Annotated in this window: 106 protein-coding genes, 1 other RNA gene and 1 pseudogene (1 of these 108 running past the window's edge); 45 read left to right on the forward strand and 63 right to left on the reverse strand. The window is 44.3% G+C overall.

Going from position 1 to position 115,343, the window contains the following annotated elements; genetic code table 11:
- Positions 1-249: 249 nt before the first annotated feature.
- The 3 genes from ppk1 to DKT73_RS05815 all read right to left on the reverse strand — a co-directional run bounded on the left by ppk1 (position 250) and on the right by DKT73_RS05815 (position 5,685).
- Positions 250-2,469, reverse strand: coding sequence for a polyphosphate kinase 1 (gene ppk1 / locus DKT73_RS05805; RefSeq protein ID WP_111637646.1), 2,220 nt, complete (start codon positions 2,467-2,469; stop codon positions 250-252).
- Positions 2,470-2,614: 145 nt separating this feature from the next.
- Positions 2,615-3,610 carry a porphobilinogen synthase gene (hemB, locus tag DKT73_RS05810; RefSeq protein ID WP_111637647.1) on the reverse strand — a complete coding sequence of 332 codons (996 nt, stop codon included), beginning with the start codon at positions 3,608-3,610 and terminating at the stop codon, positions 2,615-2,617.
- A 149-nt stretch (positions 3,611-3,759) separates the two neighbouring features.
- On the reverse strand, positions 3,760-5,685 hold the full coding sequence (locus DKT73_RS05815) for an ABC-F family ATP-binding cassette domain-containing protein (RefSeq protein ID WP_111637648.1): 1,926 nt from the start codon (positions 5,683-5,685) through the stop codon (positions 3,760-3,762).
- Positions 5,686-5,942: 257 nt separating this feature from the next.
- On the opposite strand from DKT73_RS05815, the gene hslO reads away from it, so the two are divergent.
- On the forward strand, positions 5,943-6,818 hold the full coding sequence (gene hslO / locus DKT73_RS05820) for an Hsp33 family molecular chaperone HslO (protein WP_111637649.1): 876 nt from the start codon (positions 5,943-5,945) through the stop codon (positions 6,816-6,818).
- Positions 6,819-6,827: 9 nt separating this feature from the next.
- On the opposite strand, the gene DKT73_RS05825 is transcribed toward hslO, so the two are convergent.
- Complete coding sequence (locus tag DKT73_RS05825) at positions 6,828-7,235, reverse strand: CBS domain-containing protein (protein WP_111637830.1); 408 nt, start codon at positions 7,233-7,235, stop codon at positions 6,828-6,830.
- Positions 7,236-7,637: 402 nt separating this feature from the next.
- On the opposite strand from DKT73_RS05825, the gene mqo reads away from it, so the two are divergent.
- Together mqo and DKT73_RS05835 are read left to right on the forward strand one after the other, a co-directional pair.
- Complete coding sequence (gene mqo, locus DKT73_RS05830; RefSeq protein WP_232827797.1) at positions 7,638-9,116, forward strand: malate dehydrogenase (quinone); 1,479 nt, start codon at positions 7,638-7,640, stop codon at positions 9,114-9,116.
- Positions 9,117-9,205: 89 nt separating this feature from the next.
- Positions 9,206-9,478, forward strand: a complete 273-nt coding sequence (locus tag DKT73_RS05835) for a YfcL family protein (RefSeq protein WP_111637650.1) — start codon at positions 9,206-9,208, stop codon at positions 9,476-9,478.
- A gap of 118 nt (positions 9,479-9,596) precedes the next feature.
- Here the strand turns inward: DKT73_RS05835 and DKT73_RS05840 are convergent, their stop codons facing one another.
- Together DKT73_RS05840 and rho are read right to left on the reverse strand one after the other, a co-directional pair.
- Positions 9,597-10,325, reverse strand: a complete 729-nt coding sequence (locus tag DKT73_RS05840; protein WP_111637651.1) for an NAD(P)H-flavin reductase — start codon at positions 10,323-10,325, stop codon at positions 9,597-9,599.
- Between the two features lie 130 nt (positions 10,326-10,455).
- On the reverse strand, positions 10,456-11,721 hold the full coding sequence (gene rho / locus DKT73_RS05845; RefSeq protein ID WP_111637652.1) for a transcription termination factor Rho: 1,266 nt from the start codon (positions 11,719-11,721) through the stop codon (positions 10,456-10,458).
- 535 nt (positions 11,722-12,256) lie between these two features.
- Here rho and DKT73_RS05850 point away from each other — a divergent pair.
- A complete protein-coding gene (locus DKT73_RS05850) occupies positions 12,257-13,774 on the forward strand; it encodes a Ppx/GppA phosphatase family protein (protein ID WP_111637653.1) in 1,518 nt (505 codons plus the stop codon).
- 23 nt (positions 13,775-13,797) lie between these two features.
- Here DKT73_RS05850 and DKT73_RS05855 read toward each other — a convergent pair whose 3' ends face one another.
- Positions 13,798-14,103: a hypothetical protein gene (locus DKT73_RS05855; protein ID WP_157959160.1), complete on the reverse strand. Its 306-nt coding sequence runs from the start codon at positions 14,101-14,103 to the stop codon at positions 13,798-13,800.
- 487 nt (positions 14,104-14,590) lie between these two features.
- On the opposite strand from DKT73_RS05855, the gene DKT73_RS05860 reads away from it, so the two are divergent.
- Both DKT73_RS05860 and amt read left to right on the forward strand, forming a co-directional pair.
- The gene (locus DKT73_RS05860; RefSeq protein WP_111637655.1) at positions 14,591-16,618 is read left to right on the forward strand and encodes a hypothetical protein; all 2,028 of its coding nucleotides are present in this window, start codon (positions 14,591-14,593) and stop codon (positions 16,616-16,618) included.
- 277 nt (positions 16,619-16,895) lie between these two features.
- Positions 16,896-19,952: an ammonium transporter gene (gene amt / locus DKT73_RS05865; protein WP_111637656.1), complete on the forward strand. Its 3,057-nt coding sequence runs from the start codon at positions 16,896-16,898 to the stop codon at positions 19,950-19,952.
- Here the strand turns inward: amt and DKT73_RS05870 are convergent.
- The 23 genes and pseudogenes from DKT73_RS05870 to DKT73_RS05970 all read right to left on the reverse strand — a co-directional run bounded on the left by DKT73_RS05870 (position 19,927) and on the right by DKT73_RS05970 (position 40,148).
- Positions 19,927-20,304, reverse strand: coding sequence for a Na+/H+ antiporter subunit G (locus DKT73_RS05870; protein ID WP_111637657.1), 378 nt, complete (start codon positions 20,302-20,304; stop codon positions 19,927-19,929). The two genes, amt and DKT73_RS05870, sit on opposite strands and share 26 nt — an antisense overlap.
- 9 nt (positions 20,305-20,313) lie before the next feature.
- Positions 20,314-20,583: a K+/H+ antiporter subunit F gene (locus tag DKT73_RS05875; protein WP_111606806.1), complete on the reverse strand. Its 270-nt coding sequence runs from the start codon at positions 20,581-20,583 to the stop codon at positions 20,314-20,316.
- The gene (locus DKT73_RS05880; RefSeq protein WP_111637658.1) at positions 20,577-21,062 is read right to left on the reverse strand and encodes a Na+/H+ antiporter subunit E; all 486 of its coding nucleotides are present in this window, start codon (positions 21,060-21,062) and stop codon (positions 20,577-20,579) included. The genes DKT73_RS05875 and DKT73_RS05880 overlap by 7 nt, the downstream gene beginning before the upstream one ends.
- Positions 21,059-22,570 carry a monovalent cation/H+ antiporter subunit D gene (locus DKT73_RS05885; RefSeq protein WP_111637659.1) on the reverse strand — a complete coding sequence of 504 codons (1,512 nt, stop codon included), beginning with the start codon at positions 22,568-22,570 and terminating at the stop codon, positions 21,059-21,061. Before DKT73_RS05885 ends, DKT73_RS05880 begins: the two co-directional genes overlap by 4 nt.
- The gene (locus DKT73_RS05890; RefSeq protein WP_111637660.1) at positions 22,571-22,936 is read right to left on the reverse strand and encodes a Na+/H+ antiporter subunit C; all 366 of its coding nucleotides are present in this window, start codon (positions 22,934-22,936) and stop codon (positions 22,571-22,573) included.
- Positions 22,936-25,734, reverse strand: a complete 2,799-nt coding sequence (locus DKT73_RS05895; protein WP_111637661.1) for a monovalent cation/H+ antiporter subunit A — start codon at positions 25,732-25,734, stop codon at positions 22,936-22,938. The genes DKT73_RS05890 and DKT73_RS05895 overlap by 1 nt, the downstream gene beginning before the upstream one ends.
- Positions 25,735-26,017: 283 nt before the next feature.
- Positions 26,018-27,109 carry a methyl-accepting chemotaxis protein gene (locus DKT73_RS05900; RefSeq protein WP_111637662.1) on the reverse strand — a complete coding sequence of 364 codons (1,092 nt, stop codon included), beginning with the start codon at positions 27,107-27,109 and terminating at the stop codon, positions 26,018-26,020.
- 209 nt (positions 27,110-27,318) lie between these two features.
- The gene (locus DKT73_RS05905; RefSeq protein ID WP_111637663.1) at positions 27,319-27,927 is read right to left on the reverse strand and encodes a Yip1 family protein; all 609 of its coding nucleotides are present in this window, start codon (positions 27,925-27,927) and stop codon (positions 27,319-27,321) included.
- A gap of 285 nt (positions 27,928-28,212) precedes the next feature.
- On the reverse strand, positions 28,213-28,860 hold the full coding sequence (locus DKT73_RS05910) for a hypothetical protein (protein ID WP_111637664.1): 648 nt from the start codon (positions 28,858-28,860) through the stop codon (positions 28,213-28,215).
- A 610-nt stretch (positions 28,861-29,470) separates the two neighbouring features.
- A complete protein-coding gene (locus DKT73_RS20025; RefSeq protein WP_157959161.1) occupies positions 29,471-29,977 on the reverse strand; it encodes a PBECR2 nuclease fold domain-containing protein in 507 nt (168 codons plus the stop codon).
- Between the two features lie 4 nt (positions 29,978-29,981).
- Positions 29,982-30,170: pseudogene (locus tag DKT73_RS05920) on the reverse strand (tyrosine-type recombinase/integrase); the annotation flags it as partial.
- A 28-nt stretch (positions 30,171-30,198) separates the two neighbouring features.
- Positions 30,199-30,423, reverse strand: a complete 225-nt coding sequence (locus DKT73_RS05925) for a hypothetical protein (protein WP_111637665.1) — start codon at positions 30,421-30,423, stop codon at positions 30,199-30,201.
- Positions 30,424-30,471: 48 nt separating this feature from the next.
- On the reverse strand, positions 30,472-31,170 hold the full coding sequence (locus tag DKT73_RS05930; RefSeq protein ID WP_111637666.1) for a hypothetical protein: 699 nt from the start codon (positions 31,168-31,170) through the stop codon (positions 30,472-30,474).
- Positions 31,171-31,489: 319 nt separating this feature from the next.
- The gene (locus DKT73_RS20145; RefSeq protein ID WP_198666563.1) at positions 31,490-31,657 is read right to left on the reverse strand and encodes a hypothetical protein; all 168 of its coding nucleotides are present in this window, start codon (positions 31,655-31,657) and stop codon (positions 31,490-31,492) included.
- 588 nt (positions 31,658-32,245) lie between these two features.
- Entirely contained in the window at positions 32,246-33,475 is a 1,230-nt protein-coding gene (locus tag DKT73_RS05935; protein WP_111637667.1) for a secretin GspD/PilQ domain-containing protein, read from the reverse strand.
- A 109-nt stretch (positions 33,476-33,584) separates the two neighbouring features.
- Positions 33,585-34,754, reverse strand: coding sequence for a zonular occludens toxin domain-containing protein (locus tag DKT73_RS05940; RefSeq protein ID WP_111637668.1), 1,170 nt, complete (start codon positions 34,752-34,754; stop codon positions 33,585-33,587).
- Position 34,755: 1 nt separating this feature from the next.
- Positions 34,756-35,073 carry a DUF2523 family protein gene (locus DKT73_RS05945; RefSeq protein WP_111637669.1) on the reverse strand — a complete coding sequence of 106 codons (318 nt, stop codon included), beginning with the start codon at positions 35,071-35,073 and terminating at the stop codon, positions 34,756-34,758.
- A gap of 3 nt (positions 35,074-35,076) precedes the next feature.
- Positions 35,077-36,774, reverse strand: coding sequence for a hypothetical protein (locus tag DKT73_RS20150; RefSeq protein ID WP_198666555.1), 1,698 nt, complete (start codon positions 36,772-36,774; stop codon positions 35,077-35,079).
- 126 nt (positions 36,775-36,900) lie between these two features.
- On the reverse strand, positions 36,901-37,053 hold the full coding sequence (locus DKT73_RS20030; RefSeq protein WP_157959162.1) for a hypothetical protein: 153 nt from the start codon (positions 37,051-37,053) through the stop codon (positions 36,901-36,903).
- Between the two features lie 249 nt (positions 37,054-37,302).
- Positions 37,303-37,584 carry a single-stranded DNA-binding protein gene (locus DKT73_RS05955; protein WP_111637670.1) on the reverse strand — a complete coding sequence of 94 codons (282 nt, stop codon included), beginning with the start codon at positions 37,582-37,584 and terminating at the stop codon, positions 37,303-37,305.
- Positions 37,585-37,626: 42 nt separating this feature from the next.
- On the reverse strand, positions 37,627-39,582 hold the full coding sequence (locus DKT73_RS05960) for a replication endonuclease (RefSeq protein ID WP_111637671.1): 1,956 nt from the start codon (positions 39,580-39,582) through the stop codon (positions 37,627-37,629).
- Between the two features lie 105 nt (positions 39,583-39,687).
- Positions 39,688-39,918, reverse strand: a complete 231-nt coding sequence (locus DKT73_RS05965; protein ID WP_232827798.1) for a DNA-binding protein — start codon at positions 39,916-39,918, stop codon at positions 39,688-39,690.
- A gap of 8 nt (positions 39,919-39,926) precedes the next feature.
- Positions 39,927-40,148 carry a hypothetical protein gene (locus tag DKT73_RS05970; protein ID WP_111637672.1) on the reverse strand — a complete coding sequence of 74 codons (222 nt, stop codon included), beginning with the start codon at positions 40,146-40,148 and terminating at the stop codon, positions 39,927-39,929.
- A 163-nt stretch (positions 40,149-40,311) separates the two neighbouring features.
- On the opposite strand from DKT73_RS05970, the gene DKT73_RS05975 reads away from it, so the two are divergent.
- Positions 40,312-41,316: a phage integrase gene (locus DKT73_RS05975; protein ID WP_111637673.1), complete on the forward strand. Its 1,005-nt coding sequence runs from the start codon at positions 40,312-40,314 to the stop codon at positions 41,314-41,316.
- A 123-nt stretch (positions 41,317-41,439) separates the two neighbouring features.
- Complete coding sequence (locus DKT73_RS05980; protein ID WP_111637674.1) at positions 41,440-41,631, forward strand: hypothetical protein; 192 nt, start codon at positions 41,440-41,442, stop codon at positions 41,629-41,631.
- Positions 41,632-41,903: 272 nt separating this feature from the next.
- Here the strand turns inward: DKT73_RS05980 and ssrA are convergent.
- Positions 41,904-42,265, reverse strand: a transfer-messenger RNA (tmRNA) gene (ssrA, locus tag DKT73_RS05985).
- Between the two features lie 113 nt (positions 42,266-42,378).
- Positions 42,379-42,858, reverse strand: coding sequence for an SsrA-binding protein SmpB (gene smpB, locus DKT73_RS05990; RefSeq protein ID WP_111607185.1), 480 nt, complete (start codon positions 42,856-42,858; stop codon positions 42,379-42,381).
- 181 nt (positions 42,859-43,039) lie between these two features.
- Here smpB and DKT73_RS05995 point away from each other — a divergent pair, with 181 nt between their 5' ends.
- The 3 genes from DKT73_RS05995 to DKT73_RS06005 are packed head-to-tail and all read left to right on the forward strand — an operon-like array spanning position 43,040 to position 45,111.
- A complete protein-coding gene (locus DKT73_RS05995; RefSeq protein WP_111637675.1) occupies positions 43,040-44,398 on the forward strand; it encodes a sodium-dependent transporter in 1,359 nt (452 codons plus the stop codon).
- Between the two features lies 1 nt (position 44,399).
- A complete protein-coding gene (locus DKT73_RS06000; protein ID WP_111637676.1) occupies positions 44,400-44,831 on the forward strand; it encodes a type II toxin-antitoxin system RatA family toxin in 432 nt (143 codons plus the stop codon).
- A 1-nt stretch (position 44,832) separates the two neighbouring features.
- Complete coding sequence (locus tag DKT73_RS06005) at positions 44,833-45,111, forward strand: RnfH family protein (RefSeq protein ID WP_111637677.1); 279 nt, start codon at positions 44,833-44,835, stop codon at positions 45,109-45,111.
- Positions 45,112-45,114: 3 nt separating this feature from the next.
- Here DKT73_RS06005 and DKT73_RS06010 read toward each other — a convergent pair whose 3' ends face one another.
- Positions 45,115-45,432 carry an outer membrane protein assembly factor BamE gene (locus DKT73_RS06010; protein WP_111637678.1) on the reverse strand — a complete coding sequence of 106 codons (318 nt, stop codon included), beginning with the start codon at positions 45,430-45,432 and terminating at the stop codon, positions 45,115-45,117.
- 69 nt (positions 45,433-45,501) lie between these two features.
- Here DKT73_RS06010 and fur point away from each other — a divergent pair, with 69 nt between their 5' ends.
- Positions 45,502-45,912 carry a ferric iron uptake transcriptional regulator gene (gene fur, locus DKT73_RS06015; protein ID WP_111607180.1) on the forward strand — a complete coding sequence of 137 codons (411 nt, stop codon included), beginning with the start codon at positions 45,502-45,504 and terminating at the stop codon, positions 45,910-45,912.
- 73 nt (positions 45,913-45,985) lie between these two features.
- On the opposite strand, the gene recN is transcribed toward fur, so the two are convergent.
- Positions 45,986-47,656 carry a DNA repair protein RecN gene (gene recN, locus DKT73_RS06020; RefSeq protein WP_111637679.1) on the reverse strand — a complete coding sequence of 557 codons (1,671 nt, stop codon included), beginning with the start codon at positions 47,654-47,656 and terminating at the stop codon, positions 45,986-45,988.
- A 185-nt stretch (positions 47,657-47,841) separates the two neighbouring features.
- Between recN and grpE the strand changes: the two genes are divergently transcribed.
- The 3 genes from grpE (at position 47,842) to dnaJ (ending at position 51,725) form a co-directional block, all read left to right on the forward strand.
- A complete protein-coding gene (gene grpE, locus DKT73_RS06025) occupies positions 47,842-48,420 on the forward strand; it encodes a nucleotide exchange factor GrpE (RefSeq protein ID WP_111637680.1) in 579 nt (192 codons plus the stop codon).
- A gap of 101 nt (positions 48,421-48,521) precedes the next feature.
- On the forward strand, positions 48,522-50,435 hold the full coding sequence (dnaK, locus tag DKT73_RS06030) for a molecular chaperone DnaK (protein WP_111607177.1): 1,914 nt from the start codon (positions 48,522-48,524) through the stop codon (positions 50,433-50,435).
- Between the two features lie 162 nt (positions 50,436-50,597).
- Positions 50,598-51,725, forward strand: coding sequence for a molecular chaperone DnaJ (gene dnaJ, locus DKT73_RS06035; RefSeq protein WP_111637681.1), 1,128 nt, complete (start codon positions 50,598-50,600; stop codon positions 51,723-51,725).
- A 39-nt stretch (positions 51,726-51,764) separates the two neighbouring features.
- Here dnaJ and DKT73_RS06040 read toward each other — a convergent pair whose 3' ends face one another.
- Positions 51,765-52,376, reverse strand: a complete 612-nt coding sequence (locus tag DKT73_RS06040; RefSeq protein WP_111637682.1) for a uridine kinase family protein — start codon at positions 52,374-52,376, stop codon at positions 51,765-51,767.
- A gap of 127 nt (positions 52,377-52,503) precedes the next feature.
- Here DKT73_RS06040 and DKT73_RS06045 point away from each other — a divergent pair, with 127 nt between their 5' ends.
- The 4 genes from DKT73_RS06045 to gcvA all read left to right on the forward strand — a co-directional run bounded on the left by DKT73_RS06045 (position 52,504) and on the right by gcvA (position 56,500).
- Entirely contained in the window at positions 52,504-53,061 is a 558-nt protein-coding gene (locus DKT73_RS06045; protein WP_232827799.1) for a uridine kinase, read from the forward strand.
- A 9-nt stretch (positions 53,062-53,070) separates the two neighbouring features.
- Positions 53,071-53,400 carry a DUF3392 domain-containing protein gene (locus DKT73_RS06050; RefSeq protein WP_111637683.1) on the forward strand — a complete coding sequence of 110 codons (330 nt, stop codon included), beginning with the start codon at positions 53,071-53,073 and terminating at the stop codon, positions 53,398-53,400.
- Between the two features lie 262 nt (positions 53,401-53,662).
- Complete coding sequence (locus DKT73_RS06055) at positions 53,663-55,042, forward strand: glyceraldehyde-3-phosphate dehydrogenase (protein ID WP_111637684.1); 1,380 nt, start codon at positions 53,663-53,665, stop codon at positions 55,040-55,042.
- Between the two features lie 522 nt (positions 55,043-55,564).
- A complete protein-coding gene (gcvA, locus tag DKT73_RS06060; protein WP_111637685.1) occupies positions 55,565-56,500 on the forward strand; it encodes a transcriptional regulator GcvA in 936 nt (311 codons plus the stop codon).
- 3 nt (positions 56,501-56,503) lie between these two features.
- Here gcvA and DKT73_RS06065 read toward each other — a convergent pair whose 3' ends face one another.
- The 3 genes from DKT73_RS06065 to DKT73_RS06075 form a co-directional block, all read right to left on the reverse strand.
- Positions 56,504-57,274 carry a TSUP family transporter gene (locus DKT73_RS06065; RefSeq protein WP_111637686.1) on the reverse strand — a complete coding sequence of 257 codons (771 nt, stop codon included), beginning with the start codon at positions 57,272-57,274 and terminating at the stop codon, positions 56,504-56,506.
- A 130-nt stretch (positions 57,275-57,404) separates the two neighbouring features.
- The gene (gene glpD, locus DKT73_RS06070; protein WP_111637687.1) at positions 57,405-58,892 is read right to left on the reverse strand and encodes a glycerol-3-phosphate dehydrogenase; all 1,488 of its coding nucleotides are present in this window, start codon (positions 58,890-58,892) and stop codon (positions 57,405-57,407) included.
- A 194-nt stretch (positions 58,893-59,086) separates the two neighbouring features.
- Positions 59,087-59,857, reverse strand: a complete 771-nt coding sequence (locus DKT73_RS06075) for a DeoR/GlpR family transcriptional regulator (RefSeq protein WP_111637688.1) — start codon at positions 59,855-59,857, stop codon at positions 59,087-59,089.
- Positions 59,858-60,014: 157 nt separating this feature from the next.
- Between DKT73_RS06075 and glpK the strand changes: the two genes are divergently transcribed.
- On the forward strand, positions 60,015-61,499 hold the full coding sequence (glpK, locus tag DKT73_RS06080) for a glycerol kinase GlpK (protein ID WP_111637689.1): 1,485 nt from the start codon (positions 60,015-60,017) through the stop codon (positions 61,497-61,499).
- A 91-nt stretch (positions 61,500-61,590) separates the two neighbouring features.
- The gene (locus DKT73_RS06085) at positions 61,591-61,881 is read left to right on the forward strand and encodes a hypothetical protein (protein WP_111637690.1); all 291 of its coding nucleotides are present in this window, start codon (positions 61,591-61,593) and stop codon (positions 61,879-61,881) included.
- Between the two features lie 86 nt (positions 61,882-61,967).
- Here the strand turns inward: DKT73_RS06085 and DKT73_RS06090 are convergent, their stop codons facing one another.
- The 3 genes from DKT73_RS06090 to DKT73_RS06100 all read right to left on the reverse strand — a co-directional run bounded on the left by DKT73_RS06090 (position 61,968) and on the right by DKT73_RS06100 (position 64,544).
- Positions 61,968-62,483 carry a DUF501 domain-containing protein gene (locus tag DKT73_RS06090; RefSeq protein ID WP_111637691.1) on the reverse strand — a complete coding sequence of 172 codons (516 nt, stop codon included), beginning with the start codon at positions 62,481-62,483 and terminating at the stop codon, positions 61,968-61,970.
- 37 nt (positions 62,484-62,520) lie between these two features.
- A complete protein-coding gene (locus DKT73_RS06095; RefSeq protein ID WP_111607165.1) occupies positions 62,521-62,931 on the reverse strand; it encodes an energy transducer TonB in 411 nt (136 codons plus the stop codon).
- Positions 62,932-63,131: 200 nt separating this feature from the next.
- Positions 63,132-64,544, reverse strand: coding sequence for an aminotransferase-like domain-containing protein (locus DKT73_RS06100; protein ID WP_111637692.1), 1,413 nt, complete (start codon positions 64,542-64,544; stop codon positions 63,132-63,134).
- 210 nt (positions 64,545-64,754) lie between these two features.
- Between DKT73_RS06100 and DKT73_RS06105 the strand changes: the two genes are divergently transcribed.
- Complete coding sequence (locus tag DKT73_RS06105; RefSeq protein ID WP_111637693.1) at positions 64,755-66,731, forward strand: methyl-accepting chemotaxis protein; 1,977 nt, start codon at positions 64,755-64,757, stop codon at positions 66,729-66,731.
- Positions 66,732-66,793: 62 nt separating this feature from the next.
- Entirely contained in the window at positions 66,794-67,273 is a 480-nt protein-coding gene (locus tag DKT73_RS06110; RefSeq protein ID WP_111637694.1) for a peroxiredoxin, read from the forward strand.
- Between the two features lie 96 nt (positions 67,274-67,369).
- On the opposite strand, the gene DKT73_RS06115 is transcribed toward DKT73_RS06110, so the two are convergent.
- Genes DKT73_RS06115 through DKT73_RS06125 form a run of 3 tightly spaced genes read right to left on the reverse strand, consistent with a single transcriptional unit; the run spans position 67,370 to position 70,206 of the window.
- Positions 67,370-68,638 carry a TRAP transporter large permease gene (locus DKT73_RS06115; protein ID WP_198666556.1) on the reverse strand — a complete coding sequence of 423 codons (1,269 nt, stop codon included), beginning with the start codon at positions 68,636-68,638 and terminating at the stop codon, positions 67,370-67,372.
- Between the two features lie 2 nt (positions 68,639-68,640).
- Positions 68,641-69,186 (reverse strand): TRAP transporter small permease, encoded by a 546-nt coding sequence (locus tag DKT73_RS06120; protein ID WP_232827800.1) that lies wholly within the window; start codon positions 69,184-69,186, stop codon positions 68,641-68,643.
- A 6-nt stretch (positions 69,187-69,192) separates the two neighbouring features.
- On the reverse strand, positions 69,193-70,206 hold the full coding sequence (locus tag DKT73_RS06125; RefSeq protein ID WP_111637697.1) for a DctP family TRAP transporter solute-binding subunit: 1,014 nt from the start codon (positions 70,204-70,206) through the stop codon (positions 69,193-69,195).
- Positions 70,207-70,880: 674 nt separating this feature from the next.
- Between DKT73_RS06125 and DKT73_RS06130 the strand changes: the two genes are divergently transcribed.
- The 6 genes from DKT73_RS06130 to DKT73_RS06155 all read left to right on the forward strand — a co-directional run bounded on the left by DKT73_RS06130 (position 70,881) and on the right by DKT73_RS06155 (position 75,880).
- Positions 70,881-71,888: an amidohydrolase family protein gene (locus DKT73_RS06130; protein ID WP_111637698.1), complete on the forward strand. Its 1,008-nt coding sequence runs from the start codon at positions 70,881-70,883 to the stop codon at positions 71,886-71,888.
- Positions 71,889-71,913: 25 nt separating this feature from the next.
- A complete protein-coding gene (locus DKT73_RS06135; RefSeq protein ID WP_111637699.1) occupies positions 71,914-72,591 on the forward strand; it encodes a 4-carboxy-4-hydroxy-2-oxoadipate aldolase/oxaloacetate decarboxylase in 678 nt (225 codons plus the stop codon).
- Positions 72,584-73,672, forward strand: coding sequence for a 4-oxalomesaconate tautomerase (locus tag DKT73_RS06140; RefSeq protein ID WP_111637700.1), 1,089 nt, complete (start codon positions 72,584-72,586; stop codon positions 73,670-73,672). Before DKT73_RS06135 ends, DKT73_RS06140 begins: the two co-directional genes overlap by 8 nt.
- A gap of 83 nt (positions 73,673-73,755) precedes the next feature.
- On the forward strand, positions 73,756-74,628 hold the full coding sequence (locus DKT73_RS06145; protein ID WP_111637701.1) for an amidohydrolase family protein: 873 nt from the start codon (positions 73,756-73,758) through the stop codon (positions 74,626-74,628).
- Between the two features lie 41 nt (positions 74,629-74,669).
- Positions 74,670-75,032, forward strand: coding sequence for a protocatechuate 4,5-dioxygenase subunit alpha (locus DKT73_RS06150; protein WP_111637702.1), 363 nt, complete (start codon positions 74,670-74,672; stop codon positions 75,030-75,032).
- Complete coding sequence (locus DKT73_RS06155; protein ID WP_111637703.1) at positions 75,032-75,880, forward strand: class III extradiol dioxygenase family protein; 849 nt, start codon at positions 75,032-75,034, stop codon at positions 75,878-75,880. The genes DKT73_RS06150 and DKT73_RS06155 overlap by 1 nt, the downstream gene beginning before the upstream one ends.
- A gap of 74 nt (positions 75,881-75,954) precedes the next feature.
- Here the strand turns inward: DKT73_RS06155 and DKT73_RS06160 are convergent, their stop codons facing one another.
- Entirely contained in the window at positions 75,955-77,244 is a 1,290-nt protein-coding gene (locus DKT73_RS06160) for a methyl-accepting chemotaxis protein (protein WP_111637704.1), read from the reverse strand.
- Between the two features lie 185 nt (positions 77,245-77,429).
- Positions 77,430-78,398 carry a LysR family transcriptional regulator gene (locus DKT73_RS06165; RefSeq protein ID WP_111637705.1) on the reverse strand — a complete coding sequence of 323 codons (969 nt, stop codon included), beginning with the start codon at positions 78,396-78,398 and terminating at the stop codon, positions 77,430-77,432.
- A gap of 173 nt (positions 78,399-78,571) precedes the next feature.
- Here DKT73_RS06165 and DKT73_RS06170 point away from each other — a divergent pair, with 173 nt between their 5' ends.
- Positions 78,572-79,987, forward strand: coding sequence for an acetyl-CoA carboxylase biotin carboxylase subunit (locus DKT73_RS06170; RefSeq protein WP_111637706.1), 1,416 nt, complete (start codon positions 78,572-78,574; stop codon positions 79,985-79,987).
- A gap of 18 nt (positions 79,988-80,005) precedes the next feature.
- Positions 80,006-81,814, forward strand: a complete 1,809-nt coding sequence (gene oadA, locus DKT73_RS06175) for a sodium-extruding oxaloacetate decarboxylase subunit alpha (RefSeq protein WP_111637707.1) — start codon at positions 80,006-80,008, stop codon at positions 81,812-81,814.
- 104 nt (positions 81,815-81,918) lie between these two features.
- Here the strand turns inward: oadA and DKT73_RS06180 are convergent, their stop codons facing one another.
- The 3 genes from DKT73_RS06180 to DKT73_RS06190 form a co-directional block, all read right to left on the reverse strand.
- On the reverse strand, positions 81,919-82,899 hold the full coding sequence (locus DKT73_RS06180) for an aldo/keto reductase (RefSeq protein WP_111637708.1): 981 nt from the start codon (positions 82,897-82,899) through the stop codon (positions 81,919-81,921).
- 91 nt (positions 82,900-82,990) lie between these two features.
- Positions 82,991-83,938, reverse strand: a complete 948-nt coding sequence (locus tag DKT73_RS06185) for a Gfo/Idh/MocA family oxidoreductase (RefSeq protein WP_111637709.1) — start codon at positions 83,936-83,938, stop codon at positions 82,991-82,993.
- A gap of 150 nt (positions 83,939-84,088) precedes the next feature.
- Entirely contained in the window at positions 84,089-85,303 is a 1,215-nt protein-coding gene (locus tag DKT73_RS06190; RefSeq protein WP_111637710.1) for a LysR family transcriptional regulator, read from the reverse strand.
- 249 nt (positions 85,304-85,552) lie between these two features.
- Here DKT73_RS06190 and DKT73_RS06195 point away from each other — a divergent pair, with 249 nt between their 5' ends.
- The 6 genes from DKT73_RS06195 (at position 85,553) to aroQ (ending at position 90,121) form a co-directional block, all read left to right on the forward strand.
- Positions 85,553-85,900, forward strand: coding sequence for a protocatechuate 4,5-dioxygenase subunit alpha (locus tag DKT73_RS06195; RefSeq protein ID WP_111637711.1), 348 nt, complete (start codon positions 85,553-85,555; stop codon positions 85,898-85,900).
- Complete coding sequence (locus DKT73_RS06200) at positions 85,900-86,748, forward strand: class III extradiol dioxygenase family protein (protein ID WP_111637712.1); 849 nt, start codon at positions 85,900-85,902, stop codon at positions 86,746-86,748. The genes DKT73_RS06195 and DKT73_RS06200 overlap by 1 nt, the downstream gene beginning before the upstream one ends.
- Before the next feature lie 177 nt (positions 86,749-86,925).
- A complete protein-coding gene (locus DKT73_RS06205; protein WP_111637713.1) occupies positions 86,926-87,780 on the forward strand; it encodes a shikimate dehydrogenase family protein in 855 nt (284 codons plus the stop codon).
- Between the two features lie 138 nt (positions 87,781-87,918).
- Positions 87,919-88,632: a GntR family transcriptional regulator gene (locus tag DKT73_RS06210; protein WP_111637714.1), complete on the forward strand. Its 714-nt coding sequence runs from the start codon at positions 87,919-87,921 to the stop codon at positions 88,630-88,632.
- A gap of 48 nt (positions 88,633-88,680) precedes the next feature.
- Complete coding sequence (locus DKT73_RS06215; RefSeq protein WP_111637715.1) at positions 88,681-89,613, forward strand: AEC family transporter; 933 nt, start codon at positions 88,681-88,683, stop codon at positions 89,611-89,613.
- Positions 89,614-89,668: 55 nt separating this feature from the next.
- A complete protein-coding gene (gene aroQ / locus DKT73_RS06220; protein ID WP_111637716.1) occupies positions 89,669-90,121 on the forward strand; it encodes a type II 3-dehydroquinate dehydratase in 453 nt (150 codons plus the stop codon).
- 25 nt (positions 90,122-90,146) lie between these two features.
- Here the strand turns inward: aroQ and DKT73_RS06225 are convergent, their stop codons facing one another.
- Together DKT73_RS06225 and pcaQ are read right to left on the reverse strand one after the other, a co-directional pair.
- Positions 90,147-91,088, reverse strand: a complete 942-nt coding sequence (locus DKT73_RS06225) for an AEC family transporter (RefSeq protein WP_111637717.1) — start codon at positions 91,086-91,088, stop codon at positions 90,147-90,149.
- A 35-nt stretch (positions 91,089-91,123) separates the two neighbouring features.
- Positions 91,124-92,089 (reverse strand): pca operon transcription factor PcaQ, encoded by a 966-nt coding sequence (pcaQ, locus tag DKT73_RS06230; protein WP_111637718.1) that lies wholly within the window; start codon positions 92,087-92,089, stop codon positions 91,124-91,126.
- A gap of 335 nt (positions 92,090-92,424) precedes the next feature.
- On the opposite strand from pcaQ, the gene DKT73_RS06235 reads away from it, so the two are divergent.
- Positions 92,425-94,278, forward strand: coding sequence for a bifunctional sugar phosphate isomerase/epimerase/4-hydroxyphenylpyruvate dioxygenase family protein (locus DKT73_RS06235; RefSeq protein ID WP_111637719.1), 1,854 nt, complete (start codon positions 92,425-92,427; stop codon positions 94,276-94,278).
- 93 nt (positions 94,279-94,371) lie between these two features.
- On the opposite strand, the gene arsC is transcribed toward DKT73_RS06235, so the two are convergent.
- From arsC to DKT73_RS06285, 9 genes are all read right to left on the reverse strand, one after another.
- Positions 94,372-94,791 carry an arsenate reductase (glutaredoxin) gene (gene arsC / locus DKT73_RS06240; protein ID WP_111637720.1) on the reverse strand — a complete coding sequence of 140 codons (420 nt, stop codon included), beginning with the start codon at positions 94,789-94,791 and terminating at the stop codon, positions 94,372-94,374.
- Between the two features lie 24 nt (positions 94,792-94,815).
- A complete protein-coding gene (gene arsB / locus DKT73_RS06245; protein WP_111637721.1) occupies positions 94,816-95,832 on the reverse strand; it encodes an ACR3 family arsenite efflux transporter in 1,017 nt (338 codons plus the stop codon).
- Positions 95,833-95,886: 54 nt separating this feature from the next.
- Positions 95,887-96,117 (reverse strand): NADPH-dependent FMN reductase, encoded by a 231-nt coding sequence (locus tag DKT73_RS06250; protein ID WP_111637722.1) that lies wholly within the window; start codon positions 96,115-96,117, stop codon positions 95,887-95,889.
- A 349-nt stretch (positions 96,118-96,466) separates the two neighbouring features.
- The gene (locus tag DKT73_RS06255) at positions 96,467-98,611 is read right to left on the reverse strand and encodes a methyl-accepting chemotaxis protein (protein ID WP_111637723.1); all 2,145 of its coding nucleotides are present in this window, start codon (positions 98,609-98,611) and stop codon (positions 96,467-96,469) included.
- 397 nt (positions 98,612-99,008) lie between these two features.
- Positions 99,009-100,517: a tripartite tricarboxylate transporter permease gene (locus DKT73_RS06260; RefSeq protein WP_111637724.1), complete on the reverse strand. Its 1,509-nt coding sequence runs from the start codon at positions 100,515-100,517 to the stop codon at positions 99,009-99,011.
- 7 nt (positions 100,518-100,524) lie between these two features.
- Positions 100,525-101,040: a tripartite tricarboxylate transporter TctB family protein gene (locus tag DKT73_RS06265; RefSeq protein WP_111637725.1), complete on the reverse strand. Its 516-nt coding sequence runs from the start codon at positions 101,038-101,040 to the stop codon at positions 100,525-100,527.
- Between the two features lie 84 nt (positions 101,041-101,124).
- Entirely contained in the window at positions 101,125-102,117 is a 993-nt protein-coding gene (locus DKT73_RS06270) for a tripartite tricarboxylate transporter substrate binding protein (protein ID WP_111637726.1), read from the reverse strand.
- Between the two features lie 295 nt (positions 102,118-102,412).
- Complete coding sequence (pepQ, locus tag DKT73_RS06275; RefSeq protein WP_111637727.1) at positions 102,413-103,702, reverse strand: Xaa-Pro dipeptidase; 1,290 nt, start codon at positions 103,700-103,702, stop codon at positions 102,413-102,415.
- A 385-nt stretch (positions 103,703-104,087) separates the two neighbouring features.
- Positions 104,088-105,119 (reverse strand): AraC family transcriptional regulator, encoded by a 1,032-nt coding sequence (locus DKT73_RS06285; protein WP_111637729.1) that lies wholly within the window; start codon positions 105,117-105,119, stop codon positions 104,088-104,090.
- Positions 105,120-105,286: 167 nt separating this feature from the next.
- Between DKT73_RS06285 and DKT73_RS06290 the strand changes: the two genes are divergently transcribed.
- Positions 105,287-105,946, forward strand: coding sequence for a cytochrome b/b6 domain-containing protein (locus DKT73_RS06290; RefSeq protein WP_111637730.1), 660 nt, complete (start codon positions 105,287-105,289; stop codon positions 105,944-105,946).
- Between the two features lie 92 nt (positions 105,947-106,038).
- Positions 106,039-106,794 carry a histidine utilization transcriptional repressor HutC gene (gene hutC, locus DKT73_RS06295; RefSeq protein ID WP_232827801.1) on the forward strand — a complete coding sequence of 252 codons (756 nt, stop codon included), beginning with the start codon at positions 106,039-106,041 and terminating at the stop codon, positions 106,792-106,794.
- Between the two features lie 2 nt (positions 106,795-106,796).
- Here hutC and DKT73_RS06300 read toward each other — a convergent pair whose 3' ends face one another.
- Together DKT73_RS06300 and DKT73_RS06305 are read right to left on the reverse strand one after the other, a co-directional pair.
- Positions 106,797-107,372 (reverse strand): HutD/Ves family protein, encoded by a 576-nt coding sequence (locus DKT73_RS06300; RefSeq protein ID WP_111637732.1) that lies wholly within the window; start codon positions 107,370-107,372, stop codon positions 106,797-106,799.
- Positions 107,365-108,765 carry a formimidoylglutamate deiminase gene (locus DKT73_RS06305; protein WP_111637733.1) on the reverse strand — a complete coding sequence of 467 codons (1,401 nt, stop codon included), beginning with the start codon at positions 108,763-108,765 and terminating at the stop codon, positions 107,365-107,367. Before DKT73_RS06305 ends, DKT73_RS06300 begins: the two co-directional genes overlap by 8 nt.
- A 315-nt stretch (positions 108,766-109,080) precedes the next feature.
- On the opposite strand from DKT73_RS06305, the gene hutU reads away from it, so the two are divergent.
- The 5 genes from hutU (at position 109,081) to nadS (ending at position 115,075) form a co-directional block, all read left to right on the forward strand.
- Positions 109,081-110,778, forward strand: coding sequence for a urocanate hydratase (hutU, locus tag DKT73_RS06310; protein ID WP_111637734.1), 1,698 nt, complete (start codon positions 109,081-109,083; stop codon positions 110,776-110,778).
- A 90-nt stretch (positions 110,779-110,868) separates the two neighbouring features.
- On the forward strand, positions 110,869-112,407 hold the full coding sequence (hutH, locus tag DKT73_RS06315) for a histidine ammonia-lyase (protein WP_111637735.1): 1,539 nt from the start codon (positions 110,869-110,871) through the stop codon (positions 112,405-112,407).
- An 89-nt stretch (positions 112,408-112,496) separates the two neighbouring features.
- Entirely contained in the window at positions 112,497-113,762 is a 1,266-nt protein-coding gene (gene hutI, locus DKT73_RS06320) for an imidazolonepropionase (protein ID WP_198666557.1), read from the forward strand.
- Positions 113,762-114,577 carry an N-formylglutamate deformylase gene (gene hutG, locus DKT73_RS06325; RefSeq protein ID WP_111637736.1) on the forward strand — a complete coding sequence of 272 codons (816 nt, stop codon included), beginning with the start codon at positions 113,762-113,764 and terminating at the stop codon, positions 114,575-114,577. The genes hutI and hutG overlap by 1 nt, the downstream gene beginning before the upstream one ends.
- 207 nt (positions 114,578-114,784) lie before the next feature.
- The gene (gene nadS / locus DKT73_RS06330; protein WP_111637737.1) at positions 114,785-115,075 is read left to right on the forward strand and encodes a type II toxin-antitoxin system RelB family anti-toxin transcriptional regulator; all 291 of its coding nucleotides are present in this window, start codon (positions 114,785-114,787) and stop codon (positions 115,073-115,075) included.
- A gap of 16 nt (positions 115,076-115,091) precedes the next feature.
- On the opposite strand, the gene DKT73_RS06335 is transcribed toward nadS, so the two are convergent.
- A protein-coding gene (locus DKT73_RS06335; protein ID WP_111637738.1) for an SIR2 family protein crosses the window boundary here: on the reverse strand, positions 115,092-115,343 show its end. It continues 3,474 nt past the right edge of the window; 252 of the gene's 3,726 nt are visible here — the last part of the coding sequence; the start codon falls outside the window, past its right edge; it ends in the stop codon at positions 115,092-115,094.

The raw sequence follows: 115,343 nt of genomic DNA on the forward strand, positions 1-115,343 counted from the left end.
GGTTTTTGTCGTGCTTTAGCGCGTCAAAGGGTTTGCAAAGGCCGAATGCTTTTTGACGGCCTGAAGGCCGACCTACACGTGATTGGTTTTAGCGCGTCAGAGGGTTTGCAAAGGCTGAATGTTGTCTCAAGGAGGGTTCTTCTGACGGCCTGAAGACTTACAGCTTGGCTCTATTCTGGGGATAAGCGTTATTTTTATGCACAAAAAAGCCCAGCTTGTTGCTGGGCTTTGTGTATAGTTCAGGTTTTTTTATCGTGTGTTGTCCGCTAATTCACTTAGCAAGGCTCGCTGAGCACTACGGTACTCACCTTTTCTGGGTTTAGAAAGTTGGTAAGAGCCATCACTTTGTAAAATCCAGCTTTGGGTATTATCTGCTAGATAGTATTCCAGTTCTTTTTTAACACGGCGAGTTTGTTTGTAATCCTGTAGTGGGAAAGCGACTTCGATACGGTTATTTAAGTTTCTATCCATGCCGTCTGCGCTGGATAGATAAACTTGAGGGTTGCGGTCGTTGAAGAAGTAATAGACGCGGGTGTGTTCCAGGAATCGTCCTATAATGCTCCGTACTCGAATATTAGAGGATATGCCTTTTATTCCTGGTCGCAAGGTGCAAATGCCTCGTACGATTAGGTCGATTTTCACGCCCGCTTGAGACGCTTTATACAAGGATTGAATAAGTCTTTGCTCGGTCAAAGAGTTCACCTTGATGATGATTCGAGATGGTTCGCCTTTGAGGGCATTTTCCGCTTCGCGATGAATCATATCAAGTAAACGATCTCGCAGCGTAAACGGAGCATGCAGTAGCTTTTTCACTTTGAGCTCTTTACTCATACCGGTGAGTTGTTGGAAAACACGATGTACGTCATCGCCTATTTCCTTATCTGACGTCATGAAACTATAGTCAGTATAGAGTCGTGCGTTCCCTGCGTGATAGTTTCCTGTGCCTAGATGAACGTAGCGGGTAAGTTCTGCACCTTCTCTACGAACGATCAGGATCATTTTGGCATGGGTTTTATGTCGAACAACACCGTAAACAACAATGGCACCAGCGTCTTGCAGACGACTTGCTAGGGCCAAGTTCTCGGCCTCGTCGAAGCGTGCTCTTAGCTCAATGACAACGGTTACTTCTTTGCCATTTCGTGCGGCTTCCACCAATGCATTGGCAATCGGTGAACGAGAACCCGTTCTATAAAGAGTCTGACGGATAGCAACAACATTTGGGTCTTTCGCGGCTTCGCTTAGTAAGTCGATAACGGGCGAAAAGCTTTCAAACGGGTGCATCAATAAATAATCACGTTGACGAATGGCCTCAAATAATCCACCTGAACTGGCGAGTTTTCTAGGCAAGCCAGGTGAAAAAGGAGGGTACATCAGATCTGGTCGGTCCACTAACTCTAGTACTGCCATCAATCGGCTAAGGTTAACGGGACCATCAATGCGATACAGATCTTGTTGCTCTAGTTCAAACTGCTTAAGCAATGAGTCAACGATGTGAAGAGGGCAGTTTTCCGCAATTTCTAATCGTACTGAGCTACCGTAATGACGACTTTGTAACTCTGTTCGCAAAGCGCCAGCGAGATCGACACCAATGTCATCAGAATCCACTTCTAAATCGGCGTTACGGGTAAGACGGAATTGAAAGCAGCCTTTAACCGTCATGCCGGGGAATAACTGGTCGGCATGGGCGTGAATAATAGAGGAAAGGAAGACAAGGTTATCCCCACCTTCACAAACGTCATCTGGTAGTTTTACTAACCGAGGCAGCGAACTAGGTGCTGGAACAATAGCAAGACCATTCTCACGACCAAAAGCGTCTCGGCCTTCTAATTCAACAACAAAGTTAAAAGTTTTGTTTGCCAGTCTTGGGAAAGGATGGGCTGGATCAAGGCCAATTGGGCTGATGATAGGCAACACATTGTCGCGGAAATAACGTTTTACCCAAGCGGCTTGTTTTTCATTCCAGACGGTACGACGAATAAATTTAACGTTTTCATTGGCCAGTTTAGGCAAAATGATATCGTTGAGAATACGGTATTGGCGGCGTACTAGCTTGTGAGCGTGTTCGCTGATCAAGGCAAGTACTTTCTTTGGGTGCATGCCATCCGGGCCGTTTTTTTCACGGCTGTATTCTAGTTGGCTTTTTAGACCGGCAACGCGTATTTCAAAAAATTCGTCCATGTTTGAGCTGAAGATACACAGAAACATCAATCTATTTAAGATTGGATGATTTTCGTCCATAGCCTGCTCAAGAACACGGGCATTAAATTGTAAGTGGCTTAACTCGCGGTTGAAGTAGAGCTCCGGATCCGCAAGATCAATCTGTTCTGGTAAGCGCTCTTCGATAGAGGCCTTAGTAGGATCTTGCGGCTGTTCTGGAATGGGCTCTAAAACAAGCTCCGCGTCCAATTCTAAAGGTGGACTCGGAATGGGTTCTTTTTTATCTATTTCGTTCACCGACTGCTCAGACATGCGTTCTAATTCTCTCTAAATACCGTTTTATTGTGTTGTTGGTATCAATGTTCCTTTGCCTACAGTATGTAGGCATATGATAACAAATTACACCAACGCAGCCTGCTGGTCACCGATTCTATGTATTTATTTGTATTAAAAGTGATTAGCTTTTAGTTTTCAGTAGGCGTGCTGCATCTTTCGCAAAGTAAGTCAGGATTCCATCAGCGCCTGCGCGTTTGAATGCAAGGAGTGATTCCATCATTACTGTATCTTTATCTAACCAACCATTTTGAAAGGCGGCCATGTGCATGGCGTATTCTCCACTTACTTGGTAAGCAAAGGTTGGTACTTCAAGTTCAGTTTTTACTCGGCGTACGATATCTAAATAAGGCATACCGGGTTTAACCATAACCATATCGGCGCCCTCTTCTATATCGAGCATCACTTCGCGGATGGCTTCGTTAGAGTTGGCGGGATCGATTTGGTAAGTGAATTTGTTACCTTTGCCAAGGTTGCCGCTAGAGCCAATAGCATCACGGAATGGACCGTAATAAGCCGAAGCGTATTTAGCCGCGTAGGCCATGATTAAAGTGTTAACAAAACCTTCGGCTTCCAATTCATCACGGATTTCGCCAATGCGTCCGTCCATCATGTCGGAGGGCGCTACAATGTCGGCACCTGCTTTGGCATGTGACAGGGCTTGTTTGACTAATGTATCGACGGTAATGTCATTTAATACGTAACCTGAATCATCGATAATGCCATCTTGTCCATGTGTGGTGTAAGGGTCTAAAGCGACGTCAGTAAGCACGCCTAGCTCTGGAAATGCATCCTTCAAAGCACGAACAGCGCGCTGTACCAAGCCATTTGGATTGTAGGCTTCTTCAGCAAGTAACGATTTTTTGTCACTGTCTATCACTGGAAAGAGGGCGATGGTGGGTATACCAAGTTCGACAAGTTCTTTGGCTTCTTCTAGAAGTAAGTCGATAGAAAGACGTTCAATGTTTGGCATAGAAGGAATGGCTTGGCGCACATTGTTGCCTTCAAGAATGAACATTGGGTAGATTAAATCGTCTGCTGTAAGGCGATGTTCGCGCATCAGGCGACGAGAAAAATCATTTTTACGCATGCGTCGCATACGAGTGTATGGAAATGTCATCCAATATCTCTCCTTTTCGCTGTCTATGAATGTACTTCAGTATTGTTACAATATTAAGACAGTGCCAGATGAAAAGCTTTGTGTTGAGGCAAAACTTTACGGATTGTTAGCATTTAGTCTTTGTTTATGCTCGTTTTTTTTACGAGTGTCTAGATTAATTGTGCTTCGGCTTCTTCAAGCTCTTCTTGTGCCTCAAACCACGCTTCCTCACTTTCGGCTTGGGCTTTTTTCCATTTGGCCTCATCACTTAATAAGCTTTGCAATTTGTTCCTTTGATCCGCTTCATAAAGACTGGCGTCGGCCATTGCTTCAGCAATACGATCAAGGTGCTCTTGCGCTGTGTGAACGGCTTTTTCGTACTTTTCTATTTGCTTGCGAAGAGGGCGTAATTTTTCACGCATTTCAGCGGCTTTACGACGTTCTTCTTTGCGATCAATTCGGTCTATCTTATCGCCTGCTGATTCGCTTTTTTCAAGCTGTGCAGCATTGGCTTGTCTTGCCTGTAACCATGCGTGATAAGCTGGAAGGTCACCATCAAAGGCTTGTATTTGGTTGTCGGCAACAAGATAAAATTCGTCGACGGTGCTGTTCAGCAAATGTCTGTCGTGGGATACCAATAAAATGGAGCCGGGAAATTCTTGTAAGGCTTCCGTTAAGGCTTGGCGCATTTCGATATCTAAGTGGTTGGTTGGCTCATCAAGCACTAATAAATTAGGCTTTGTCCAAGAAATTAACGACAAGGCCAAACGGGCTTTTTCGCCGCCCGAGAAGCCTTTTACGGCACGAAGGGCGTCGTCACCAATAAAACCAAAGCCGCCCAGATAACGACGAATATCGCTTTCAAGTACTTTGGGCGTGAGTCGTTGAATATGCAGTAACGGCGAGGCGTCGAGGTCAAGCGCACTGAGTTGATGCTGTGAGAAGTAACCGATTTTCAGGTTTTCCCCTAAGATACGATCTCCAGCCAGAATACTGATTTCGCCAACGATGGATTTGATTAACGTCGATTTACCTGCACCGTTAGGGCCAAGTAGGCCAATGCGTTGGCCATCTCGAAGGGCAAAGTTGGTGTTGCCAAGTTGTACTGTTTTGACACCTGATTCAGAAGTGTAACCTAAGTCTGCCTGAGATAAATTAACCAATAACTGCGACGTTTTTTCTGCCACTGGAATGGAGAACTCAAATTGCGAATCAATGTGGGCAGGACCGATGATTTCCATTTTCTCGAGCATTTTCAAGCGGCTTTGAGCTTGTTTTGCTTTATCGGCCTTGTAACGAAAACGGTCCACATATTGTTGTAGATGGGCCCGTTTTTCTTGTTGTTTTTCATAGTTGGCTTGCTGTTGCGCTAAGTGCTCAGCACGTTGGCGTTCATAATCCGAGTAGTTACCTTTGTACAGCACGAGTTGCTTTTGGTAGAGGTGAACGATATGACTACAAATGCCATCTAAAAAGTCGCGGTCATGGGAAATTAACAACAAGGTGCCAGGATACTGGCGTAGCCAGTTTTCTAACCACATTACCGCATCTAAGTCTAAGTGGTTGGTTGGCTCGTCCAATAGTAATACATCAGAAGGGCACATTAACGCTTTAGCAAGGTTAAGGCGAATTCGCCAACCACCTGAAAAATCAGACACGGGCCTTTGCATGTCGGTCATTTTAAAGCCAAGACCTTGAAGAAGTGTTTCACCCCGTGATTGTGCAGTGTAGCCGTGAGCGTTTTCATATTCGCCCAACCAAATGGCATGAGCATGATCGTCGCCACTTGCTTGTGCCTTGGCAATATTGCTTTCGATCTCTCTGAGTTTATCATCACCATCGAGACAATAATCCAACGCACTGCGTTGTGTCTCTTCTACTTCTTGAGCCATGAACGCAATACGGCGTTGTCCCGGCAGAATAACCTCGCCTGTGTCCGCATGCAGTTCGCCTTTGATCATGGCGAACAAAGAGGATTTGCCTGCGCCATTGGCTCCGATGAGGCCGACTTTTTGGCCTTCAAAGATGGTGAGGTCAGCTTCTTCAAGTAGAAACTGAGTGCCGCGCTGTAAACTAACTTCCGTAAATTGGATCATAAAAACTAGCTATCTCTTATCTCTCTTAATGAGAAGTGATGTTGATCGTTTTAGTCGTCTTTTGAATAGACAGAACCATGCACAACATTTTAGAGTGCTGTAAGAGGAAACGAAATAGCAAGCGTGCATATTCGCAATACATATCCCCAGTTAATGACGGTTTTAAAGTGGATGATTGTGCGTCTCAAGGGTAAAATGGCGGCAATATTAATTTGAACTTTTTTACTCGGGCTTATGGCTTGAGAAAGGTGTGCTTTGTGAACAATGTAACCATCAATGCAATCCAGCGTTTTTCCTTTGATAACAGTAACGTTCGTGGCGAACGAGTGCTGTTGAACGACGCTTATCAAGAAATTATCAAACGCAAGCAGTACCCATTGGCGTTAGAGAAACTCCTCGGTGAGTTTGTCGCTGCGATTGCGCTATTGAGAGACATTGTCAAAATAGATGGTGTGTTATCGATTCAAGCCAAAGGCAATGGTTTTTTGTCTACTTTAATGACGGAATGCGATGAGCACCAAAATCTTCGTGGTATTGCTCAGTGGGATGACAATCAGGTCGTGCCAGAGGTTATTTCTTTAAAAGAAGTCCTCGAAGGCGGGTACTTGGTTATTACTATTCAGCCACGTAATGGGCAGCGTTACCAAGGCATCGTCGAGATCATCGGTGATACTTTATCTGAATGTCTTGAACAGTATTTCTCCCAGTCTGAGCAATTACCAAGTCGAGTGTGGTTGGCGGCCAATGGCGCCCAATGCGGTGGTCTATTCTTGCAGCGTTTGCCGGAAGAGCAAGCGAAAGAAGGTGATGAAGATGCTTGGGAACGTTTGACTCATTTAGCCTCCACAGTGAAAGAAGAAGAGTTACTTGGGCTTGAAACAAGTGAACTATTGCACCGCCTGTACCATGAAGAAGACGTGCGTTTATACGACATTAAGGCGATGCAGTTTGGCTGTTCATGTTCTCGTCAGCGTACGTTAGAAGCTGTGATGTCATTGGGTTCAGAAGAAATACGTGAACTGTTGATTGAGCAAGGCAGCGTGAACGTAGAATGTCAGTTTTGTGCTGAAAAATACGAGTTTACCGAAAATGACATGGCCGCCTTACTCGGCGACCAAGCCAAAACTCACTAGTCTGAAACATTAAGATTTAAACGTGGCGTGATGGATAAGATCACGCCACGAAATAATGCCGATCACATTGTGTTCGTCGTCTACAACGGGTAGACAAGAAATGTCTACTCGTTTAAACCACGCTATTATTTCCTCTATGGAGGTATCTGCTTTTACGGTAATTGGCTGGCGTGTCATGGCTTGATGAGCGGCACGGTTTAACGTATCTAGGTCTCTTGGTTGTTCGGATACCTTGTTAATGAAGGGGCTGATCAGGCGTAACAGGTCTCGGTCAGAAATAATGCCGACCAATTTACCTTTCTCTGTCACAGGAATATGGTGAAAACCATTCGTTTCCATGATTTTTCTGATGTTGGGTAAGCGTTCATCCATTTCGACACAGATGACATTTTTTACCATGATATCTTGTGCTTTCATTGCCATACTCCCCGCATCTCGATAAGAGAATTTAGTATATTTATACTGAATATTATTATTTAAATATAGTCGCAAAATCGAAGCATGTTTTTTATTAATGTCGTTAACATCGCCTTTCTTGTCGCTAAAGTCAATCAAATGAGTGTTATCTTGAAAATCGAAATGTGAATATATCTACATTCTTATACTAAGGTCTCAAGACATTATTTTTAAAATCCGTATAATCAACTTACACCTGCTCAGAATCCCTTATTAGGCTGAATTTCAGCATACGAGCAAAGGCGTTCTGAAGAGAGGGTGGAGAAAATTAAGCGGGACTTGTTTGACGTACTGCTTTTGGCCATAAGCTCTTTTTCTTCATCATTCTCAAACTCACAATTGGCTATGACACGGCGAAATCATATGACCTCAAATTCTGTAGACGTTTTACTAGTCGGAGGCGGTGCCATGAGCACCACCTTAGGAGTGTTACTCAAGCAATTAGACCCCAGCCTGACCATGCTGATGGTAGAGCGATTGGACAGTGTCGCAAAGGAAAGTACGGATGGCTGGAACAATGCTGGAACGGGCCATGCAGCATACTGCGAACTAAACTATACCTCTGAAAATAAAGATGGCTCTGTCAATATAGACAAGGCTGTTACGATTAATGCGGCTTTTGAAATCAGTTTGCAATTTTGGTCTTATTTAGTCGAACAAGGGCTCATGCCCGCCTCGCAAGAATTCATTCATCGCGTGCCTCATCAGAGTTTTGTCTGGGGAGAGCGTAATGTGAAGATGCTCAAAGCACGCCACGCTGCCATGAGTGCACACCCAGCTTTCAGAGAAATGCAATACACAGAAGATCGTGAAACGATGAAAGAGTGGATGCCGCTCATTATGAACAATCGTGAGGGCAATGAACCTCTTGCGGCAACCCGTGTTGAGCATGGGGCGGATGTGAATTTTGGTGCGATTGCTCGAAACATGAGCAAGCATCTACAAGGATTGGATAATTTTGAACTGAGCTTGAATTGCGAAGTAAAAGATCTCAACAAAAGAGCAGACGGAAGATGGGATGTTGAAATCGAGCAAAATGGCGCTCGTAAAACCGTTGACGCGAAATTTGTCTTTTTGGGAGCCGGTGGCGGTGCTCTGCCGTTATTGCAAATGGCTGACGTGAAAGAAGGCAAAGGTTTTGGTGGTTTTCCTGTCAGTGGTCAATGGCTGGTCTGTGAAAAGCCTGAGATTGTTGAGCAGCACTTTGCCAAGGTCTATGGCGCCGCACCAATTGGCGCGCCACCAATGTCTGTACCGCATTTAGATACACGTATTATTGATGGTAAAAAAGCCATTTTGTTTGGTCCATTTGCAGGCTTTACAACCAAGTTTTTGAAAACAGGTTCGTTTTTCGACCTTCCTAAAAGTGTTCGCTTTGACAATATTAAGCCAATGCTCAGTGTGGGTAAAAACAACATGGACTTGACTCGTTATTTGATTAGCGAAGTTATGCAGTCCCATAAAGATCGTTGTAATTCGTTACGTCAGTTTTTTCCAGATGCTAAAGACGAAGACTGGGAACTCGCATACGCGGGCCAACGGGTTCAAATTATCAAAAAAGACGAAAAAACAGGTGGTAAATTAGAGTTTGGAACCGAAGCTATTACGACAGAAGACGGCTCTCTTGCAGCTTTGTTAGGAGCGTCACCAGGTGCTTCAACCACAGTGAATACCATGATTGGTATTATAGAGCGTTGTTTCTCAGAGCAAGTTAAATCGGCAGACTGGCAGGCTAAACTAAAAACGATGGTGCCATCTTATGGCGAGTCTCTAATAGAGAATACGGATTTATTGCTTTCTATTCGTGCGCGCACTCTAGAAACGCTCAATTTGAAGCCTTAATGTAAGTCAATAATCGCTTGTAGGGAGCGAGGGTCATGCCCTCGCTTTCTTGGCTTATATTGAAAAATACATCAATACAGAGATTAGATATGACAATGACTTTTGCTGAGCGCGCAGACCAATTGTGTGACAGATTACGAGATATGGAACATCATGCAGAAGAGGGCGATCAGCTTTTTTACTGCGCCTATCTTCTTGGGCTTCTGGGATTACACAGTAGTGCTGAAGGCGAGGGTAATGATGTATTTGATCAAGCTTTTACCGTGATTCTGCAGGAAACGCTTGATGCGGAAGGTGTGACAGAGAAGGATCAAACGAATATCACGTCTTTATGGCAAACGGTTTGCTCAAAAGTCTCTTAATCGTCATGCCGTGAATATGATTCTATAAAAAAGAGAGGCCCTTGTTTGGCCTCTCTTTTTTTTGCTTACATTTAAATTCGCCTATTATATTTGCAATAGGGAAATAACATGCCATTCACTAAAGTGCTGGTTTATTAGGGTGTGGTGCGTAAGCAAATACGTCAGAAAAACAACGATCCTTACTTAGTCCCTTGAGCTCCAGTTGATCAAATGTGCCGTATACCATGCCAACGGAACCGCTCACAAAAGCCACGTATTGGCTCAAATCGGGATGGTCTGCCAATACGGCTTCGTACAACCAACCACTTCTTCCGTGCCACTGATCGCTTGCTTCATTGACGATAACGTCTAAAGTGAAAGGCGTGTATTTGTGTGCTTCTTCTAGCCAGTCTTGAGCAAACACATCTTCCGCGCTTCTTAATCCCCAGTAGAAGGAGACTTTCCCCGTAAAGTTTTGCTCTACCAATTCGCTATATAGGCTCTTGATTTGAGCGAACCCTGTGCCACCAGCAATCAGTAAAATATGTTCAGGGTGTGTGTCTAATACGCCATTTTGTAAGTGGCAATCACCGCCTGGTGCTTTGATAGTGATACTGGTGTTGGATTGAATGTGTTCTACAACCTTGCTGGCGAGTGACGCAGAGTCTGATACAAGCACGTATAGGGTTAGGTTTGGTAGTTCATGTGGTGCACTGCCAATGGAATAAGGAACTTTTTCGCCTGTTGGTAATACCACCATTAAATACTGACCTGCGACAAAAGTCAGGTTATCGGCTTCTAAGCTAATTCGGTAGACGTTCTGGTTAATTAACTCAACAGCTTTTACCGATGCGGTCATCTCTTTCATTTAAATTACTCCAATCTGTGTCGCACTCACTTAAAAAGCAGTCAGCGGACATTGATGATGTACTATATTGATCGTGTAAGTAAAAAAAAACCACTTTAGGAAGTGGTTTTTATGAAGCAGAAGCATCTGCTTATTTATTTTTGCCTTTCATTGACTCAAAGAACTCATCGTTGGTTTGAGTGACTTTCAAGCGATCAATTAAGAACTCGGTTGCTGCTACATCTTCCATAGGATTCAATAGTTTGCGAAGAATCCACATGCGTTGTAGTTCGTCTTCAGAGGTCAATAAGTCTTCACGACGAGTACCAGAGCGACGAATATTGATGGCAGGGAACGTTCGTTTTTCAGCAATTTTGCGGTCTAGATGCAATTCGGAGTTACCAGTACCTTTAAATTCTTCAAAGATAACTTCGTCCATTTTAGAGCCAGTATCCACAAGCGCCGTCGCGATAATAGTCAAACTACCGCCTTCTTCAATGTTACGAGCTGCACCAAAGAAACGTTTTGGGCGCTCCAATGCGTTTGCGTCCACACCACCCGTTAATACTTTGCCTGATGAAGGAATAACCGTGTTATAGGCACGAGCCAGACGAGTAATGGAATCGAGTAGGATAACAACGTCGCGTTTGTGCTCAACCAAGCGTTTTGCTTTTTCGATTACCATTTCAGCCACTTGCACATGGCGTGCTGGTGGTTCATCAAACGTAGAGGCAACCACTTCACCGCGAACGGTACGAGACATTTCGGTTACTTCTTCAGGACGTTCGTCAATCAGTAACACGATTAGATGACATTCAGGGTTGTTACGAGTAATGGCGTTAGCAATATTCTGCAACATGAAGGTTTTACCCGCTTTTGGCGGAGAAACAACCAAGGCACGTTGTCCTTTACCCATCGGAGCTACAAGATCAATGATACGTGACGTGACGTCTTCAGTAGAGCCATTTCCGGCTTCCATTAGCAGACGTTCATCAGGGAATAAAGGTGTTAAGTTTTCAAAAAGGATTTTATTGCGAACGCTTTCAGGTTTATCAAAGTTGATTTCGTTGACTTTGAGTAGTGCAAAGTAACGTTCACCATCTTTCGGCGGGCGGATCTTGCCGGAGATGGTATCCCCTGTACGTAAGTTAAAGCGTCTAATTTGGCTTGGCGATACATAAATATCGTCAGGACCTGCTAAGTAAGAACTGTCAGGTGAACGTAAAAAGCCAAAGCCATCTTGAAGAATCTCTAAGATACCGTCGCCGTATATGTCTTCCCCACCTTTTGCATGACGCTTTAGGATCGAGAAAATAACATCTTGTTTACGGGAACGAGCCATGTTTTCCAGGCCCATCTCTGATGCGATGTCTAAAAGTTCGTGTACTGATTTCTGTTTTAAGTCGGTAAGGTTCATAAACGGGTTTTGTATTAGCTCATTTGAGGAATATTGACGGAATTAGAGTTAATCAATAAGTAACAATAATGTGTGTCTGGAAGTATCTTACAATGTATCAGCTACTCGGCATAAAAAAACACAAAACAAGACGGTTATAAAACTTTTGTTCTGGTTTAAATCAGCCCGGATAGGGCAAAGCCAATACAGCGCGAAACAATTTGATTGGGATCTAGGCAGTGACCTGCTTATTGCTTTGTCACTTTCAAGACCATCCATACTATAGTTCGACTTAAAGGCGAGGTCTATAGTGAAAATCAGGAAAAAAACAATTTCTGGTAATTTTTTGATCAAACTCACGGTTTTTGTGCCTTTAGAAGAGACGGTTTTCTGTGTTAAGTGCTTAATAGACCTTGCTTTTCGGAAAAAGTGGGTCAGTGTCGCGAAAAATTCATAAAATACTCGGGTTTTTTTGCTGTCATGTTGCCAATGACATAGGCAAGGAACTGATATACTCTTGCATCTAATAAGACTTCTGCAATATAAGGCTTTCTGAATGCAATCACTTTTTTTGCAACAATCTCATGACTTTCCTTTTGAAAAAATTGCGGCTATAGATCTGGGCTCAAACAGCTTTCACATGGTGATCGCTCAAGTGACTCATGGGCAATTGCGTATCACCGGAGAATTTGGTGAAAAAGTTCAACTGGCGGCTGGCTTAGTGGATGGCCGTTTAGATGACGCATCTCAGCAACGAGGCTTAGAGTGTTTAGCTCAGTTTGCACAAGTGATCGAAGATCTCCCGCCCGGTTCTGTTCGTGTGGTTGGTACCAATGCGCTAAGGGTGGCCAAAAATCGATACGATTTTATTGGCAAAGCCATGGACATAATGAGCCATCCGGTTGAAATCATTGCAGGTCGTGAAGAGGCTCGTTTGATTTATGTGGGTGTCTCAAGAACCATGGATCATGGTGATGCTAAGAGGCTGGTTGTTGATATTGGTGGCGGTAGTACCGAATTTATTATCGGTAAACAACTTGAGCCGATATTAACAGAAAGTCTTCACATGGGCTGTGTGAGCTTTAAACAACGTTTTTTTGACGACGGTAGCATCAATAAATCCAATTTTCAGAAGGCTGTTACGGCGGCTCGTTTAGAGCTTTTAAGCATTCAAGACGATTATCTTGATGAGACATGGGACGTAGCAATCGGCTCTTCTGGCACAGTGAAAGCGGCTTTTAATATTGTTAAGGAGAACAATTGGAGTAAGAAGGGCATCACGTTAAAAAATCTGAAACAAATTCAAAAAGCGCTGTTTTCAGCAGGCCATATCGATAATCTCGATTTGCCAGGCCTGAAACCTGAACGCAAAGTGACCTTTGCTGCGGGTATTGCGATTTTAACCGCGGTATTTGAATGTTTTGATATTAAGCAGATGGATTTCTCTAACGGTGCGTTAAGAGAAGGGGTGCTTTACGACATCATGGGACGTTACGCTGAAACGGATATTCGTGAACGTACCGTGAACTATATGTTGAACCAATACCATATTGATACTGAGCAGGCAAAACTGGTCACGCACACAGCGTTATCAGCACTCGCTCAAGTGAAAGATGATTGGAATTTGAACAGCATTTCCAGTGAAGATTTATTGCGTTGGTCTGGATTGCTCCATGAAGTCGGGGCTGGCATTTCGCACAGTCGCTATCACAAACATGGCGCTTACATCATTAGTGAGTCTGATATGCCCGGCTTCTCTCAACAGGAGCAGCAGGCCCTAGCAAACTTAATTTTACGACATCGTCGAAAGTTCAGCCAATCTTTGGATTATCGTTTTACCAAAAGTGACCAGCAAGATTTAGACCGATTGTCGATACTCTTAAGGCTGTCAATCTTGTTGCATCACGACAGAAAAGAGGGCGATATGCCGATTTTTACTTTGAAAGCGAATGAAAAGAGTTTGCATGCCGAATTCTTGCCCGAGTGGCTAAATAATCGACCTTTAACCTTGGCTAACTTACAGCGTGAAGCTGAATCTTTAGTCAGTGATGGATACAGTTTGACCTTTAGTTAAGGTCGGCCATCATCAAGTATCGATCAAGCTAATTTATCAATTGATCGATACAAAGCGGCGACTTCTTCTCGTTGTAATCCCGTAATACGAGAAAGTCGTCCTATGCTTGATGAAATTTGAACAGACTCTTTTCCCTCTTGTTCTTTTTCTTCCTTTTTATCGGTATCAGTATCGCTTTGGCGCTGCGTCAACATCCATTGTTGTTTTGCACTGTCCGATAATTGAACGCTATCTTGCTGTCTTTGAACATCTGAACGCACATTGCCGTCTGTCTGTGCAGGTTGCACAGGCAAATACAAACGATTGTTTGAGATGGGAGATATTGACACAACAGCCACCTGATAATGATGAAAAGACGCGCCTTAAGAATAGTATAAAAAACAATCAATGTGTATTTTTGTTGCTAGATTCTTAAATGTATCGGTTAGGGAAGGTACAAATAAGCCTACATCCTTTGTTTAACACCCCAAAAATAGAACCACTACTCACATTCGGTACTCGCCTCGAATAGTAAATTTTTATCCACATGCTGAGGCAAGAGGGCTTGTTTGTACTTTTCCTAGAAATAGGGAAGTAATGGGCTTTTGTTTATGGCTTTACGTATAGACCGCAATAGATCCGCGTCAATTTAAATTTATTTTATCTTCTCATTCACCATATTAGTGTCATTGCCATATAAGGATGATATTGTTTGCACATTGTTATCAATTTGATGACTAAAGAACAATGCATTTAACAGGTGTAAGGTCTGCTTTATCGCGTAAATCGCGTGAATGACTATCTGTTGTCAGTCGTTTGCTTCAAAAAGGATGCCGCATGAGCCAAGAAAATCTTCCAATAGAACATCTTTATTTTACTGAGACAAACCTAGAACAAATCTTAGAAAATCTAGACGTTGTTCGTAATCGAATCCACCCACAGGCAACAGATGATGAAGGCGTAAATGAGCAGGTGTTTCCATCTGTTTGCCTGATAGGTCTAGGGCGATGTGGCTCTAATATCGCTTTGGATGTTGCGTCGTTGGTATACGATGCAAGAACCAACTATATGCGAGAGGTGGAAAGCCAAGAAATACTTGAAAATGAAAGTGAATTCCGCCCTATGCGCTGGATTCGCAAACACTTGCCGCTAGAAGGCAAAGATGGTTTTAAACCTGTTTTCTTGATTGAGCCAATCGTTTTATTGGGTGACTTGGATAAGGACATAGAAGGGCGAATTCGCTTTTCTAATCAAGAAGGAAGGACCAAGTTCTTAGAAGAATACACTAAGCTCCAGATCATGGATCTGTCTGAAGTACATGCTGGTGGCGCGGGTAATGCGCCGATTTTAGGGCAGTATCTCGCTAAAATTATCTTGAATAAAGATGCCACAACCTTTCGCAATGAAAACTGGAAACAAATGCATTCCTACTTGGTTGACTCCTGCGGCATCAAAGCCAATCAATCACGTTTATATTTTTACATTTTCAGTGCGGGCGGTGGTACAGGGTCTGGTATGGCCTCTGAGTTTGGCCTAGCGCAACAGTTCTCTTATCTGAGCAAGACCTTTGATTATCGATCAGACCAGAGCAAGATGGCGGATAAACGTCATAGTTTTGTGTTTGAGCCAATTTTTACCTCCGGCATTTGTATTTTACCGAATATATCGGGCAAAAATGTTGAGATTTCTGAAGCCTTACACATCAACGCTGGGCGTTTGCTAACGAAATACATATCGGAAGAATGGAACTTTTCTTACAACGAAGAGCGTGAAGAAGATGAAATGCCTGCGGATGTGATGGAGCGCATTCGTCCATGGAACTCCATGATGCTAATTTCTAACGACATCATGCGCTATGCAGAAGAGGAAGATGGCGGAGACGCTGATAGCATTGATGTTAACACCATGGAAAAATACGCTAATCAGTATATTTCTCAGCAAATCTTCAACATTTTAACCGCTCAAGCGGTGACAACGGATTACGATGAAGATTACTTCCGTCGAGCAGGCATTGATATTGCTGAAACCATCCGTTTAGATGCGAACGATTTGTTTATGAGTTTGGCTGGCCCTGTTGCCGTTGCTTATGCTGAAAGTGTTGTCAGCGAAAGTACACGTCAAGACAGTGTGGATATTGACGATCTATTTTGTCGCTCCATTGAACTGCCTCACTTTAACAGTGACACATCAGCGATTGAAGGGGTAAGCGTATTGCCGGTTGAGTCTGAGCGATACCGTGAAGCCATCAAGAACTATCGAAAAAGCGGTTACGATGCGACTACGCTGAATCACCTGCATTTCTTTAAAAATTGTTCGTCTATTGTATCGATTATTTCGTTGCCACGAGACTACAAATTGTCTTTCACCGCGTTAAATCGTCTCAAAATGCACTTAAACCGTTTGTGTCCGAATACCACCTTAAAGCGTTATGCGTTGGTTATTGGCGCATCGGCTAACTTGTCATTGACGACGCTCATTGCAAAAAGCCCATGTTTAAGCGACGATTTTTTGACGCTCATGGTAGCCTATATGAAACGTTGTTTCGCCCGTGATGATTACCGATATACAGATGAAATAGACAAAGCAATCATAAAAATGATTCAAGAAGATGATTTTGATGAGACTTTGATCGAAAAGTTTTTCTCGACTTATGAAAACCCAGCGAAAATTTTAGACACCAACTGGTATGCAATTAAGCCCATGTACGAGAAAAAGTACCGTGAACTGATTGATAATAATCAGCGTTTCGTGTCGATCAATGACATTCGTTTAGACATAAATAATGTCAAAAATGCGATCAAATATCTGCGTGAAATTTATCGTCATCGTATTAGTAAAACCAATGTACTTACATTGAATGGCTAGTCGTTGATCATTCATTAGTATTGGAAAAGGCAGCTCAGTGGAGTTGCCTTTTTTTTCGCGCGATAAAAGCCAAACACACTATAGTTGGCTTAACTATTGAATGATCAAGGGTAGGTTCTGATCGCGGCCTGATTTTTGTATTTTTAAGCTTGTATGGTGCTGATGCTTCGTAATATACCTTTGTATGTCCGCGTAACACGCGGTATTGTTCAGCGTGTCCGCACCGTGTTGTTTGGCGTGAGTCTTTTTGGTGCAGTAGTCACCGTTTAGGATGTATATGGCAGAATTTTATTGGTTATTGATCGCATCCGCGTTTGTTTTCATGATGCAAGCTGGATTTTTGTGTTTAGAAAGTGGCCGTATTCGCAGCAAAAATAGTATTAACGTTGCGGCAAAAAACATATCCGATTTTATTATATCGACCGCCATATTTTGGCTATTTGGTTTTGGCATCATGTTTGGCGATTCTGTGGCTGGATTGTTTGGTGTCAGTGAATTCTTTTTTGATGCGCAGCATTCTCCTTGGCAAATTAGCTTTTTCATTTTTCAAATGATGTTTTGTGGGACGGCCGCAACCCTAACCTCGGGTGCTGTTGCGGAACGCATGACATTTATGGGTTATTTAGCCATTACGATTGTGCTCAGTGCTCTGATTTATCCCATTGTCGGTCATTGGGTGTGGTCTGGAGTGTATCCTTCCGAAGGGCCTCTTGGCTGGCTCGAGGCGCTTGGCTTTATTGATTTCGCAGGCTCTACTGTGGTGCATTCCGTCGGTGGCTGGGTGGCGTTAGCGGCTATTATCATTATCGGTCCGCGTATAGGGCGTTTTGAAGAAGGAATACGTTTACCACCTGGAAATAATCTGCCTTTGTCTGCATTAGGAACCTTATTAATATGGTTTGGCTGGATTGGCTTTAATGGTGGCAGCACACTGTCACTTAATAACGATGTGCCGTTAATTATCTTAAATACTTTTATGTCTGCCGCATGGGGCGGTTTAGTGGCGGCGTCAATTAATTATTGGCGTGACGGTTATGTTGAAGTTGGGTTTGTGTTAAATGGCACTATTGCGGGGTTAGTAGGGATTACGGCTTCTTGTCATGTGGTTTCGCCGGGGGCCTCGGTGATTATTGGTAGCGTGTCCGGTGTGATTGTCTACTTCGGCAGTATTTTGATGGCACGTTGGCGTTTGGATGATGCCCTCGACGTGGTGCCAGCGCATTTATTCGCCGGAATATGGGGAACCTTGAGCGTGGCCTTATTTGGTCAAACGGACAGAATTGATAACGGTCTTAGTACCATAGAACAGCTTGGCGTGCAGGCCTTAGGCATTGTGGTGATTGGTTTGTATTGCTTTGTGGTAGGTTATGCCGCCATGTGGATACTCAATCGCGTTATGCCGCTCCGTGCCAGCAAAGAGCAGGAGGAGCAAGGTCTCAATGTCGCTGAGCATCGTGCTACGACCGAACTATTTGATTTGCTTACTTCCATGCAGTATCAACAGAATAATGCCGATTTTTCTAAGCCAGTTCCGGAAGAGCCTTTTACCGAAGTTGGGCAAATCGCCCGTAAATACAATCAGGTGATTCATCGTGTTAATAGCGAAATTGCGCAACGAGATGATGCTCTCATGCGTTTTCAAGAAAGTGAAATGCGCAAATCTGCTATTCTAAATTCGTCCATGGATTGTATTGTTACCATTAATCGCTTTGGTTCTGTTATGGAATTCAATCCTGCTGCTGAGCGCACTTTTGGTTGTCTTAAAAAGCAAGTGGAAGGAAAAAGCTTTATTGGTCTGTTTATACTGGAAGCAGATAGGAAAAAGATTTTTGAAAGTCTTAACTCAGGCTTCTCAACGTCTAATGGTTTGATTTTAAATCGACGTAACCCATTCCGCCTGCAACGCAGTCCTAACAATGACTTTCCGGCAGAGATTGCCATTACAAAGGCAAATACAGATGCATCACAAGAGAGTGAGTACACACTTCACATTAGGGATATGACGCGTCACGTTAAGCTGCAAGAGCGCTTAAAGTTTCTCGCCTACAGCGATCCATTGACCAGTTTGTATAATCGTACTTATCTCATGGATTCTCTTATCAGTGCTTTGTTGTTTGCTACTAAGCAAAAAACATCCGTTGGTTTACTGTTTTTAGATTTGGATAATTTTAAGATTATCAACGACACCTTAGGGCACAAAGCGGGTGATGAATTATTGTGCGAAGTAGCCAGACGTTTAATTGCGGTCTCGGATCAATTTGATGTGATTGCTCGCTGGGGCGGTGACGAATTTGTTTTCATGATGACAGACAATGTAACAGAAAGTCGCTTAGCCAAACGGGCACAGCAAATTTTAGAAGCAATGCGTGCACCAGTGCATTTGAATGAACAGTATTTTACCATTCCAACAAGTATAGGCATTGCCTATACCACAGAGCACAGTTTGGATGCCGATAAGCTGATCCAACAAGCGGATATTGCTATGTACTGGGCAAAAGAAAAAGGGCGGGATAATGCGCAGTTTTTTACCCCAGAGATGGCCAATATCGTCACGAAAAAATTTGGTTTTGAGAAAGAAATCAATGACGCGCTGACACATGACCAATTTTCCCTAGTGTTTCAGCCGAAAGTCTGGATGAAGAAAGATACTATTCTTGGTTTAGAAGCGCTGATTCGTTGGAACCATCCAACCAAGGGCATTATTTCACCTGCCGATTTTATTCCTATTGCAGAAGAATCTAACCTAATTGTTAAGATTGACGAATGGGTAATAGATCAGGCGTTACAGCAGCAAAAAGTGTGGCGTGACCAAGGGCTGGTGAACCTTCCCATTTCTGTTAACCTCTCTGGCAGACATCTGGTCTCAGACTCGCTGGTGGCTTTCGTTTCAGAAAAGTTAGCGCAATACAATTTATCAGGAAATCTGTTAGAAGTTGAAATCACCGAAGGGGTGTTATTACAAGATATCCAGCGCTGCATTGCGGTGATGGCGGAGCTTAAAGCTTTAGATATCAAAATATCGGTGGATGATTTCGGCACGGGCTATTCCTCCTTGAGTTACTTAAAGCGTCTTCCTTTAGATATTTTGAAGATTGACCAGTCATTTGTGGAAGAGTGTGACAGCCACACAGAAGACGCCAAAATCTGTGAGACGATCATTCACCTAGCGCGAAGTTTGGAATTGGGGATCGTTGCTGAGGGTGTTGAAACCGCTCAGCAAGCCGATATGTTACAGTCATTAGGATGCGAAGTTTTTCAAGGCTATTATTTCTATAAGCCAATGAAAAGCAGTGACGTCGCTTTATTGCTTAGCGAGGAGAGTGTGGAGGCTTAGTCGATTTTCGGTCTCGAATCGTCTCCATTAGCTCTTGGCCTTGCGTTTTATCGATAGGTTTGGTGCGAAAATGTAACGCTGTTTTAGCAATCATGTTGGCAGCAACAGGTGCTGTGATTAACAAAAACAGTGTAATTAAGAGTTCTTGAATTGAAAGAAACCCTTTTAGGTGGCTTTGAAAAATCATCGATGCTATCAACACCCCAGTAATACCAAGAGTGGACGCTTTCGTGGGGCTGTGCAAGCGCATATAAATATCAGGCAAACGCACTAGCCCATAAGAACCGATTAACAGAAAAGCACCGCCAGTCAGTAAGGATACGCAAATAATAATTTCGAGATAAAAAGGCATAACTGATCCTTATTCTATGATGTCGCCGCGAAGTAAGTATTTACAAAGTGCTGCCGTACTGACGAACCCGAGCATCGCGATTAATACCGCCGCCTCAAAGTAAAGCGCACTTTTCACGTGTATTCCGTATAACAGAATCAGAGCAATGGCATTGATGTACATGGTGTCCAATGCCAAAATGCGATCTGATGCTGTTGGCCCTTGTAATAAGCGCCATAAATTCAGAATTAAAGCGATGCAAATACAAATGGCCACAATAATAATGGTATAACTTAGCATCCGAAAATCTCCTTGATTGGCCTTTCATAACGTTGCTTAACGGATTCAATCAGCTCTGCTTCATTTTCTAAATGCAGCGCATGAACATAAAGCCACGCTCTGTCTTTCGACACTTCCGCGCTCACAGTACCTGGCGTGAGCGAAACCGTGCTCGCTAAAATGGTAATGCCAAGATCTGAGTCGACGTCGATTGGAATGGCCACAAAGCCCGGTTTTAACTTTTTGACTGGTCCAATAATCAACAAAGCGACTTCCACGTTGGCGGTCAAAATGTCTTTCATCACCATCAGGACATAGCGAATGGCCAACCAAGGCTTAAGGATCTTAGGGTGTTCATCCCGCATTCCTGTGACTAGCCAAGGTATTGTAATCGCGAAGAAGGTCGCCAATACGATATGACCGGCGCTGATGGAATTATTCAATAATAACCAGACCACAAAAAGTAACAGGCTGTGAAATGGCATGGGGAACAACTTCATGGCGTGACTCCTGGTAATAATGCATAGGCAGAAGACTGAATGTCATGCAGATAATGTGCTGCCTGAAGCGTAAACTCGCTTACTGCGCCGCCAAACAACACTAAAATCGGAGCAGCCAGTAACAAGAGAGCTATACTGGCAATTTCCATCGGTTTCGCTGGCTCTGCTTCGGCTAATACCGTGCCATTATGGCGCCAGAAAAGCGTGGTGCCTGCTCGAGAGAAAGTCACCAACGCCGCCAAACTTCCCAGTAAAATTAATGGCCACACCCACATCGTCTGCGCAGTAGACTGAGTTGCTTGCAGTATCATAATTTTACCGACAAAGCCTGACAGTGGCGGCATGCCTACCAAGGCCAAGGCGAGAATAGCGAAGGCAAAACCAAGTAATCTAGGTTGCACAAAAGGACGAGAGCGCACAAAGCGATCTTCTGCTTTTCCGCGCTGACGCGCCATAATGTCAGCAAGCAAAAATAAGCCAGCCGATGCCAGTGTACTGTGCACCATATAATACAGTGCGGCAGACGTGGCGGCTTCGGAGTTGATTGCGGCACAAGCGAGTAAGCTACCGCTGGAAACGATGACTAAGTTCGCACTGAGCGTTTTAATGCCTGGACTGGCTAACACGCCAATGCTGCCTATCGTGATGGTTAACAAGGCAAGAGGCCATAACCAAGGTGTGGCAATATTCGCCAGCTCTCCGGCATGTTCACCAAACACTACCGTGTAAACGCGGAAAATACTGTACACACCAACCTTCGTCATAATAGCGAAGAGCGCAGCGACTGGGGCGCTGGCGCTGGCATAGGTTTTTGGCAACCAAAAATGCATGGGCAGCATGGCGGCTTTTAAACCAAACACCACCAATAATAACAAGGCGCCGGTTTTCGCCAAGGTCGCGGTCTCACCTTGCAACTGACCAACCTTGATGGCCATATCCGCCATATTGAGCGTGCCAAGCGTGCCATACAAAATACCAAGCCCAAATAGAAACAGACTGGAACCCACAAGGTTGAGAATCACATAGTGCAAAGCGGCTTGGGTTTTTTGCTTGCCACCGGCGTGAATTAACAGAGCGTAAGAAGCGATTAATAGGACTTCAAAAAAGACGAATAAGTTAAAAATATCGCCAGTTAAAAAGGCACCGTTAATCCCCATGATTTGGAACATAAACAAGGGATGAAAATACGCGCCACCCTTATCTTGCCCAGCAACCGCATACAACATGACGGCAAACGCTAAAAACGCGGTAAGCAATACCAGCAAACCAGACACTTTATCGGCTACCAAAGCAATACCAAAAGGTGCTTGCCAGCCCCCTAAAGCATAGAGCTGTACGCCCTGATTATTAATTTGATAAAGCAAAAAGGCGGAAGAAATCAGTAAAAACAAGGTCCCAATGATCGAGGTGACACGTTGCGCATGAATGTCACGAGAGATGGGTGGCAGCAACATAATGGTGCCAAACAACAAGGGGATCAGAATGGGAAAAATGCTTAAATGTTGCATTTATTGGCTCCCTCCAGATTTTTGTGTCGTGTTATTAGGTTGCTCTGGGATGGTGCCGTCAACATGGTCATTGCCTAAGTCGGCTCTGGCGCGCATCGCTAAGATGACCACAAAAGCCGTCATAGCAAAGCCGATAACAATGGCGGTCAGCACCAGAGCTTGTGGAAGAGGGTCACTGTATTGCTCTGATTGCTCAAGTACAGCGGCGGCATTCAGTTTTAATCTTCCACTGGCGAATAAAAATAAATTCACCGCATAAGATAACAGGGTTAAACCAATAACCACGGAAAAAGTACGACCTCTTAAGGCCAGAAAAATGCCGCAAGCGGTTAACAAACCAACGCAAAATGCGTACATACCTTCCATTAATCATGCTCCTTTTGAATAGGACGCTCACTGGTGGTTAATTGACCAAGATTCGCAAGAATCAACATAGTCGCGCCCACCACAGTAAGGAAAACACCAAGATCAAATATCATGGCACTGGCTAGCTCAAATTTGCCAATAACAGGCAAGTAGAAATAATCGAACCATGAGGATAAGAAAGTGTGTCCAAAGACCCAGCTCCCCAAGCCGCTTAGTGTGGCGATACCAATGCCAGACCCGATCATGATTTGATAATCTAATTTAATGCGTGTCTTAATCCATTCAACGCCATGCGCAATATACTGCTGGATGATGGCAACAGAAGTGATCAAACCTGCAATGAAACCGCCGCCAGGCATATTGTGTCCGCGTAAGAAAATATAAGCGGATACCAACAATGCCAAAGGCAATAAACTTTGAGAAATGACGGTCAACAAAATAGGATGCCTGTCTTCTGACCATGGCAAACCATTGTCGTCCGTGGAAGGCATAAACAAGCGCATTTTAGCAATAAGCTTGTAAATACCGAGTGCCGCAATGCCTAAAACGGTGATTTCCCCAAGCGTATCGAAACCACGGAAATCCACCAGTATAACGTTAACCACGTTGGTGCCACCGCCACCCGTTTTACTGTTTTCCGTAAAAAAGGTTGAAATGGTATCAAGAGGGCGCGTCATTAAGGCATAACTGATGGTACCAATCACGCCACCAATCAAAGACGCCAGACTTAAATCACGGACAACACGGCGCGGAGACGATTCTTTGGGGGTCTTTTGAGGCAAGAAAAACAGCGCCAAAATCAATAGAATCACCGTCACAACCTCAACGGATAATTGCGTCAGTGCCAAATCTGGTGCAGAGAACTGAGCAAAAGCCAGAGAAACGATCAAGCCCACCACCGATAGCGTCAGCAAGGCAACAACACGTCTTCTGTGCCAGATAACCGTAGCCAAGGCGGAAATACACAGCAACACCGCACAGGTAATAGAGAGCGCATCTACTGGGATTTCAGGGCGTTGTCCGGCCGTAGTATTCAGCTTCATTAATGAAGACGCCGTCATGACCACAGCAAACCCTAGAGTGAAAAACACATAGCGCTGTAACGAACCGTTTTCGGTCAGGGTAATCACACGTTGTGCTTTGACCACCAGTGACTGAACAATGCCTTCAAAGACCAGTTTAGGGTCACTGGTTGGAAACTGTGCTTGAAACTTAAATAAGTGTGAACGGTTGTAGTACATGAAAAGACCACCAATCAAGGCAATCACACTCATTAACAGTGGGAAATTAAAACCATGCCAAATAGCCAAGCTGTAAGCTGGTGCAGGGCCATTCAACGTGGCATTGGCCGCGGCAAGCAGTAAATCGCCCACCACTAAACTTGGGAAAATCCCCACAACCAAACACAGCGCCACTAAAATTTCGACTGGCACACGCATATAGCGTGGTGGTTCATGAGGCGTTTTAGGTAAGTTGATTGGCTCACCATTGAAGAACACGTCATGAATAAAGCGAGTGGAGTACGCGACCGCAAACACCCCGCCCAATGTCGCTAGCACTGGAATGAACCAAGACAAAGAGCCCAGAGACGCTTGGTGCAAGGTCTCGGTAAAGAACATCTCTTTAGACAAGAAACCGTTCATCAATGGCACACCAGCCATAGAAGCGGACGCGACCATCGCCAATGTCGCCGTGTAAGGCATGTATTTCCACAGACCATTTAGCTGACGCATATCACGCGAGCCAGATTCATGGTCAATAATCCCCGCCGCCATAAACAAAGAGGCTTTGAAAATTGCGTGGTTAATAATATGGAAAATAGCCGCCACAGCCGCAAGGTCTGTTCCCATACCCAATAGTAAGGTAATTAACCCCAAATGACTGATGGTCGAGTTCGCCAAAAGACCTTTCAGATCGTGTTGGAACAAGGCGATATAGGCGCCAACCAAGAAGGTGATCAAGCCTGTTAGACTGACGATTAAGAACCATAAGTTGGTGTCTGCCAACGCAGGGTAAAAACGCGCCATTAAGAAAATACCGGCTTTCACCATGGTTGCCGAATGCAAATAAGCACTGACTGGCGTGGGGGCCGCCATGGCATTTGGTAGCCAGAAGTGAAATGGGAATTGAGCGGACTTTGTAAACGCGCCCAGCAAAACAAGCACAACAATAACCGGATAATTGGCACTGGCTTTGATTAACTCGCCACTGTCTAAAACATCTTGAAGGCTAAAACTGCCAACGGTATTACCAAGAATCAACAAGCCAGCTAACAGCGCCAAACCGCCCGCTCCGGTGACCGTGAGTGCCATTCTTGCGCCTTTTCTGGCTTCCGTTTTGTGCCCCCAGAAGCTGATGAGCAAAAAGGAACTGATACTGGTTAATTCCCAGAAAAACCACAGTTGAATCAAGTTATCGGACAACACCACGCCGAGCATGGCAAACATAAACAAGATTAGATACGCGTAAAATTTACCGATGGAATCTTTTGCTGATAAATAATAACGGGCATACAAAATGACCAAAAGGCCAATGCCTAAAATCAAAATCGCAAACAGCAGCGCCAGACCGTCTAAACGAAAAGCGAGCTCTAGTCCAATCGCAGGAATCCATGGCACGACCGCTTGAAAGCGCTCGCCCTGAAAAATCTCTCCAGCGTGCGATAACACTAAGAACAGCGTTAAAGCGGGCAACGCTGCCGTCATAAAGGCACAGGCGGTGCGGCTAAAGCGAGCAGTAATAAGAGGAATTAACGTGCCTAATAAAGGCAAAAACGGCAACCAGATAAGTGAGTTCAAGATAAAAACTCCTTTCTAGCGAATGAAAATCGAATAAAAATGGGCTGTACAAGCATGGGTGTTGTCCTAACAATCGGTCTCTACGTGTGGTTTTTGGTATGGCCCTGAGAACGGACTTTACAAGCATAGCTTTTTACGAATTTAATCAATAGCCTAAAACTCCTCACAGTAAAACAAATTATCACCTATTGGTGATAAAAACAGATAAGCATATGAAAGCAACTCGCCCAAAAAGTTCCACGAGTTGCTTGGTTATCGAGTGGATTAGAGGATACAGCCGCTTCTACCGCGCGTGAGACACTTCTGCCATCAATGTTTCAATATTGACCACAACCTCTAAACTTGCCACTTCCATTCTATCGAGCATTTGCAACATTTCCTTTGTATTACCCGCAGCGGCCGCTTTTAGTGCGGCACGACCAGACTCATGCACGGCCTGATGAGGTTTTTCAATGGCTTTGAAGCTTTTTGAATGTTGATAATGCTTATGTCCGTAGCCTTTGTAGTACCAATTACCGAGTCGACATTCTGTGTGCATGTTTACTTCTTCGGTAAATTTCTTCTTATCGATACGATTGTAGACGTCATTTTTCCAAACCGCATGATCCAGTTTCACGGTATTTAAAAAAGAGTGCGTGGCCGCTGTTTTAATCACTTGTTGCATGTGATCGGAACGCTCTATAACATTTTCCACAACCGCATCAATCTGAGACGATGACGTCGCCACTTCCATCGCACTTTGCTGATTTTGCTCTACCATGGTCTTGATTTGTTCTGTCTGATTAATAACTTGGCGCACCAGACTTTCCACTTGTTCACTGGCCGAATGTGTTTTACTGGCGAGATTGCGGACTTCATCGGCCACCACGGCAAAACCACGCCCAGCGGAACCCGCACGAGCGGCTTCGATTGCGGCATTCAAAGCGAGTAAATTGGTTTGATCAGAAATTTCTTGGATACTAGAAACCAACTGGCTAATGCCTTTGGCCGTTTTATCCAGTACCTGAGTGGCTTCCATGCTGGCGCTGGCCTGCTGATTGATCAAAGACGCTCTATCACTGAGTCTTACCAATGCGCTTCTTGTCTGATCAAACATGGTGTCGAGCTGTTTAATCTCTTGACGTTCATGTATTAGGCTTTCTGCACTCTCCGCTAAACCAAAGCGAATCGAATTCAGCATGTCGCCACCACGAAGTTGGTAACGAATGAGCTCTTGCCCACTGTCATGCTGGCCGACTTGTTCAGAAGCTTTGTTGCGTAAACTGACGAGCTGCTCTTCCAGCATCGATATGTGTTCTTTGTGTGCTCTTTTTTCGTGTTCAAGTTGTTGTTCTAAAGTGTGAATTCGTTGTTTCAGTGTGGAAGAAAAGAACATCTATCCTGCTCCGTCGGCATGAGGCTATGCGGTTAATAATGAAGAGCAGTATATAGAAAGAACAGCAGGGTTGGCATGGCTCTTATCAAGAGAAGGGTAAGTATCTGTAGAAAAATGTAATCCAACGACACTGAGTGGTTTTAAAAAAACAAACCCGTCTTTGTTGACGGGTTTGGATAAGTATAATTTACATCGTTTGATAAAATGGATTAAAAGAATTTCCACACAATGCTGTGCTCTGATCCTAAGCTCCACAACAATACAACGGCAGCGAGCAAGGCTTCTAACACCAAAACGCCTATGCCCAAGGTCGTACTGGAAAGAATAAAGCCCTGTTTATGACTGATGCCTAAAAAGCTCGGCGTACCGCGGTATAAAAGATAGCCGGTATACGCGACCCCAATCACGCAGGCTAATAAGCACAACCAAATAATAGGGTAAATGGCAAAGACCCCGCTTAAAAACATCGGTGTTGCAATGTAACCCGCAAACACAATGCATTCCTGACGAGGTGGACGACTTGGATGATTGCGCGCCATCCAATGGATTAAACTGCCCACCATGGCGACCGCGACCAGAATCAGTGCATAAAACAGCACACCCAAACCAAGACCATCCATCAAAGACACTTTAATGGCTTCGTCACCACCGAACGTCCAACCAAACTGAGTGGTACCAATAAAGGTACTGACGACCGGAATAGCCGCCATCCAAAGCACATGATGAAAATACATATGGCTAACGGATTCATGCTCCTCATTAATCGCGCGCCATTCTTTATCTGGATGATGAATAAGACCCCAAACATGATTGATCATGGATTCCCCCTTGCCTCACAAAGTGAGCATAATGGATTTGGAAAAACTCCTGATACAGCCACGCCCAAACAAAGTGGCTTATATAGAGTATAGATGTATACGCAAAAAGAAGCGGGAAAAGTGATAACGTTTTCTTATAAACAAAGGACTGTTAATGCGATTTAGACGTAAGCAGACGACAGACAAAACAAATAGGATGCAATAAAACAAAGCGGAACAGAGCAGAGCAGAGATAAACAGAGCGGGGCTGACGGTCATGTCAGCCCCGAAGAATTGTAGCGAGACTTACTCGCAGCTATAGTCTTCCTGCATTTCTACCGCGTACGGCGTGTCGACAGGGTTGTTAAAATTGGCGCGAGCAATGGCGTCTTTGGCTAAAAACTCAAACATTTTCCACTTTGAACAGCTGGCATGAACCACAGTATTGGTGGAATCCAACAATAACTTATTTTGTTTATCCGTTAGCGTGTAATGAAAGGTATACACATTGGTTTGGCTTTCAACTGTTTTGTAGCCACTGACAATCGGTTCCATAAAATTGCGGTAACGAGTAAAACAAGTACGCGTGTCAGACCCCGGTTCTTTATGGCAGATGGTATAAGGTAGATTGTGTTCATTGTTAAAAACTGGCACCTGCGTCGATTCTACCTTCGCCTCAGACGTAAAGTTTACTATCAACTGATAATCCGGATCGCTGGGTGATTCAGACACATTGGTAAAGCCGCGCTCGTTCAACGCGGCAATAATATCGGGGAGATAGCGTTCATTGGTCAGAGCATCCCCATCTTTATTAGAGACGACAGCAATTGACGCGGATTTATCAAGGTTGATGTTTGTGTCGACATTGCTCACATTGTGACCTGACAGCTTCACACTGGACGAGCAACCAGATAACAGCGCTGAAAACAGCACCAAAAAAGCAAACCATTTCATAAGAGCACTCCCCACTACTTATCAAAAAAACACCCAATCAATATGAAAGCATACATAACGCGCAAAGCCGAGGTATGCCCATCACCTTATCTGTATTTTTGCAAAAAACTTACTATTGCGTAGCAGTTAAATGGGATTGCTGCTCAACGACTCCCTTCGGTCTTGTCGCGCCTTTAGGCCGACAAAAGCTTGGCAGACGCATTACGTCTTTAACTTATTGTAGGCATTTTGTGGTCATGCCTACACTGCTTGACCTATGCTTTTCTAATAAATTAACCACTTATGTGGTGGAGGCGGGGGGCGAACCCTGTATAAAAAACTTTAAGATCAGTAAATTATTGATTTATAAAATATTTTTTATCTTTTTTTAGTGGTTCGGTGTGTCTGTTGTGTGTCTTTTTATGATGTTCTTTAGTTTACGTATAAACTAAGAATTGGTTTACTTTAGTTTATGTATAAACTAGTATTTGTAATGAAAGCGAGAAGCAAGTTGGCCTTACTGCCTATAACTTGTGGAAGGACCCCATAGATGAGTAAGTGTCTGTGTTAGGGTGGGACCTTTCTCCATTGCCCATGGATAATTAGGGCGCATATTTTAAAGGGTAACAGTTCATTCTGTTACCCTTTTTCTTTGGTAAATCAGTTCCCCACACCTGTGTTTGTTTAGACGTTTTGCGTCTATCTGCATGAAATTCCATAGTGTATGTGTCTCGTGTTGAGCGACAACAACAAGCATTTGATATCGGCTGGTGTAGGTTCCAATAAACTGTAATTTGACTGTGTCGTTATCATATTGAGAGCGCCACACCTCAAAAGGGTCACTGATTGTTGTTAAGGCATAATGAATATAGCGTTCTCGTGCATCCATTCGTTTTTCGACTATATGGCCTAAATGCTTAGCCTCTATATCAATTAGTCCTATAGGTGTTTCAAGTTGCTTTATATCGCTCTCATGCAGCAACCCAAATTCACGTATTAAGATATTTATTGCCTCATCGTGGCTTTCTGCCTCTTTTATTACTTCAGGGCTGTGTAGCCTATGCTCGGGTGGCAGACTTCGTAAATCTTCTAGCCCTATCTCGTTCCATTGAGGTTGTTCTGTTGTTCTTTTCGCCATTCGTTTAGGGCTCGTTTTCTACTGCAAGTGGATTTAATCTTGTAGCTTCTTCTAAAAAATCGGGTGCTAGGTGTGCGCAGTACATGGTCATTTTGATGTCACTATGGCCGAGTACCTTTCGTAAGGTCAAGATGTTGCCGCCGTTCATCATGAAATGACTTGCGAATGTGTGTCGACCCTTCTGAAAAAAAGCGTGGGTTGCTTGGCCTTTTGTTAGTTCATTAGCAGTTTTCTTTTACGGCGTTTGCCATCGCGTAAAAAATGGCCGTGTTTGCGTCCAATAGCTTAACCAATTTAGACAGGCTGTGCATGTCCTTAGGTTTTTCGAACTGCGGCTTTACATCCGCTTGGGTTTCAAGCTGGGCGATAGTGTAACTCTGGAAACGCTCACACTCGGCTTTCGTTGGGAACACTTTTTTATGCTCTCGACTACCGCGACCATTCACACGAAAGCGGACTTCGTAGCCTGTAGGAAGCTTTTCTAATGGTCATTTTTATAACCTATAGTTGCTTCTTTCTGTTAATATTTCTAGTATTTCTCCTGTTTCTGTATCTATATTGGAGCGACCTAATCTATAAGTTATTTCTATATTTCTTTGCATGTCATTTGAAAACATCAACACTAAATCTATATCGCCCTTGGGTATGGTGTCCAAATCAAAATTTAAATTACCAGATGAATTTTCAGGCATTTTATCGTGTTTACTCATTTTTATTATGTCACCTTTGGATGCTATGACTACCGTCACCTCATAGCACTCCATACCATCATTAGATATTTTTAAAATTAGTGATGATGATTTTTTTCTGTCTAATGCCCAAGCTTTTAAACTTATTTTTGGAGTAAATTTTTTTATTTTCTCTAGATTGGTTGTTCTAAAATTGGCGTAGTTTAGTTGACTTTCATTGTTTGCTGCTTTGGCTAGATCTTTTTGGACTTCAATAGAGTTTCTAAATTCATCGAGTTGGTTTTTGAGCTCTTTATTTTGCATCCAGTAGCCATATGCAAGCCAGAAAAATGCTAGCGGACTAAACGATCCGGCTAAAAAATCACCTATTTCATTGAGTGGCATTGGGCTATAGCCGTTATAAAGAAATTGGTCTTTAAACAAGAACCAAGACACTCCAGCAGTCCAAACTAGTGAAATAGTAAGAAAAATTCTAAACAACCAATCTTTCTTTTTATCGTCCATGAAATTCTCCTCAAATCATCGGATGACCTGACCATACATCACGGCCAATTATTTTAAGTTTGCTCAAGTCTTGAACGGGTATGGTCATGTCACGGTAGTTTTTGTTATCTGAGGTGATGGCAACCAATCCGTCTAACTGTTTTTGCACTCGCTGACGAGCAATTTTGAAAAGTGTAAAGGTTTTCTCTATGTGAGTCGCTATTTTTGATAGGTAAAAAGGGCGCGGAGTCTTGTTAAGTTAGCGTGAAGATAGCTTGTTGGGGTTGTGTATAATCGATTGGTCTAGCCTCACGGCAGTCCTTTTGATACTAGATGTGCGTTATTTCTGAGTTTGAGGAGCGTCTTCACCTTGAGTGACGATTTTGTTTTCTTTCCACATAACACTGTATTGACCTAATTTTTGTTTGCGCTCTAACGCGGCTTTTACCGCTTTTTTTAGAATGTCTTGTGTGGACTGTACCATTGGGTTTTTAGATTGAGTTGTCATAATTGGCCTCTATCATTAATTTTCTGAGTACATCTTGTTGGTAAATAATACGATTTCTTCCATGCTTGTTCGAACAGTAATATCGGTTCTTCGTTCGTGTTCATATAATACTGACATTGATCTACTTGATACGAAAAAAGATCTAATAAATTTGCTAGGCTTCTTGGGAAACGACGAAGAATATCGTTACATGGAATGTTGTTGATGTACTAAAGCCCAGTAATCGTGTGCTTTAGGCAATAAAAAACCACCCGAAGGTGGTTTTTTATATGACTCACAAACAGTGTGTCGTTTGTGTGTCGACTTCATTTTAAAAAGTGCAAACCCTTTTAAAATCAAGCCTTTAATTGGTGGAGGCGGGGGGGGCGAATTACTTACCCATGAGTGCCAACGACCTATAATGACTAAAAACAACCCTATCCTATAAGTGTACATGCTTTAATATGGTCAATACTAGCCACTACGGTTCACTTTTGTAGTCAAAATGTAGTCATTATTGCAGGAGTAGAAGAATAAAAATAATGAACATACCGAACTTAAGAATTAACACATCTGCTTTTAGCCTATCAATAATTCGGTATATATCAATCATAGTAACGTCGTTCTGATCATCATAGTGAGTTCTTTTTGTGTCTTCACCGTTTGTTCCGATCTAAATAGAGCACCTAAAAATGGGATGTCTTTAAGCAGGGGAACACCTGTCTCAATGGTTCTTTCCTCTTCTGTTACGAGACCACCTAGTAACAGTGTTTGACCATTTGAGACTTGAGCAACGGTTGAAATTGAGCGTTTGTTAGTAATGAGGTCGGCCGCCTGAGTCGAGTTTGCAACACTCGAAGACTCCTGGTCAATATCTAGAACAACTCGGTTAGAAGCTAGCACATGGGGCGTTACAGTTAAACTTACACCAACATCACGACGCTCAATATTTTGGATAGAATTCCCGCCATCAGTTACTTCGTTAGATATCAAAAATGGTACGTTTTGGCCAACCGAAATATGACCACGCTCTCTATCCATGACTAGAATTTGTGGTGTAGAAAGTATCTTAGTATGGCTATTTGAGATCAAAGCGGATAAGAGACCACGAAAGTCACCGCCTTGCGAAAGGACTGCATGGCCACCAAGCCCCAATGTTTGGATATTGCCAGTGGTGGTTATCGCATTCTGTATAAATGTGAATCCATTTTTAGATAATGATGTCGAAAGGTTTACTCCTATCTCTTCAGAACTGATCAAGTCGCTTTCCATGATAATAGCTTCAATTAATACTTGAGGAACACTTGAGTCAATCGCTGATATAAACTTATCCAGTAAATTGATTTGCTCTAAGGAAGCGCTAACCAGCAAGGCGTTACTTGCTGATAAGAGGTCAATGGAGTGTTTAGGATTAATTGGCTGGGAGCTATCATTAATGGCAGATGCAGATAAAAGATTTGTGACAATGCTGATGGCTTTAGTATCTCTAAGATTGCTAAATTTATAGACCTTAGTTGTCAAAGGCTCCTGTTTTACTGGTAAATTTTTATTGATAACGACAACATAAATTCCATTAGATGTTCGAAGAGCGTACCCATTAGCAGAAATAACTCGTTCAAAAAGGTGCATTACATCCTCAGAGTTCAAGTCTTTAATATGAATGGTTATAGAGCCTTCTACCCCTCTACCCAAAACAATATTTTTACCCGTTTCATCAGAAACCCACTGAATAAACGTTGAAATAGGCGCGTTGCTCATATCAAAAGATTCTAGAGTGCGAGCCTTCAAAGAAGCTGATGAGAATAGAAAAAACATTGAAATAAGAAAAACTCGAATCATTACAGTTACCCTTTAATACTAATAGTTGGTAGCAATAGATAATTAGTCATGGATGGGCACCCACCCCGCGAGGCGCGGGGGCCCCTCCCATCGATGACTAATATCATTGTTAAAATGAAGTTAAATCAATGATGGCACTGGGTGAATTTGAGCGATCAGGCTTCTTTCCTCGACAATAAATTAGTCGTTTAAACCCTTGGTAATTGAGCTTTACAAAGCATCGTCCAAAAACTATCACTTCATAACCTGCTAGATAGAAATCTTCTAAATGTAGAGATAATTCGTACTGAGCCTTATTAATTGCCAGGAAGCTGACTTGCTTTTTGACATGCAGCAATCCGTTTTCATCGGTGTAGGAATAGTCCATATAACCATCAATAAAAATTTCAAATTTTCCAAAGGGAACTTCTGAATCTTTAAATGAAGCAATTCGAGGTGAGCTGTCATTTGGATTAGTTTTAAGTGAAACAAGCTCTTTAGCGGGCGCAGTTGAAGAGTTAATACTAGGCGAAGCATTGCTTTCTGGGTCATCTTTTGTAGAAAAGAGAGTGATCATGTTGCCAGTTAATTTAAACACTCCAATCACTATGAAAATTAAAAAAATCCTTATAGTCCAACTTTGATGCCATTTCTTTAAGTCTTTAACATTGGCTTCCGTTACACTCGACTGACTCTTGGTATGAGAAGAGTAAAAGTTAAAAAACTTCTTTTCGTAACTGCGTGAACCTTGCTCAATTAGGCCAGACCTTTTTCCATCACCATAGTAATAAACATATCGTCGATAATTGCTATCACCTATGGCTCGGTTTTTTCGCAGCTCGATACAGATTTCAATGTCTTCCCTCAGGAGCTTATTTATCTTACGGTCACTCTGAGTCATGAATATGAAATCAAATCCATAATGCCGGTGCCCACTAAAGAACTTGATCTGTTCTCTTGCGAGTTCATCATGGCCTTTACCACGGCCTTGTAATGGGAAAAGTAGATGGCACTCATCCAAGACAAATAAGCAGCCTTGACCCTCGGCATTTCGCCAGTCTTGATAGGATTTATAATCTTCAGGATTTCCTAAAAAGTGTTCATTAGAGTCAAAATCGAATGGATAAACTTCAATGAGGTCTCTGACTTGCTCACCAAGTACAAGCACAAACTGATCGATATTTAAGGGCACATTGGTAACAACCTTACGACCCTGTTTTAAATTTGGCAGTATATGATGAACTACGCATTCATAGGACTTGCCAGATCCTGGGCGACCTTTTATTAATGTAATAGCCATACTACGAACCCAACCTTACAAACGGGATTAATTGAAGGGCAACACGAACTAAAATTGCACTTACAATAATTGAACTTGCCTCATTCACTCCGACCAGTGACATGATGTTGATCATTTGACTTGGTAAGGCATCAACATAGTTAAGAATAGAAAACGAGCTAAAGACACCACCAAGCGTGTCTAACATCGAGACGACTATTTCTAAAAGCTGCTCAAAGATAAAACACAGCAAGTCGATGAACATATCCCAAACAGAAAGAAGTATTGAAAGGCAAAATGTAACAAAATCATTCCATCGCTCAGCTAACCAATTCAGCATAAATTACCCTCCAAAAACGATGCGACGAGAAACAATCAGAGCGCAAAAAATCATCATTGCTTTAATTGCAGACCAAACATAAGAATCGGCACTTAGGCTATAACAGCCAAAATCAATTTGAGCGATAGAGCCAAAGCACAATTCAAAGGCAGGCTCACTAGCTGAGCCAACATTGAGAGAAAATGAATCAAGCCAATCGAAGATAGGGGTAGATAAAACATTCATTTTAAATGAAGAAAAAACACCTTTGAGGCCTTCTGGATACCTAACATCCCAAAATGATAATGCTATAGATGAATCTGGAATGACTGTTGTTTGAACTGTTGCAGTAGAAGCGCCCATGCCATCAAGGATTTGCTGGGTAATCGCGTTGGATTGATCAAGGCGAGATTCAACGCCAGTAAGTTCTAGAATAATTGTGGCACCAGGGACTTCTACTGTGGTTGAACCTGTAGCAGTTGTAGTACCTGTTCCAGCAGCGGTTCCAGTGCCTGTAGTGGTTCCAGTGCCTGTGGTGGTTCCGGTGCCTGTGGTGGTTCCGGTGCCTGTGGTGGTTCCGGTGCCTGTGGTGGTTCCGGTGCCTGTGGTGGTTCCGGTGCCTGTGGTGGTTCCAGTGCCTGTGGTGGTTCCAGTGCCTGTGGTGGTTCCAGTGCCTGTGGTGGTTCCAGTGCCTGTAGTGGTTCCAGTACTTGCTGTATAAGTCGCTGAATTAAGCCCCGTAATACTTGGGTTAGAGTTAGCTACAGTATTAGAAAGGTAATATGCAGCGTTCCAGCTAGAGGAAGGAACATAAGTACTAGACGTTGAGTCTGTTGTCTGAGCAGTGCCTGTTGCAATTTTGTGAGCATAATACCAAAGCGAATCTCCCTGGTTAGGAATCAAGGTATCGTTATCTGGCATAGCGGGAACTGGCGCTGTTTCTAAAGCATTAACAAGCTCTTGATGAAGTTGATTGCCGTCAGACGCTGTAAGATATTGAATTTGGCTTTCTGAAAGTGATAGTGATGCAAGGTCATTAAAAATAGCCTGCTCAGCAACAGAATCACTAACTGGTTGCTGTGTAAAAGTTGGAGAAGTATAGCTTGCCTGGCATGTAGAAATATTTGCAGAGCCTGATGAGCATGAATAGCGCATGGCACGCTCTTCGTAACGTACGTTTCCAGAGGAAGATATTAGCTGTACTGTCCTAATAGTACTAAGCGAAGGGTCGTTAGCGTATGTTTTTATTAAAATAGTTCCACCTTCCGATATGGCCGATGAAAAATAATTCTGTGAAGCCTCTAAAACACTAGCGCCTGAAGAGGAACCAACTTTCCAATAATACCCAGCAACAGGAGGAATATCGTTTTCAGCATATTCAATGGGGATATCCTGGACTAATACTGAATCACTATAGTAGTAACCGACAGCGGATAATATTGCTGCAGCAGCTAGGTTACCTGCACTGGCTCTAGAACGAATAAATGAAGCGAACTTAGATTTTGAAATTTTTGATTGAGCAGAGTAATAAGCATCAACAGCATCCATGCCCCTGGTAATTGTCTGAAAAATTACCTCCGAGCCTATATAGCGAATAATTTGAGGTGCTGCAAAATCGATTGCATACGCAACGCCTGCAACCACTGGAACAACAGCGTAAGCGCGCTGACATGGAGCAATGATAAGTTGAACAGATAAAAGAAATGCAATCAGTTTTTTCATGAAAGTACCCTAATAAAAAGGGGCTTCTCAGCCCCTAAATCCAATGACGCAAGCAATACCACAGAGGCCACCTAGAAACAGAATCATTGAATAAAACTGAAGTAATGCGACTGTGGTTTGCATGTCTTAGACCTTACCGATTAAACGCTTAACAAAGGTGATGCCTTTTTCACCAAATTTGATGCCAACGGCAACTAAGCCAATTGAAGTTACTGTTGCAACAAGAGTTGTAGTATCAACAGCGCCCATAAGTTGAGTGATGATATTTGTTTCTTCCATTTTTAAATCCTTACAATTTTCCGATTAAGTTTTTGATCACGCCAACAACCCATGCAGATTTGTATGAGAGTAAAACGAGACCGAATGAAAAGAAGAACAAGCTGCCTATATCAGATGGATTAAGCTCAACCTGTGTCTCCTTGTATTCGTCAATGGTTAGAATGACCATTGACGAGCACCCTGAAAGTGAAGATGACGATTGATATAAAAAGCCTTCAGGTGTCACCTCCACACAATTAGCCATAATGTTTAGCCAGCCTTCTGCATTGGTGCAGCCTTGTTAAACGGCACGAGATCAAGCTGAAAAGGGTTAAGCTCTAAGTTCTTGTAGCGGCCAACCTGAAAGGTTGACAAAGCAAGGCTGTATTCACCAATAGGCCTGGCTTCAGCAGGGTTACGAATAGGGACCTCAATTTCTTGCGGGAAAGCGCCGCCCATGTCGGCATAGGCAACTTGGAAGTAACGAGCACCATTTTTTGTATTCCGTGTTTGTGCAGCGTGATGACCTTCAATGATAGATATTTTCAACATAGTTATTTCTCCGTTGTTTTCGTTTGTGTGTACTGCGTAGAGTTATTGAAACAAGTCCAAGGCTCCAGACTTCGTCTGTCGCAATGGCGCTCTTTGCCGCGCGGGCAGGACCTCATTCTTCGAAAACAAGTTTTCATCAGAATGCGGTCTTAAATTTTTGTGATGTGGAATTATTCGGGCGTTTTGAAAGTTAACTTCTTCGATAAGATCGACAACACCATCCATGATTTTTTGACATGCCTGGACCACTTCAGGAGTCGATTTAACTTCCCAGAAATGGATTCTAGAAAGGATAGTGACGCCAGCGTGAATCAACCCAATGACGGTGTCTTTTGCATCATCACCATATTTAGAAGTTGTTTGCTCGGTGACTTCCCCCGTTTCCTTATCTAGTTTTTGACGTGCTCCATAAGCAAGTCGAACCTCAATGTCTTTGCGTGTAGCGAATGGCCCACCTAATAGATTGACAAATGATGCCCAATCAAAAGTCTTTGCAGCCTGTCTAATTGCCTCTAAATGACCATCCTGCTCTTCTAATCTTCTGAACTCTCTGTATGCCTGCACACTATGTACTCCTATCACTTGAAATTGGCGAATACCGCAGTCACGTGCCCATGATTCAATCTTTAAGGCGCTATCTATTGGATCGGTGCCGTACCATTCAGTACCAATGTCTTTTTCTAATGAATTATTTAATGCTGTGCCTGTTGTGTTTTTTGCCAAATATTTAATCAAGTACCCCATGGCAGCAAGACAAGGTATTACCAAGAAGTTAATTCGTTGCTTTGAGGCTCCTTTTTCATTTGGGTAGTCTTTAAGGGCATATTCGCGAAAGATGTCTTTTGTTTGTTCAATATCTTTTGGGTGAAGAAACAAACAAAGGTGCCAATGCGGGGTACCGTCATGGTGAGGTTCTACCGAACGAATTCCAAACTTGTGGATGTTGTTCCTAGCAAGTTTTGCTGTAATCAACTCATATAAATGAGCTAGATAACGGTTTACCTCTTTAGGGGATGAACCATCAAAATTCGGGTTAGGAATAGCAGAAATAGCTTTTTTTTTGTGGCCTTTGCGTTCATATTTAAGTTGCATTTTATGCTTACAGCTAGGCACTGTAAGGGTTATAAAGAGACACTCGTAACCTATCTCAGATGCTATTTCTGAATAGCCTTTGCCAATCCTGACAAACTCAACGAATCTGATATATGGATTAGATGGATTCCTTGAAGCAGCGTCTAATAATGTAAGGCTGTAGCCAAGCTCATTTTCTAGAACAGTGTTAGCTAAATACTCTTCAGTCTTGGCTTTACGTGATTTGTAACGCTTGGCGCAGAAGTGAGACGAGTAAGGAGAGAAGAACTTATGAACTTGGCGCAGTTCGCGTGTGACTGCTTGCAACTCTGAACGACATAAAGCAGATAACTTACGTTTCCAGACGCTAGGGTCTAGAAAGCGATTGAGCAAAGCTGGAAGTGATTTCACTCTGGCAATAAGAGAAGAAAAATCCAATCTATAATGCTCTGCTAACTCAATGCAGAACATAAGTGTTTCTTCGTCCGTTTTTCGCGCTTTGTACTGCTTAACTGAATAAGCAATTTTTATTGATAGGTCTAAAATATCATCGTCGTAAGCCGTTAGGTTGAGGCCATCTATAGTAAAAAGGTTTGCTTTAGATAGACTAAATCCATTTGTTGAAATCAGAGACTCATCAGACAGAACGAACTTTTTAATTGTGAGCCTTTTATCTAATTCAAGAAGACGACGATTCGCATTAGCATAAGAAGAGGTTGAGGCAATATGGTCGTACTCAGCACAAATGGCTGATGACAACTCTGGATACTTAGGAATGATTTTGTCGCGAAAAGGAACACATTCTTTGGTGCCGTAATGTCGAATAGAAGGCGTAACGCCATCGCTACCATTAAACATAGGGTTAAGTAGTTCATATGTCGGTTTAGGCTCGACAAATTGCAAATGACGTGCAGAATGAGCTAACATTCAACTGTTCCTTTTTTTAGAGATTTGGGACAAATTCGGATTAACAGCATTGCCGTGCTGTCTTCCAATCAGGTCATACTCGATTGCCGTCGGGTATGGCCTTTTTTATTGCATTTCCAGTAATTCCTGCGTCAATCTGACTACATTCACATATCGTCGCTTACCAATTTTAACTGTAGGTAAATATCCGCGTTTTATGGATGATAAAACTACATCTTGAGTAACTCCGATGAGCTCTGCAAATCTCTCACTTGTTAAGATAGGAGCTGATCCTGTGTAGCGCTGAAAACTGTTAAAGCCGAATAGATTTTCATCGGTAGTTTCAGGGTTTGACATAACTCACCTCATGATTTCATAGTCATTAATACGCCAATAGCTTGATCCAAACACTTACGTTCGTCAGAGACGGTGACTGATTTTTGTATTTCAGTTAATAAGCAGCAAGCGACGTAAGCAAGATCATCAACATTTGCTCGATGACTGTGCCCAACTCGTTGCAGTAGAACAGCTGAGCGTAAAAAATCTCTCGCTTCTAAATCTTCTAGATACAATTTGGTGCCCGTCATAAATCCCTCAAACGCTTTTAACGACCTTTTCTGATAGTCGGATTGTAGACAGCCCCATCCGATCCTGTCAATATATTTTTCCTATATAAATCAGTAACTTACTGTATATACGTTTTGTATATACATTTATTAATTACATTTTTATCACTTTTTAGAGGGTTTTATGTCAATCAAAAAAGAGGGTAGTGCATGGTTAGTAGACGTATATCCGTGGGGTAGGTCGGGTAGAAGAATTAGAAAGAAATTTGATACGCGCGGGGAAGCACTCAGGTTTGAGCGGCATACAATGGGAGGAGCTAAATCTGAAGAACCATGGAATGAAAGTCCACCTGATAACAGACGACTCAGTGAATTAGTAGAAGTTTGGTACTTGATGGCTGGACAATTCTTGAAAGATGGGGAACGTCGTAAGCGAAAAATGGTAGCAATAACTGAACGTTTAGGAGATCCGATTGCCAGGACCATAACAGAACGACAATTTTCTATTATGAGGGCTTCTAGAAAATCAGAAGGGATATCAGATAAAACATTAAACAATGAACTTTCATACATAAGAGCGATGTTTAATGTGTTGAAGAAGCATAAGGAAATTAGTTTTTCTAACCCAGTAGACGATTTAGATCCAATAAAGTTGAGTGAAAGGGAACTAGCCTATTTGAATGATGAGCAAGTTGATATTCTACTGAAGGCATTTGATGAAAGTGAAAATGAACATGTAGAGCTCATTACGTTGGTATCATTGGCAACAGGGGTAAGATGGGGAGAAGCTGAAAGCCTAACAAAAAGTAGGGTGCATAATGGAAAAGTGACATTTACAGATACGAAAAATAAAAAGAACCGTACTATTCCAGTACCGTATTGGTTATACGAAAAACTCAAACTTCATGCGGCTAGAAGGAAGGAACAGGAGCTGTTTACCTTTTCATTGAGTGCGTTTAGACGAGCATTGAAACGAAGTGGTATTGTGTTGCCAAAAGGGCAAGCTGCTCATGTTCTTAGGCATACATTTGCAAGTCATTTTATGATGAATGGCGGCAATATTTTGACCTTGCAAAGAATACTGGGGCACAGTGACATAAGAATGACTATGCGTTATGCGCACTTAGCACCAGATCACCTAAAAGATGCAGTGACACTCAATCCACTGAAGGACTACTCAGAAAGATAAAGAATATTGCTTTCAACGATTGGCGTTGGTTACTTGCATGAAAGTGGCTAAAGGTAACATTGACGGGCCTAACATATTACAGTATAAACCGAGTAACGAAATGAATAATTTGGAGGGTAAGGAATGGTCAAATACATTAAAAACTTACCAGTTCTGCTTCAAGGAATAGTGACAGCGTTAATTAAATTTAATACCTATGACAATTTAAAAGAAAAAAACACTAATTACAGCGGCAGAAATGAAGCTCAAAAAGCACTTATAGATTCCCAGCGAGCCTCTTACTGGTCTGGAAGTAGCAAGATTTATATAAAATAAAAAAAGCCCATCATATGATGGGCTTTTTTTTTATTTCATGCTAGTTCGAAAAAATACGAATAGTTACTCTCTGTAGGTTCTCTGTGTATGCAAATTTCAGATGAAGCAGAAGTGAACGACTAATACCAATCAGTAGTCTAGGGCACAGATATAGAAATTTAAGGTACAAAAAAAGCCGCTATAGAAGCGGCTTTTTTTTGTTTTTCGTAGACATTTTGTGGTCATATCTACACTGTTTGACTTATGTTTATCTCACAAATCAACCACTTAAGTGGTGGAGGCGGGGGGGGTCGAACCCCCGTCCGTCAGTCCTCTGCCATCGGCTCTACATGCATAGTCACTTCTATTATTTGACCACGAACCGCCCGAAGGACAGGGTGTTAATGGCGAGCCTACTTAATCTTATAACCTTATCCCTAGGCGGGGCATCAGTTAGCATCTTGTAATTTATGATACTGCAGAATCTCTGGCTACAAGCAACCTGAGGGCAGCACACTAGCAGCGGTTTAGGCTGCTAAAGCGTAGTTTTCGTCGTTTGCGACTATTAAATTGATACGGGGGATTAACGAGATCACGTATCACTCTCGACATGCACCTTTGGGTTTGTAACCGACGTCGAAACCATGTCGCCCCCAAAAAGTAACGCTAGTCTAACGCAAACTATTTGCTTACGCTAGCAATAACGCTGAAATGCTTAGTCTGTTGCTATTCACGATACACTTAAGTGTGTTCTATGAATAGATAGGACTAGGCACTGTGTTTCATTAATCGTTCTTTGTCTCTCGACCAATCACGATCGCGTTCAGTATCACGTTTGTCGTGTTCTTTTTTACCGGTAACCAAGGCGATTTCGCATTTTATCTTGTTGGCTTTCCAGTACAGCGCCATGGCCGCACAGGTTTTGCCCTTTTGCTCGGTGACTTGGATGATCCGGTCAAGCTCTTTGCGGTTCAGCAATAGTTTGCGTTGACGCAAAGGTTCACAAACGACATGCGTTGAGGCACTGAGCAGTGGCGTAATACGCGCACCGACAAGCCACGCTTCGTTTTGGTGGATAATGACGAAGGAGTCTACTAATTGGGCTTTGCCTTCGCGCAGGCTTTTTACTTCCCAACCAGATAAAACCAAACCGGCTTCGAACTTCTGGTCGACAAAGTAGTCGTATTTTGCACGTTTGTTAAGCGCGATGGTGCCCGTGCTGCTGGATTTTTTCTTTACTTTACTCATAGTTGGAAATTATACGGTCGATAGAGGCAAAAACCTATGCTTTTCTTGAGGTATGCGCCTGAATGTTGGAAAATTCGTACCTGTTAACTAAATTTGTCTGGTTAGGTGTCACGTACGTTGCTGATGTTCGTATTTTGTTCCTATCCTTAAAACACGTGTTGTGTATTTAGAGCCTAAATTTATGCCTGAAAGTCGATGTTTACAAGGTATCTGGTCAAGTCCATGGATATTTATTTTTGCGGCCAGTGGATCGGCGGTGGGATTGGGCAACATTTGGAAGTTCCCTTATGTGCTTGGCGAGAACGGTGGTGGCGCCTTTTTGGTGGTGTATTGCCTATGTTTGCTGTTGGTGGGTTTACCAGTATTGATCGCCGAAGTGGCACTCGGCCGAACGGTGCGTTCAAATCCTATTGATACGGTCAATGATTTAAGTGAGCGCCGTATTGTGCATCCTGCCTGGGTGTTGGTGCCATGGTTAGCGGGTATCACAGGCTTTTTGATTTTGACCTTTTACAGTGTGATTGCGGGTTGGTCTATTGCGTATTTAGATCGAGCCGTCACAGGGGAGTTCAATAATATTACTCAGGTGGGCGCGTCTAGCATGTTCAATGAGCTGTTAGCGACGCCGAGCGAGATGTTATTATGGCATTCAGTGTTTATGGGGCTGGTGGTATTGACCGTTGGTCAATCGGTGACGCGCGGTTTGTCTGCGGTGGTGCGGATTTTATTACCCATGTTGGTGGTGACTCTGGTATTACTGGCTTGCTATTCCATGATGATTGGCAACATGAGCGAGGCGTTGAACTTTATGTTTCGCTGGTCTTGGCAAAATATCACCTTTGATGTGGTGTTGGCTGCTGTGGGTCTGGCTTTGTTTAGCTTGAGTGTGGGAATGGGGGCCATGTTTGCTTATGGCGCCTACATGAGTAAGCGTATGTCGATTGCTCGAGCGTGCAGTATTGTTGTGGGTGTGGATTTGTTGGTGGCTCTTTTGGCTGGGCTGGTGATTTTTCCGTTGGTCTTCTCTTTTGATATTGATGTTCAGGCTGGCCCGAGCTTGACGTTTGTGTCTTTGCCGATCATTTTTGGCAATTTGTTGGGTGGACAGTTTTTTGCCGGTGTGTTCTTTTTGTTGCTTGTTGTGGCGGCATTAACGTCGGCGATTTCCATGTTGGAGTTATTTGTTGCTTGGCTGCATGAGAAATTTTACATCGCCCGTTTAAAAGCCGCTTTATTAATGGGCTTGGCGGTGTGGTTTGTGGGCATTGCGGTGTTGTTGTCTCTTAATCATTGGGACAGCAAGCTGATGTATGGATTAAACCTGTTTGAATTATTGGATAAGTTTACATCCTTGATTCTATTGCCTGTTGGGGCGATTTTGTTGTCTGTTTTGGTGGCGTGGTTTATTCCCCGCTCTATGTTGCAAAATGAAATGATTGCCAAACAGACAAGTCATTTTCAATGGTGGTATAAGACATTGAAGTACATAAGTATTCCAGCAATGATAGTGATTACTCTTGCTGGTTGGATAGGAGCGTAGTTTGAGTCATATAGAGCGATTCGCGCATGTGAATTACAGCTGCGAGCAAATGTTTGCACTGGTGAATGATATTGACGGTTATCCTGAGTTTTTACCGGGTTGCTTGAGCTCTACTCTTATTTCAAAAACGCCCACGGAGATCGTGGCTTCTTTGGAAGTAGGGAAGGGGCCGGTGAGACAATCTTTTACCACTAAGAACTTTTTGGAAAATTACAGTCGAATAGAGATGACTTTGGTAAAGGGGCCGTTTAAACGTTTGCATGGCGTTTGGACGTTCACAGAGCTGTCTCCAACCAGCTGTAAGATTATGCTGAGTATTAATTTTGAACTGAGCGGTATGCTGAAATTTGCCTTTGGTGGGGTGTTTAGTCAAATTGCCAACACTATGGTGGATTCCTTTAGCAAGCGAGCAAAAGTGGTGTACGGTGAATAAGATGAGAGTGGAAGTAGCGTATGCGCTACCCGAAAAGCAGAAAATCATTGCTTTAGAGGTTGAAGAGGGTTGCACCGTTCGTGATGCGGTTCGTCGTTCTAATATTCAGGTTTTTTTTCCTGATGTGGACGTGGAAACGGTGAAGGTGGGCATTTTTGGTAAAGCGGTACGCAATGCCGAAGAGCAAGTGTTAAAAGAGGGTGAGCGAGTTGAGCTGTATCGTGAGCTGAAGGTTGACCCAAAACAAGCGAGGGCCAACCGTGCAGCAAAAAACAACTAAGAATTAGTTGTTTTTGATTTGTGTTAAGGCGCCATCGCTAAAAATTAGCACTAGGTCGTCTGCATCACTTTGTTTGGTGTCTGGCGTTGCGTATAGTGTTGTATATAGGTAATGCCATTCGTTTGGTTTAAAGGTGTCTCTTAGCATTGGGTTGCCCAATAGATAAGTGACCTGAGATTCAGACATGCCAATTTGTAACTGTGATAGCTGTTCCTTGGTGACAAGGTTCCCTTGTGTTACTGGAACTTTGTACGGTGGTGGAAATAAACTGCATGCACTGAGCGACAGTGCTGCGCATAATATAAAAACTGATTTTTTCATTTGTATTATCCTTACTCCGGTGTGCTAATGATAAAGTAATTATCAACAAGATCGAATAGAGAATGACTCATGACTAGCGAAAATCAAGAGCTAAAGAAAGCGGGACTCAAGGTAACTCTACCACGAGTGAAAATTTTACAAATTCTTGAAGGTGCGGGCGACCGTCATATGAGTGCTGATGATGTGTATCGCACTTTACTTGATCAAGGTGAAGACGTTGGTTTAGCGACGGTTTATCGAGTGCTAACCCAGTTTGAAACAGCAGGGTTGGTGCAGCGTCACCATTTCGAAGCCGGCACGGCTGTGTTTGAATTGGCGAAAGGCGATCATCATGATCATATGATTTGTTTAGACAGCGGCAAGGTGATTGAGTTTGTCGATCCAATCATTGAAAAACGTCAACGTGAAATCGCAGAAGAGCACGGTTTTGACATTGAAGACCATAGCTTGATTATTTACGTGCGTCCAAAGAAGAAATAATCACCCACATAACCTTAGGTTGTGAATAGAAGGGCTTAAACGGATGGTTTAAGCCCTTTTTGTTGCGGTGAGATTATTGGAGTTGAACATTGCCGAGCATTTCACGGGCATGGGCGAGTGTTTGCTCTGTCAGTTCTAATCCGCCTAACAAGCGCGCGATCTCTTGAGTGCGATGCTGATCTTTGAGCAGTTCCACTTGAGAAGAAGTGGCTTCGTCTTCTACTAGCTTGCTAACACGCAGGTGCTGATTGCCTTGCGCGGCGACTTGAGCCAAGTGGGTCACACAAAATACTTGCCCGCGTTTGCCGACAGAGCGCAGCATGCGACCGACCACTTCTGCGATGCCACCACTGATGCCCACGTCCACTTCGTCGAACACTAATGTTGGAATAATCGAGGTGTGCGCGGTAACCACTTGGATCCCTAGGCTAATACGAGACAATTCACCGCCAGACGCCACTTTTCGTAATGGCTGAGCGGGTTGGCCTGGGTTGGACGCTATCATGTATTCGATGTCTTCAAAGCCATTTGCCGACACTTGGTTAAGCGGCTGACATTGAATAAAGAAACGTGCGTGAGGCATGCCCAACCCATGAATCTGCTCTTCGACTTTTTGTGCTAGTTCGTCTTTGGCAATAATGCGTTTTTCTGTCAGCGTTGTTGCAAGCGCAGTGAGTTTTTCATAGGCTTGCTCTTCTTTTTCTTTTAAAGACTCCAAGCTTTCCTCACTGCCTTGTAGGCTGTTAAGCTCTGCTTCGACGCTTTCTCGTAGTGCTAATAACCCTTCTGGCAGTGTTCTATGTTTACGAGCCGTATCATAAATGTCTGATAAGCGTTGCTCTATATCCATGAGGCGCTCGGGATTTTGTTCTAGCGTGTCTTGGTAATGATGTAAGCTATCCGCGGCTTCTTGTGCTTGTATTAACGCAACATTCATCATTTCAAGTGCGTTTTCCAGCTCTTTTGTGGCCGGGCGGATTTGGCTGGCACTGTTAATGGCTTGGTGTAATAAAGAGCAAACATTGCCTTCGTCACTGTCGATCAAAATGCCGCTGGCTTGGTACGCCTTGTATTGCGAGTCGGCAATGTTCGATAAAAACGCCTGTTCGTTTTCGAGTTCTTCAATTTCGCCTTCTTTTAAATCAAGCTGTTGCAGTTCTTGAGCTTGATAAGACAGCAACTGAATCTTGGCATCTTGTTCTGCGGATCTATTTTGTTGTGCAGAGAGTTCTTCTTTGAGCTGTCGCCATGTTGAGTACTGTTGGCTGACTTGTTTGCTTAACTCGGTAAGGCGACCATATTCATCAAGCTGTTGTCTTTGAGCGTTCTTTTTCAACAGCGACTGATGTTCGTGCTGACCATGGATATCCACGAGCTGACTGCCCACTTCTTTTAAGTCGTTCAATGTACAAGGACGACCGTTTATATACGCTTTAGAGCGGCCTTCTTTGCTGATCACGCGACGTAATATGCAATGTTGGTCGTGTTCTAGGTCTCTTTCTTCGAGCCACTTTTGCACATGTGGATAGTGCTGTATGTCGAAGCTGGCACTGATGTCCGCTTTTTTTTCACCATGTCGAACGACTGCCGCATCGGTTCGATCGCCTAAGCAAAGCGACAAGGCGTCCACCATGATGGATTTACCGGCACCGGTTTCACCTGAAATCACGGTCATGCCTTTTTTGAACTCCAGTTCTAGGGATTCAACAATGGCGAAGTTGGAAATAGCGATGCTGGTCAGCATAGAGGGCTCCAAAGAGAAAATATATTTATATGGTTATTTATACAGTACTTGGTCGTTTTTTGACAAGTACCGTCAGTAAATTTAATTCCCATAAAATTAATGCGGCTTTGCTGTTGAAAGCGAAAAAGCTGTCCCCATATAACTGGCACAGACAAAGAATTGTTTCTGTTATTTGGAGTTGAAGAATGAGTGAGCAGCAAAAAAATCCTAATCTAGAAGCGGAGCAAGATTTGAAAAGCGAAACACAAAACGACACAGTAGAAGAGATTTTAGAGCCTGAAGTAGAGACTTTAGAAGAAGTTACTGAAAATGATGAGCTTGCAAAAGCGCTAGAAGAAGTCGCCCAGTATAAAGAAGCGGCACTTCGTGCCCATGCCGATGCGCAAAACGTACGTCGTCGTGCTGAACAAGATGTCGAGAAAGCGCACAAATTTGGTTTAGAAAAGTTTGCTAAATCGATTGTGAACGTGGCGGACAATCTTGAGCGCGCACTGGCCTCTGCACCAGACACAGGTGAGTCTGACCCTGTTCGTGAAGGTGTTGAGCTGACGCTAAAAGATTTGCTTGAGACATTGGCTCGCTTTGAAGTGAAAGTGGTTGATCCACATGGCGAACCCTTTAACCCAGAGTTGCACCAAGCCATCACTATGGTGCCAAACCCTGAACTCGAAGCGAACACCGTCATGGACGTTGTTCAGAAGGGTTACACCATTAATGGTCGCCTATTGCGCCCTGCTATGGTTGTGGTTTCAAGCGCAGCTTAATTTACTGTCATTTTTTTGACACTGGACGCTTGAAATACAATTAAGCGTACCCAAATACAGAATTATCATCGTCATAAACGAATTTATTGGAGATACAAACCATGGGTAGAATCATTGGTATTGACTTAGGTACAACCAACTCTTGTGTTGCTGTTTTGGATGGCGAAAAAGCACGCGTTATTGAAAACGCGGAAGGCGATCGTACTACGCCTTCGATTGTTGCTTTTGCAGAAGATGGCGAAGTGCTAGTCGGTCAATCAGCTAAACGTCAAGCGGTTACCAACCCAACAAATACTTTGTTTGCGGTTAAGCGTTTGATTGGTCGTAAATTTAAAGACGACGTTGTGCAAAAAGACATCTCTATGGTGCCTTACAAAATTATCGCGGCAGATAACGGCGATGCGTGGGTGGAAGTAAAAGGCGACAAAAAAGCGCCACCACAAATCTCTGCTGAAGTTCTGAAGAAAATGAAGAAAACAGCGGAAGACTACCTAGGCGAAAAAGTAACGGAAGCGGTTATTACGGTTCCTGCTTACTTCAACGATTCTCAGCGTCAAGCAACAAAAGACGCGGGTAAAATCGCCGGTCTAGAAGTGAAACGTATTATCAACGAGCCAACAGCGGCGGCGTTGGCTTACGGTTTAGACAAGAGTTCTGGTGACTCTACTATCGCGGTTTATGACCTTGGTGGTGGTACATTCGATATCTCTATCATCGAAATCGCTGACGTCGATGGCGAAAAACAATTCGAAGTATTGTCTACCAACGGTGATACTTTCCTAGGTGGTGAAGACTTCGATATGCGTGTTATCGAATACTTGGCAGCCGAATTTAAAAAATCGTCTGGTATCGATCTACACAACGATCCACTCGCGCTACAGCGTTTGAAAGAAGCCGGTGAAAAAGCGAAAGTTGAGTTGTCTTCTTCTTCTCAAACAGAAGTTAACTTGCCTTACATCACGGCCGATGCGACGGGTCCTAAACATTTGAACGTGAAATTGACTCGTTCTAAGTTGGAGTCTTTGGTTGAAGAGTTGGTATTGAAATCTCTTGAGCCTTGCCGCCAAGCATTGAAAGACGCAGATCTAACAGCGGCTGATATCAACGAAGTTATCTTGGTTGGTGGTCAGACTCGTATGCCATTAGTGCAAGCGAAAGTAACGGAATTCTTCGGTAAAGAGCCACGTAAAGACGTGAACCCTGACGAAGCGGTTGCTATCGGTGCGTCTATCCAAGGTGCGGTACTTTCAGGTGATGTGAAAGACGTTCTTCTTCTAGACGTTACGCCATTGTCTCTAGGTATCGAGACTATGGGTGGTGTGATGACTACGCTAATCGAGAAAAACACGACGATTCCTACTAAGAAATCGCAAACTTTCTCTACAGCGGAAGACAACCAAAATGCGGTAACGATTCACGCATTGCAAGGTGAGCGTAAACAAGCGTCTCAGAACAAATCTCTAGGTCGTTTCGACTTGGCTGATATTCCACCAGCGCCACGTGGTGTGCCACAAATCGAAGTGAGTTTTGACATCGACGCGAACGGTATCTTGAGCGTGTCTGCGAAAGACAAGGCAACAGGTAAAGAGCAGTCTATCGTGATCAAATCGTCTTCTGGTTTGAGCGATGAAGAAGTTGAAAAAATGGTTCGTGATGCCGAAGCGAACGCTGAAGAAGACCGCAAGTTCGAAGAATTGGTGCAAGTTCGCAATACAGCGGATGGCATGATTCACGCAACGCGTAAAACATTAGCGGATGCAGGTGATAAAGCGTCTGCTGAAGAGAAAGCAGCGATTGAAACAGCCATTACTGAACTGGAAGAAGCATTGACTTCAAATGACAAAGAGAAGATTGAAGAGAAAACCAATGCGTTGACTCAAGCGTCTGGTACTTTGGCTCAGAAGATGTATGCCGATGCTGAAGCCGGTGCTCAATCTGCAACAGGCGAGCAAGCTAAGTCTCAAGACGACGCTGTTGATGCTGAGTTTGAAGAAGTAAAAGAAGATAAAAAATAAGCGTTAAGCTCTTATTTTGCCCTCGGTAGTGGGGCTGTGTATGGCAGGCACGGTTTTTGACCGTGCTTTGCTATTTGCACAATATGAGTTTGGTGTTTTTTAGATTTAGATTTTTTAATACAGACTTTTAAATTCAGGCTTTTTAATTCAGGAATTGCTGCGATGAGCAAAAGAGACTATTACGACGTTCTTGGGGTGGCCAAAGGCGCGGATAAGAAAGACATTAAAAAAGCTTATCGTTCTTTAGCGAATAAGTACCATCCAGATAAGAATCCAGATAACCCAGAGGCACTTGAAAAGTTCAAAGAACTTGCCGAGGCTTATGAAATTTTGTCTTCCGATGACAAGCGTGCAGCCTATGATCGTTTTGGTCACGATGGTGTTAACGGTCAGGCTGGTGGTTATGGCGGCGGCGCTGGTGCTGGCGGTTTTAGTGATATTTTTGGTGATGTATTTGGGGATATTTTTGGCGGTGGTGGTGGCGGTCAAAGCCGAACACGCCGTGGCTCCGATTTACGCTACACTCTTGAATTGGATCTTGAACAAGCGGTTTGGGGATGCGAAGAGAAGATCCGTATTCCAACCTTAGTGCATTGCAAAACATGCGATGGCTCAGGTGCGAAGAAAGGTTCAACGCCTAAGACTTGTGGTACGTGTGGCGGTGCGGGTCAAGTACGCATGTCACAAGGTTTCTTCTCTGTTCAGCAAACTTGTCCAGAATGTCATGGCGCCGGTAAGGTTATTTCTGATCCATGTTCTGATTGTCATGGTCAGGGTCGTGTACAAGAGTACAAAACCCTTAATGTCAAAATTCCAGCGGGTGTTGACACGGGCGATCGTATTCGTTTGTCTGGTGAAGGCGAAGCGGGTACACACGGTGGTCCAGCCGGTGACTTGTTTGTACAAGTCTCAGTGAAGCCTCATAGTATTTTTGAACGCGATGGCGCGAATCTTTATTGTGAAGTGCCTATTAGTTTCACAACAGCGGCATTGGGTGGCGAAATTGATGTGCCAACGTTAGATGGTCGCGTACGCCTGAAGGTGACGGCAGAGTGCCAGTCTGGAAAACTCTTCCGCTTACGCAATAAAGGTGTGAAGCCTGTGCGTGGAGGTCCAGTCGGCGATTTGATTTGTAAGGCTGTGGTTGAAACGCCTGTGAATCTGACTTCTCGTCAAAAAGAGCTGTTGACCGAATTGGCAGAAAGCATGGGTGAAGGCACCAATCACTCGCCTAAGCAAAAAAGTTGGTTTGATGGCGTGAAGCGTTTTTTCGACGATATTAAAAAGTAATAACAGCGGCTTTCTTAGCCTCTGTATAGAAAAAGGCGCCTATTTGGCGCCTTTTTCTTTGAGTAAGTAGTCTATGTGGTTCCGCAATAAGCTAGCGGCGTTGGTAAAGCTTTTATTATTTGGAATAATAAAGTCCGCTTTACTGCGAATATCGATGGTTTTGAGTGATGCCTGACGTACATGACGCATATAGCGGCTGGTGACTTCGTTGACGTCACGGCCGCGCTCAGCGATATCGCGTTTTAGACGACGCACAATAGCGATGTCCATGTCTGTGTCAACGTATAGAAGATAGTCTACCGCGTCGCGAATTCCCGCGTCTTGAAACATCATGTGCCCTTCTACCAAGACGACGTGTGTCGGATCTAGGTTTCGATAGCCCGTGCGCTTGTGCTGGGAGTGATCGTAGACTGGGATTTCATTCGGTTGTTGTCGGTTTTTACAGTTATGAATGGCTAAAATTAAGCTTTCAAGGTCCAAAGAGCTTAGATCGTCGAAATTATACACATCAGGGTCAATGCTACCGCACCCATTATAAAAACTGTCTTGGCATAGGATGGTGATTTTATCACTTTGACCTTCTGCTAATAGAGAACAAAGTCGGCTTTTTCCGCTGCCGGATACGCCTGTAATGCCAATAACAAGAGCCATGTATTACCTCAGTAAATAAAGTTTTTGTCCGCCTTGAACTAGAGGCGTTTATACTGTTGTATTATATATCAGGTTACGTGTTTTTTGCCTGTAAAACTAAATTTTCATATCGTAAAGGAAAGAAGGAATGCGAAGAATTTCCTTGTCGTTTTGCGTTGCTAGTGTGCTTGCTGTGTTCTCTGTGGCCAGTGTGTCGGCAAATACGTCAAATGACATGACCTCTCGTGCTTCTAGCATCGCAGAGTTGTTTGGTTTGTCTTTAAATGATTTGAGTTTGGAACGTTTAGAAAAGCAACTTGCTACCATGGGGTTGCGTAGTTATCCCTCCTATAAAGAAGGTGTGGTCAGCTATAGTTTGGGGCCGGAAGGTATTTTCGGTGTGACCAATGCGACTATTTATTCCAATTCGTCTGGTTATGTTAGCCAAGCCTTGTTATCAGGTGTTGTCGAAAGCAATGAAAAGCGCAAAGCATTAGGCGATTTACTGGAAAAAAAATACGGTGCGCCTAGTGGCGGATATCTGAACAAAGGAATTGGTCGTTCAACGTGGTTGTTCAAAGATGGCACCTTGATTGAACTGCATAACAGTACATTTGATGTGTCTATTCTGTATGTTGATGAGCATCCCCGCGAAGTGACGCGTTCTGGTCAAATTGATGTCGAAGCCTTATCTCGTAAAAAATAGTGGTTGTTTATGTTTATTGTGGATCTTAATTTACGGATGGCGCATTTTATTCAGCCCCATCTTCAGGATATCTCTCTTGCGTTCGTGGCGACATGTTTGGTGATATATGGGGATAAGGTGAATGCTTACCTTAAGCGGTTGGTTGCCTCTTGGGTATTCATTGTGAGGGTAATGGCATTCATTTTGATGTGTACTTTCGGCTATGGTCTTTTGACTTTGTGGAGCCAGCCATTGGTGTATTGGGGAATTACGCAGGTGGAGTTTGTCTATCGACCCGCTTTGGTGATCGGTTGTTTCTGTGTTTTAGGGATTTTGGCTGAGAGAAAGCGTCATTTGTAAAATAATTCATGAAATTTCCTGTCAGTTTTCGTTGCCAAATTACAACATAATCGAACGGTTCAGGCTGATGTGGCGTTTTATTTTAGGATTATGTAGTAAAGTTTCTAGACCTTTCTGGTTATTTCGTTATTTCTATAAAAAATCACGCTAAATATAAGATTTTAAAGGTTTTTTGTTGCCTTATTACAATTTGTTTTTGTTCTGAAGTGCCGTTAGACTGCGCCCATATTGATACAACAGAGTCTTTTTTCGGGGGCAGAAAATGACAAGCACTTGGTTACAAACACTTTCGCAAGCAGAATCTATGATTCCTCTTTTGGGTAAACTTGGCCGTGAAAAAGCGGTAAAAGTTCAGTTGGCAGGCAACACACTCATGGCGGATTCTGTCACTGGATTGATGGCGGTTTTTGATCAACATCCAGAATTAGATCTTGCTCAAGTCTATCAAGTGTTAGAGCAAGTGTTAGCCAGTGATGTCGCTCATACTGTGGTTGAGCTTGAGTCTTTAATCGCTGAAGCGGATGTTGAAGCTGTATTGGCTGCTCAGTCAAAAGACGGTACTGAAACTCCAGTAGTTTTATACGGATTTGGTCGCATCGGTCGTTTGTTGGCTCGTCGTATGTGCACTCTTGGTCACACTACTCCAGGTATGTCATTGGCGGCCATTGTGGTACGTAAAGCGTGCGACAACGATTTGTCTAAGCGTGCTAGCTTGTTGAAATACGATTCTGTCCACGGTGTTTACGACGGATTGGTTAAGGTTGATGAAGAGAATCAAGCCTTGATTATTAATGGTTCATCGGTGAAGGTGATTTACGCTTCTGACCCTGCAGAAGTGGATTACCAAGCTTATGGTATTAATAATGCGTTGTTGGTGGATAATACTGGCCGCTGGCGTGACCATGACGGTTTGAGTGTTCATTTGAACCGTCCAGGTATTGAGCGTGTTGTATTGACTGCTCCTGGTAAAGAAATGAAGAACGTTGTATTTGGTGTGAACGACAGTGATATTACTGATGCTGATCGTATTATTTCTGCTGCATCTTGCACGACGAATGCGATTACGCCCATTTTGTCTGTACTTGAGAAAGCCTTTGGTATCGAGTCTGGTCACGTAGAAACCGTACACGCTTACACCAATGACCAAAACTTAATCGACAACATTCACAAAGGCGACCGCCGTGGTCGTGCTGCTGGCATGAACATGGTTATGACGGAAACAGGTGCTGCAAAAGCTGTATCGAAAGCCATTCCTTCTTTAGAGGGTAAGCTGAGTGGTAGTGCGATTCGAGTTCCTGTTATTAACGTCTCTATTGCTGTATTGAGTTTGAATCTAAAAACAGCCACTTCGGTTGAAGACATTAACCAGCTATTAAAAGCCGCATCTACTAGTGCAGAGTTAACTGGACAAATTGGTTACAGTGACGGTGCTGACGCTGTGAGCTCTGATTTCATTGGTTCTCAGCAGGCGGGTATTTTGGATTCTTTATCGACTAAGGTGCGCGGTAATCAAGCGATTCTTTATGTTTGGTACGACAATGAATATGGATACAGCTGTCAGGTTGTACGCCTGATGGAGAAGCTGGCGCAGGCAAATTTTACACAGGCGCAATTGCTTGAAGACAAAGCAAAAGCGGCATAACGAATGATCGGACACATTTACGTGTGTTATTTGACGGCGGCCTTAGGGTCGCCGTTTTTTTTTGCGTTTTTATGAGTATAGAAGGCGTTGGCCTGAATTTGCTCAAAAAAAAACCGGACAATCGTCCGGTTTCAAAAAAGTAACTAGCAGTTGCGAATAACATCATCCTGTGGGGAATGCTGATATTCCTCTAAAAGTAAGCTGTGGGACTACTTTTAGATAAGATACAGTTAGGGCTGTATCGGTAAATATTAGGCCGCTGTTCAACCTAAGAGATGGAATAATTTTATCTTTTTAGTGGGTTGTTACAAACGATATAAATTGATTTATTGGATTAGCCACATTAATGCAAAATGCAGTAAGCTTGATGGTATATTTATGGATGTTTTTTCATGAGTGATATTTTTTGAATTAAGTATCTGTTTTATAAGTATTATATTTTTCATTTGATGATTTTTGTTTTTTGGCTGAGCGAATTTTGGTATTTTGCAGTAGCTGATATCGTCTTATAGTGGTGGTTTTATGAAATCTTTACCTCTTGCGGGGTTAGGCACATTTGCTATTGCGGCACGTCATTTGAGCTTTACCAAAGCCGCTCAAGAAATGCATTTAACGCAAGGTGCGGTGAGTCAACAAATTCGGCAGTTAGAAGAGCGTTTAAAGCTCACTTTGTTTGTTCGTTATCATCGACGTTTAGAGCTGACAGTCGCCGGCGCTCGTTTGGCTGTGCAGTTGAATCATAGTTTTACGGAAATTAATGATTTGGTTTTAGAGCTACAGGAAGAGGAAACGTCGAATATTCTGACGGTTTCAGTTATGCCGTCCTTTGCGACCAAGTGGTTAATTCCCCGATTAGGCAGTTTGCAGGAAGCGTATCCTGATTTGCAGTTGAGAATTCAGGCGAACGATAGGGAGGTCAATTTTCAACGCGATAGGATAGATGTTGCGATTGTGCATAGCCATGTTCATAGCTCTAAAGGCTATATTGTTCCTTTGATGAAAGACAAGGTGTTTCCTGTTTGTAGTCCGGCTTTTGCTGAATTACGAGCATTGACAGAGGCAAGTCAATTAGCTCATGTGCCATTGTTAAACGATGACTCAGAGTGGCGTTTTTCCAGCCCTTATGCTGAATGGGAAAAGTGGCTGCAGTTGGTCAATGCTAAAGGGGTAAAGCCTTCTCGGGGGATTAGTTTTAATCGTGGCGATCTTGCTGTGCAAGCGGCCATTGCAGGACAAGGTGTTGCCTTAGGGCGAACCCCTTTGGTAATGGATGATATTCAACAAGGGCGATTAGTGATGCCGTTTTCAGAAACCCTAGACGAAGGCCATGCTTATTTGTTTGTTTGCCCAGAAATACAGCGTCAGCGTGAGCCTGTTCAACAGTTACTTCGCTGGTTAGTCACACAGTGTTATCAATACTCATCGGAAGATACGTTGACAACACCGTATGAACTTTAAAGATTAGTTATCTAAAAGCAGTTTAATGGAAATTGCCAAGCACATAATGATCACCATGGGGCGAATCAGTTTCGCACCTTTGGTGATGACCAGACGAGAGCCAATTTGTGCGCCAACCCATTGCCCCATGCCCATGACGATACCCAACGCCCAAATAATATGTCCACTGAAAGCAAACACTGCAAGAGAGGCGAGGTTACTCGTCGCATTAAGGACTTTTGTATGGGCGGTTGCTGAAACAACGGTGAGCCCCATTAAACATAAATACGCTGTCGAAAAGAAAGCCCCCGTACCAGGGCCGATTAAACCATCATAAAAACCAATGCTGGTACCAATAAGTAACGCGAATTGTACGTGGGTCAGGGAAAACTTACTGGCTATGTAAGGCTGAACTTTGGGCAAAAAGAAAAAGAAAATGGCGACAGCGATGAGGATAATGGGAACGGCTTTGAGCAATAAACTGCTGTCTAGGTAGGATACCAATAAGGTTCCACAAACCGCACCCACTGCTGTCATGGCGATGGGGAGCCACATATCTGCCAGTTTTACTTGGCCTTTTTTGACAAAATGGTACGACGCAGATACGGTACCAGCGCAACCTTGTAGTTTGTTGGTGGCAAGCGCCTCCGCTGGCGAAAGTCCGGCCGCCAACAATACAGGAACGGTAATCAGTCCACCGCCACCTGCAATAGCATCGATGACGCCAGCAAAGAATGCCGCACCAAAAAGAGCAAGGTAAATCCAGATAGAGATATCAAAAAAGACAACGTCCATTGTGTGTTCATTCCTATGGGTTAATAAATAGAAGGCACGGTGCTTTTAGTAGAGCAAAAAAAGCCCACCTAGACAATCATTTAGGTGGGCAAATCAGTCGTAATTTTGCAGTATCTGCTATTGTGTTGGACTACACTTTTGTCTGTACGTAGTTTTCAAGAGCGGTAACTTGTTCTGGGGTGAATTCAAGGCCCAGCTTGGTGCGACGCCAAAGAATGTCTTCTGCTGAATGTGCCCATTCATGGTGGATTAAATAATCCACTTCGGCTTGGAAAAGCTGATTGCCAAAATCTTGTCCAAGGTCGCTTTCTGAATTCGCCTTATTGAGCAGTATATGGGTGAGTGTGCCATAGCTATTGGCAAAACGACGCGCAAGATGTGCGCCGATAAAAGGATAATCTCGCTGAAGCTTCATGCTAAAAGCATCCAAAGACATGCCTAAGTCCCCTCCGGGTAGCGGTTTACTATGAGTCCATTCGCCACCCAGGTTTTCAAAATAAGGCGTCAGTTTTTTCATCGCTGACAAGGCTAGTTTACGATAGGTGGTAATTTTCCCGCCAAAAATACTGAGCAAAGGCGCTTGCTGGTGTTGGTCATCAAGGTGCAAGGTGTAATCGCGAGTGACGGCAGAAGGGTCCGACGACTCATCTTCCAAAAGTGGTCGCACACCAGAATAGCTCCAAATGACGTCACTTGGTGTGAGCGTTTTTTTGAAATGGTCATTGGCCACTTTTAAGATGTATTTTGTTTCTTCTTCAGAAATCGCTACCTTGTTTGGGTCGCCTTTGTATTCAACATCGGTGGTGCCTAACAATGTGTAGTGTTCACGGTAAGGAATCGCGAATACGATGCGTTTATCAGTGTTTTGCATGATGAAGGCATTTGAATGTTGATACAGTTTCGGCACAACAATATGGCTGCCTTTGATCATGCGAATGCCGTAAGGCGCTTTTCGTTCCAGTTTGGTTTCGATAAAGGATGACACCCACGGGCCCGCAGCATTGACTAAGGCTTTGGCCGTAACATCATGGGTTTCCTTGGTTATTTGATCTTCTAAACGAATGTGCCATTGGTTGTCTACACGTTTTGCTGCGATACAGCGAGTACGGGCAAAAATAGCCGCGCCGTTTTGTTGCGCACTGAGTGCATTGGTGACAACCAAGCGAGCATCGTCTACCCAACAGTCAGAGTATTCGAAGCCTTGTGTGATATCGTCTTTTAATGGACTGTCTGCACCATACTTGACGCCTTTTGAGCCTAAGAGTGTTTCACGTTTGCCCAGATTGTCGTAAAGAAATAAACCAATACGAATCAACCAAGCTGGTCGTAGGTGTGGCCGATGAGGCATTTGAAAGCGCATTGGCGTCACGAGGTGTGGGACCACTTTTAGAAGGACTTCGCGCTCTGTTAGGGCTTCTTTTACTAGACGGAATTCGTAATGTTCAAGGTATCGTAGTCCGCCATGGATTAATTTACTGCTTGAGGATGAAGTGGCATGAGCTAAGTCTCCCATTTCGCAAAGGCCAACATTGAGGCCTCGTCCTGCGGCGTCCGCAGCGATGCCTGTGCCGTTAATGCCGCCGCCAACAACAAATAGGTCAAAATGGGAGTGATTCATACTAAGCCTCACGATCTAAAATGCGAATGTGTATGTTCGAAAGTGAACATTTGTGTTCGATATTAAACCTCTAAGGTCATTATGACAACAAGGCTTTGTGAAGTTTTGGTGAATATTTGAGCTTTTTTAAGAGTGAAGAGACGAAACGGTCACTTTTTATGGGCTATTTCTATGGTATGTGCAACGCCCAAGTGTCACTTGGGCGTACAAATTTCTAAGCGAACTTTGTGTTCTTTCATCAGATTGATAATGGCTTTGGGGGGATTTTCATCTGTAAAAAGTCGATCCACTTGCGTGATATTGCCTAATCGAACAACGGCGTTACGACCAAATTTGGCGCTGTCCGCAGCAAGAAAGACGGTGCGGGAATTGCTAATAATGCTTTGTGCAACGCGAACTTCTTGGTAATCATAATCGAGCAATGAACCGTCGTGAGGATCGATGCCGCTGATGCCGATGATGCCAAAGTCCACACGAAATTGGTTAATGAAGTCGATGGTTGCTTCACCCATAACCCCGCCATCTCGTGATCGGACGGTTCCACCCGCAATAATCACGGTAAAGTCTTCTTTTCCACTTAAAATGGCCGCGACGTTGAGATTGTTGGTGATAACTTGTAGGCCCTGATGGTTTAGTAGGGCTCTTGCAACGGTTTCTGTCGTGGTACCGATGTTAATAAACAAAGAGGCGTGGTTAGGAATTTCAGCCGCAATGCGTTTGGCAATTTGTTCTTTGGCTGGAAGTTGTAAAATCTGGCGCGCCGCATAGGCCACGTTTGTGGTGCTGGAGTCATAGCTTGCTCCACCATGATGGCGACGTATCAAATCCGCTTTCGCTAACTCATTAATATCTCTACGAATGGTTTGGGGGGTAACGGAAAATTGACTGGCCAGTTCGTCGATTGTCACATAGCCTTTTTCTTTTACTATGGCGACAATATTATCTTGGCGAGAGAGTTGGCCCATATTGTTTTCTTCTCCTAGAAAGGGTTACTACTTGCTAAACGAGTGCGCATTGGTTTTTAATAGAGAATATTCGTATTTGAATATTCATGTTCAAAAAACAAAACAACAATTAAGTCGCTCTTTTTTTGGGTGGCTGTGATTTCAAAGAGAATTCACCATGACACATTATATTCTGGCTATTGATCAAGGAACCACCAGTTCTCGGGCTATTTTATTTGATGAGAAGGGCTCGCGTGTTGGCCAATCTCAGCAAGAGTTCCCGCAAATTTTTCCCAATGATGGTTGGGTTGAGCATGATCCAGAAGATATTTGGTCATCTACCTTATCTGTGTGTCAGTCTGTCCTTAAGGATACAGGGATCGATGCGCAGGCGATAGCGACTATAGGTATCACAAATCAGCGTGAAACCACAATCCTCTGGGATATTGAAACGGGTAAGCCGGTTTACAATGCCATTGTTTGGCAAGATAGGCGTACCAGTGGCTTTTGTCAGACGTTAACAGCGCAGGGGTTGAGTGAGAAAGTACAAGCGAAAACAGGGTTGTTGATTGACCCTTATTTTTCGGCCACCAAGATTCGCTGGATATTGGACAATGTCGACGGTGCGCGTGAGAAAGCGCAAGCTGGGCGTTTGGCTTTCGGTACAGTGGACAGCTTTTTGTTATGGCGATTGACCAACGGGCAATCGCATAAAACCGATGCAACGAATGCCGCTCGTACTATGGCGTTCAATATTCATACTCAAGAGTGGGACGCGGAGCTGATTGAGCTGTTGGGAATCGGCGATGTATTGTTCCCTGAAGTGATGGATTGCAGTGCGGATTTTGGTGTGATCGATGCGTCTTGGTTGGGAGCGGCTATTCCTGTTAATGGTATTGCTGGGGATCAGCAGGCGGCACTGGTTGGTCAAGCGTGTTTTACACCCGGTATGGTGAAAAGTACCTATGGTACAGGGTGCTTCATGATCTTGAATACCGGTGATACTGCGATTCGATCAGAGCATAAGTTGCTTACCACGGTTGGTTATCGCTTAAATGGCAAAGTGACGTATGCGCTGGAAGGCAGTATTTTTGTGGCTGGCGCTGCCATTCAATGGTTGCGTGATGGTTTGAAATTGTTTTCTGACGCGAAAGAAACACAAAGTTTGGCGAAGCAAGCTTTAAATGATGATTCCGTTTATTTGGTACCCGCTTTTACAGGGTTGGGTGCGCCTTATTGGGATCCTGATGCCCGTGGTGCAATGATTGGTTTGACGCGAGACACCAGTGTTTCGGATATTGTCAGTGCGGGGTTGCGTTCTGTGTGTTATCAAACCAAAGATCTGGTTGGTGCAATGGCACAGGATGGGGCAACGTTTAGTTCGTTGCGAGTTGACGGCGGAATGGTGATCAATGATGTTATGGTTCAGTTCTTAAGTGATTTATTAGAAATTACCGTAGAGCGTCCTTGTGTCACTGAGACCACAGCCTTGGGGGCGGCATTCTTAGCTGGATTGCAAGTTGGCCTTTATCAGTCTTTGGATGACGTTGAGGCGCTGTGGAAGGCGGATAAATGTTTTGAACCCACGATGGCAAAAGGCACGGGGGACAAATTGTATCAAGGTTGGCAAAAAGCGGTGGATCGTGTGCGTACCAGAGCGTAATTTTTACGATTTGATACATGCTTTGTCTTGTGCCGCCGCGAAAATATGGCTAACTTTAGTGATAGGTGTGTTTCTAAATAAGGTCTAGAGAATGTCAAAACAGTTTGCCGAAGTACAGCAAGATGATTTTATGAAGTTTGGTGGGGCGCGTCCAAGCTATTTAGAAATTGAAGACGCATTGATGGCCCTAGGAGGACATGGTGTCGGTGGTAATAACTTCAAAAATGAAATGGTGAAATTGGCAGGCTGGACGGGCGGTGCGTTGACAACTTATGCTCAACGTGCGGCGGTTGCTCAGGCGGCATTTAACCGTATTCGTGAAGTGTTGCCCAAGGCGTCAACACCAGAAGAGCTTCGAGCTATCTTAAAAAGTTTAAAGTAGGCAGTAGGCGATTTTTATTGCCTACTTGAACACTGCTGAATGACAATCAAAGGGGCATGCTGATGAGCAGCCCCTTTTTTTATACATTACTCTGCGTCGGCAATGGCTTTCATGCCATATTCTTCGTCTAGGATTCGACCAATAACATTATCGCCCACAAGATGATGCGCATATTGCATGTGCAGGCATCGAACTTGATCCCAATTGGCAATGCCGCCGATCCCGAGCTTGTCAAACAGCGGCTTAAAGCCTTTTTCTTCAATGATGGCTTTGTGCTCTGGGCTCATCACGGCCCAGCGTCTTGCGATGTAGTCACGGTGAGAGGCGTGGTGCGCTTCTCGTAGGCTTTCATCGTCTTTGATGCGTTGTTCTAATTCTTTTACCACACCATGGCTTTCTATTTTTGCGAGGGCTTTATCAATCGCTTTGCTAGACAACCAGTACAAGGTAGGGAAAGGTTGGTCGAAGACCCAGGTTTCCATTTCCAGTACTTGTGGGGTGCCGTTAGGGGAATAATGGGCAATGGCGTTGATGCCGCTTGGAGTACGTCCAAGCTGCGCTGTGATGATCTCTAGATCACGCTGAGAAAGTGTGTTGGTCATAATATCTTATTGAATAGTGTCTTCGTCAAAAGAAGAATTAAATGGTGAACGCGGGAAAACTAGCGGCAAATTTTTGTATCCATTCAGCCGCTGCTTCGTTGTAGTTCAATCGTCGTCCTGCCATTTTTGCCTGGCGTCGATAATGTTCTATCTGAGAGAGCTGTTCTATCATGCGAACACAATAACACTCTTCTTTAGTAGGGAATTCGATGGCGATATGGTAACCGTCGGCTTCTTGACGACACCAAGCAATGCGACCAGATACGCAAAAGTTGGGGTCTATTTCTTCCAATGTAATTCTAACCGAGCGTCCAAAATCGAAAGGACGAAGGGTGACATATGTGATACCGACAAACCCAGCTCTTTCTTCACTGATCGGAGGGAAAGGCTGATCTTCTATTAGCGTAATCTCTAACGGAAGGTCTCTCGGATGTGCAACAAATTCCATCGCAACAAGCCAGCTACTATTTAGATATTCATGTTATCGGCCAAGAAGGCAGAGTGTTTAAAAAAGAATGCGAATTGTACGCTTTTTGCTCTGTCTGTACAGATGAATTTTAAGATGCCTAAATGAAAGTTCATAACCTCTACTTATATGTAAAAAAGTACTGTGTGACCTTGTGTCTTTTGCCGCTTTTATTATGGCTTTTAGTCTAGTTGCTGTTGGCAGAGTTGGCCCAGTTTTTTTAGGGCAGCATCGGTTTGATTGTCCCAATTTAGCGCATAGTTTAAGCGAAAATGGTGGTTAAACTGCGCTGTTAAACTAAAGGCCAAACCGGGTAACAGTCCGATTTTATTGTCTAAGGCTTGGGTATAGAGCGTCATAGCGTCTATTGTGCTTGGTAGCGTGACCCACAACAAAAATCCACCCTGTGGGGTAGAGGTATGGGTGCCTTTAGGAAAGTGCTCCTGAATGAGCGCTTGGCAACGGATCAAGTTGTCTTGATAGGACTGTCGGGTTTTACGCAAGTGACGGTCGTAAGCACCGTTTTCTAGAAAGTTGGCAATGGCCGTTTGTGTCAGTGTTGGCACAGCCAGAGATTGCACATACGCGTAGTGTTCTATTTGTGCTTGGAATCGCCCGCCAACTACCCAACCAATACGAAATCCTGGGGCAATGCTTTTTGAAAAAGAGCTGCAGTAAATCACGGTATTGTGTTTGTCATCGGCTTTGAGTGATCGTTCCCGTTTGTCTTTGTAACCTAGTTCACCATAGACATCGTCTTCAATCAGGGTAAAACCGTATTGAATGGATTGTTGAATAAGGCGCTTTCTGGCTTGTGTGTTGAGCGTCGCACCAATTGGATTTTGATTGTTGGGGGTCACCACACAGGCTTTTATTTGCCATTCTTTTGCGGCTTCTTCCAGTAAATTTACATCGATACCATGTTGTGCTGAGCAGGGTATTTCTATGGCTTTTAGATTGAGTACTTCGATAATTTGCAACACGCCATGGTAAGCGGGGCTTTCGATGGCAATGGTGTCCCCGGATTTAGCCACCGCTTGTAAGGACAGCATCAAAGCGTTTTGGCAGCCTAGTGTAATGGTGATGTCGTCAGGCTGAAGCTGACAGCCGCTGTCTAACATGCGAATGGCGATCTGGCGGCGAAGGCTTAATGAACCAGGGGTGAATTCATAAGCGGCGCATATTTCGGGCTCTAAACGCATGAGACGCCCCACTGAACGTTGTAATTGACGTATGGGGAGAAACGGGCTTTTGGGAATGGCTGCACCAAATTGAATGATACTTTCGTCTTGTGATACGTGTAATAAACGTCGTAATAAGGCGTGTATGGAGCCATCGTTCTGAGTCGGTTCGATTTTTGCAGGTTCATTCTGTTGAAGCTGAGTTTCTTGAACAAAATAGCCTTTTTGAGGGCGCGCTTTTATGACGCCTCGGTCTTCTAGCAAACTATAGGCTTGCAGTACGGTAGCGACGCTAACGTCCATTTGTTTGCTGGATTTTCGCACAGAAGGAATTTTGGCGCCCGGTAAGAAAATCCCCTCATGAACTTGTTGTTCAATTTGGTTGGCAATTTTTTCGTATAAGGGGCAATCCATAAAGCGCGGGTCGAATAGATAAAGAGAAGGGTAATTTACCAGATTGGTGAGTTGAAAGAAATCTATGCGGATTTGGCTACGCTCGATTGTGTGCGTTTGGTGTTTACAGGGTGTCGTGAATTGTAAATAAAGTGTTATGGTATTCCTGTATACTTGGTCAGTTTTGAGTGTGTTAGATAATTTAGGGTACGTTTTTATTAGGGGTCGATTATGTCGTTGTCCGTTATTCAAAGGATTTTATTTGGCTTTGGTGTTTTGTTGTTACTTCTGTTGTTGATCGCTGCATCGGGTTTTGTTGGCATTCAGAAGATTGAAGACAGATTAAACGTAGTGACTGGAGAAGTTGCGGATATTTCTTCCATTAGCAATACCCTTAAAGAGGATGTGAGCTTAGCGAACGCGGCCGTTTTACAGTATTTATTGAGTAAGACGCCTGATTCTTTGGAGGATTTATCCGCACGTTTTGTGAAACATAAACAAGAATTCAGTGATATTTCACAGCAATTGTCCGTGCAATTGAGTGCGCTTCCTCAGATGAAGCAGGCGCTTGACAGTATTAATGTCGAAGTGGCGCGTTTTTTTGGTTACACCGATGTGGCTTTTTCGAATCATAAGACCATGTTGGAACTTCAGGCGGTGGTGCCAGATGAAAAGCTGGATCTTAAAGACGCGATTAATTTTGCAGCGGAAGACTTGGCGATACTGGTGACAGATGGCGATACCTCTGAAATTCAGTTTGCGGCTTCTTATATGCACAGCCAAATAGAAAGCCTACAAGTGTCTGTAAATGATTACTTCGATGTACGTAGTTTGGCTAAGATGCAGGAATTACGCGACGCCATGGCGTCTATTATTACCAGTTTGAAGGACAAGCAGTCGTACTTGAATGACGACAACATCAAGGGTTTAGTCAGTGAAATAGAAACCAGTGTGATGTCGGACGATGGCGTGGTTGCAAAATTTTATGAAAATGCACGCCTAACACAAGAATCTGAAGTATTAGCCAAGCAATTATCAGACAGCATGGAGTTGGTAAATGTGTCTGTGCAAAAATTGCTATCGGAAGCGTCATCAATGGGCAATCAAGCCAAAGCCGAAGCGACGGACGCCGCCTCATTGTCTACCTTGATCATCAGTATTGTCTTGGTGATTTCTATTGTGATCGCAGTGCTGGTGGCTCTTTGGGTTAGTCGCAGTATTCGTTTGCCGCTAAAAGAAGTCATGAACGTGCTGGGGAAAATTTCGGATGGCGATTTCACTCAGCGTAGTGCGGTGAAAACAAAAGATGAATTCGGTGAGTTGTCCTCTTGGGTCAACAGTCTCGTTGCTAAGTTGCAAAGTGTTATGATGGAAATCGATCAGGCTTCCAACAAAGTCGCGGATTCTGCCGGTAATAACGTTCGTTTAGCAAGTGATTCAAAACGCTTGATGGTTACTCAAAATGAGCGAACAACCGAGGTGGCATCGTCTATGTCAGAAATGGTGGCCACGGTGGATCAGGTGGCGAAAAGCTCGGAAGTTATTTTGCATCAAATCCAGTCAGTGGACCAAAGAGCCAATCAAAATCGTGACCAAATGGATGCGAGCATCGAGAAAATTGAATGCCTTCTTGAACAGATAGAAGCGTCGACGGTGGTCGTGAATCAGTTGGATGAGCATTCGAAAAGTATCGATCGGATTTTAGATGTCATTCAGGAAATTGCGGAGCAGACTAATTTGTTGGCGCTCAATGCCGCAATAGAAGCGGCTCGTGCTGGCGAGCAGGGGCGTGGCTTTGCCGTGGTTGCTGATGAGGTTCGTACTTTGGCGACACGGACTCACCATTCAACTGAAGAAATACAGCAAGTGATTATCCAGCTACAACAAGGCGTAACGAAAACGGTCGGCAGCATGGAAACCAGCCGTCAAAGTGCCAATTCCAGTGTTGAGGAAGTACGTTCAGTTGGGGTGTCGTTGGCCGAATTGCAAAGCAGCATGGCAGAGATTCGAGATTTAAGTACCCAAATCGCTACCGCTGCGGAAGAGCAGTCTGCGGTTGCTCAAGAGATTAAACAGAATGTGTTAGACATATCGGTTATGTCTGAGCAAGCCTCTTTAGGGGCGGATCAAAGTGAGAGAGACAGTCAGGGGTTGTCCAAGTTAGCTTCTCATCAAAAAGACTTACTCAGTCAATTTAAGATTGTTTGATGGTGTTTTTTAGATAGGTTGCGTTAATATTGAGGTATCTTAATTCTCTGGAGATAAAGTCTATGTCGATTCTTGTTGGTGATATGTTGCCTCATGGTACGTTTCAAGTAATGGGAGAAGAAGGTCCTGAAACCCTTGATGTGATCGAATTCTTTGCGGGGAAAACCGTGTTGATGTTTGCTGTACCGGGCGCCTTTACTCCAACGTGCAGTGCCAGCCATTTACCTGGCTTTGTGGTGCATTATGATGCGTTAAAAGAGAAAGGGATAGACGACATTGTGTGCCTCTCTGTGAATGATGTTTTCGTGATGAATGCTTGGGGGAAAGCGAATAATGCCGAGCATCTTATTATGGCCGCTGATGGTTTGGCTGAGTTTACCTGCTCTATGGGATTAGAACTGGACATCTCTGCGGCGAAAATGGGCATTCGCAGTCGTCGTTACGCCATGTTGGTATCAAATGGTATCGTTCAACAGCTTTGGTTGGACGCCCCAGGAGAATATAAAGTGAGTTCTGCTGAGTATGTTTTGTCTCAGCTATAACATGACGGATTAACTTCTTTGAATAATCATAAAAAACGACGCTGTGTGCGTCGTTTTTTGTCTCTGATTTTACTGGTTTATGATTGTCAGGCAGTATTAGTAGCCAAACAGCTGAGGTAAAAAGGTAACGGTAGTCGGGACAAAGGTGATTAATATTAGCACCGCTAATTCCACTAAAAAGAGTGGCATGATTTGTCTGGAAATCGCTGCGATGCCGACATTCGCAATCGAATTGGACACGAACAAACAGATTCCCATTGGCGGTGTGACTAGCCCGATCATCAGGTTAAAAATCACCACGATACCAAAATGCACAGGATCGATACCAAGGCTCATGGCGATAGGGTGAAGGATCGGAAGCAATATCAGCATGGCCGCTATCCCTTCAAGAAAGAGACCAACAATCAATAAAATCACGTTCACTAGGATTAAGAACATCCACGGGCTGGAAACATGCTCAAGTACCATTTGACTCACCGTTTGCGGCACCCTGGAAAAGGTGAGTAACCAGTTTGCAGCAGCGACGACGGCAATCACGATCAGTATCACAGAAGAGTCACGCATGGCTCGAATAAAAATGCGTGGAAGGTCCGATACTTTTAAGCTTTTTAGAATAAACATGCCTGCAAGTAAGGCGTAAGCAGCGGCAAAAGCGGCGGCTTCTGTTGGTGTTACAATGCCCGTTAGAATTGAGCCAACAATAAAAACCGGCATAAAAAGCGGAATCCACGCATCAACGAAGGCTTTCCAGCGTTCTCCCATAGAGAGTTTGGCTTTGAGTGGTGCGTAATGACCGGCGAAAAAATAAACGTAAATAGACAGGCCCACGGCCAAAAAAAGCCCTGGTGTGACCCCTGCGAGGAACAGAGCAGGGACAGAAACACCGGTGGTGATCAAAGCATAAATAATCACGGGAATGCTCGGTGGAATCATTGGCCCAATAACAGACGATGCCGCGGTGAGTGCCGCAGCAAAAGCACGTGGGTAGCCTTCTTTTTCCATGGTTGGAATAAATACACGTCCAAGAGCGGATGTGTCGGCAACAGCGGAACCAGACAAGCCTGCAAAAATCACCGATGCCCAGATGTTCACATGAGCAAGGCCCGCTTTCAAATGACCAACCAGCGCGTTAGCAAAATTAATAATACGACTAGTAATGCCGCTTTCGTTCATCAATTCACCGGCTAGAACAAACAGAGGGATCGCCAAAATAGAAAAGGAATCCAAACCACTGAAAATACGCTGAGCGACCAAACTAATGTTAAAGGGTAAGGTATAAACATGGCCAACAACGCCGAGTAAAATAGCAAAAGCGATAGGGCTACCAATCACTAAAAGAACAATAAGAATCCCGATACCTAACATGATTATTGTCCTTCCGATACGGTTTTAGGTTGGATATATTGAGTCAGTCTGATGAGTGCTGCGAGTACCAAGCATACGCCGCCAATGACCATTGCTACTTGAAAGTAATACATTTGAATGCCTGTACCGGGCGCTTCTATCGCGCCGCGTTTCATCATGAATAAATAACCGGAATAGGCAATTACCCCACCACTTATTAGCGCGATGATGTCGGAAATAAAGTGCAGTAAATGACGAATTTTGGCGGACACCATGTCCTCTAGAAAGGTAAAGCGAATATGAATGCCTTCTAAGTAGCACAATGCCATGCCAAACATGGTGCCGTAGATCATGGCATATTTCGCGACTTCTTCACTCCATTGAATGGGGGCGTTAAATAGGTAACGACTCAGGCTACTGACTAACACAACGCCAAAAATAACCAATAGAGAGGAGCCAGTTAAAATAGCAAGAATTTTTTTATAGAGGCGCTTCATGGTGAGCTTTCCGAGTGATGACAAAGGGCAGATAACCAAAAGCCAGTGCTTTTGGTTATCTGGTTTCAACATATAAACTTATTGCGAGTTGCTAACGACTTGTACCGACATTTGAACACGTTCAATCCATTCTGGCTGCACTTCGCCTTTCAACCAGTTGATAACAGCAGGCTGCGCTACTTCACGGAACTTAGCCATTTGATCGGGCGTTGGTGTGGTGATTTGCATGCCATTTGCAGCAAGCGATTTTAAGCCTTTTGCTGAGTTAAATTGCTGAACGGCACGGCCTAACACGCCCGCAACTTTTGCCGCTCTGTCAATGATGGCGCGATCTTCATCGCTTAAAGATTGATACACATCTTCATTGATTAATAAGAAGTCAGTGCCGTAAACGTGACCGTCTAACGTCAGGTATTTTTGGAACTCATAGAATTTGTTTGCTTCGATAACACTGACAGGGTTTTCTTGTCCGTCAACGACGCCAGTGGTTAACGCCGATGGGACTTCAGGCCATGCAATCGGGGTAGGCTCTGCGCCCATGGCTTTTACCATTTCCACGTATAAAGGCAGAGTTTGAACGCGAATTTTTAAACCACTCAAATCTTTTGGTTCTGCCACAGGACGTTTCGAGTTGGTGAAGTTACGGAAGCCCGTTTCACCATAGGCAAGAGTACGTAGTCCGCTTGCTTTTAAGCAATGCTCAGACAAGGCTTTACCAAATTCACCGTCCAGAACTTCCCAGGCCACAGGCGCCGATGGAAACAGATAAGGAATCTCAAGCACCGCGGCTTCTTTACACACTTTAGCGAAGGCGCCAGACACCATGGCCATACTCAATGTGCCTTCTTGAGTCGATTGTACAAGGTCTGTTTCACCGCCAAGTTGACCAGAAGGGTAGACATTGACTTCAATGCGGCCACCGGATTCGGCTTCTACTAGGTTTTTGAAGACTTCTGTTGCCGCGCCTTTTTTGGACGTTGTCCAATCTTGAGGATCAACATGACCAATGGTTAACGTTAGATCTGCTGCGCTTACACTACTGACTGCGCCAGCGGCCAGTAAACCAAGAGTGATTTTTTTTGTTAGATTCATTTTTACGTCTCCAAGCTTAGGATCTCGAGTATCCCAATCGTATTATTTTTGTATTTTCTACCTGACTTCTTAATTCGGTAGGCTGTTCGGTATGGCTGATTTAACATGGTTAAGCACTTAAATAATATAGGATCATTTTAAAAGTACCCTATATTTTTTCTTTCAGTCGCACAACGTCCATGACGTTACTTAGGTTTGGATCTCTATTCTGGGGTTGGGCTGTTGTCGACCTAGTTTGCTGAGCTAAGTATCCAAAATGTCGTAAATTTTATATTTTTAGAAATGAATTTTTAATACCTGTTGTATATCAAAAAAGGAATACGAAGTTCATATCAAAACGATTTTTTCCAAAAAAACCATATATATCAAACGCATAATGTGGTTTTTTTATCAATCTAAGTGAGAAGTAGAAAAGATAGGAGCAAAATAATTCGCTTAAATGAATGAGCGTTTGTCTTGTTTTAGAAGTGAGCTATCTCAAAATGCAATACCCTTTCGGCTAAATTGAAATAGCCAACTTGTCTGTAGATAAAGAATACTCTTAAGCAATTATCATCGAATGACTGTACAAATATAGCGGGTAAGCGACAGACAACGTTGGCGTTTACGCTTTTATTTTGCAGTGATTATCTTCCATAAAAACAGCGTCTTAAATAAGAATAGAGAGAAGCAACATGATTATAGATTGCCATGGACACTATACAACCACGCCACCGGGTGTGGGAGAATACCGCGATAAACAAAAAGCACAAGTGGCGAAAGACCCTGCTTTTGTGGGAGAAAAAGGCAAAGTAGTGGTGTCAGATGACGAGATTCGCGACAGCATTATTAATAACCAGTTACGTTTACAGCAAGAGCGCGGCACCGATTTAACGATTTTCTCTCCTCGTGCCAGCTGGATGGGGCACCATATTGGTAATGAATACACTAGCCAGTATTGGACAGAGCATCAGAACGACCTTATTCGCCGCGTGTGTGACCTTTTTCCTGAAAACTTTGCGCCTGTCGCACAATTGCCACAATCTCCTGGTGTTGATCCTGGTAAGTCAGTTGCTGAGATCGTGCGTACTGTCGAAGAAATGGGCTTTATCGGTATTAACCTGAACCCTGATCCAAGTGGTGGTTACTGGCAAGACAAGTCTTTGGCGGATCGTTCTTTCTATCCTATCTATGAAAAAATGTGCGAATACGACATCCCTGCGATGATCCACGTGAGTGCCGCTTGTAATGATTGTTTCCACACCACGGGATCGCATTACCTTGGCGCTGACACAACAGGCTTCCAACAATTGATGATGTCGGATGTGTTTAAAGATTTCCCAGATCTAAAAATTATTATTCCTCATGGTGGTGGCGCTGTGCCTTATCACTGGGGACGGTTCCGTGGTATGGCGCAAGATCAAGGCTTTGATTTGGCTGAACGCGTTCTCAACAATATTTATTTTGATACCTGTGTTTATCATCAGCGCGGTATCGATCTATTACTCGACATTATTCCAACGAAGAACATCTTGTTTGCTTCTGAAATGATCGGCGCAGTACGTGGTATTGATCCTGAAACCGGCCATTATTTTGATGACACGAAACGTTACATCGATAACAACACTGTGTTATCCGCTGAGCAAAAACAAGCTATCTTTGAAGGGAATGCTCGTCGCGTCTTTTCAAGATTAAAAGCCTAAGTTTATCGATTTAAAGGAAAGTATCATGCGAAATAATGTCGTTGTACAACATATTGAACGTGCCGATCAGGCCGTCATAGAGGGATTGGCAAAATGTGGTGTAGCCACCATTCATGAATCTCAAGGTCGTGTTGGCTTGCTTGCCCACTACATGCGTCCTATTCAAATGGACAAAACCATTGCGGGTTCAGCGATCACCATTTCAGGTGCGGCAGGCGATAACTGGATGATGCACGTGGCGATTGAACAGTGCAAAGCGGGTGATGTGATGGTGTTTGCTCCTACATCACCTTCAAATCACGGTTTCTTTGGCGATTTGCTGGCTACATCGGCGCAGTCTCGTGGTGTGGTTGGCTTGGTTATCGACGGTGGCGTTCGTGATACGCGTGATTTGCGTCAAATGAATTTCCCTGTATGGTCAAAAGCTGTCTTTGCGGAAGGCACGATCAAAGAAACCGTTGGCTCTGTAAACGTGCCGATCGTTTGCGCAGATGCCTTGGTGAATCCTGGCGATGTGATTGTCGCAGATGATGATGGCGTGGTGGTTGTGCGTCGTGAAAATGCCGCGGAAGTGTTGGAATTAGCTTGTAAGCGCATGGCCAATGAAGAAGCAAAACGTGTGCGTATGGCCAACGGTGAATTGGGCTTGGATATTTATGAAATGCGCCCTCGCTTAGCAGAAAAAGGCTTGAAATATGTCTAAACAGGCAGGCGTTATAAAAAGTGCGCCCTGTATGTGGATGCGTGGTGGCACCTCAAAAGGAGCTTACTTCTTAGCCGAAGATTTACCGACGGATGTGGATGCGCGTGCGCAGTTTTTATTGCGCGTGATGGGGTCACCAGATGAGCGTCAAATCGATGGCATTGGTGGTGCCGATCCATTGGCTTCAAAAGTCGCTGTGGTGAAAAAGTCTGACCGTGATGACGCCGATGTGGACTACTTATTTTTGCAGGTGTTTGTGGATCAGGCCATTGTCACCGATGCGCAAAACTGCGGCAACATTCTAGCAGGCATTGCTCCCTTTGCGATTGAGCGTGGTTTGGTTGTGGCGGAAGAAGGCGAAACCTCCGTACGTATTTTCATGGAGAATACAGGACAAATCGCGGTGGCGCGTGTCGCTATAAAAGACGGCGAAGTGCAATACGAAGGCGATGCTCGTATTGATGGTGTGCCTGGTTTCTCGGCCGCCGTGCCAATTGTGTTCCAAGATACCGCTGGATCAAGCTGTGGTGCCTTGTTACCAACGGGGAATGTGGTTGATGTGATTGATGGTGTGGAAGTCACCTGCATCGACAACGGTATGCCCGTGGTGATTATACGTGCTGCGGACATGGGTATTACGGGAACAGAATCCCGTGAAGCGCTTGAAGCCAACGATGAACTGCGCGCCAAGCTAGAATCCATTCGCTTGCAAGTGGGTCCTATGATGAACCTGGGTGACGTGAAAGACAAATCTGTGCCTAAAATGACCATGGTGAGCGCAGCGACGAACGGCGGTGCGATTTCCACGCGTACTTTTATTCCTCATCGTTGCCATGCTTCGATCGGTGTGTTGGGGGCGGTGAGTGTGGCAACGGCGGCGGTTCTAAAAGGCTCTCCGGCAAATGAAGTGGCACGTTATGAACCAAGCGCGCGTATGACCTTGGATGTAGAGCATCCTATTGGGTCGATGACGGTGATTTTAGATCAAGATGAAAATGGCGATGTTGGCTCTGCCGCCATTTTACGGACGGCAAGAAAGCTATTTGATGGGCAAGTGTTTGCGCACAGCAACGGCCTATAGTTGTCTTTTCTTTTAATGATATAACGACGGGTCGAATAGTTTGATCGGTTAAATAAAACGAATAATAAAACAGGTATTTGAACATGATGGACAAAGATTATATTCCATTTCACGCTAACCCAAGCGTGCCTACGTTTAAAGCGCCAGCGGGTGCGGTAGATGCGCATTGTCACGTTTTTGGTCCAGCGGATAAATTTCCCTATCATCCAAAACGTAAATACACGCCTTGCGACGCGTCTAAAGAGCAATTGTTTGCTTTGCGTGATCATTTGGGGTTTTCGCGTAATGTGATTGTTCAAGCCTCTTGTCACAGTACCGATAACTCGGCCTTAGTGGATGCCTTGGAAACGGCGGGTGATTTAGCGCGTGGTGTCGCGTTTGTTGATGATTCTATTACTCACGAAGAAATCGAAAAAATGCACGCTGTGGGTGTCCGCGGAGTGCGTTTTAATTTTGTCAAACGCCTTGTGGACAGCACGCCAAAAGAGGTGTTTTTCTCGATTGCGGATAAGATTCGTCCTTTTGGTTGGCACATTGTTGTGTATTTTGAAGCGGCGGATCTAGAAGACTTGATTCCCTTTCTAAAAGAATTGAATACAACGATTGTGGTTGATCATATGGGCACACCGAATGTGGCCAATGGCGTAGATCATCCTGATTTCCAACGCTTTGTTCACTTCATGGCGGACAATGACAATGTATGGTGTAAGGTCAGTTGCCCTGAGCGTTTGACACAACATGCGCCAGATTATTCAGATGTCTATCCTTTTGCTCGTACCTTGGTAGAAAAGTTCTCTGATCGTGTCTTATGGGGAACGGACTGGCCGCACCCTAACATGAAAGTAGAAGCGCCAAATGATGGGCACCTTGTGGATGTGATTCCCCATATCGCGCCAACAAAAGAACTACAGCAAGCGTTGTTGGTGGATAACCCAATGCGCCTGTATTGGAAATAATCCAAACATCGCTGAAAAGTATAAAAATAGAGGTTACCAATATGGCTAGTAACTATACAGATCGACAGTTTCAAGGGACGTACCTTTTTGATGGCCAAATGGCCAAAAAAGGCTATGGCTTAAATAAGATGTGTTATTCGTTTAATGATCAAGCCGCGCGTGACGAATTTAATGCAGATCCAGAAGCCTATTGCGAAAAATTCAAACTCACACAAGCGCAAAAAGAAGCGATTCGTAGCCGAGATGTGATTGGGCTTTTGCGTGAAGGTGGCAGTATTTACTATTTGGCAAAATTTACCGGATTGTTAAAGCTAAATATGCAGGATATTGGTGGTTTGCAAACGGGCATGACCACGGATGAATTTAAAGCGATGTTAGAAAGAAACGGGCGAGGAGAAGTCTAATGGCAAACATTATTGGTGCAATAACGACGTCTCATATCCCAGCGATTGCGAACGCAATGGCAAACGGATTGGAGCAAACGCCATACTGGAAGCCGTTTTTTGATGGTTATCCGCCAGTACGGGATTGGTTAAATGAGAAAAAGCCTGACGTCATCATTCTTTTTTATAACGATCATGGTTTGGAGTTCTTCATCGACAAGAAACCGACCTTTGCTATGGGCGTTGCGGACGAGTATTACAATTCGGATGAAGGCTGGGGCATTCCGACGATTCCACCTGTGACAGGGGAATCTGATTTGTCTTGGCACATTGCCAACAGCCTTGTCGACGAAGGCTTTGACATGACGATTTGCCAAGAAATGAAGGTTGATCACGGTTTAACCGTGCCGCTGAACCTTATGTGGCCGGGTCATCAATACGGTCACGTAAAAGTGATTCCAGTGTGCATTAACTGCGAGCAATATCCCATGCCACAACCTTGGCGTACCTTTGAGCTAGGCAAAGCCATCGGCCGAGCGGTAGCGTCGTACGAAAAAGATCTTAATGTGGTGGTGTTTGGTACGGGCGGTATGTCTCATCAATTGGATGGTGAACGCGCAGGCTTTATCAACCGTGCCTTTGATTTAGATTGTTTAGATAAGTTAGTGTCAGATCCAGAAGCTCTGACAAAATACACGAACATTGATCTTGTCGAGCAGGGCGGAGCACAAGCTGTTGAACTGAACATGCTGATAGCAATGCGCGGTACCTTATTGGGTAAAGTGACGGAACTGCATCGTAATTACCATGCGCCGATTTCGAATACAGGCTCAGGTTTGATGCTGTTAGAGCATGAAATGCCTAAATAAATTGGTGCTCATGCACGATGATAAAAGATCCGCCGCCTTCATTTTTTAGACTGCGGGTCTTTTCATCCTTCGATTTATATCAGTTTATTTACTGTGTTCGAAACATGCATCGCGCCTTTCAAAATTTCGTCTATGATGCCTGAGGCGTCTTCTATTAATTGAGCACTTTCCGCTGAATGTTCATTTACCTTGCTCATGCTGGTTTTGGCTTGGCGTGTCAAATTGCTATTCTCTTTCACCATGTCCTCAATTTCGGTGGTCGATTTGCTGGTACGAGAGGCCAGTGTGCGAACCTCATCAGCAACCACTGCGAAGCCTCTACCATGTTCGCCGGCACGAGCGGCCTCTATCGCCGCGTTTAGAGCCAATAAATTGGTTTGGTCCGCTATCGATCCTATGGTGGTGACGATTTTGGCGATTTTTTCTGATTGAACGTTTAATTGTTCTATCAAATTCTCTGCTGTTTGGACTTCGGTGATTATCTGTTTGGATGATGTGGTTGTCTGCTGCAGAATACTCGCACCTTTTTTGGATGCATCAGCTGTTTCTACCGATGTCGTATAGGCCACATTTGCAGCCTCTCGTGTTGCTAATCCAGTATTTACTCGTTGAGTAATGTCTGACGCTACCTTTAATATTTTGACTACCTTGCCGGTATCGTCATAAATAGGGTTGTAGCTGGCTTCTAGCCAAATGGTTTTCTTTTGCTTATTGATACGTTCAAAACGGCCCGTTTTAAATTCACCCCTTGCTAGTTCTTGCCAGAACTGGGGGTGTTTCTGATAAAAGTCGTCTTTACAGAACTGTCTGTGATGCTGTCCAGCAATGTCTTTTACTGATTGAAAACCCATGGTCGTCAGAAAGTTTTGGTTAGCGGTAATGATCGTACCATCGGGTTTGAATTCAATCATGGCATTAGATCGATTGATTGCATTGTAAACGGCTTGTTGACTATCTGCGTGATGTTTTGCCTCTGTCACATCGGAAGCAATCTTCATGATTTTGACGACTTTGCCATCGACTTTAACGGGAAAGTAAGTGGCCTCTATCCACAGGTCCGATCCGTCTTTTCTTTTGCGCAAAAAGGTGCCTTGTTGGCAGCTCCCTGATGCGAGTGTTGGCCAAAATTGTTTGTATTCTTGACTAGTGGAAATCGCCTCTGGGCAGAGCATAGCGTGGTGTTTGCCTTGGATTTGATCCAGTGAGTAACCCACAGCATTAAGAAATAATGAATTGGCATCGAGTATGGTGCCATCCGGAAGAAAATAGATGGTGGCACAGAATGCGGTAATGGCCTGAATTAACGCGTCATTTTCAGACGTCTCGACGCGGCCATTGTCGATGTTTTTTTTTCCGAAGAACATAGTGACTTTCCTTTTCGGCATGACACTTTTGTACGATGAACAGAGTGTTTAGCGAGGCCAAATAATGCCTCTTAATAGATGAGTGGATAATAAGTATCTTTTGTGACCTTGTCTGTGGGGAAAGAGTCTTGAAGTGGTAATTTTATGTTACTTTAAGGATGTTCCTTTCTTATATCGTCGGATTTTTATGCTCTTTTGGTCGGCAAATTTGCCGACATTCGAGAGAACATATGCTCAAACTGGCCAATGTTTTGTTGAATGTAATCTATAAAAGAACGCATGGTTGGTGTTGGGTGGCGTCCTTGTGGGTGAACTAAGCACCAGGATCGACGCAAAGGAAAGTCTTTGATGGGGACTTCGACTAGTGTGCCAAGGGTGAGCTCAGACAAAATGCCCAATTTTGGCAAGACCGCGACACCTAGACCCGCAATAACGGCGTGTTTGATGGCATCATTGGAGCCTATTTCCATGCCTGCTTGTAGGCGAATACGTTGTTTTTGGCAGTGTAATTCGAGTGCTAAGCGACTACCAGAACCCGCTTCGCGAAGCAGTAAATTGTGTTCTAAAAAGGCGTTTAATGATATGTCTTCTAGAGTGAGAATAGGGTGGTTTTGTGGTACGACAGCAATCAGCTCATTGTTCAAAAAAGGTATGCTAAACATAGGCTTATCGTTTGGTACTAATCCCATAATAGCCAATTCATCACGATTGTCATTAAGCCGCTCAATAGCGGAGGCTCGATTCATGATTTTTACTTCTATCGTGACGTTGGGATGCAAGCTCGTATAAGCTCTGAGCAGATAGGGCACTATATGTTGTGCTGTACTGACTGCAACTAGGTTTAATTCACCTGATATCATGCCTGTTTCAGCAGATAGATCCTCTTGAAAGCCTTGTATTTCATCAAACATGGCGTGAATGCATTTCGCTAATCGCTTGGCCGTCGCTGTGCTGTATAACTGGCGTCCAACGTATTCAAACAATGGTTGTCCAAGTGCGTGTTCAAGTTGTCGTATTTGTTGACTAACGGCTGGTTGAGTCAATCCCAACATGTCGCCAGCGCGACTGTAGCTGTTTAATTCATATACGCTTTTAAAGACTTGTAATTGTCTAAAAGTCAGTCGGTTAATTAAACCTTGTATGTTTTGAGGCATTGTTTTTGTTTCCTCTCGCTATTATCCATAAGCTATAGCTTATACATGGATGTCGAAATATCAATTTTTACTTTGGTTAATCTTTGAGTAGTCTGAATAAACAGAGACATTTGCATAACGACTCTGCCCATAAGGTGGTGTGCAGGTCTTTTCTAATAACAAAGGAGTGACTCATGTTGAAAAAAGTGTTGATTGCTAACCGAGGTGAAATTGCGGTTCGTATCATTCGCGCTTGTGCGGAGGCGGGGATTCGCTCTGTGGCGATATTTACGGAGCCTGACCGATATGCCTTGCATGTCAAACGCGCGGACGAGTCTTACTCGTTGGGCGATGATCCATTAGCAGGGTATTTAGATCCTTTGCGTCTCGTCAACTTAGCCATAGAAACGGGTTGTGACGCCATTCACCCAGGTTATGGTTTTTTGTCTGAGAACGCGCGTTTTGCTGAATTGTGTGAGCAAAAAGGGGTGGCTTTTATTGGGCCTCATTCTTCTGTTATTCACAAAATGGGGGATAAAACTCAAGCCCGTGACAGTATGCGTGCAGCGGGCATTCCTGTCACGCCAGGCTCTGAAGGGAATTTAGCGAACCTGGATGAAGCATTAAGTTTGGCTGGGAAAATTGGTTATCCAGTGATGATCAAGGCAACCTCTGGCGGTGGTGGTCGAGGCATTCGACGTTGCGATACGCCAGCAGAATTAACCGCGCAATACCCTCGTGTTATTTCTGAAGCCACCAAAGCGTTTGGTTCTGCGGAAGTGTTTTTAGAAAAGTGCATTGTCGATCCTTGTCATATTGAGGTGCAGATATTGGCGGATTCGCAAGGCAATGCGGTGCATTTGTTTGAGCGCGATTGTTCGATTCAGCGTCGTAATCAAAAACTGATCGAAATTGCCCCCAGCCCCCAGCTGACTCCGGAACAACGTCAGTATATTTGCGATCTTGCAGTGCGAGCCGCCAAAGCGGTGGATTACGTCAACGCCGGTACGGTGGAGTTTTTATTGTCTGGCAACGAAGTGTATTTCATGGAAATGAATACCCGTGTTCAGGTTGAGCACACGATTACGGAGCAAATTACTGGTGTCGATATTGTCCGTGAGCAGCTGCGTGTTGCTGCCGGTTTGCCCCTTAGTTTCCGTCAAGAAGACATTCATTATCGTGGTTATGCGATGCAATTTCGTATCAACGCGGAAGACCCTAAGAACGATTTTTTACCCAGCTTTGGCCGTATTACTCACTACTACGCACCGGGCGGACCAGGGGTGCGTGTGGATACCGCGATTTATACGGGTTACGAGATTCCGCCTTACTTTGATTCCATGTGTTTGAAGCTGGTGGTGTGGGCATTGACTTGGGATGAGATGGTGGCGCGTGGTCGCCGAGCTATTGACGATATGCGTTTGCATGGCATCAAAACCACGGCGAATTATTATCAGCAAATTCTGAAACACCCAGATTTCATCAAAGGCAAGTTCAATACAGGGTTCGTGCCAGCGCACCCTGAGTTATTAAATTATTCCGTTAGACGCCATCCAAGCGATATCGCTTTGGTGTTAGCCGCCGCTATTGCAGCGCATGTTGGTCGATAATCCGCAGGAGGAAGGAAAATGAGTCAAGTTAAACAAAAAATACAAGTGACAGATGTGACCTTGCGCGATGCACACCAATCGCTAATTGCCACTCGTATGCGTACGGAAGACATGTTGCCGATCTGTGAGAAACTGGATCAAGTGGGGTTTTGGTCTTTGGAAGTATGGGGTGGCGCAACCTTTGATGCTTGCGTGCGCTTTTTGAAAGAAGACCCTTGGGAGCGTTTGCGTCAATTGCGTGCGGCTTTGCCTAATACCCGTTTGCAAATGTTGTTGCGTGGTCAAAACCTATTGGGTTATCGCCATTATGCCGATGATGTGGTGGAAGCCTTTGTGCAAAAGGCGGCCGATAACGGCATTGATGTGTTCCGTGTGTTCGATGCGCTAAACGATCTGCGCAATATTGAAACCGCGATGAAAGCGGTGAAAAAAGCTGGTAAACATGCGCAAGGCACGATTTGTTATACGACCAGTCCTGTGCACACACTCGCTTTGTTTGTCGAGCAAGCCAAAGCCATGCAAGCCATGGGGGCAGATTCTATTGCGATCAAGGACATGGCTGGGTTGTTAACGCCTTATGCGACTTATGATCTGGTGAAAGCCATCAAAGCCGCGGTTGACTTACCTTTAGTCGTACACAGCCACTCCACTTCTGGTTTGGCGCCATTGTGTCAGCTGAAAGCCATTGAAGCGGGGGCAGATAGAATCGATACGGCTATTTCTTCTTTTGGTGGCGGAACCAGTCATCCAGCCACCGAGTCCCAAGTGGCGGCATTAAAAGATACCGAGTATGACACGGGTTTGGATTTGGCTTTGTTGTCAGAGATTGCCGACTACTTCCGCGATGTGCGTAAAAAGTATCATCAATTTGAAAGTGAATTTACGCGTGAAGATGTGTCTGTACAGATCAACCAAGTCCCGGGCGGCATGATGTCCAACTTGGCGAATCAATTAAAAGAGCAAAATGCCCTAGACAAGATTCGTGAGGTGTTTGCCGAGATTCCTCGTGTGCGTGCTGACTTAGGTTATCCGCCATTGGTGACGCCAACCTCGCAAATCGTTGGTACACAGGCGGTTTATAACGTCTTGGCAGGCCAGCGTTATAAAACCATTACCAATGAAGTGAAGCGTTATTTATTGGGCGGTTATGGCCAACCGCCAGCGGCAGTGAATCCTGATGTACAGAAAAAAGCCATTGGTAATGAATCGGTTAATGACGCTCGCCCAGCGGATTCTTTGTCGCCAGAGCTTTATAAGTTGCGCAATGATATCGGCGAGTTAGCAAAATCCGAAGAAGACGTACTGACCTTTGCTATGTTCCCAGAGTTAGGTCGTGAATTTTTACAGCAACGTGCCGATGGCACCTTGGTTCCAGAAGTCTTACTACCGCCAGAACAAGCAGGCCAAGGCGCATCAGCGGGTGGCTTGGCTACTGAATTCAAGATTGATGTACATGGTGAAGTCTATAACGTTGAAATCACGGGCGTAGGCGACTTTGGTGTTGGCAAGCGCAAATTGTACTTGTCTTTGGATGGTATGCCAGAAGAAGTGGTATTTGAATCACTGAATGAATACGTGTCTGATGGTGGCTCAGGTCGGTCTCGTGCGACAGCGCCTGGCCATGTCAGTGCGGCGATGCCTGGTAATATCATTGATGTCTTAGTGAAAGAAGGTGATACGGTCACCGCGGGACAAGCTGTGCTCGTCACAGAGGCCATGAAGATGGAAACCGAAGTGCATGCCAATGTGGCGGGTACGGTAAAAGGGGTTTTTGTTAAGAAAGGCGACCGAGTCACACCGGGTGAAATGCTGATTGAGATTGTGTAAATCGAAGCACGGTTGATGCTTTTTGAACGGATCTAAACAAAAGCCCCTTTGTCATGTTCATTTTGAAGTGCAACGGGGCTTTTTATTAGCATGGTTTGCTGCGATTAAAATTCTTCTGTGTCTATTTCGGCTTGTTGGGCCGCGGTATAGCGTGTGCCATGGACATTATGCTGATTAATCATCTCATCTAGCAGGCTGACCTGTTTGGCATCCAGCTTTAATTGCGCGGACTCAAAATTGTCTCTCATATGATTAACCGAACGAGTGCCCGGAATAGGGACAATATTTTTATCTTTTGCAATAAGCCAAGCCAAAGCCAGTTGCGATGGTGTGCAACCGATGTCTTTGGCAAGAGCAAAGTAGTCGTTTAACAATGCCAAATTGTTAGGATAATGCTCAGCGTTGAAACGAGGCATGTTGTTACGAATATCTTTGGCTTCTAATTCAGTAACGTTTTTAAGTGTGCCCGTTAAAAAGCCACGCGCCAATGGGCTGAAAGCAACAAAGGTAATACCCAGTTTCTTACAGGCTTCTAACACGGCAATTTCTGGATTGCGTGTCCATAAAGAATATTCGGATTGAATCGCGGTAATTGGGAATTCATTGTGAGCTCGAGTTAAGGTGTCAGCGGACACTTCGGATAAACCGACAGCGCCTATTTTGCCTTCTTTGACTAACTCGCCCAGAGCACCTGCGCTTTCTTCAATGGGGACATTGAAGTCGCGGCGGTGTAAATAATACAAATCAATATGGTCTGTTTGCAGGCGCTTTAAACTGGCTTCACATTGTTGGCGAATGTTTTCTGGTCGGCCGTTAATCTCTTTTTTGCCATCCACCATCGCCATGCCGCATTTGCTGGCAAGGAAGAATTCATCACGACGATCTTTAAGGGCTTTACCGACCAAAAGTTCGTTATTGCCGCCGCCATAAAGCGTTGCAGTATCAAAATGGCGATAGCCCATTTCAAAGGCTTGATGAAGAGCCTTGATGGCTTGTTCTTCTGCCACAGGTGAGCCATAGGCATGGGATAAATTCATGCAACCTAAACCTATGGTTGGATTGGCTAAGTAAGCGTGTTTTGACATAACAATATCCTTAATAAAACAGGGAGCCGAAGCTCCCCATTTGAGTGTTGTTGAGTCACTGTAAAGTATTGTCACTTTAGAGCATTCGGATTTAGTCTTCTAGACATTCTTCTAAACGGTGTAGCGTTTCCATGGCTTCAATCGCTTGAGTGACACACGCATTTGGCGCGCGGCCTTCTTGAATCGCCGCAATGAACTCACGATCTTGTAGTTCAATACCATTGTTTGACACTGCGACGCCAGATAGATCAATCTTGTTCTCGCTACCATCAAATAGGTCGTCATAACGGGCGATATAAGTGCCATTATCGCAAATGTAACGGAAGAAAGTACCGAATGGACCGTCATTATTGAAGGACAAAGACAATGTACAGATTGCACCATTAGGCACCTTCATACCAATACTCATGTCCATGGCAATGCCAAGTTCAGGATGGATAGGGCCTTGTAGCGCTTGTACTTTACTCGCCGTTTCGCCTGTTTGGTATTGGAACAAATCCACTGTGTGGCAAGCATGATGCCATAGTAGATGGTCGGTCCAAGAGCGCGCTTGGCCTAGGGCATTTTTGTTGGAACGACGGAAGAAATAGGTTTGTACGTCCATTTGTTGAACCGTCAATTCGCCAGCCATGATTTTGTTGTGGATCCACTGATGGGATGGATTAAAACGGCGAGTATGACCTGCCATGGCAACTAGGCCGGTTTTCTTTTGCACTTCGACCACTTTACGGGCGTCTTCGATGTTGTCTGCCATAGGGATTTCAGACATTACATGCTTGCCAGCTTCAAGACACTGAATAGTTTGTGCTGCGTGCATTTGAGTGGGGGTCGCTAGGATAACGGCATCCACGTCGTCACGAGCCAAGCTTTCTGCTAGATCTGTGGTGTAGTGAGGAACACCGCGTTGTTCTGCAAAGGCTTTAATCGCATCGATCTTTGTGCCAACGACAGAAACGACTTCTGCGCCTTCGATCGCCGCAATGGCGTCCATGTGTTTCATGCCAAAAGCGCCTGATGCACCAGCGATACAAATTCTCATTAGTCTACTCCTAAAAGTGCGAGTGTTTATTTTAAGGGCACAATAAGATTACCCAATACATTCGTAGCAAATCTAGCATTCGCGATCTAATGGGGATAATCCATAAACCGCATAAGCCATTCATTTTTTGCAATCTATCCTTATGAAGGATTAGCGAAAGTGTTCAGATATTTCTCGTAACAGACTGAGGAAGTGTGATTGAGTGACGGTTGGAAGCCAGCTTTTTCGCACACAAAGTCCGATTGGTCGGCGAGTATGCTCCAGCGGAAAGTCGATAACATTGAGCAATTCAATATTAATTTCTCGCTCCACTTGATGTGCCGATATGAGAGTTAATCGATCGCTTTCGATCAAGAGTTCACGAATCAGTATCTGTGAGCTGGACTCAACCAATCGCGTTGGTAAAGCCATTCCTGCGTCTTTGAAAATGTCTTCGAAGGCTTGTCGAGTGGGCGTGCCTTTGGCGGGAACGACCCAGGCAAACTTGGCAAGATCTTCTGCGCTAATGTGTTTTTTGCTCATTAAAGGATGATCTTTACGAGCCACAACGGATAAAGGAGGTGCCCATAATTCTTCTTGAACCACGTCTTCAGCGGGTGTTGGGTGGCGCAACGCGCCTAAGATAATATCGATATCACCTTGGCGTAGGTGATGCAGTAAGTCGGCATAGGGGCCTTCGGTAACATTGATGTTAACGTCAGGATGGCGCTCGTTAAATTGTAAAATGGACTTAGGCAAAATAGTCATACGCGCCAAAGGCATACTGCCAATGGTGATGGTACTGACATCTTTAAATTGTAAGGCGTTGATCTCGTAAATGCCTTGGCGTAGTTCGCTAAAGGCAAGTTTGGTGGCTTTTGCTAAGGTTTGCGCCGCTTTAGTGGCGTTCGTTCCTAGGCTGTTTTTTTCAAACAATACCACCCCAAGTAAGCGTTCCAGGTCTCGTGCGGCACGATGCACGGATGATTGGGAAACCGCTAAGTTGCGGCTGGCAATGCTGAAGTTTTGCGCTTCGCTTACGGCAATCAAGGCTCTTAGTTGCGTTGTGCTGATTAAAGCCACGAGATTTTTTTGCACACGTTCTTTTGGTGTGTTGTCTTTGACGATTTCGAGTGTGGCGTTTTGGATATGATGGATGGCTCGGCTAACGCGTTTTTGCCATACCTCGCCAGAAGGAGTGGGATACATACCATCGGAATGGCGCTCAAATAGAGTGGCACCTAATAATCCCTCTAATTTAGCGATGGCTTGGGTAATCGCAGGCTGCGATAAGAAGATGGTTTCAGAAGCACGGGTAATGCTTTTTAGTTCTGCTACCGCGAGAAAGACACGCAAATGTCGTAGGTTGGGAATTGCGATCTCCATAAGACCTCCTTATTATTTTTAATAGACTATATCAAAAACGAATACCAAAGGAATCAAAATGAAGGATTAATTCGCCATTTTTTCCTATATATGGCGAAATCAGTACGGCTTAATTAAATTTTACGTTCTATTTTTTAAATAGGGAAACTTAGATTTAGATCAAGGTTTGTACTGCTCGTTTGTTCTTATACTCGCCACTAATGGGGCTTTATGCCATTGCTTAAAATGATAGGAGAGTGAGGTAACAGAATGAGTCAAATGAGTCAGATTCCGGGCAATATTATGTTTGATGGGCCCATGGCCACAAAAGGCTATCCTCTTAATAAAATGTGTTATTCCTTTAATCATGCTGCCGCAAGAGCCGAGTTTTTAGCGGATGAAGAAGGCTATTGTGACAAATTTCGTTTAACAGCAGAGCAAAAACAAGCAGTAAAAGAGCGAGATGTGATTGCTATGCTTGAAGCGGGCGGCAGTATTTATTATTTAGCGAAATTTGCTGGAATCTTAGGATTAAATGTCCAAGACGTTGGCGGCTTACAGACTGGCATGACAACCGATGAATTCAAAGCATTTTTAGTCAAGCAGGGAGAAAAATAATGGCGACAATACTGGGCGGTATCGCCACATCTCATATTCCTGCTATTGGTGTCGCCATGGACAAAGGTCTTGAGCAAACGCCTTATTGGAAAGATTTCTTTGACGCTTATCCGCCGGTACGAGAATGGCTCTACGCGCAAGAACCTGACATTGCCGTTATTTTTTATAATGACCACGGGTTAGAGTTTTTTCATGATCGTAAACCGACGTTTGCGATTGGCGCGGCGGCTCAGTATGAGAATGCCGATGAAGGCTGGGGGATTGCTGAAATTCCACCTGTAACGGGTGAAACTGAGTTGTCTTGGCACATTGTTAATCAATTGATCGAGCACGAGTTTGATGTCACTGTTTGCCAAGAGATGAAAGTCGACCACGGACTGACAGTGCCTTTGACGCTTATGTGGCCGGGCCACCGATATGGTCATATTAAAGTGATTCCGATCGCGATTAACTGTGAACGTCATCCTATGCCAAAACCCAGTCGCTGTTTTGATTTTGGTAAGGCTATTGGTGACGCTATCCGCTCTTTTTCTGGCCATCAGAAAGTGGTGGTATTTGGGACTGGAGGGTTGTCGCATCAGTTGGATGGTCAGCGAGCTGGCTTTATTAATAAAGCGTTTGACCAATATTGCATGGAAAAAATAGTGGATGAACCGGAAGCGCTTACCAAATTCACTAATTTTGACTTGGTTGAACAAGCCGGTTCTCAAGGTGTTGAACTCAATATGTGGCTGGCGATGCGTGGTGCGCTGCAAGGAAAATTAACCGAGCTGCATCGCAGTTATCATTTACCTATTTCAAATACGGGGGCTGGTTTGCAATTATTGGCAACCAAGGACGCCGTTTAAAAGTGGTTATTTTGATATAATTTTTCTAATCAAAATACATGTCAAATTGTCATACAACAAATCATGAGTTTTGGTATACGCTTCTTCTATCTTTGATAAAGGAAGCGTTTTTTTCCTTTATGACTCAATTCTGAAGGTTATGACATTCCTTTTTGGAATATGTTGGAGGCAATTACAATGTTACATTTAGGTCTTATCGGTCAGGCGATTGCCGCTTCTCGATCTCCCTCTTTACACATGATGTTAGGTGAACTAAAACAGTTGCCTGTGGATTACCAATTGCAAGTGCCAGAAGACGATAGCGCTGAATCTTTTCATGCCAAATTGGCTGAAATTCGTGCCTTGGGGTTTGTTGGTACGAACGTCACCTTTCCTTACAAGCAAATTGCCATCGACAGTGCAGACGAAGTGAACGACGCAGTAAAAAAAGTGGGTGCCAGTAATACCTTGCTATTAAAAGATGGCAAAGTGTGTGCGTTTAACACCGACTACACGGGGTTTATTCGCGGCTATAAGGGGCGAGTGGGCGATTTACCCGCAGGCAAAGTACTGATGATTGGCGCTGGTGGTGTGGGCCGAGCGATTGGCTTTGCCTTGTTTGAAGTGGGAGCCACAGAGGTGTGGGTCACCGATTTGAGTGAAAGTAGCGCACAGTCTTTGGTCGATGCCATCAATGATGCAGGTTATAAAGCACGTGTTGTTGCCAAAGAGGAGATTGCTGAAGCCGCTGTACAGGTTGACGGATTGGTAAATTGTACGCCTGTCGGTCATTTGAAAAGTCCAGGTATGCCGTTGGCGGCGGAGTTGATTCAAGGTCAAAAGTGGGCATTTGATGCGGTTTACACCCCAATGGATACGGAGTTTTTGGTAGAAGCCAATAAAAAAGGTCTGCAAATAGTGTCTGGCTTTGATTTGTTTTTCTATCAAGGTATCGATGCTTTTGAGATTTTTACCGGACAAAAAGTCACGGATGTAAAGCCTGTATGGGATCAGTTCCGTGAAAAATACGATGTGGTTAGCTCGTTGATTTAGTTCTCGTCATTTCATAAAGTGAACAACCTAAAAAAGGCGCCAAAGGGCGTCTTTTCGTTTGGCTATACATTAGAATGCTTTGCCTCGTGATATAGTGCAGAGGTCTTATAAAACCATAAAAGGCCCTTAGAAGTTTCTATGATTAACTCCGATGATCGCAAATTAGTTGGGCAATCTGTCTATGAGCAACTGCGTTCAGACATTGTAACGGGCAAACTGGCGCCCGGCGAAAAGCTGAAATTAAACGCGTTGCGCTTGCGTTACAGCGCGAGTGTTAACACGTTACGCGAAACCTTAATGCGCCTTGTATCCGACGGTTTTGTGTTGTTTGTCGACCAAAAAGGGTTTTCAGTAAAACCGGTTTCCAGTGCAGATTTATGTGAGCTATTAGAGTTAAGGCAGATGCTAGAGCTGTCGGGGGTGCGCAAATCCATGGCCAATAAGATCGGTCATATGGAGTGGAAGTCGGCTTTAATCAGTGCGCATTTTCGCTTGAACTGTATCGAGAAACGAATGATGGAGGACGAGGCGAGTCATGTGCAGGCATGGGAAAAGGCCGATAGGGACTTTCATATTACCATGGTGTCACATTGTGGCTCTCAACAGCTCATCCGTTATCATGCTTCGGTGATTGAACTGTATATGCGCTATCAGGTGCTGGCGTTGCATCGTCGACCCTTTCGTGGACAAGCTTCCATGGAAGAGCATCATCAATTGTTAAAATGTCTTTTAGAAGATGACACAGAGAATGCGCTATCGATACTGGATTCCCATATTCAAAAAGGCTTAACACTGCCAGATCTCAGCAGTGCAACCTCTGCAACTACAAACAAAAGTAGAGTGTCGGCCTAAGCGGTTTTTATGAGATGAACACGATGACCTCAATAAGGAACTTCTAACATGGCAGCCGTCATTAATATCGTTGCGCCCATTTTTTTTCTGATATTGGTGGGCTTTGTGAGTGTGCGTTTTTCTTTTCTCCCCCAAGCCGCCATACCAGGGTTGAGCCGTTTTGTGCTGTACCTTGCTTTGCCTGCGTTGATTTTTATGAAATTGTCCAGCATGGAGATCGGAGAGGTCCTGCATTTTGACTATCTTGCCGTGTACGCGGCGAGTGGCTTAGCGACTTTTTTTATTACTGTATTGCTGAGCTGGCGACTGCTTAAAAGTGGTCTGGTTGACGCGGGTGTCCGAGGGGTTGGAGCAACCATGTCAAACAGTGCCTTCATTGGTTTTCCTGTCTTGTTACAGTTCTTTGATTCGTCTTTGACTCAGGCCTTTGTGATGTCATTGATGGTGGAAAACATTATTTTGTTACCGATTTGCTTAATTTTTATTGAAACCATGTTAGGCAAAAGTCAGAACAGTGAAAAAGGTCTTCTTGTATTTGTTGTGAAACGAATCTCAACGAATCCCTTGTTAATTGCCTTAGCCGCTGGTTTGGTTTTTTCCGTGTTTGAGTTACGTCTGCCCAGTTTTATGGGGCGAGGATTCGATTTACTGGCCGCTGCGGCTTCATCTGTTGCCTTAATTGTGATTGGTGGTTCTTTAGTCGGGGTGTCTATCAAAGGTCAATGGTCTCCCATTTTATTAGTGGCGACTGGCAAGCTCATTCTTTTTCCTATCCTAGTGGCTTTGCTTTTGCTGCTCACCCCCACTATGCCAAATGAGTTAAAGATCGCGGTAATTATTTTTGCGGCCGTGCCTATGTTTAGTTCTTACCCAATTGTCTGTGGCGAGTATGGTGAACGGAGTTTCTGTGCGAGTACGTTATTGATTACCACCGTGTTGTCATTTTTTAGCTTGAGTGTCTTACTGCGCTTTTTTGTTTGAAAAAATGGCGATGCGATTAATTGAATATTTATGTTGATTTATAGGAGTAATAAAAATGTCTACCATCATGGTATTGAACGGCCCTAATTTAAATTTACTGGGCACTCGTGAGCCTGCCACTTATGGTTATGAAACCCTAGCGGATGTGGAAGTCATGTGCCGTGAGGCCGCACAGAAATTAGGCCACGATGTGGAGTGCCATCAATCGAATCATGAAGGTGTACTGATTGATCTCATTCATGAGGCAGGTCGTCGCATTAAAGCGGGCGAAGTATTGGGCGTAGTGTTCAATCCCGGTGCTTATACACATACATCAGTTGCGCTTCACGATGCCATAAAAGGCGCTGATGTACCGGTGATTGAAGTTCACATCTCTAACGTACACGCTCGTGAAGCGTTTCGTCATCATTCTTATATATCCCCTGCCGCAGCAGGAATCGTGGTTGGTATGGGCGTACAAGGATATGTTTTGGGTATTCAGGGATTGGTGCATAAGCTTAAAGCGTAATAATGGTGCTCGCGCTCGCTCATTTTTAATTTAACCCCATTAAAGACAAAATGACGGCGAGGGTGACGAAAGACGCCAACGTGGTAATGAGTAATGTGCTGGCACAAATCGAACGGAATCCATACTGGCTGCCAATAATTGGATAAATGCTCATCATAGGAACGGCCGCAATCAAGATGCCACCAAGCAGAAGATTGTGGTCCATTTCTGGCATAAAGAGCGCCACGATAGCAATCATCAACGGATGCAGTACGAGTTTTCCGGTGGTGACAAAGCAAATGTCTTTGGCGTTGCCACTGAGGCTGGTTCCTACCAATGACCCTCCAAGTACAATGAGGGCGAGAGTGGCGGAAGCACCAGACAGCATGACCAACACGCGATCAATGACTGCGGGCAGTTCTAAGTGAAAAGTAGACGCTAGTACCCCACCTGTGACCGCTAAAATGAGCGGATTCTTGAGCAATCTTTTTATCACAGTGTAGAGCATGAAGGTGGGCTTAAGGCCTTGTCCTCTTGATGAACTGATTTCTAAAATCACAAACGTGATGGGCAAAACCAGAATATTTTCAACAATAAGAGACATGGCAAACGCGGCCGTAGGAGGGTTGCTGAACGCCAGTAACATCACTGGATACGCGAAGAAGGCCGAGTTCGAACAGGCCATGCCTGCCCCTTTTAGTGTGCTCTCGGTGAGAGAACGCTTCATGACTTTTAAGCTAATAAATAGACCAATCAATAGGGTGAGTATGGATCCTATTGCATAAGTCGCAATATAGGCTGGGACGATAACATCATCAAACTCCATTCTTGCTAAGGTACTGAAAATCAGGGCGGGAAGGGTGAAATACATGACGATTTTTGCCATGCCGGCAATGGTGTCACCAGGAACCAATTTAACGCGAACCGCAAAATATCCCAACATGATCATGATGAAAATGGGGGTTGTGATGGCAATAATGGTCAGCATTTAAAGGTCCTGTTTTCTTACCTTACGGCAGCCGTTTAAATAATTGGGCTGTCCTTATGGTGATGATCAATGGGTTTGTAATAGCTGTCTAAGGTTTTAGCCGTCTCTCGGATGGCGTTCATAAAAAGTTTGAGTGCGAGTGATGGAACTGAGTCGGCGCGTGTGGTCAAACCAACGGCACCTAGGGTTTCTTTGGTATCGATGGGGAGTTCGTCCAATTCTCCGTCGGCAATTTCTCGAGCCACAACTCCGCGTGAAATAATCCACACCGCATCGTTATTGCGAATAAATTCTTTGCCAAACGAATCCGATACAGTGTCGATTCTATCTGTTAGTGTGCTAACGCCTTGGGACAATAAAAATCGGTCTACATAAGGCGCAGTGATGGAGCCTTTTGGCGGGTAGAGCACCGTATAATTGGCAATATCGCTGATTTGGAAGTTTTCTTTTGTTAGCAATGGATGATTAGGTCGAACGGTAAACGTGACCTGCTCCGAGTACAAATGCTGAAATGATAAGCCTGACATGGCTTCTGGTACACCTAAGCGACCAACCACTAAATCCAATTCACCAACCCGTAACTGACTCATTAATAAGGCGTTTGGACCAGAAACCAAATGCAATCGCACATCCAGACCGCCTGTGCGAAAACGTTTGACGGACTCTGGCAGAATGCTGGTTGCGACAGTCGGCAAAACACCAATGCTGATACGACTGATGCCTTTTTGCTGTGCTTGGGCTACGCGTTCTGTACCTTCACGCAATGCCGCGACACTGGTGCTGGCGTGTTCTAGAAAGACTTTGCCAAATGGCGTGAGTTCAACGCCTTTTTTACTTCGTTCCAGCAACCTAACCCCAAGAATGTCTTCCAATTCTTTGAGTTTTTTTGAGACTGCAGGTTGGGTAAGAGCCAATACGTCGGCGGCACGAACAACACTACCTTGACGAGTGACTTCTAAAAAACATTGAAGGTGGCGATATTTAATACGATTTTCTAGCACAAAAGGTCTCCCATCGTACACGCATGGTCTCTGTCGCTGCTAACTGGCTATTGGGTCGTCAGCTACTGAAAATAAAGAAACACTAAGGAATCAGGCTTAATCACAAGCGCTAATAAGGGAATGATATTCTCTTATTACACCCTCATGTCGTTTTTTTTGAAAGAGGTTATGTATTCCTTTTTCGGTATATTTTTGGCACTTTATTTCATTCTTAATAGGACTCTCAATATAAAAATCTTGTGCTAGCATCAATCATAGTAGTTATAGCAGCAGAAAACAGATTTGCTTTTCACATATCGTTTTCGTTATGAAATGTAGACAGTCAGGACATAAGAATGAAAACAGCACTCGCAACCGTTACCTTATCAGGCACGCTGAGAGAAAAATTCGAAGCCGCGGCAAAAGCCGGTTTTCAAGGTGTCGAAATTTTCGAAAATGACTTAACTCAGTTTGATGGTTCTCCAAAAGAGGTGCGTCGTATGGCGCAAGATCTTGGTTTGGAGATTATCGCTTTGCAGCCATTTCGTGATATGGAAGGTATGCCTGAGCCGATGCGTTCGCAGAAGGTTAAAATGTTGCAGCATAAGATGGATGTTGCCCATGAATTGGGGACCAATCGTTTGTTGTTTTGCAGTAACGTGCAGCCTTATTCTTCTGCGGATCGTGATGTGTGCGCTGCGGACTTATTTGTCCTTGCTGAAATGGCCAAAAAAGAAGGCATCATGCTGGGTTATGAAGCGCTAGCGTGGGGCTATCACATTGCCGATTATCATGAAGCATGGGATCTGGTTAAACGTGTTGATCACCCGAACTTGGGGATAATTTTAGACACTTTCCACATGTTTTCCCGTGGTAATACGCTAGATGTTCTGCGTGATGACATTCCATTAAATAAGATTGCCCTTGTGCAAGTGGCTGATGCGCCTAGTCTACAAATGGACGTGTTGCAATACAGTCGACACTTCCGTTGTTTCCCTGGTCAAGGCGATATGCCAGTGGTCGAATTCTTACAAGTGCTGAAAGACAAAGGCTTTAATGACTATTTGTCTCATGAAATTTTCAACGACGAATTTCGTTCCTCTTCGCCATTAGAAAAGGCCATCGATGGTATGCGTTCTTTGATTTGGCTTGATGACCAAACGGTGAGCAAACGCGAAGAAAAAGTCGCTCCGATTGTGGCGCCTCAAGTCAGTGATGTTGAGTTTATTGAGTTTGCCATTGAGGGGGAAAGCGGCGAAGCCTTGACTAATACCTTAGCTCAGTTAGGTTTTCATGAAACCCATAAACATCGTTCTAAAAACGTTAGCTTGATGCGCCAGGGAAACATTAACCTGATTCTTAATCGTGAACCGAAAAGCCAAGCCCATGAGCATTTCCAGAAACACGGTGTGTCCGTTTGTGCCATGGCATTTGCCTCTGAAAATGTGAAAGCAACCTTGTCTTTGGCTGAACGTTATCGTGTTGAGCGTTTTGATAATCAGGCGGGTCCTGGCGAATTAAATATCCCTGCGCTTCGTGGGATTGGTGATAGCTTAGTGTATTTGGTCTCCGCGGATGCGGCGGTGCGCTTTTTCGACGTAGATTTCAAACCGATACAAGGTATTCAAGGCGAAACGGGCGTTGGTTTAACACGTTTCGATCACATCGGCCAAACGGTTTCCAATACGGATTTTCTGTCGGCGTCTTTCTTCTATAAATCGGTATTTGGTTTCGATATCGATGCCAGCCAAGATTTGCCGGATATTCACGGATTAGTCGTAAGCCGTACCGCCTTAAGCAAAGACAAGCGTGTGCGTATTCCATTGAATATGACCAACGCGCGTGGTGCCTCTGCACAGCGTTTTATTCAAAAATCCAAAGGTTCTGGCGTACACCAAATTGCGTTTGCCTGTGATGATATTTTTGCCGCGGCAAAAAACATTGATAGTGAGAAACAGCTGCCGATTCCTCAGAACTATTATCGTGATATCGAAGCACGCTTTGGTTTGTCTGCAGATCTGATCAAAAAATTACAGCTACACAACATAATGTACGACAAAAATGATGAGGGTGAATTCTTCCATTTTTATACTGAAGAAGTGCATGGCGTCTTTTTTGAAGTAGTGCAACGTGTGGGAGAGTACAGTCGTTACGGTGAAGCGAATGCGTTTGTTCGTCTTGCCTCACAGGCGCGCCAAGAAAAAAAATAAGTCATTGTCATTGCGGGGAATGATTTATTTTAGGCGTATCCTTTTGTGAGGAAATTATGCCGGAGGAAGAAGACTTCCTCCGGTTTTTTTTATTCATAAAACTCTGTTTCCGTGTTGATCTATAATTAATTCCCCATCTTCTTTCTCGTAAGGGCCTTTTGGCCATTGTTCGAGTAAATCCAGCACAGTCTCACTGGGGCGACACAATTTGACACCTTTAGGTGAGCAAACAATAGGACGATTTACCAAGACAGGGTGTTCTAGCATCGCCTCTAAGATAATGTCGTCGGACACACTTTTGTTCAATAATCCCAATTCTTTGGCGGGTGACTTGGTTTCTCTTAAGGCACTTTTCGGAGTCAGATCTGCTGCCGCAAATAATCCTAATAACTGAGCCTTGGTCCAACCTTCTTTAAGGTATTCAATGATCACAGGCGTGTAGCCTGCATCTTGAATAATGCGCAGCACATTACGAGAAGTGCCACATTCAGGATTATGGTGGATAACAATCATGATATTTCTTCCTTTCCAATAATATTAGGCAAACCAATGACGAGTGCGATTAGCAAACCAGACTAAAGACAACATGACAGGTACTTCCACTAGCACTCCGACAACCGTCGCCAGCGCCGCGCCAGAATGCAGACCAAATAGTGAAATAGCCACCGCAACAGCAAGTTCAAAAAAATTTGATGTGCCAATCATGCTTGCCGGTGCGGCTTCTGAATGAGGCAGTTTGAACTTCTTGGCTAACCAATAGGTAACCGCAAAAATGCCATAAGTTTGGATTAACAATGGAATGGCAATAAGAATAATGGCTTGAGGCTTTGATAAGATGGTTTCTGACTGGAAGCCAAACAATAAAACAACCGTGGCGAGAAGGCCAATCATTGACCAAGGTTTCATTGAGCTCAAAAAGGCATTTAATTTTGAGTGATCATTCGATTTGTTCAATATCTTACGTGTTAAAGCACCTGCAGTCAGTGGTACCAAAACATACAAAACAACGGAGATGAGTAATGTATCCCATGGCACATGAATGTCGGTTGCACCCAGTAATAAGCCTGCAATCGGGGCGAAAGCAAAAATCATAATGACATCATTAATGGATACTTGAACCAAGGTGTAATTCGCATCACCTTTCGTCATCTGGCTCCATACAAATACCATAGCCGTGCACGGTGCTACACCAAGTAGAATCATGCCTGCGATATATTCTTGGGCACTTTGTGGGTCGACCCAAGGGGCAAACAATACCTTAAAGAATAACCAGCCTAAAAGCGCCATTGTAAAAGGCTTGATTAACCAGTTAATTATCAATGTTAAAACAAGGCCTTTGGGGTTTTTACCAACGTTTTTTATGGAGGAAAAATCAATTTGAACCATCATAGGATAGATCATTAACCAAATGAGCACCGCAATCACCAGATTAACGTGCGCGTACTCTAAACCCGCCACTACAGCGAAAATATCCGGTACAAATACGCCTGCAATAATCCCTGCAACAATAGCCAGACCTACCCAAACGGAGAGGTAGCGTTCAAATAATCCCATTTTCATTTCCTTCACTCATGTTTTTTACTTTTGGATGACTGCCATCATCTGTGTTTACTTGGGGAAGTTCTGCAGGGTTAAGAATTTTAACCCTGCTCCCATATTTGTAAGCAAACGTGCGGATTCTTCGATTACTAAACGACTGTAAGAGCGTTCACGCAAAGAACCATAGAGCAGCAAAATACGCGGCTTATGTAGGCTCGGTAGTGTTGAGAATGGCTTGATATTAGGAACATGAAACTTTTCATGCTGTATGTTAGGTAGGCTGTTGTCGTCAGTCGTCATTGATTAGCTCCTAATACTGAAAGTGATTGTTTGCGAAGAACACTCCACACTTTCGCAACGCAGCCATAAGATCACACACAGGTTTTTTTACTGTAGATATGAGTCATGGTAAGCGAGTGTCGTATGCAAGGTGCTTGTAAAAGTCACAAGGAATCATAAATACATATGATATTTTGTATATATGTAATTTCACATATTAATTAAAGTGAGTCAACAACATTGGAGCTATATTCAGCGCAGGTTGTAAAAGAAAGAGGCTCCATTGAGATGGGCTATTATAGACAACAGGGAAGAGAATGCTGAGCGAGTACTGCGCTGTTTGTGCTCAGCATTACTTTATTCAAGAGATTTAGATTTTTTCTGTTACTTGAAATTGTCCCACCAGCGAATCGAGCTTCAAAGCCGACAATCCAACGCGCGATGAACGTCTTTGTAGTGCTGCGATTGAGCGACGCATTTGTTCCGTTGCTGCGCCCATTTCATGAACGGTTTTGGCGTTCGTTTTGTTGCTTTCATTTAATAATAAAATGGCTTCGAACATGGTATCGACTAGATCGTACAACGCACTGTCCCCAATGTTGCTTTGCTCATTTGCCATGAGATTCTTATCGACGTTTTCGGCGCCTTTTTCCATAAAGCTTACGGCATTGCGTGTTTGTTCTTGAATGCCCTCTAGCATGGTTTGTATCTCTTCTGCTGCAGAAGCGGTTTTAGAGGCCAAACTACGAACTTCGTCGGCCACGACAGAAAACCCTCGACCATGTTCACCGGCTCTTGCTGCTTCTATGGCGGCGTTCAGTGCCAACAAGTTGGTTTGGTTGGTGATGTCTGAGATGGTCGTAATGATGCCGGCGACTTCATTGGTTTTTTGATCCAATGATTTGACTGACTCGGCAGTGGTTCTTACCACATCGCGTATTTCTTGTGTGCCGGCTTTGGCGGCTTTAAGACGAGACTGTGTTTCTGCTGCGACCTGATCCATGGCTTGTTTTAAATCATTTGCTGTCTGAGACGCACTCTGTACTTCGTCTATTTGTTGCTGAAACACGCTCAGCATGTTTTCAACGGTGGACTCAAGATAGCGAGACGCTTGGCTGGCTTCTTCGTTGGTGCGAATCATAAATTCGTTAGACTTTTTGACGTTACGGCTGGCTGAGATCACCTGTCTCATGGTGTTGTCTAGGTTATCAATAAAGCTGTTCATCCAGCGCCCCATATCGCCCGTTTCGTCATTATTGAGATCATCATCAAGGCGCTGTTTTAGGTTGCCTTCTCCTTCTGCTATGGTTTGAATGACTTCTGTCATTTGACTCATACTGCGGCTAATTCTTTTTGTGCTGAAGCGATTGAAGAGTAGGCCCGCTACCCCCAAGCTTGCGAAGGCGATTAAACTGGTTAGTATGACGGATAAATTTGTGTAAGCCTGCAGTGAACTACTGATGACAAGTGGGACACTGGAAGCCAGCAAATAGCTTCTCATCAGCTTTAAGTTGATCGAGCGGCGACGATAGACTTCTTCTAAGTCGCCTTCACACATCATGCCCCACGTATCTGGGCTACCTTTTAATTGGAAGGTCACCCCTTTGCCAATAACAGGGATATGTCGATAGTCGGAATACCCAGGGTAAGTGACAAAAATATTTTGGCCGTTCTTAATGGTTTCTCGCACACCTGGGTGCAATTCTTTGGTGGCAGGATCGGTAAAACGAATTTCAAATTCAGTATGCTTTTGAACCTTGACGACGCCAAATTTTGTATTGATGCCACCCTTTAGGTTTTCGCCATGACTAAAGGCATTGTCTTCGAAGCGTGAACGGGACAGTGCGGTGCCCGGTAGTATGGATTTGTCGAATTCAGGCTTTACCATGAATAAGTAATTGTCACCGGACTCTTTGTAAATATGCCCCGCTTCGCGTTGGATAATATCACCAAGAACATCATTGGGAATACGGGCGCAGACGGCACCCACACTGACGCCATTTTGTTTAATAGGAAGATAAAACATGAGGGTGACCGCATCGTGAAATTTTGAGCAGGATGCGCCAATCGTTAATGTATTTTGGTCGATATAAGGGCCATGTATAAACGGCGCCAGTAAGCCCGCCGCGACGGCTTTTGGGGATAAGTCCGTTTTGTGTATACGGCTTTGAGCGGTGGATTTGAGAACCTGTCCTTGGGCATCGATAACAAAATATTCAGAAACATCGGCTACGATATTCAAGCGCTCATCTAAGGCTTCTTGATCAATATGAGGGAAGCTTGTGGAAACGATTTCCAATAAGACATCTAACTGAGACCACTGAGTATTCACCCAAGTGTTGAGTAGCTTTACTCTGGTACTGGCAATATTCTCGAAGGTTTTTTCTATGTTTGGGTAGGTGTCTTTATTTAAATAACATGACCAAAAAAGTGAAAACCGTCCAGTGTTGCCAAACCAAGGTAACCATCGGCGTTCTTTTGCTGAAAGTAACATCTGATTGCTTTTTAAACTCATCTCTTTACTGCTCCATTGCATTAAGCACTACGTCGTTGCAGATGCTTAGGGGTGTCTTAAAAGAGCAATTTTTTTGCCATTGTTTTACAAATTTGAAACTTTAGTTTGATCTTCTTTAAACAGATAAAAGGACATTGGTATTCCACTAGATACGTTTTAAAAAGCAGTGAATTATTAAAGAGGTCATCTTTTTGTACTGCACCATAATGGTGTTTTTCGTCTTTTTTGCTTTATGGAGGCGCGATTTGCCGATATTTAGGAAGGAGTTGTCGTTTTTGGATAAGCGGTTAGGGGTAAAAACAAGTAAGGATATTGTTTGAAATCGACCACTTTTAACCCGTTATAGCATGAAAAAACGGGTTAAAAGTGGGCTCGTCTTTGCTTTAGTAATCCTTGCTTAGGCTGTTTCGTGAAAGAGTTTTCGCTTTAGCCATCGTGTCCAAATAGGGGACTGGGTAAAGAGTATTAAAACGATCACACTAAAGAGTATGGTTGAAAGTGGGCTATGAAATACATTGATAAACAAGTCACTGATACTGCCACGTTCAGACAGAATCGCACGACGCCAGTTTTCATCGGTTAATGAACTCAGTATTACTCCTAAAATCACTGGCCCAACAGGGAAGCCATAGAGACGCATAAAGTAACCAAATACACCAAAAGCCAGCATCCACCAGATATCGGTAATTGCGTTGTTAATTGCATACGCACCGACAATCGACAGAAGGAAAATGAGTGGAATCAGGATACCTTTTGGGCACTCGACGATTTTCGAAAACATCTTAATGCCGGTTAAACCAAAGATCAGTACGAAAATATTGGCTAAGGTTAAATTGCCAACAGTGAACCAAAACATATGCGGTTGTTCGATGAGCAATAAAGGACCTGGGTTTAAGCCATGAATAAACAAGGCGCCAATAAATACGGCAGTGACCGCATCTCCAGGAATGCCCAGAGTCAGCATTGGTATATAGGCACCACCAACGGCAGCGTTATTGGCCGCCTCAGGGGCGATTAAACCTTCTTTAGCGCCTTCGCCAAAAGGGACTTCCGGGTTTTTGGTTACACGTTTGGCGTGGTCGTACGCCATTAACGCCGCAATATCACCACCCGTACCTGGTAATGCGCCGACGATGACACCAATAAATGAGGTCTGTAAGCTTAGCGGCATGTACTTTTTAATATCTGACCATTTAGGGATAATGCGAGAGATCTTTTGTTTCACTACGGCCTTGTTCATATGATGTAACTGATGCAGGGCTTCCGATATACCAAACATACCAATCATCACCGCAACCGGGTTAATGCCATCCCAAAGTTCGACAACGCCAAAAGTAAAGCGTTCTTCGGCGGTCATCGGATCCAGTCCAACAGTACCGATTAACAACCCCAGTGCGCCCGCAAAAATCCCTCTTGCTAGACTGCCACCAGACAGCGAGCCGACTAGCATGATGCCTAGTATCCCCAGCATCATATAATCACGAGGCTGGAAGGTGATAGCAAATTCGCTCACAGTAGGTGCCGCGAGCGCTAAGACGACGATACCAACAAAGCCACCGACGACAGACATAATGGTAGACAGGCCAATCGCTTCTCCTGCTAGGCCTTTTTTAGCCAACGGATAACCGTCTAATGCCGTTGCAATGGCTGAGGGCGCCCCTGGAATGTTTAATAAAATGGCGGTGCGAGAGCCACCGTAAACACCGCCCATATAAACACCGACCATTAAGCAAAGTGCGTAATTGACGTCCCATGCAAAGGTGAACGAAATTAGAATCGAAACCGCCATGGTCACGGACAGGCCAGGGATTGCTCCGACATAAATGCCTAGAAAAGTGCCTAGTGCCGTTAAGCCCAGTAACTCTGGTGACAGCCAAGACATGGCAAAATAATGTAACGCATCCATAAAATGACTATCTCCACAAAGATTTTATTGAGGATAAAATTTCGCGTTCAGGTACGATGCCTTCAGGAAGCACGACTTGGAAAATTAAGCGAAAAATAATGTACACGATAACCATGGCCAATAAGCTGATGGCGAGAGTGGTTAACACGTTGCGTCGATATAAAAACTGTATGGAAACGAACAGAAAAGCAAAGCTTGATAGAACAAAGCCTAGGCTTTCCAACACGACGGAATAAATCAAAATTAACGCCATAACAATGGCAACGATAGGCGGAAAACAGTGATAAACGAAGCGAACGTTTTCGGCAGCGGGTAGCTTCAGAGTATTTAAAAAAGTAATACAGGAAGCCAATACCATAGTAGCAGAGGCCGCCAGTGGAAATGCTCCTGGCGAGCTGAACGAACTGAACCCTGCAATAGCATAAGATTGCCAAAACAGATAAACACTTCCCACAATCATCAGAAAGCAAAAAATGCGCTCTCCAGGTTTACGGGTTTTTACAAAGGGGGATTGACTGGACATGGCAACTCCAGATAAAACAAGAAAACAAGACGCGTTTACTCCATGTAAGCCGCGTCTAGGGATTAGATTATTGGCATTTCAATCTTATGGTTTACGAATGCCAAACTCTTCAGGTGAGAATTTACTAAAGCCTGCATCGTGTACCAACCAAGAAGACGTTGAACGGTAAGCGTCAAGGAAGTAATCGGCTTCTTCTCCAGAAATGTTCATGATGGTGAAACCACGTTTTTGCATGAGATCAACAAAGTCGCTGTTGAATGCGGCTTTTTGAAAGGCAGCTTGTAATTTTTCTACGGCGTCGTCTGGTGTGCCTTTTTTCACGAATACACCAAAGAAAGGACCCCATGGAAGGTAGGTTTTCATGCCTGGTAGTGCGTCAGTAATAGGCGCAAGATCTGGCAGTAGCTTGCTAGATTCTACATCGACAAGACTGATGGCTTTCATTCGTCCCGCCTTGATTTGTTCGATAGTAGCACCGAGTACGGCAGGCATGACGTCAATCGCACCGCCTTGAAGCGCGGTGAGTGCTGGGCCATCACCATTGTAAGGAATGCTGATGTAGTCCAGTTTGACTTGAGAGTCCAACATAGCTGTCACAATAGAGGTTAATCCACCAGGGCCTGTAGAACCAAATTTCACTTCACCTGGATGCGCTTTGGTATAATCAATAAGCTCTTGCATGTTGTTAAAAGGCGCGTCGTTATTTGCGACAATAATTGGCGTCCCACGAGCCAACACGTTGATCGCAATCATATCGCTGTAGTCGATATCCGATAGCCCTAAAATTTTATACATCTGAGGGTTTTCCGCCCCCATTAACAATGTATAGCCGTCGGCTTGTTTTGCATCAACGAACTTAGTCGCTATGGCACCAACACCCCCGGTTTTATTTGTCAGGATGATACTGGTTCCAAGCTCTTTTTCGACATGAGGAGCGATAGAACGCATTACGGTATCTGTTGAACCGCCCGCGCCCCATTGGATGATGCCTTGAATGTCTTTCGTTGGATAATCCGCGAAGCTTAGGCTGGAAGAAAGGGAAAGTGCTGCTAGTAACGCAATCGTTGTTTTTTTCATTATTGGCCTCTTTGGTGTTCATCTTTAAATGAACTTGGCTTGGTTTTGTTATTATTAGTGATCGATACCAGTTCTGTGCTTCAACTGGTATTTTGGAACCACTGTAACCTTAGCCTATGGGTTATTGTTTATAAAGATGGTATCTATTCCATATTTTACCCATTTTGTGATCTTTTAGTTATAGATAGGGACGTTAAAATCGACGATTTTTGATCTATTTGAACAAAAAACACCTTATTTACTTGCCCCATTAATCGTTAGGATTTGATATCAATAGGGCAAGTGTGAAGGAGAATTAGGGCTGACTTGAAAAAGCCTCTCGGGTGAGGTTGATCGGTTGCTGGCTCTTTACCACGATATTGTCTTCTATACGAATACCACCATACGGTAAAAAATGCTGGATGCGTGCCATATCACAACCGTGCTGTGGTATCTCGGCCTGCATTTTTTCCAGCAACATAGGAATGAAATACAAGCCAGGTTCAATGGTGATGACCATATTTTCTTCTAAGGTTCGCGTGAGGCGTAAAAAAGGAGCCTGTTCATCCGGTAGGCTTAATGTGCCCTGTTTATCAATTTGATGACCGCCTACATCGTGAACTTGCAAGCCAAGTAAGTGCCCTAAACCATGAGGAAAGAAAACGTGCGGAATGCGTTTGGCTAATTGTTCTTCAACATTGAGAGAGCAAATCTTATGCTCATGCAATAGGTTCGCAATACCGGCGAGTGTATTTTGATGCAAATCTCGGAAGTTAACGCCAGACATCGCTTGACGGCAAAGTGTCTGCTCCATTGTGTCTAGGTCTTGGATCAAGGCATTAAAATCATCAGCATGGCGCGTAAAGGTGCGAGTAATGTCACTTGCGTAACCATGCTCGTTGGCACCCGCATCAATCAGTAGTGTACGAGAATCACTCAACTGTTGTACGGATTTATGCTCGTAATGCAACACGGCAGCGTGTTCATTTAGACCGACAATGCCAGGATAAGGTTCTTGAAAAGCACTTTGCTGACTGGCTTTTAAAAAGGCAAGATGGATATCAAGCTCACTCATTCCCGCTAAAAAAGCCTCTTTAGCCGCGAGGTGTCCTGCCGCACCACGTAAGCTTGCTTGTTGCATGGCGTCAATTTCGAAGTCTGTTTTAACCGCTTTCGCAAAATCCACGTAAGCCTTTAAGCCTTCGCAAGTGACTGCGAATGGCAAGGCATTGGGGCCAAGCCAAGCGGTTTTTTTCGGCAGATCGGCAAACCACTTATCTGTTTTTCTGGCGGTCACGATATTCCAATTCTGCTGCCAATCGCCGCTCGGAACAGGATTGGGAGCGTGCCAAAAGTCATCACGAACAGGCCAAACCAACGTCGGTTTTTCGCCCGCTTTTAGTACGACATAGGTTTCAGCGCCTAAGGTAAAAGGCAACCACTGTTGTGCACCAGAATAGGCCTGAAAGGGGTGAGTATGATCGTCTTGAAAGTAATAACTTTTTTCCCCTGAAGCTAAAACAATGGCGTCAAGGCTAAAATGTGCCATAGCGTCTTCATAACGATGACCGATAATGGCGAGGTGTGCTTGATAGCGTGTTGTCATAAAAGGACTCTTGTTCATTGGCAAGTGTTAGCTAAAACGCTGACTGGTGTCCATTTCGTCTGCGTTGTTTTTTCAGGGGGATATAAAACATTAGCATACGCTAAAAAACTGGATTTTTTGTATACTTATTGCTTGTTGGCGGTGAATTTATGAAAGAGAAAAATGCTGCCTTTAAAGGTGACAAAGGCACAAAGTACCGACACGAACGCCAGCAATAGATCATTCTCTATGACGAAAAAGTGCTTGAAAAGATAAAAAAAAGCGATGGTTAAAACAATTCGTACAAGGCTGTCAACGAGTGACATGACTTTGGGCGATTCGAGCATTATTGGATTCCTTTTTACAATTGAGACCAGACTGTCCCACAAAACCACAGCCAAGCCAATTATTTAATTGGCAAACAAACCAGCGTCACGTAATCCTTCGCGTTCTCTGTTTGAGTGGGGCCCACTTCGAAGACTTCGACGCCATAACGATGGCGATTAAGGGTTAAACGATGCAGTCGCATATAGTTAAATAATACATGCCACGCCAAAGATAAATTTTGGTAGCTGCCGTAATAGCGTAATTGCAAATAATAGCCACGCAGAACGATACGTTCTGGGTAGAGTTCACAAGGCACTAGATTTTGCACGGGAATGCCCAAGCGACCAGAAAAGTAGTGATGGGTAATATCCGCTTTTTTATACAGGGCAAAACTGGGGCCAGCAGGTGGGTTTTCTGGACCAAGTTGGGTCAATAAGTCATGAAAGCCCTGGTCCATTTTTTGTGACATGGGCTGATTACTCACGACAAATGGGCGCGTTACGGCATCCACATTCTCCAGTCGTGCTTTAGCAAGCCATTCAAAGCGTGGTTCATGGTACTGATGATCTGACGTGATGTTGTATTTGCCCAGATACGTTAATACTTTTAACAGTGCTAGCTCTGCGTCTTTATTGGCGCGAAGACTGTAATTTTTTTGTTTCCAGCGACGAAAGAAAGGCAGCTTGCCTGTTATCTGAATCGTTATTAGAGTGCGTTCTTTTTGTTTGGTGAGATCAATATTAAAGTGCACATCAGTTGGATAAAACGCAGGCGCTTCTAACAGCGTATGAAAGTAATGAGCGCCTGAACGAGCAGGCTCTAATGTCATGTGTCCGTCTTTTATGAGTTTCCCCTGCCATACTAAACAGCTGGGAAAAACCGAATGAATACCTGAGTTTAAATATTCATAATTCACATGGGCATCGGGCTCATAAATGAGCCAAGGCAGCCAGCTTTGCCAATTAGTAAGATCACTTAAATCTTCTGCCAGACGGTCAATAGGGGCGTCAATCACCGCATTGCGTCGGCCAAAAAAACGACCATTAAACAAAATGAAATAAGCGAGCAATAGGATGCTTGCAAACGTGATTAGCAACAATATGACAACCATATTTGTCTCACTCTTGAAGTTATGATGTGTTCATAAACGTGTTGATTAACCCATTGTGGCAAACTTGATGGCCAGAATCTTGCTTTTCACAGCATAATGTTTAATGTCACTCTTTGGCAAGTAAGTGTTTTTTGAGTCAATAATATTCATGGTGGGAATGGTTAGTTATGAAATCGACACTGATATGGGATTGGCCGGTACGCATTAGTCATTGGTTAATGGTGTTTTTATTTACGGGTTTGATCATTACCGGTAAATCTGACGCAGACTACGTTCAATATCACTTTTACATGGGTTATGGTTTATCTGCGGTGATCATTGCACGGGTTCTATATGGTTTTTATGGATCGTATTACGCGCGTTTTCGCCAGTTTGTTAAAGGACCAAAGGTTGCTTTTCGTTTTGCATGGTCGCTGTTGACCGGGCGGCCGAGACATTACCTTGGGCATAACCCGATTGGGGCGCTGATGGTGGTTGTTTTGCTTGCTGCGCTTTCCGTGCAATGGGCGACTGGGTTGTTTACCAGTGATGATATTTTTTGGTTTGGGCCTTTTTATTCGTTCATCCCAGAAGACTGGGCAAGTGAGTTGGCGTCTATTCATCGTTTTTTACCCAATGTACTTTTAGGGTTAGTAGCCGTGCATGTGTTGGCCGTGTTGTATCATGAGTTGTGTCTTAAAGAGAGGCTCATTGCCGCCATGATTCATGGACGTAAAAAGCATTCAACGTCCGTTGTTATCGCCGTGAAAACCCCACGTTGGGGTGTGGTTTTTTCTTTATTGATGGGACTTTCGTGGTTAGTTGCGCTTTGGCTGATGCCAATTTAAATAAATGGATTTTTTAAATGTATAGACAGGTGGTTTATTTGTTATTATTGCCTGTTATCAACCCTTAAACACCTGAATAGATGGAAACCTTAGTGTCTGATATAACCAACTCTAATTTAGCAAATTTGTTCGATGACTTACCGGATGCGCCCCTTCCAATTTACGCTAAGTTAAAGCAGGCTATTTCATTAAAAATTACCTCAGGCCAATGGCAAGTGAATCAGCGTATCCCGTCTGAATCTGAGGTAGTAAAAGCGTTGGGTGTAAGCCGGATGACAGTGAACCGTGCCTTACGAGAATTAACCGCGGAAGGTTTTCTTGTGCGCCACCAAGGACTGGGTACATTTGTGGCTGAGAAGAAAGCCCACTCAGCGTTGTTTGAAGTGCATAATATTGCAGAAGAGGTGGCGGCCCGCGGTCACAAACATCGCTCTGAATTATTGGTATTAGAATCCGCCAAGGCGACCATGGAAGAGGCCATGAACTTAGGCGTTCGAACCAACCACGGAATTTTTCGCTCAGTGGTGTTGCATTTTGAAAACGACTTCCCCATCCAAATCGAAGAGCGTATTGTGAATGCCAATCTTGCTCCTGACTATGATAAGCAGGATTTCTCTTTGCATACTTCTTATGAATATCTCATGAGCGTCGCCCCCATGACAGAAGGCGAGCATCTCGTAGAAGCCATATTGCCTAGCCCCGTTGAGTGCGAGCGCCTGCGTATACAAGCATCAGAACCCTGCTTACAAATTAAACGCCGTACTTGGGCGGGGGATGACATCGTCACTGCCGCGCGTCTACTCCACCCCGGCTCGCGTTTCCAACTGTTTGGGCATTTTGGGCGTTAATTTTATGCTCTGATGCACACTAAAACGCCACGGCCTTGGGTTAATGTTGTCTTGGCGTTTTGTGAAAACACTGCCATGCTGTGTGCTTTGATTGCGGCTGTGTTGGCGTTTTCCATTTCAATCACGCTGCCCTCAGAGGCATAAAAACCACAAAACAGTGTATCCGTGTCCGCAAAAATAATGGAGCAAGGCGCTGTACATGCCTGAACTCTGGCTTGAGTGTCGTCGTCTCTCACCATAATATTCAGGTCTTCAATCTTGCCATTTTTCAATGTGGCGTAAGTTGTATCTCCACCTGAAAATCTTGCGATATCTAAGGGGCTGTCCAGTTTGTTTATTTGACAACCTGTCTCACTTTTGTGTTCTAGCGTCATGCCTTCGCCAGAGAGTAAGACCAAGGTACGATTCAAGCCGCTGAAGTCGGAAAATACGCCATCTTCTACCACTGACGCTTGGCTGATGCGAAAGCGTAGGCCGCTTTCATCTTCATGGCGTTGAATTTCTAGGGTTTCCCCAAGGCCGTTTTTCCATGGCATTCGTTGGTATTGTGCTTGTTCGATAATCGTTAATTTAGGCATGGTACATGGCCTTTTTAATCACTTGAGTAAAGGCCAGACGGCTGCTGTCTTCATGCTGGTGGTGGAAGTTTTTGATGGTGTGAGTGCCGGCCACAAAGACGTCTTTGACAAGGTTTTCATTGGTGGCGAATAACCAACGATTGAGCAAATCTTTTGCTTCGCTGGCGGCGATAAAAGGATGAGATTCATCCAGTACCATAAAGTCAGCTCGGTTTCCTATACCTAATCCCAAAGAGACTTGGCAAGCCTGATTACCACCCAGCAAAGCTTGCTGATACAGGTTATCCCCCACGCTGGTTTGGTCTTCACGATATAAGCGATTGCGTTGTTGATCCCGTAGGCGCTGTCCATATTCATAGGTACGTAATTCTTCGACGATGGACAAACTCACATGGCTATCAGAGCCGATTCCCCAACGACCCTTTTCCTGCTCAAAAGCCACACCGGGGAAAATACCATCGCCTAAATTCGCCTCAGTGGTTGGGCATAGTCCAGCAACGGCTTGGCTCTTCGCAATGGCTTGGCGCTCAGTGTCGGTTAGATGAGTGGCATGAACTAAGCACCAGCGCTCGTTTAAGCCGATTTCGTTATTTAGCCACTCCACAGGGCGCTGTCCGCTATAAGCGAGACTGTCTTGCACCTCTTTTTGTTGCTCGGCGATGTGGATATGTATTGGAACGTCTTTTTTTAACGCAGAGAGTACGGTTTCTATTTGTGGCTTGGTCACTGCACGCAGCGAGTGAAAGCAAATGCCTAACTTGTGGCGAGTATGATTGGCTAACGCGTTATCGCAGGCTTGGTGCAATGCCAAATACGAATCTGTGCTGTTGATGAATCGCGCTTGTCCGGCGTTCGGGGCTTGCCCACCAAAGCCAGAATGTGAATACAAGACAGGTAATAGCGTCAACCCCATTCCTGATTCGTCTGCGGCGGCGATGATCCGATTTGACATCTCACCAAGCTGGTCATAATGCTTTCCGCCAACGTCGTGGTGCAGATAGTGAAACTCCCCGACTTGTGTGTAACCGGCTTTTAGCATGTCGATATAAAGCCGTTTGGCAATGATGTGTGCGTCGTCTGGTGTGAGCTTTTGTACGATTTTGTACATTAAATCACGCCAACTCCAAAAACTGTCATTGGGATTTAAACTGACTTCTGCTGCGCCTGCCATGACGCGTTGGAAAGCATGGGAATGCACATTGGCCAGCGTCGGTAAAACAGGTCCAGATAACACATGACAATCTGCCATTGGTGCGCTGTTTGCTGTAAAAGAATGAAATTGACCATTTTTTACAGAGAAAAGCACATCTTTCGCCCAGCCAGAAGTGAGCAAAGCGCGTTGCGCAAAATAGTGTTGAGTATTATCGCAATGAGTAGAGTGTTGGCGAGTCACAAGTCATTCCCTAATGAATATTGATCATTCGAGTGTAATAGAAAAAACAATGTATATACAAGTTAGTTTTTAATGAGTTTATTTTGCCTTCCTAAACGCCTCTACTTAGCACTTGTTTGATAAGGCATTTTTGCTTTTATTGGTGGCATTTTTCTCTTATTTAAACGGGTTTAACTGGCTTTAGTGTAAAAAATATCTTGCATCTAGAAAAATTAGATTTTATCTTTGTGTAAGTTGTATATACATGTTGGTTTGCTTTATCGATTTAAATAATTGATGAAAAGACTTTTTACTTAAGTTTTAGAGGATTGGGAAATGACGAAACAAACACTCGCTCAAAAACGTTACCGCGCTGGTGTCGTAAAAGCGGCAACCGGAACGACATTGACGGCTAAATCTTGGTTCACGGAAGCGCCCATGCGTATGCTGATGAACAACCTAGATCCTGATGTGGCAGAAAACCCAGAAGAATTAGTGGTTTACGGTGGTATTGGTCGTGCGGCACGTGATTGGGAGTGTTATGACAAGATCGTTGAGTCCCTAAAAGAACTAGAAGAAGACGAAACCTTGCTGGTTCAATCAGGTAAGCCAGTGGGCGTGTTTAAAACCCACAGCAACGCGCCGCGCGTATTGATTGCTAACTCAAACCTTGTTCCGCATTGGGCCAACTGGGAGCACTTTAACGAGTTGGATGCGAAAGGCTTGGCCATGTACGGCCAAATGACCGCGGGTTCTTGGATCTATATTGGTAGCCAAGGCATAGTGCAAGGCACTTACGAAACCTTCGTCGAAGCGGGTCGTCAGCATTACGATGGCAAACTGGCAGGCCGTTGGGTATTAACCGCGGGTCTTGGTGGCATGGGCGGGGCTCAGCCGCTAGCGGCCACCTTGGCGGGTGCCTGTTCATTGAACATTGAATGTCAGCAAAGCCGCATTGATTTTCGTCTACGCACTCGTTATGTGGACGAGCAAGCGACCGACCTAGACGATGCCATGGCGCGCATCAAAAAATACACGTCAGAAGGCAAAGCGGTGTCTATCGCGCTTTGCGGTAACGCCGCCGATATCCTGCCTGAAATGGTAAAACGTGGTATTCGGCCAGATATGGTGACCGACCAAACCTCGGCCCATGATCCACTAAACGGTTACTTGCCATCCGGTATGAGCTGGGATGAGTACCGTGAAAAAGCGCAAACACAACCTCAAGAAGTGGTTGCGGCCGCAAAACATTCTATGGCGAAACACGTACAAGCCATGTTGGATTTCCAAAAAATGGGCATTCCGACCTTTGACTACGGCAATAACATTCGTCAAATGGCTTTAGAAGTGGGCGTCGAAGACGCGTTTAATTTCCCAGGTTTTGTGCCAGCGTACATTCGTCCTTTGTTCTGTCGTGGTATTGGGCCTTTCCGTTGGGCGGCTTTGTCGGGTGATCCAGAAGATATTTATAAAACCGATGCCAAAGTAAAAGAGTTGATTCCTGATGATGAGCATTTACACCGTTGGTTAGACATGGCCCGTGAGCGAATTCAATTCCAAGGCTTACCAGCGCGCATTTGCTGGGTAGGTCTTGGACAGCGCGCCAAATTAGGCTTAGCCTTTAATGAAATGGTGCGCAGCGGTGAATTATCCGCGCCCATCGTTATCGGTCGTGACCATTTGGATTCGGGTTCTGTTTCCAGTCCAAATCGTGAAACGGAAGCAATGAAAGATGGCTCAGATGCGGTATCGGATTGGCCGTTGTTAAATGCCTTGTTGAATACCGCTTCTGGGGCAACTTGGGTGTCTTTGCACCACGGTGGCGGCGTCGGCATGGGGTTCTCTCAGCATTCTGGCATGGTGATTGTGTGTGACGGCAGTGATGAAGCGGCAGCGCGTATTGCGCGTGTATTGCATAACGATCCAGCGACAGGCGTGATGCGTCATGCGGATGCGGGTTATGAGATTGCCATCGATTGCGCGAAAGAGCAGGGGCTAAACTTACCCATGATCACTGGCGATCAAGCTAAATAATTTGTTGTTGATGGAAAATTTGTAGGCCGGATGAGGGAGGAACGACCGTTATCCGGCGTTTTGATTTGAGAATAAAAATTGAGGAACACCATGTTTGAATTAACAATTAAGCCAGGTCAATTGACGCTTAACGAGTTGCGTCAAATCAGTCGTCGTCACGTTAAATTAACGCTAGACGAAAGTGCTTTTCCTGCGATTCATGCCAGTACGCAAGTGGTTAACGATGTTATTGCCCAGAACCGTACTGTCTACGGTATTAATACAGGCTTTGGTTTGTTGGCAAATACGCGTATTGCACCAGAAGATCTGGAAGAGCTGCAACGCAGCATTGTGCTGTCTCACGCGGCAGGTATTGGTCAGTTGATGGAAGACAAAACCGTTAAACTGATCATGGCGTTGAAGGTAAACAGTTTGGCGCGTGGTTTCTCTGGTATTCGTCTTGAGGTGATTCAAGCCTTGCTGACCTTGATCAACAAAGAAGTGTATCCCTGTATTCCGAAAAAAGGCTCTGTAGGCGCATCGGGTGATTTAGCACCTTTGGCGCACATGAGTACTGTGTTATTAGGTGAAGGCAAAGCCCGTTACCGTGGTGAGGTGATTTCCGGTCGGGCGGCCTTGTCTATTGCTGGATTAGAGCCCATTACCCTAGCGCCAAAAGAAGGTTTAGCACTGCTAAACGGTACGCAAGCTTCGACGGCGTTTGCATTAGAAGGTTTGTTCGAGGCGGAAGATTTATTCGCTTCTGCTGTTGTCTGCGGCTCTTTGTCTGTGGAAGCAGCATTGGGCAGCCGTAGCCCATTCGATGCGCGTATTCATGAAGTGCGTGGTCATCAAACACAAATCGATGCGGCTGCCGCGTATCGTCATCTTTTAGGTGAAACGTCTGAGTTGGGCGATTCTCACCAAAGTTGTGAAAAAGTCCAAGACCCGTATTCACTTCGTTGCCAACCCCAAGTGATGGGCGCGTGTTTAGAGCAAATCCGCAGCACGGCGAAAGTTTTGTGTGTGGAAGCCAACTCGGTATCAGACAATCCATTGGTGTTCGCAGCAGAAGGTGACATTATTTCCGGTGGTAATTTCCATGCCGAACCCGTGGCTATGGCGGCGGATAATCTTGCCTTGGCGATTGCTGAAATCGGCAGTTTGTCAGAGCGCCGTATGGCCTTGTTGATCGACAGTAACCTAAGCAAGTTGCCACCATTCTTGGTGAATAACGGTGGTGTAAACTCTGGCTTCATGATTGCCCAAGTCACCGCGGCGGCGCTGGCGAGCGAGAACAAAACCTATGCACATCCTGCGTCGGTAGACAGCTTGCCAACGTCGGCGAACCAAGAAGATCACGTTTCCATGGCGACCTTTGCGGCACGTCGTTTGAAAGACATGGCGGAAAATACACGCGGTATCTTGGCGGTGGAAATTCTATCTGCGGTACAAGGTCTGGACTTCCGCGCACCACTGAAATCCAGTAAGCGCCTAGAAAATGTTCGTGCGACTTTACGTGCTCGCGTACCGTTTTATGATAAAGACCGTTATTTCGCGACTGACATTGAGAAAGCCAATGAGCTGTTGTTGGAAGCGGTGCATAACGAGACGATGCCAGCAGGCTTGTTGCCCAGTCTGGTCGTGTAAGTTATTGGAATAAGGTGCAAAAAGCAGTTCTCAACGAACTGCTTTTTCGTTTTTGATTTTGAGTGAAAAAAGAGGCTATGGTACACGACATGACACGCGATTCTCTGATGAAATTGGACAGTTTATGGCACGGTGCGCATGTTGCCACTATGCAAGGTGGTCAATATAGTATGATCGAAAACGCGGCGATTGGCGTCGTTGGTGGTCGTGTTGTTTGGATTGGCGAATCACGTCATTTGCCTAGGTATCAGGCTCAACATGAGTACGATTTGGATGGAGGTTGGATTACGCCAGGGTTGATTGATTGCCATACGCATCTTGTGTTTGGTGGCAATCGCGCGGGCGAATTCGAACAACGTTTAAATGGCGTGAGTTATCAAGAGATCGCCCAGCAGGGCGGCGGCATTGCTTCCTCAGTGAAAGCCACTCGTGACGCCAGCGAAGCGGAGCTTATTGCTAGTGCCGCGCGGCGTTTAAAAAGCTTGATGGCAGATGGTGTGACCACGGTTGAAATCAAGTCGGGTTATGGGCTGTCACTTGAAAGCGAACTGAAAATGCTGCGTGTGGCAGGCCAGCTAGGAGATAGTTTTCCGGTGACGGTAAAGCGAACTTGTTTGGCTGCCCATGCCATGCCGCCTGAGTACGCCGATAAAGACGCTTATATTGATTATCTTTGCGAGACGGTGTTGCCGAAAGTCGCCACGCTTGGTATGGCGGATGCGGTAGATGCTTTCTGTGAAGGTATCGCCTTTAGTACTGAACAAGTGGTGCGTTATTTTAAAGTCGCGGCATCGTTAGGTTTGCCTGTGAAAATTCATGCGGAGCAGTTGTCTTCATTAGGCGGCACCGCCATGGCATCGTCGTTCAAGGCATTGTCGGCAGATCATATTGAATTTATTGAAGAGGCCGATGTACACGCCATGGCAGAATCCGGCACGGTTGCTGTGTTATTGCCGGGCGCGTTTTTTACCCTAAAAGAAACACAACGTCCGCCGATTGCTTTGTTGCGCCAATATGGTGTACCGATGGCGATTGCTACAGACGCCAACCCAGGCACCTCGCCAGCGCTGTCGCTTCGATTGATGATGAACATGGCTTGTACCTTGTTTGCTCTGACGCCAGAAGAAGCGTTGGCTGGTGCGACCATTCATGCCGCAAAAGCATTGGGAATGGCGGATACTCATGGTAGCCTAGAAGTCGGTAAAGTCGCGGATTTTGTTTGTTGGGATGTAGAAAGCCCCGGCGAATTGAGCTACTGGCTCGGCGGTGATCTAGTGAAAACCAGAGTTTACGAAGGCAAACAATCTGACGGTAAAAATAGCCAAGGTAAGAATAGCCAAGGGGAACCAGCATAATGACAACACACGCTTCATTAACCGTACCGGCTTTTGACTTTGTACAAGGAGATTCGCCTTTATTGGTGAGCATGCCGCATTCAGGGCTGAATCTGACGGCCGATGTGCAAGCTGGCTTATCAGATCAAGCCAAGAAGCTGCCTGATACCGATTGGTTTATTCCAGAGCTGTATGACTTTCTCGCGTCATTGGGTGTGGGTTACATTAAGGCAAACTATTCTCGTTATGTCATTGATCTTAATCGCCCTTACGATGACAAACCGCTCTATGCCACCAAAACCACGGGGTTGTTCCCTGATATCTTGTTCGAAGACAGTCCAGTTTTTGTCGATGGTAAAGCACCAAGTGATGAACACAAAGCCTTTTGCAAAGAACAGATCTGGAAGCCTTATCACAATACGATTGAGCAAGAGCTGGCGCGACTAAAAGCCAAATTTGGTTACGTGATTTTGTTTGATGCCCACAGTATCGCGGCCGAAGTTCCTATGTTGTTTGACGGCACATTGCCAGACTTTAACTGGGGCACCAATGAAGGCAAAGCGTGCGACGCAGCCATCGCCAATGCCGTCACGCAAATAGTGCTCCCACACTACACACAAGTGCTTAACGGGCGTTTCAAAGGCGGCTACATTACTCGCCACTTCGGTCAACCAAATGACGGTATTCATGCTATTCAATTGGAACTTTCCCAAGCGACTTACCTAAACGATGAGTTAGCTAAGCAGTCTGAATATCAGCTCGATAAGCAGAAACAGCCGTTGATTACGCAACAACTGAAAGACGTTATTGAAGCCTGTCTATACGTTCGTTTTTAGTTTTAACTATTTATAGTTTAAGAATCCCCATGCGGTGAAAACGGCATGGGGATTTTTTTGCAAAAGAGTTCCTAGTCTCATTGTCTTGACGATGCTGTAATGACGTGTTGTCTGCTTTTATGTATTTTTGCTTAATTAATAATCGAAGACTTACGTCAATGGCGTATAGTTTGGTGATATTATGGACGTTTTTGAAAGGAGGTCTTAATGAATGACGACATGTTCAATGAATTGCTAGAAAGCGTACAACAAGCTGACAACATTATAAAAGGTCAAGCCTCAGCAGCACGAATCACAGAGTTTGCAGACCCAGAAGTGAAGGCAATTCGTACGAAAACAGGCCTAAGTCAAAGCCGCTTTGCCAATCTGCTTGGTGTAAGCAAGCGTACGCTAGAAAACTGGGAGCAAGGTCGCCGTCATCCAACTGGACCAGCTCGAGCCTTACTTAAAATCGTTGATGCTGATCCAGAGTATGCGCTGAAAGCATTGCATGGGTAGCGCTTCAAGCGATACATTAACTGCCTTCAATAATAGCGATTAAGCGTTTGTATTTTGCATTGTTCAGTAGTGATGGATCTGACTCAATGATAATCTTGAGAATGTTCGGAATTTCATCAGTTATTATTTCTGTTTTGTCTATAATGATCTTATCTAAAAGGTCTAGCGTATCTTTTGGGAAAAGTTGAGCTAATGGTACTTCATCTCTATTTCGATAAAAGGCGTATAGATGAGTATGATTTTGGTCTGCTATAAGAAAAGGATGGAC

This window comes from Marinomonas shanghaiensis (genome assembly GCF_003259175.1).
GTDB classification, from domain to species: Bacteria; Pseudomonadota; Gammaproteobacteria; order Pseudomonadales; family Marinomonadaceae; genus Marinomonas; species Marinomonas shanghaiensis.

Coding starts and splice junctions, on each gene's coding strand:
- ppk1 (WP_111637646.1), bottom strand. CDS start 2,469: ATGTCTGAGCAGTCGGTGAACGAAATAGATAAAAAAGAACCCATTCCG.
- hemB (WP_111637647.1), bottom strand. CDS start 3,610: ATGACATTTCCATACACTCGTATGCGACGCATGCGTAAAAATGATTTT.
- DKT73_RS05815 (WP_111637648.1), bottom strand. CDS start 5,685: ATGATCCAATTTACGGAAGTTAGTTTACAGCGCGGCACTCAGTTTCTA.
- DKT73_RS05825 (WP_111637830.1), bottom strand. CDS start 7,235: ATGAAAGCACAAGATATCATGGTAAAAAATGTCATCTGTGTCGAAATG.
- mqo (WP_232827797.1), top strand. CDS start 7,638: ATGACCTCAAATTCTGTAGACGTTTTACTAGTCGGAGGCGGTGCCATG.
- DKT73_RS05835 (WP_111637650.1), top strand. CDS start 9,206: ATGACAATGACTTTTGCTGAGCGCGCAGACCAATTGTGTGACAGATTA.
- DKT73_RS05840 (WP_111637651.1), bottom strand. CDS start 10,325: ATGAAAGAGATGACCGCATCGGTAAAAGCTGTTGAGTTAATTAACCAG.
- rho (WP_111637652.1), bottom strand. CDS start 11,721: ATGAACCTTACCGACTTAAAACAGAAATCAGTACACGAACTTTTAGAC.
- DKT73_RS05850 (WP_111637653.1), top strand. CDS start 12,257: ATGCAATCACTTTTTTTGCAACAATCTCATGACTTTCCTTTTGAAAAA.
- DKT73_RS05860 (WP_111637655.1), top strand. CDS start 14,591: ATGAGCCAAGAAAATCTTCCAATAGAACATCTTTATTTTACTGAGACA.
- amt (WP_111637656.1), top strand. CDS start 16,896: ATGGCAGAATTTTATTGGTTATTGATCGCATCCGCGTTTGTTTTCATG.
- DKT73_RS05870 (WP_111637657.1), bottom strand. CDS start 20,304: ATGCCTTTTTATCTCGAAATTATTATTTGCGTATCCTTACTGACTGGC.
- DKT73_RS05875 (WP_111606806.1), bottom strand. CDS start 20,583: ATGCTAAGTTATACCATTATTATTGTGGCCATTTGTATTTGCATCGCT.
- DKT73_RS05880 (WP_111637658.1), bottom strand. CDS start 21,062: ATGAAGTTGTTCCCCATGCCATTTCACAGCCTGTTACTTTTTGTGGTC.
- DKT73_RS05885 (WP_111637659.1), bottom strand. CDS start 22,570: ATGCAACATTTAAGCATTTTTCCCATTCTGATCCCCTTGTTGTTTGGC.
- DKT73_RS05890 (WP_111637660.1), bottom strand. CDS start 22,936: ATGGAAGGTATGTACGCATTTTGCGTTGGTTTGTTAACCGCTTGCGGC.
- DKT73_RS05900 (WP_111637662.1), bottom strand. CDS start 27,109: ATGTTCTTTTCTTCCACACTGAAACAACGAATTCACACTTTAGAACAA.
- DKT73_RS05905 (WP_111637663.1), bottom strand. CDS start 27,927: ATGATCAATCATGTTTGGGGTCTTATTCATCATCCAGATAAAGAATGG.
- DKT73_RS05910 (WP_111637664.1), bottom strand. CDS start 28,860: ATGAAATGGTTTGCTTTTTTGGTGCTGTTTTCAGCGCTGTTATCTGGT.
- DKT73_RS20025 (WP_157959161.1), bottom strand. CDS start 29,977: ATGGCGAAAAGAACAACAGAACAACCTCAATGGAACGAGATAGGGCTA.
- DKT73_RS05930 (WP_111637666.1), bottom strand. CDS start 31,170: ATGGACGATAAAAAGAAAGATTGGTTGTTTAGAATTTTTCTTACTATT.
- DKT73_RS20145 (WP_198666563.1), bottom strand. CDS start 31,657: ATGACAACTCAATCTAAAAACCCAATGGTACAGTCCACACAAGACATT.
- DKT73_RS05935 (WP_111637667.1), bottom strand. CDS start 33,475: ATGATTCGAGTTTTTCTTATTTCAATGTTTTTTCTATTCTCATCAGCT.
- DKT73_RS05940 (WP_111637668.1), bottom strand. CDS start 34,754: ATGGCTATTACATTAATAAAAGGTCGCCCAGGATCTGGCAAGTCCTAT.
- DKT73_RS05945 (WP_111637669.1), bottom strand. CDS start 35,073: ATGCTGAATTGGTTAGCTGAGCGATGGAATGATTTTGTTACATTTTGC.
- DKT73_RS20150 (WP_198666555.1), bottom strand. CDS start 36,774: ATGAAAAAACTGATTGCATTTCTTTTATCTGTTCAACTTATCATTGCT.
- DKT73_RS20030 (WP_157959162.1), bottom strand. CDS start 37,053: ATGGAAGAAACAAATATCATCACTCAACTTATGGGCGCTGTTGATACT.
- DKT73_RS05955 (WP_111637670.1), bottom strand. CDS start 37,584: ATGTTGAAAATATCTATCATTGAAGGTCATCACGCTGCACAAACACGG.
- DKT73_RS05960 (WP_111637671.1), bottom strand. CDS start 39,582: ATGTTAGCTCATTCTGCACGTCATTTGCAATTTGTCGAGCCTAAACCG.
- DKT73_RS05965 (WP_232827798.1), bottom strand. CDS start 39,918: ATGTCAAACCCTGAAACTACCGATGAAAATCTATTCGGCTTTAACAGT.
- DKT73_RS05970 (WP_111637672.1), bottom strand. CDS start 40,148: ATGACGGGCACCAAATTGTATCTAGAAGATTTAGAAGCGAGAGATTTT.
- DKT73_RS05975 (WP_111637673.1), top strand. CDS start 40,312: ATGTCAATCAAAAAAGAGGGTAGTGCATGGTTAGTAGACGTATATCCG.
- DKT73_RS05980 (WP_111637674.1), top strand. CDS start 41,440: ATGGTCAAATACATTAAAAACTTACCAGTTCTGCTTCAAGGAATAGTG.
- smpB (WP_111607185.1), bottom strand. CDS start 42,858: ATGAGTAAAGTAAAGAAAAAATCCAGCAGCACGGGCACCATCGCGCTT.
- DKT73_RS05995 (WP_111637675.1), top strand. CDS start 43,040: ATGCCTGAAAGTCGATGTTTACAAGGTATCTGGTCAAGTCCATGGATA.
- DKT73_RS06005 (WP_111637677.1), top strand. CDS start 44,833: ATGAGAGTGGAAGTAGCGTATGCGCTACCCGAAAAGCAGAAAATCATT.
- DKT73_RS06010 (WP_111637678.1), bottom strand. CDS start 45,432: ATGAAAAAATCAGTTTTTATATTATGCGCAGCACTGTCGCTCAGTGCA.
- fur (WP_111607180.1), top strand. CDS start 45,502: ATGACTAGCGAAAATCAAGAGCTAAAGAAAGCGGGACTCAAGGTAACT.
- recN (WP_111637679.1), bottom strand. CDS start 47,656: ATGCTGACCAGCATCGCTATTTCCAACTTCGCCATTGTTGAATCCCTA.
- grpE (WP_111637680.1), top strand. CDS start 47,842: ATGAGTGAGCAGCAAAAAAATCCTAATCTAGAAGCGGAGCAAGATTTG.
- dnaK (WP_111607177.1), top strand. CDS start 48,522: ATGGGTAGAATCATTGGTATTGACTTAGGTACAACCAACTCTTGTGTT.
- dnaJ (WP_111637681.1), top strand. CDS start 50,598: ATGAGCAAAAGAGACTATTACGACGTTCTTGGGGTGGCCAAAGGCGCG.
- DKT73_RS06040 (WP_111637682.1), bottom strand. CDS start 52,376: ATGGCTCTTGTTATTGGCATTACAGGCGTATCCGGCAGCGGAAAAAGC.
- DKT73_RS06045 (WP_232827799.1), top strand. CDS start 52,504: ATGCGAAGAATTTCCTTGTCGTTTTGCGTTGCTAGTGTGCTTGCTGTG.
- DKT73_RS06050 (WP_111637683.1), top strand. CDS start 53,071: ATGTTTATTGTGGATCTTAATTTACGGATGGCGCATTTTATTCAGCCC.
- DKT73_RS06055 (WP_111637684.1), top strand. CDS start 53,663: ATGACAAGCACTTGGTTACAAACACTTTCGCAAGCAGAATCTATGATT.
- gcvA (WP_111637685.1), top strand. CDS start 55,565: ATGAAATCTTTACCTCTTGCGGGGTTAGGCACATTTGCTATTGCGGCA.
- DKT73_RS06065 (WP_111637686.1), bottom strand. CDS start 57,274: ATGGACGTTGTCTTTTTTGATATCTCTATCTGGATTTACCTTGCTCTT.
- glpD (WP_111637687.1), bottom strand. CDS start 58,892: ATGAATCACTCCCATTTTGACCTATTTGTTGTTGGCGGCGGCATTAAC.
- DKT73_RS06075 (WP_111637688.1), bottom strand. CDS start 59,857: ATGGGCCAACTCTCTCGCCAAGATAATATTGTCGCCATAGTAAAAGAA.
- glpK (WP_111637689.1), top strand. CDS start 60,015: ATGACACATTATATTCTGGCTATTGATCAAGGAACCACCAGTTCTCGG.
- DKT73_RS06085 (WP_111637690.1), top strand. CDS start 61,591: ATGTCAAAACAGTTTGCCGAAGTACAGCAAGATGATTTTATGAAGTTT.
- DKT73_RS06090 (WP_111637691.1), bottom strand. CDS start 62,483: ATGACCAACACACTTTCTCAGCGTGATCTAGAGATCATCACAGCGCAG.
- DKT73_RS06095 (WP_111607165.1), bottom strand. CDS start 62,931: ATGGAATTTGTTGCACATCCGAGAGACCTTCCGTTAGAGATTACGCTA.
- DKT73_RS06100 (WP_111637692.1), bottom strand. CDS start 64,544: ATGGATTGCCCCTTATACGAAAAAATTGCCAACCAAATTGAACAACAA.
- DKT73_RS06105 (WP_111637693.1), top strand. CDS start 64,755: ATGTCGTTGTCCGTTATTCAAAGGATTTTATTTGGCTTTGGTGTTTTG.
- DKT73_RS06110 (WP_111637694.1), top strand. CDS start 66,794: ATGTCGATTCTTGTTGGTGATATGTTGCCTCATGGTACGTTTCAAGTA.
- DKT73_RS06115 (WP_198666556.1), bottom strand. CDS start 68,638: ATGTTAGGTATCGGGATTCTTATTGTTCTTTTAGTGATTGGTAGCCCT.
- DKT73_RS06120 (WP_232827800.1), bottom strand. CDS start 69,186: ATGTTGAAACCAGATAACCAAAAGCACTGGCTTTTGGTTATCTGCCCT.
- DKT73_RS06125 (WP_111637697.1), bottom strand. CDS start 70,206: ATGAATCTAACAAAAAAAATCACTCTTGGTTTACTGGCCGCTGGCGCA.
- DKT73_RS06130 (WP_111637698.1), top strand. CDS start 70,881: ATGATTATAGATTGCCATGGACACTATACAACCACGCCACCGGGTGTG.
- DKT73_RS06135 (WP_111637699.1), top strand. CDS start 71,914: ATGCGAAATAATGTCGTTGTACAACATATTGAACGTGCCGATCAGGCC.
- DKT73_RS06140 (WP_111637700.1), top strand. CDS start 72,584: ATGTCTAAACAGGCAGGCGTTATAAAAAGTGCGCCCTGTATGTGGATG.
- DKT73_RS06145 (WP_111637701.1), top strand. CDS start 73,756: ATGATGGACAAAGATTATATTCCATTTCACGCTAACCCAAGCGTGCCT.
- DKT73_RS06150 (WP_111637702.1), top strand. CDS start 74,670: ATGGCTAGTAACTATACAGATCGACAGTTTCAAGGGACGTACCTTTTT.
- DKT73_RS06155 (WP_111637703.1), top strand. CDS start 75,032: ATGGCAAACATTATTGGTGCAATAACGACGTCTCATATCCCAGCGATT.
- DKT73_RS06160 (WP_111637704.1), bottom strand. CDS start 77,244: ATGTTCTTCGGAAAAAAAAACATCGACAATGGCCGCGTCGAGACGTCT.
- DKT73_RS06165 (WP_111637705.1), bottom strand. CDS start 78,398: ATGCCTCAAAACATACAAGGTTTAATTAACCGACTGACTTTTAGACAA.
- DKT73_RS06170 (WP_111637706.1), top strand. CDS start 78,572: ATGTTGAAAAAAGTGTTGATTGCTAACCGAGGTGAAATTGCGGTTCGT.
- oadA (WP_111637707.1), top strand. CDS start 80,006: ATGAGTCAAGTTAAACAAAAAATACAAGTGACAGATGTGACCTTGCGC.
- DKT73_RS06180 (WP_111637708.1), bottom strand. CDS start 82,899: ATGTCAAAACACGCTTACTTAGCCAATCCAACCATAGGTTTAGGTTGC.
- DKT73_RS06185 (WP_111637709.1), bottom strand. CDS start 83,938: ATGAGAATTTGTATCGCTGGTGCATCAGGCGCTTTTGGCATGAAACAC.
- DKT73_RS06190 (WP_111637710.1), bottom strand. CDS start 85,303: ATGGAGATCGCAATTCCCAACCTACGACATTTGCGTGTCTTTCTCGCG.
- DKT73_RS06195 (WP_111637711.1), top strand. CDS start 85,553: ATGAGTCAAATGAGTCAGATTCCGGGCAATATTATGTTTGATGGGCCC.
- DKT73_RS06200 (WP_111637712.1), top strand. CDS start 85,900: ATGGCGACAATACTGGGCGGTATCGCCACATCTCATATTCCTGCTATT.
- DKT73_RS06205 (WP_111637713.1), top strand. CDS start 86,926: ATGTTACATTTAGGTCTTATCGGTCAGGCGATTGCCGCTTCTCGATCT.
- DKT73_RS06210 (WP_111637714.1), top strand. CDS start 87,919: ATGATTAACTCCGATGATCGCAAATTAGTTGGGCAATCTGTCTATGAG.
- DKT73_RS06215 (WP_111637715.1), top strand. CDS start 88,681: ATGGCAGCCGTCATTAATATCGTTGCGCCCATTTTTTTTCTGATATTG.
- aroQ (WP_111637716.1), top strand. CDS start 89,669: ATGTCTACCATCATGGTATTGAACGGCCCTAATTTAAATTTACTGGGC.
- DKT73_RS06225 (WP_111637717.1), bottom strand. CDS start 91,088: ATGCTGACCATTATTGCCATCACAACCCCCATTTTCATCATGATCATG.
- DKT73_RS06235 (WP_111637719.1), top strand. CDS start 92,425: ATGAAAACAGCACTCGCAACCGTTACCTTATCAGGCACGCTGAGAGAA.
- arsC (WP_111637720.1), bottom strand. CDS start 94,791: ATGATTGTTATCCACCATAATCCTGAATGTGGCACTTCTCGTAATGTG.
- arsB (WP_111637721.1), bottom strand. CDS start 95,832: ATGGGATTATTTGAACGCTACCTCTCCGTTTGGGTAGGTCTGGCTATT.
- DKT73_RS06250 (WP_111637722.1), bottom strand. CDS start 96,117: ATGACGACTGACGACAACAGCCTACCTAACATACAGCATGAAAAGTTT.
- DKT73_RS06255 (WP_111637723.1), bottom strand. CDS start 98,611: ATGAGTTTAAAAAGCAATCAGATGTTACTTTCAGCAAAAGAACGCCGA.
- DKT73_RS06260 (WP_111637724.1), bottom strand. CDS start 100,517: ATGGATGCGTTACATTATTTTGCCATGTCTTGGCTGTCACCAGAGTTA.
- DKT73_RS06265 (WP_111637725.1), bottom strand. CDS start 101,040: ATGTCCAGTCAATCCCCCTTTGTAAAAACCCGTAAACCTGGAGAGCGC.
- DKT73_RS06270 (WP_111637726.1), bottom strand. CDS start 102,117: ATGAAAAAAACAACGATTGCGTTACTAGCAGCACTTTCCCTTTCTTCC.
- pepQ (WP_111637727.1), bottom strand. CDS start 103,702: ATGACAACACGCTATCAAGCACACCTCGCCATTATCGGTCATCGTTAT.
- DKT73_RS06285 (WP_111637729.1), bottom strand. CDS start 105,119: ATGGTTGTCATATTGTTGCTAATCACGTTTGCAAGCATCCTATTGCTC.
- DKT73_RS06290 (WP_111637730.1), top strand. CDS start 105,287: ATGAAATCGACACTGATATGGGATTGGCCGGTACGCATTAGTCATTGG.
- DKT73_RS06300 (WP_111637732.1), bottom strand. CDS start 107,372: ATGCCTAAATTAACGATTATCGAACAAGCACAATACCAACGAATGCCA.
- hutU (WP_111637734.1), top strand. CDS start 109,081: ATGACGAAACAAACACTCGCTCAAAAACGTTACCGCGCTGGTGTCGTA.
- hutH (WP_111637735.1), top strand. CDS start 110,869: ATGTTTGAATTAACAATTAAGCCAGGTCAATTGACGCTTAACGAGTTG.
- hutI (WP_198666557.1), top strand. CDS start 112,497: ATGACACGCGATTCTCTGATGAAATTGGACAGTTTATGGCACGGTGCG.
- hutG (WP_111637736.1), top strand. CDS start 113,762: ATGACAACACACGCTTCATTAACCGTACCGGCTTTTGACTTTGTACAA.
- nadS (WP_111637737.1), top strand. CDS start 114,785: ATGAATGACGACATGTTCAATGAATTGCTAGAAAGCGTACAACAAGCT.